Source organism: Candidatus Zixiibacteriota bacterium (assembly GCA_016933955.1).
Classification (GTDB): domain Bacteria; phylum Zixibacteria; class MSB-5A5; order GN15; family PGXB01; genus JAFGTT01.
The window spans coordinates 1-115343 of sequence record JAFGTT010000008.1 but is presented as its reverse complement, the minus strand read 5'-3'; the positions used below and the strand labels follow the sequence as shown (position 1 = coordinate 115343).

Here is a 115343-nt window from a genome sequence, read left to right as displayed (position 1 = left end):
GAACTGAAGATAATCGGCGGGTTCGAGGAGATCGACCAGGATGTTGACGGAGCGACGGTGTTCGGTACCGGAATCATGTACGGGCGGAATTTCGGCCGCGACCTTAGTTTCGATCTGGGCTTTAAATACTTCACCGGTTCGGCCTATGGCGGCGATATGGACTTAAGCGGTTTTCAGATTACGGCCGGGCTGGCGGCGGGCTTTTAGGGGGTGAGATATGCATAATCTGAAAGATGTCAAAAGCTCCTCAATTATGATAATTATGGCTGTCTTACTGGCCATCCTGCCGGGCTGTTCCGAAAAGGTGGTCAATAGTGACTTTCTCGATCAGGGGACGATTCGAATCAGCGCCTCATTGGATGGAATCGCCTACGCCGGGCAGGTTTCGTACGGTTCCATTACGGTGACCGGACCGGGTATCATCGAACCGATCGTATCCGAGCTTATCGTTGAAAATGGTTATCTGGTCGGTGAGGTAATTGTCCCGGCGGGCCGTAACCGGGTTTTCCGGATCGAGGTTTATGACAAATCCGAAGTGCTTATCTACACCGGCCGGACAACCGTCAATGTGGCTAGTTCAACCGGAGATGCAGAACCTCTCCTGATAACGATCAACCTGTATCCCCAGGTACCGATGATGAAAATCGTTCCGGGCACAATCACGGCCCTGGAATATTCCAATTTCGCGGTCGATCTCAAGGTGTACAATATCAGCGAACTTAACCAGATAGAATTTTCGATCAATTATGATTATTACCTTCTCTATGTCGATTCGTTCGAGCTGAATCCCGGGCTGGGATCGAATGTAACCTACTATTATATCGATCAGAGTGGTTTTGCCATCGGTATTCAGGATACGATAACAGGAAACATGATTGTCGATGATACCGGTTACGCTTACCTGGGAACGCTTTACTTCTCGACCTACAATGTCCCCTACGGCTCTCTGGCCGACACCACCGAACTTCCGCTGGAAATACATTATATGGCGGACAATGAGGGGAACAGTATTTTTTTGGAGCAGGTGGCGCCCGAGGGGAGCGTGGTGGAGCTTCTGGCGGCCGAATATTTTCTGTCCGGTAACTGGCTGATGAATGAGTATGAAGGTGACGCAGTTTATGATTCATCGGGCAACGGGCTGGACGGCTTGGCCTACGGCACCACTATCAATGAAGGCAGTTACGGGATGGCCCGGTATTTCAACGGCAGTTCCGATTATATCGAGGTGGGCGATGATGACCTGCTGGATATAACCGAAGGCATCACTATCGAGCTGGAAGTTCTTATCGAGGACGGTTCGGATGACGCCGTTATTTTGAGCAAGCAGGGGGCGAATGGTAATGCCAATTTCATGCTGGAGTATCGGCGCTACGCGACCACGGGCGACCAGCTGATATTATCGTACGGCCTGCCGCCGCGGACCAGTTTCGTAGTCCCGATTAACCTGGCCGATAACGAGTGGCATTATATCATTATGGGTATACCTTTCACCACTCCGGTCGGAGCCTTCTGTGCCGTGGACTGGCAAACAAGAACCATGTCGGTCCCGAACATGAGCAGCCGTCAGGAAGTTTTAACCAATGACGGCAGTCTGCTGTTCGGGCGTCAGCCCGGCGAAGACGGGCTGTACCTTATGGGCGGTCTGGACAATATTTCCATTTACCGGACAGCCCTGAGCGAAAGCATGTTCGATGTGGGAAAATGATTGGTTTCGGGGAGAGGCTCTTGGCCCATCCCCGGAATTATGATGATAAACGGGGACGCGAATCGGTCGGAAATCCGGCCGATGCAATGAAAGGAAAAACAGGATGAATCCTCCGCTTAAAAAGACCATGCGGGCCTTACTGACCGTCATCGCTGTTTGTTTCCTGCTGGGCGGCGGGTGTTCAAAAAAAATAGTCAATGATTCAACCGGCGGTCTTTCGATAATCATCAGCAGTCGCCTGACGTCGAGCCAGGCGCCTGAGCAGTACGGCGACATCCTTCTAACCATCACCGGTCCCGAAATCGATGTTCCTCTCGATTTCGAGTTAACACTGGTGAATGGATATATTTACGGCGAGATCCAGGTGCCGATCGGGCGCGAACGGTTTTTTGACCTCCGGGTTTATGACACCCTGGGGACGCTCATATATCGCGGCCAGACGATGGTCGATATCGAAACAGACGGTCCAATGGAACTGGACATCAGCCTGACTCCCCAGGTTCCTATGCTCCGCCTATCGCCGCATTTTATTCGATCGGCCCAGGGGACTTTTGTCAAGATCGATGTCCTGGTTTACAATATCTTCCGACTCAACCGGATAGACCTCGATCTTCTCTATGAATATTACCAGTTGTATCCGAAAAAGGTGGACTTGAACCAGAATGCGGACAGTACGATCGAAATGGAGTATATCAGAAGCAGTGGTTTCAGTCTGAGTATCTGGAATAACGAATCCAACGGTACGATTGTCGATGATTCCGGATTTGGCCGGCTGGCTACCATCACCTTTTACACCTATGTTCCCGGGACCTCGCTGGAAGAAGTGAACCTGGATATTCGGCCGCTTTTTCTGCTTCGAAATAATGGCGATTCGATTCCGGTTTCAAGCATTCATAACGACATGACCACCATCGAGCTGTTCAATATCTTCGACTACATGGTCGCCTACTGGCGAATGAATGATAACGCGGATGATATCGTCCTGGATATCTCCGGGAATCATTTGAACGGGACAGCGTCCGGGACATCCCTGGTAAAAGGCGCTATAGGGACAGCACGGTCATTCAATGGTGTCAGCGATTACATTGAAATTCCTGACAATAATGTTCTGGATCTAAGCGACGGGATTACGATGTCTTTCTGGGTCAAGATAGGTAAGAATGAGGCCGATGCGACACTGCTTTGCAAAAGTATTGGCCTTACGGAAATCAATTACATGGTCGAATACACCCGTTCCGGTGTCAGTGGCGGAGATATACTTTATTTCCGATTCGGTAGTGCGGCCGGTAATCGCTATGAGGTTCCGGTCGATTTTCGGGATAATGCCTGGCATCATGTAGCCGTGGCACATCAATTCGGTGACCCGGAAACGATCGCCTGCGTGGTCGATGGGAAAGCGGTCGGCGGCGAATGGAGTTCGGGTGGAACAACGTGGGCAACATCAACCAATACCTCGCCCTTGTATCTGGGGCGGCGGTCGGGCGATGTTCCCAATTACTTTAAAGGGACGCTCGACGAAGTTTTTCTTCTTAATACCGCTCTTGACCCGGAGACGCTGGTCCAACTTTACTATGGCCCGACGGCCAAAATAATTGTCCCGTAGTATTTGATTTCAGAAATTGCAGGGTATAAAAAAACCGGGGATATGTTCCCCGGTTTTTTTAATTCCGGTCGGGAAAATTATTCTTCACTCTGCAGGATAATAGCCTCAACCACCTCGGCTTCATAAGTCTTATTGACATCCAGCGTCGCCTCGGTTCCGGAAATGAACAGGCCAAGGCAGAACAGCCAGGACATCAATTTTTTTGGTTTCCCGGTTGCTTCCTGCTCACCCTTGATTATGATTTTGGCTCCATCCTTGCTTTTATATTCCCCTTTCGGGCTCAGCTCGGTGAAGGCGATTTTCAGATATCCCGGTTTACCCGGTTTGGAGGCTTCGCGAACATCGACGACTTCGGCCTTGCCTTCAGCGCCCGCCTCAACAATAGTTTTGCCCCCGATCACAATCGGTTCCGCCAGTTCGATCAGAAGCGGCAGGCCTTTCATCAGTTTTCCGGAACTGATGACCATATTCTGATTAAAGCGAACCTTGACCTTCTGCCCCTGAGGTATCTGTGTTTTTCCGGCCCATGCTCCCGAGGCGGTCAGGAGGACCAGGAGAGCGGCAATAACGACGAAATTTAATGTAATCCGGCTGTTTTTCAGATTCATCCCCAACTCCCTGTCTATAATTAATTGATAAATCCTTTATTCTTCCAAACGTGGCAACATCCCCTGCAGGGACGGCTTAAAGCTAAAAATGACGGTTTTCCCGATATCTTTGAATTCGACACTGCCATCCATGGCAAATAAATCGTATTTACCCTTGAGCACAACCTTTCCGACCGTGGTGCGGCCCCAGTATTCAGGCGCCCCGGGAGTATCATACCCGATATAAATATCCTCGTCAATCTTCCATTTGATTTTTAGCTCCTCGCCCTCAAAAAGCTGAGTCGAGTCGGCCCAGGTCGGTTCCTGGCCATTGGCCGCCACATCGACATGCACATGACCGGCATCCGGTATCGAGACAATTTTATAAGTATAGGAGTGCGGTTCATTCCATTTGTCAATTTCGCGTAAATATTTCTGGATGGCTTGTTTTTCGGCGATATCGTCGGCTCCCAGTTTACCCAGAATTTTCTTAAGATCACTGACCGCCTTGCCAAACAGGAAAGCCGGTTCGTTGGAATTATTGATTCGATCTTTAAGTTCGTTGTACTGAGTCAGGGCCTGTTCGGAATCGGCCTTCCGGACCACTTTTTCTTCCTTGACTTTGGCCACATTCAAAAGAGCCTGTCCCAGTCTTTCCTCCTCGGCCCCGTAATCCTCGGCATTATTTTTGTCGAAGAGAACCTGGTCCTGGATTCTTCGGGCGGCTTCGAGATCCTGGCGTTTGCTCAAAAAACCGGCGAACAATTCCCAGGCGACTTTGGTTCGGCCGGCCCGGACATAGAGCACCGAAGTGGCCTCGCCGGTATGGAGGCTGTCCAGGGCGGCCAGCAGGGCTTTATGCCGGTCATTGAGATTGAGCTCGCCCGTGTTGGGGTTGAACGCCGGCCAGGCGGTCGAATCGGCGACGATACGGGTGAATTCGCCGATTAGATTATCCAGCCGTCCCACCGCGGCCCCGATATTAAAGTGCTTGTAGGTTTCGTAAATCTTCTTCGACGGCAGTTGAAAATCAGGGAACATCTTTTTCACCAGCCAGCGGTTGTTATACCGGTCGTACTCCCGCATTATCGTCATCCGGTCGCCGTCGGTCGTGCTCAGTTGATTACCGCCGTACTGCTTTAAGATATTATTTTCCACCTCGACCGGTTTCGACATCAGGAAACTGAAATGATAGATAAAAGGCAGAGAATAAAACAGTATCCAGATAATACTGGCCGTGACGACATACCGGGTAACCTTTTTGAAAAGGCCGATCCGCTTGTTGCGGACGACCGAGTGGAGGAGCCAGTAGAACGGTTCCCGAACGCCGATGGGGTTGATTTTGGCCGGGGGTTTGTAGATCGAGCGCCCGACATCAGCCCCCACTTTCTCCGGTGAAGTTCCGGTATTGGAAACGAAGAAAACCTGAAAATCTAGCGTCCGCCCGACCACCACCCGCAGAAACTCCCGGAGCTTAACCAGGATATTTCGGACCGAACCGGCCCAGACGGAATTGGCGGCGATTTTGTTACTGCTTAAAACTTTTTCCAGGAAAATTTCGAAATCATCGGAAATAAAATGCTCATCCTCGGGGTTGACCAGAACCACCTGGTCATCACCGGAAAAACCGGGCAGGATATCAGCCTTGTTGATCACCAGTGCGATCGGAATCGGCATCCTCGATTCAAGCGGCGCCAGCCGCTCCAGCATATTGACGAACGATGCCACATGAGCTTGCACCTGAAGCTCGGAACCGAGAATTTTGGGATCGAAGAAAAACATCAGGCCGGCACATCCGGTCATAAAATCGATAACTTTTTCGGCCAGATCGTTGGTACCGGAAATAGAAACCGCCTTGCCGTTATAATCATAAGTCACCACGGCCATTTTTTTGCCGCGGTCGAGAATGGCGGTGAACTGGAGAACCTTATCACTGCCGGTCGGATCGGGGAAATTCTTTTCACCCCGGGAATCAACCACGGTTCCGGTGCCGTCGGATGTTCCCAGGCCCCAGAGGTTGCGGAAATTGGAGAGAAATTCGCCCGCCGTGGCATTGTCGGTGACCGAAATCTGGAGATTTTTGGCGATCTTGCAATCCTCGTTGAGGACAGTAAAATAGACCGTTTTACCGGAATTCTCATGGCCGAAAACCCCAATCCGGGTTCCGGACGGCCATCCGAATCGGGCGACCTCGCCCTTCTTGCCTTTTTTGCCGGCGGCCTTGGCGCCCTTTTTGAAAACACCGAATATCTTGCTAAATTTCATAAGTACTTTATCTCAATCATCCTGTCATCGGTTTATGGCGTTCTGAGTTTGTTTGGCCCGGTTCTCGAAATTTTGGAGCCGCTCTCGTGAATAGCTGACCCATTTCAGCGGGACATAGATGGCCAGGAAAATAAATATGATGATCAGCAGGCTCTGCAAAAGGTAAGCCGGTTTTCTCTGGCTCAGCGACAGCCGGAAATAGCGGAAGCTCTTGAAGGTCCCCGTAAATTTTCCCCAGAGGGTCCCGAGTGCGGCCTGCAATTTCGACCAGAAACTGGTCTTGACCAGATAGCGCCAGTCCTCGAGATAGTGGGCGAATAATTTATTCTTGGCACTGAGTTTCTCGAAATCACCGACCCGCTGCAAATGGAATTCGAGAGTGTTGCGGTCTTTCACCAACTCCGTGCCCAGGCTGATACGGCGCTGAGCCAGTTCCAGAATTTTGGAATGATCGGCCATAGCCCCGAATTGCTCCGGGGACAGGTTGGTATCGAGGGCGCTGGCGAACTTGTTGATGTACCGGGCGATTTCATTCAGCAAAAAGGCATTCAGCTTGAGATTATTATTCAGGCGACCCTCGCGGATAAGAACAGGCACGAGGTGTTGTTCAAAAAAGGCCGCATCGCGTTTTACCGGCCGCAGATCGCGGCAGTAGAGATAAGCCCTATTGGACTGGCCATCGGTATCGGCCTCGGATTCAAAATAGGTGATCAACACCTGAACCGTCAACTGGCGCAGGTCGGAACTGCTGATCGGGGCCTGCTTGATTTTATCAAGGAAGTACAGGTCAACCTCGACCGCCTTATCGCGTTGCTTCCGCAGGGCCTGAAAAACGGCATAGATACCGTGGTAGGTCTGAAGAAACGCCTCGGTTTCAAAAGCCGAATAATTGGTTTCATAAACATCGAGGTAATTGAAAAGATCTTCGATGTATGATTTAATGCTTTCCGCCATAATTCAAATCCTGACCTCATACGGCATAAATTATCATATCCATCTTGCCCAATCCCGCGAATTTGCGGGGATCACCGGCGCCGCGGAAAATCAGCGTGAACTGGCGGACCGAAGATGATTTGAGCATATCGCGCGGATGCAGGGCCACTTTGTTCGAGAACGCGGTGATATCGATATCGACCGGATCGGTTTCGCCCAGGCCGCGAGCTTCATTGACTCCCAGCCTGACCTGCATACCGCGCCATTCGGCATCACCGAACAAATCCTTGGTAATCAGCACCACCGTGTCCGAAACCGGTTGGGCTTTGGCGACATCGATCATAAGATAACTCAGTTCACCGACCTGCTCCAGCCGGGTGCCGCCATAGGCGACATTGCGGTAGGTCCGGCCGTTGTAGGTTAAAGTTTCCGTGGCTACGGCCTGCTCGCCGAGTTGTTCCACCTTGGTCTGGGCCAGGAAACCGAGCATGGCCCGGTAAATATTGAGCAGGTTATCGATCATCTCCACCTGGCCGCCGATATGACGGTGATCGTATTCGCTTAAAAGGAAATCATCGACCGAGCGCAGGTAGCGATCGACCTCGGAATTGATCTCCTTGTTAAAAAATTTCTCGTTGAGATAATCTTTCAATCCCGGCTGAAGATTGAGCAGGCTGGAGAGTACCCGGAACAGCTTTTTGAACTGGATAACCAGTTGCATCGGATGCGGGGCATTACGGCCGACCACGAAATCATCTAAAGTGGCGGCGATGTTTTTTACGAAAAAGGATACGGTATCCTTGAAAGCCACTTGGAGGGTGGTCGAGGAACCGGCCAGGGCGCCGGACGTGGCCACCGCCTTGTAGGCTTTGGACGACAGCATCAGCAGATTCTCGAGACGGTTGCGGAAATCCATCATCTTCTGGTTCAGTTTTTCATCGGCATTGGCCGTCACGCAGGGAGGGTAATATTTATCCGAGAGAGCAACTTCGCTCCCGTTAACGGTCAATTCCGCCACCTGGACATACTGCTCCTCGGGCAGATTCGGGGCCTGGCCGAGCGCCACCAGGTAGGCGGGCGCGCAATAGGGTATCCGGGGCACATCCTCGGCCGGATCGGGATTACCGGTCTGCTTCCGGGTGGAAATATCAACTCCGATAAAAACCGGCACTATCGTTTCGGTAATTTCGCATTCTCCGCGCAATGATGTCCCGGATGATTCATTGATTTCGATATAGAATCCGCCCGGGGTTATTGCCTGACAGCGCACCACTTCGACCCGGAGCCGGTTGCCGGTGACGCCGGAATTAAGAGACAGGGCCGGTTTGCCGGCGGCCGATTTTCTTATCAAACCGTACTGGTCGCCGTATCTCAGAGTGTACCATCTGGCCAGATTTTCGAAATATCGCTCCTGGTCTTTGAGATGCCTCTGGGAGATAAGCATCCCGTCCTGCCAGTTTACCGAATGTAAGTTTAAATCACTCATTATCTTGCCTCAGATATGATATGCCAATTTATATTCAAAGATTTTGGTTGTCAAGATTAATACCGGATCTCATCCCTGAATGATATAACTCCCTTCCTGTTCTATACATAGGTGGCGTAACCGAGATAGGCACGCGCCTCTTTCGTCCCGATTTTACATGGTTCGGCATCGACCCTCACTCTAATACGGTAGGCCAGATTATTGGGCATGCAGAACCCAAGAACCCATTCGACCTGTTTTCTGACCGGGTGCCCAGGTAAAAAATCGGCTACTCCGGATGCCGGAACACCTTTAATAACCACCTCGTAGCTCGAATCACGCTCCCGAAACCTTCGCCCGAGAACCGTCTCCCTTCCCAACCGGCCCGTTTTGGAGCCCAGCCGGGACTGGATTGCCACGGGGATATCATACTCGGTTTCGGTATTTTCGATAATTTCGATACGGTATCCAAAAAGAAAATTCAGGACAGTGGCGACAAAATCCGGATTCCCGGCCCAGTGATGGAAATTGGGTAACATAGAAATCCAGAAAAGGAGCCGTTTCAGATCGGAACCGCCGGGAGTCGGATCGAAATCAAAAAGCCTGAGAACCCGCATTAGATGTTCCGGTTCCAGAGTTCCGTAATCGTACTTGAGTTGCTCGAAACAGGCGGTGGCCTCGCCCCGGATCGTGGCCGCATCAAAAGGCGCCATCAATCGCCGGGCATTTTCCTCCCATTCGCCGGTATCCGACCGAATTCTCTGCAGACCATAAAAAAACTGATAGGGCATCTGGTCAACGGGGCTGGGATAACCGATTTTCAGGACGATTCTGGTTTTGCTGTCTACGGGAGTTCCCGGATCGGGTTCCTGCTGGTTGACCTCACCCCGGTAATTTTCATACTCCCCGACTGCAAGAATTTCCACCCGCGACAGGCTGACCCCCATTTTCATCAGGATATTGAGAGCCGTCGTATAATGCATCGGGCTTCTGCGACTGCAGAAATCGGGCATCAGGTTATTCTTATCCGCGGTCATACCTTTTCAACCAGAATCCGGTAATGGGTGTTAACCGGCGAGCGCTCTTTCAGGAAACTGTTCAGCCGGGTTTGCAACAGGGCGATTTCATCATCGGAATAAAATTCGCTGTTTTTTATTTTGATGGTTACGATAATACACCGCCGGACTCCGTGATCGGCCCGCTCGATTCCGTTTTCACAAACTGCCGCAGTAATCCGGGGATCGAAGGTCTTCGTCCAGTTGGCAACCTCGGCAAAACTCAAAGCCCGATCACGACTCCGCAATCGCGCCGAAACCTCGGTTAGAATCTGCTCCTCGGTCCGGGCCGGAATAGCCCCCGAGGCCGGGATAATATTCTCGACGGAAGTGATTCCGGGATGGTTCTCGTACAACTCGCTGATTTTACCGGCTTCAATGCCGTTGGCATCGGTTCCGGCAGTAACGGCATAATTGACGGTAATGGAATCCGGGGGCAATTCTATCCCTTGAGAGAAATCGAACCAGAGGACCAGCTTATCCCGGCGTTCCTCCAGTGAATAGAATTTCTGTTCCGGGTCGGCCACGGCCTCGTGATGCGGGAAATAAGTGCGGCCATTGGAATCGACGACATCGATAATTTCGAGAATATTCGAGATTTTCTCGGGCAGTTCGATTTCCACCAGGCGATTGCCGCCGGTATGTTTGAACAGGGTCAACTCGTTTTTATTTATAACCACAAAGCAGTTAAAATTCACTTCAAAGGATGACATCAGGCTCGATTTATTACCCCCGCGGGGTAACTGCAGGCGAATCCAGTAGGTGTTTTCGTTATCGGTTGCCAGATTGATGCTGTTCCGGGCGACCAGGGCGGCCAATTCCTCGGATGGCGGTCCCGGCTCCCAACCGCCGGTGAATTTATCCGGAATAACGACAAAATTATTTTCGAGCGGTTTGAACAGGTCGGTACTGCTTCTAAGCCCGCCCCAGTTAATCGGCCGTCCGTGTTCGGTAAACATGGTTTCCAGATTGCTGGTCAGGCCGGGACAGAACGAGGCCTTTTCCAGATACCGGCCCGAAGCCGTTCCGGGAAGCCAGTAAGCCCAGCGCAGTTGTTTGAGCGCATCGGGATTGCCCTTGAGGAAGATAGCGGCATTTTTAAAATTCGCCGCCGGCCCGTAATGCTCGATGGCCAGATATATCTCGGTGGCCTGTCCGCCCGGTGGAGTTATCTGGATCCGGGTGTGGGTGGAGCTTCCCTCAAGACTCGAGGGAGACAAATCGACCAGGGTGTTGTCGATTTTCATAAAGACATGTTTGACCCGGGCAGATACCAGGTTTTCGGTTCGCCGGGGTGAGAAGAAAAAAGTCTGGCCGCCCTCGCGATCGTCGCGATGAAAGAAACGGGTGTGGCGATCGACCACCACCACCGGATCAGTCGGGGCGCAACGCATCACCGTAAAGGCCGGGACCGGCCAGCGTTTGCTTTCCGGAAGGAGCGATTTTATCAGAGCGTTGGTGGCCACCGTCCAGACCTGGTCGAGACGGGTATCGATCCGGGCCAGTTGCTGTGAATAAAGCTGGAGAAGAATTTTCAGGATCGGGTCCATGCGGTCCGGCGACTCCGGAATATCCTGATTCCAGTTTCGCAGTTCGCGATGCATCTCGGCAAATATTTGTTCCCGGGTACGGGATTTATGTTCGGGCATGGTTTCTGATTTCTTCCTGATTATCCAATTTTAAAAGCTTCACCGTATTTTTTTTCCTCGCCGTTGTCGCGATAATTGCCCGTGACTTTAACCACCAGGCCGAGAGTATGGGTGGGGCTGCTATCGACATCGCCGATGGAGATAGAAACATTGTACAGTCGTTTTTCATATCTATCGATCGCATTCCTGACATTGGCCCGGAGATCGGCCTTGTTGGCGGTCAAGACATCGGAAAATTCCTTGTCCCAGATATCGCATCCGTATTCGGGATCGAACAGCATGGTGCCCGGGCGGCTGCTTAATAAAAGGCCGATGGAATAGGAGATCGACTCGTAGAGATCGGTCTTATCCAGGTAACCTTTGCGCAGAACAAATGGTAGGGTTAAATATTCCATGGGCTTGCTTAATTGAGCTGGAGGGGTTGTCCTTTAACGGTGGTCATGCCTCCGTCAACGGTCATCATGGCCGAGGCTTTTAAATCCATATTGGCCGAAGCTTCAATTTTAAGATTGGCTCCGGCTTTAGCATTAACGTCTTTCCCGCCTTCGAGCTTAATCGCCTCATCGGCCTTGATAGTGATATTTTTGGCCTCAAGGCTGATATCGCCGCCATCGCTCTTGATGGTGATGCTCGGGCCGGAAAGCTGCAGGACGATCTGATTTTTATCACCTTTCTGAAGGATCTTTATTTCCTCTTTTCCGTCCTCATCGCTCATATATATCTGATTGCCGCTCCGGGTGACGAAGACCTTGAAATCATTGGAACCTCCGGGATCGGCCGGAAGAGCGGTCTCCTTGTTATAAAGGGCGGCCAGGGCGATGGGCAGGTCGGGATTATTCTGCTCGTAGCCGATCAACACCTCATCATCGATTTCCGGCAGGCTGAGCCAACCGCGTTTATCGCCGGCATGAGGGACCGCCAGCCTGACCCACGGTGTCTCATCGGATTCATTCCAGGGGAATTTAACCTTGATTCTTCCCAGTTTATCGGGATCGTTGTTGTCCACCACAACCGCCATCTGCAGGTGAGTGGCCGGTTTTCGGGAGGAGCGGGCGGCCGGGTAGGCGATATCGACCGGGGTGCATTGAAAAGTGTTATAGTACCCGGTGTCGTCGTAAATATGGGTAACTGCCGTCACCCAGTACATCCCGTCGAAATTTTTCATCCCCTTGATCTTGGCGCAACGCCCGACCGACAGGCGGGGAATATTCGACTGTCCTTTGCAGACAATCATCCGGCCCATCGCCCGCAGTCTTTCTTTCTGCAGGGTTCCGTCCAGTGACTGGGCATCATCGACCACGGCCGGCGCGGCGGAAAAACCGGATTCGGAAAAAATCTTTTTCGAGGCTTCGGGAGAAATCCGCGAGAGATTCGACAGCGAGGCCTGTTGCGATAATGAGGCGGTATCCTGAGTATAGGTTTTTTTCTGCTCGTAGTTATAAACCCGGGCATTGAATTCCGCCGGAGCGGTACCCAGTCCGACACTGAAGGCGCCCAGCGATTCCCTCCAAACCAGTTCTTCGGCATTGGAGGAATTGGCTTTCACCACCCGGAATTCTTTGCCGTCATAAAGGGCAAACAGGCCGCCGGAGGCGGCCAGCCGCATGACATATTCATAATCCGTTTCGCGATACTGAACACTGAAAGCGAGCGTGCCGCTCGATGATTCGATCTTGCCGAGGGTGAGGGGGTGTTTTCTCAGAATGGCCCCGATTATATCCGATGCGCTCTGGTCGCGATAAAAAACATTATGTTCGGCGCCATCCATGGAAACCGTCGGACTGGCGGCGGTGACCATGGTCTGGTTGAGAGCGTCGATACTGTTGTCGAGATCAATTTGAGTAATCACCCCGATAAAACCATGCTCCCGGGCGGCATCGACCATCCCTCCGGTCGGCTTAATGGTAATCGAGACGGATTTACCGAGATAATCGGCATATGGTATCTGATCGGCGAAATCGGCCGCGGCGGAAATCTGGCCCTGTTGGTGGGCGCGCAGTTTCATGATATGATGGCCGTCGATGGTTTGTTTGATTTCCAATCGGGCGATATCATATTTAATCTGTCGGCCATCGATCACCAGGGTGCATTCGGCCGGGGTGTTCAAGATCGATTGTTTTTTCTCCTCGCCGCCGCCTTTTTCACGGGCATCGGCCTTGGGATCCAGGGGCATTTTTTCCGCCATAATACTACCAGGTCTTTAATGGTTCAGCAGTCGGGCGGCTATCGCCGCCCGACCATTCCGGGAAAATTATTCTTCCCAGCGATTATCTATTTCGGCATCACCGATGGTCAGCTTGTGACAGGAAATCTCGAAATACTGGCAAATCTGCTCATCGGGACGATCTTTGACATGCGGGATGGTCTCTTCGAATTTGGTAATGAAGCCTTCCTCCCATGTCAATTCCTTCATGGTGGCGTCATCGGGGTTCTTGAAGACCACTTTGCCGCCTTTCCAATTCGGTTTGCTGGTATCCATGGCCCAGCGGGCGATATCGACGTTACCGTCCTTATCGGATTCGATTTTGACCTTGATGGTTCCGGCATGGGCCCGGTCGGCCGGTCGGCCGGTTTCGTCCTTGGCGGTATACAGGTCATAAGAAATTTCGTACACGTTCTTGTAGGGAACGCCGTCGATCTCAAGAATTGGTCTCCTTGCCATAACAGGCTCTCCTCTTCAGGGTTTTGGGTTATTCTTAAATATTCTAATTTTCGCCGGGCGTATGGTAAATACGCCCGGATCCGTATTGCTATTTATCTTTGACGTTAGTCTGGTTATCTTCGTTCCAGGCCGCGAATTCGATGTTGAAGGTTCGCGCCGGATATTTCGGATTAAGGGCGACCTTGATATCGATCTCCTGCCTCTTGCGCATCTCCTCATCGGCAAAAATCTCGACCTTGTAGTCCTGAAGGATGTTATCCCCACCGGAGATGGCCTTCATGAATTTGTCGATATCCCGTCTCATGGAATCGACGAATTTCTGGTCGATAACCGAGAAGGTTTGCTTGTTGAGATAGTTGCGCAGAGTTTTGTAAACATAGTCATATGTTCGCCGGATCGAATAGACGTTGAATGTCTCTTTGGTGAACAGGGTCGATGAACCCATGGCCACGGCCGAGCCTTCGAAATTGACCATCGGATTGACACCCTTCTCGTTTATCTTGCTGGCATCAGGTTGATTTGCCTTGAACCGGAGATACTTGGCATCATTGATCTTACCGTGTTTGAAACCGGCCATCGGCTGTTGCATACCGACATTCATATCACCCTGGTACATCTTCCCGGCCACCGCCGCTGACGGTGGAATCCACATGTCCTCGTCCTCATACTGATTGGCATTGCGGGCCATGATATAGTTGGCGAAAACCGAGACATACTGCTTGTAGCTGTCGATCCCAGGAAGGTTGGCATAAGCCGGGTCCTCGAGCATGTCCATGACTTCCTCGAACTTCTCGAAATTCGGCAGATCGGTCATGACATGAACCTTGTTGGGCAAACCCAGCTGGCGCGCCACAGTGTCGATATTTTCGACACTGCCCAGATAACCGGGGATAACGGCCATCGAGAAACATTCCTTGATACTCCATTCGCGGTACAGATCGGAAATGGCCCTGGTTAACTCCTCGAACTTCTCGCGGTCATTGGGATCGGTCAATTGCTCGATACCCAGATTGGCGAAATAAGCATTGACCTTCTCATCCGGTTCAGCCTGAGCGTTGGCGAAAAATTTGTCGATGGCCCGGTAGGTGGTTTCCAGCTCGCGGCCGGCCCGGTGAACCTTTTTCATGTTCTTTTCCAGGTTGGTCTCGAGAGCGGTGGCTTTTTCATTGAGAGTCTTGCGGATATCATCGAGATTGTCGGAAGCCCCGAGCGCTTCCATCCAGATTTTCAGGCGTTCGGCCAGAAGTTTCCGCTGATTCTCGAAATCCTTTTTGGTTAAGAATTCCTTGCGCTGGAAGTCCTTTTTGGGGTCCAGCCATTCGACTCCCCGGACCAGATCGCCCTCGGCGGTTTTGAATGACGGCAACAGGGCCGCCAGTTTGCTGAAATCACCGAAAGTATCACTCAAGATTGAGGCGAATTCCTCATCGGACACTTTCTCCATTGCCGGTGCGGCGGGTTTGACCTCGGCGGCTTCGGATTGTTGCGGCTGCAGTTTTTCTTCTTCACCCATTTATAATCACCTCGCTTCTATTCGGTCAGAAGGTCTATGTAATATTTGGCCGCCTTCAAGAGGGCTTTTTTCTTTTCCTCGTCGGACAGCGTTTTCTTCAAGGCATTGTTTTTCTTGAGTTGCTTATCCAGATCGGCAATCATCTCCTTGCTATAGTACGTCTTCTGGAGATAGTCATTTTTCTCGATCAATTCCTTGGAGGTGAAATCCTTCATGGCCTTGATCTCGAATTTGGCATTGACCGGTTCACCGTCGGTTGTCTCCAGTTCGGTGGAAAACGAAGGCCGGAACTTCTCGAAAACTTCCTTGAGATTCTGGCATTTGGCCGGAGTCGGATCGGGATCCTCGCTGTTGTTGAGCTTGGCCACATAGAGCAATTTGTTGGACGGCAGAAGCTCAACCGGGATAGAATCATCTTTTTTGATTCGCTCGGTTGCACCAAGAATAAATTTTGCCATTTATTCCTCCATTGTAATTAAAATTAAGACTTTTCTCGTTTGGTAAAGATATAAACTTCATCCCTGACATCTATCAGAATTTTATCGCCCGGGACAATCGCCCCGGTGATTATTTCCACCGAGAGCCGGTTGATAATATCCCGCTCGATTGTCCTCTGAATCGGGCGGGCGCCCAGTTCCGGGGTATACCCGTCGCGGGCCAGTTTGCTTTCGGCCTCCGGGCTTAAAATCGCTTCGATATGCTGGTCTTTCAGTAATACGGCCAGTTGTTTGAATTCCAAAGCCGCGATTTTCTGCACCTGTTCCGGGGTGAATGAATGGTATATAATAATATCGTTGAGCCGGTTTAAAAATTCCGGGCGGAACTTACTGAACAGAAATGACCGGACTTCATCCATGTTAACCTCGCGGCCCTCCCGGTCGGCATCAAGAATTTTATCGGCGGCGTAATTCGAGGTCAGGACCACGACGGTGTTGGAGAAATCGACCGTCCGGCCTTGGCCATCGGTCAGCCGGCCGTCATCAAGCAACTGCAGAAGGACATTGAAAACGTCGGGATGAGCCTTTTCGACCTCATCGAACAGAACAATCGAAAACGGTTTCCTCCGAACCGCTTCGGTCAGCAGGCCGCCCGCCTCATAACCGACATATCCCGGCGGAGCACCGATTATCTTGGCCACCGAATGGGCTTCCATAAACTCCGACATATCCATCCGCACCATGGCGTTTTTATCATCGAACAGGAATTCGGCCAGGAGCTTGGGCAAATAGGTTTTACCGGTTCCGGTGGGCCCCAGGAAAAGAAACGATCCGACCGGGCGGTTGGGCATTTTCAATCCCGCGCGGGATTTCCGCACGGCATTGGCAATGGCCTTGATGGCGTTTTCCTGTCCGATAATTTTAGCCGATAGCACCGCCTCCATTTTCACCAGGCGGTCTTTTTCGGCGGTCATCATCTTCGACAGCGGAATCCCGGTCCGCCGGGCCACCACCGCCGCGATATCGGGATCCTCGATTTTGGGCTGAAGGTTTTCCACCACCGTTTTCAGCGACCCGTAAAGAGCGACTTTTTTGTCAAACTCCTTTTTCAAATCCTCGATTGGCAGTCTATCTTCGGTCATAAGTTTTCTCCCGTTGAAGCCTCAACCCGGTGTCCCCAGTAATCCTTCAGTTTGCCAAAGGCCAGCGCAAAAGCATCGTAGGCGGTATATAGCCGGTCGAAATCCTCGGCGTTTTTAACCGGGTCTTTCCCCTGGCAGGCCTGCATCAGTTTATGTACCGTCTCGATATGTTCAGCGACCGCCGGTATAAGCTCGATCGCCATTTCCTTTTTAACGCAGAACTCGGAGGCCGCCTCGTCAATAATATCCAGCGCCACATCGGGCAGATTCCGTTCACTCAGGTAACGTTTGGCCAGTTTAACCGAGGCCGAGAGGGCTTCGGAGGTGAATTCCACATGGTGATGATCCTGGTATTTGGGAACCACTCCCCGGGCAATCCGAATGGCCTCATCGATGGTCGGCTGCTCCACCACGACCCGTTCAAAACGGCGGTCAAGAGCCTTGTCTTTTTCGAGATACTTGGTGTATTCTTCCTGGGTGGTGGCGCCGATCAGGCGTATCTGACCGCGGGCCAGGGCGGGTTTGATCAGATTGGCGGCATCCATTCCCGATCCGCCCCCGCCGGCTCCGGCAATGGTATGTATTTCATCTATAAAAAGAACCACTTTTCCGGCTGATTTAACCACCTCGCCGACCAGGGCTTTGAACCGTTCCTCAAATTCGCCTTTATATTTAGCCCCGGCCACCATCGCTCCCATATCGACTTCCATGACTTTCACATCATACAGGGCTTTGGGGACCTTTTTTTCGATCACCAGTTGGGCGAATCCTTCGACAATGGCCGATTTTCCCACCCCGGCTCCGCCGACCAGGATGGGGCTGTTTTTACGGCGGCGAAGCAAAATCTGAATGACCTGCTGGACCTCCTTTTCGCGGCCGATCATGGGATCGAATTCGCCGGCCGCGGCCAGGTTGGTCATATCGGTGCAATAGCGCAGGGTTTTGGAAACATCTCTTTTACCTTCGGCCGGTTCCTCGCCGCCCTCCGCCTTTTTCGGTTTACCGCTTGCGATTTCCTCGACCGCTTTGCTTTCGGCAATAGCCCGATAGATAATTTCTTTCTGGATATCGAGTTTGTCACGGACATAGGGTGATAACGCCGATTTGGGGTCGAAAATGGCGATCAGGATATGTTCCGGTTCAACCAGCGGATCATAGAGCCGGTTTCTTTCATCAAGCGCCTGGGCCAGAACATTCTGCACCGCCGGGGAAATACTCAATTCCTCGCGCGATGCCGAACGGGAGGATTGTTCCTTGAGATAGATTTCGACAATTGATTCCACGAAGGAAGGGCTTTTGCCGAGCTGATTGAGGATCGATTCCACCTCGGTTCCCTCATGGCGGACTGTGGCCATAAGCAGATGTTCGACCTCTATTTCCGGATGTTTGAAGGCGGCCGCCACTTCTTTGGCGTTCTTGATAATGGCCCTCGAATCCGATGAATAGCTGGCAATATCCATATTGTCACCTTTATTGAATTTAAGAATTACCTGGTTGCGTGAACCAAAAACTGTTTAATGCTGCAATTGTCCCTCGGGGCTATGATACTCCCATCGATAATAATTGTCAAGCTATTTATTCTCGTTTAACTTCTTGCCGGACAATAATATTTGTCGGCATGAAGGTCCCTTTTCTTGAGACGGACAAGCCCTATTTCCCCTTTTCCCCTTTCGCAAGTATACTATCACCGTTATTTGCATATCTTTATGGCCGCCAGGACGGCATATGGCCCCATTCGTCTCTCTCGAAACTGTAATCGCGCCAATGGTTTAAAATCAAATTATCATGACTGATCAGGTTCTCCAGATGGAAAGCACTGGGACCGTGCGGGGCGCTGAATTCGTCATGATCGAAAGGATAGCATTTTATCCAGGCCTGACCATCCCAGCCATTGGCCGAAGTGACTTCATCGGCAAACCCGATATGAATCCGAATTCGGTGAGTGCCGCTTTCGGTAAAAACCTGGGAATTGACTCCCTCGACAATTCGCGGCCCCGAACTACGGTAACTGACCGTGTTGAACGAGCCGGCGGAATCGCGGTCGGCCCTCGGCCGTACCCGGGGCGGAAAACGGAGCTGGAATAAAACCCGCACCTGCCGTCCGCCGCGCTGGGAGAACTCCGCCCGAACCTCGAATCTGGCGGTATCGGGCACAAACCGGGCCATGATGTCAATAGCGAGGACATTGAGCACCGCGCCCCCGAACTGGACATTCTGGTAATTATGCCGGACGTCGTATTTGTGTAACAGGTTGATCAGGGAGTTCAACTGCCAGGTCACGCCCATATATGAATCGGACCACATCGAAGTATTGGCGGCCATCCAGTCGCGCCTCATATCACCCTGCCGGGGCTGGGTACCCCAGAGGCAGTGGCGCATGAACAGTTCTTCTTCGCTGTCGGTGGCAAAAATGACGATGACGGCGCCGATAACCCCTATAATCCCCACGATGGCTCCAACCGGTCCGCCAAGGGTTGTCCCGGTGGCCAGGATATAGCCCAACTCGGTTATTCCCACTCCGAGCGACAAAGCTCGCCCGAAAGCGGCATCATAATCACCGATCCCGAGCCGGTCGGCCAGGCCGGAACCGTGTTCGTAAAGATCGAAAATATTTTTAAAGGCCATTGCCCGGGTGGCAATAAGTTTGGCTCCGCGCTCATCAGCGAAATTGCCCAACGCGGACATGGCGGCACTCATTGACGAGACCGATCCCTCGCCGTCGAGAATGGCCTTGAACTGGCCCAGCAGATTAGCATGGCGGAAAATCCTCCGGATCAGCTGGGTTCTTTGCACGGCCGCATGGCCGGCGGTGTTTTCCGATGTAAAGCTCACCAGCCGGGCGCGGTCGCGCCTGATCCCGGCAATAAAATTGGACCAGGTAGTCTGTCCCGAGGTGTAGCCCGAAACCAGGTGAAAGGCTCGTATTTCGGCAACCCCGACCGCCAGATCGGCCAGTTGTATCCCCTGCAGAGATGTATTCCAGGCCCTGACTGCGGCCGAGCGCTGAGCCGTGCGGGTCCGCAGGGAATCATGGAAAAAAGTGCTCCAGGCACTCTGAGCCGGGGGTCTCTCGGAAGTCTGCTGGAAATACTGGGTCAAAAGACCATGCTCGCCGGCCACAATCCCCAGCGGCCGGACAATCTCCATCCAGACATAACCATCCACACAGGCACCATCTATCTGGTGCACCATGAAAGCGTTTTCCATCCGCTCCATGATCGGGTGGCTCAGGAAATTGTAAATATTATCCGCGAAGTTGGCTTTTCTATCGATATAATTATAGAATCGATCGAAGGCCGAGTTGAGCCGGCTTGTATTGGCATCATCTTCGATACTGCCGCTACTCATGACCAGTTGCTTGCAAAGACAGGCCAGAATCCCCCTGACCCGGAGATCCTGCTGTTCGGCATTAAGGCGCATACTTCGGGCCGGTACCCGGGCATCGACAATCCGGGCATAACGGGTGTGGAAATTGATTATATCAACCGTCCGGTTCACAATCCAGGCCGGATCGAATACCAGGGCCCGCCGCCGGGCGCCGCTTCCGCTCACCACCATAAGACGGCAGAGCGGGAGAGTGGCTCCATAAGCGCTGGACTGACGCAGTTGATTTTCGGTGAAGATGTACTGAATGGTTTCCGCGAAAACCCGTCCCGGCAGGGCAATGACATAGGCGTCGCGCAGTTCCCAGCGTTCCAGCTCGAAATAGTTTCCGTTCGCCTGACCCTCGCTGTACTGCCTCCAGGCCGAGCCGGACGCTTCCGGGACATAGGAGATATAATCCCAGTCGGTTGGTCCATTGTAATGCAGTTCGATAATCCGGTCGGTTCGCCCGGGGACATCGCTTGGAGACGGGATAAAAAAGTAGATATAACGGCCGTTGGCATCGGATGTCAATGCGCGGTACTGGGAGGGAATCTGGTTGACCCGGTCGACACTGAAAAGAGCCGTCAGGTTGGGCGATTGTTGCTGTATCATCCAGAAATCTTCACTGGCCCGGCTCAGGAGGCCGTTGAAAAAGGCCGCCCAGCCCTGGAGCAGGTGCGAACCGAGTCCCTCGTAAACGACATAATTGAACCGACCGAATTCCAACTGGACCCGGTTTCTAAGCTGGGCCCGGCCGACACTGCCGGAACCGCCGCTGAAAGATCCATCGATCTGCACATTACCGCACATGGCTGACCCTCAATATACTTCTACCTGTCCGACTGCTGTTATGCCTGGTAGTCATGATCGTCGTCCACTTCTTCCTGTTCGATATCGTCGATATCATCTGCAGGAATTTCATCATCGGATATATCGGTTGAAGGAATATCAGTCTCAGTCGGTTCCCCGGATTCATCCTGAGTGTCATCGCCGGTATCCGAATCGGCCTGGACTTCCTCTTCTTCCTCCAGCTCAATCTCCTCGAGCTCGACGCCCACCCCTTTGTATTTGATAGTGAAATTGCCCGGGGGAATATCCTCGATCCGTACCCGGCCTTCCTCATCGAGTTTCCCTTCCCGGGTGGTTCCATCAGGCAGGGTCAATTCGTATTCCTTGTCGGGAATCGGGTATCCCTCATCGTCGATCAACTGCAATTCGATCCAGTCCTTGAACTCCAGAAGACCGGACTCTTGTTTCTTACCATATTCGGTGTCGCCGATGGTGATGGTAAAGAAGTACTCCGGGGGATTATAAGTCCCGCCGTACTTATCGAGTTCGGCCTGGGTCGGGATTTCATCACTATCTTCGTGATACTCATACTCCCAGAGAACTTCAAGTTTTTCTTTTTGAATTTCGGTCGGGATGGTGGTGATTTTATCATGGGCCTTATCCCGGTCGAATTCATAGATGGTAACCGTGGCGGGGGTTCCTCCGGCAACATTTTTAACATCGGCGGTAAGTTTCAATATTTCGCCGCGACGAGCCTCGGCGTCGCTCCATTTCATATTGGTAATTTCCACCGGCGGGAGAACCATAATATGGTTCGATTCACCGCTCAAACCGTTTTTGGACAACTCCACCTCGAAATAAATTTCATCACCGATTTCGGTATCCTCGGGGATATCCATTTCACCAATAAACTTATTATTGCGGATATTACCGCTGACTTTGCCCAGCTTTTTCCCTTTTTCACTGCGGCCGGTGATTTTGATATCGGCCTGGTTGCCGACAAAGGCGGTTTCGACCTCGAACCCGGCCGCCTGCCCGGCGTAAGCGACCCCGGAGCGCCAGATAGCGCTGATCAGGTGCGAATCGAGCTTGATTTCGTGCTCGGAATCGGTCGCTTTGGAAAATTTCAAATCCGCCATTATTTTATTCCGTCAGGGGTTCCAGCGAACAGATCATCTTTTCGACTTCGAGGGCGATGGTTTTCATGGTTTTCTTGGTAAATGAAGCCATGAAAGTGTATCCCCTCTCACCGATAATCATGTAAATATTTTTCTGATACACGACCTTGCCGTCGGCCGGGACCCATTTGTACACATATTCCCAGGCCGGGAGACCATTGGCCAGAGTCTTTTCCTCATCCTTGAGTACCTCGATACTCTGCATCGGGTTGGCCGCGGCGGCGATACGGTCCCGGGCGAATTCGATCAACTCCAGTCCGCGCACATCGGGATCGACCACCACCGTCAGCATATGCTGATGGCCGCTGTCATCGGGTCCCATGAAGCAGTGCACGGTGTGATCGTTCCAGTCGGCCGGAAGGTCAAGATTGAATTTATTATTGGTTTTGCTCATGGTTTTGGTTTCCCCGCCGGCTTATTTCCGGCTGTAATTATCATTATTATCGCAAACACCTTATCCCGGTTGCCCCGGCGATATATATTAACCCGTTTTTATCCATAATCGGACGGCAGGTGATCGGTTCGGGAACGACTTTGTTCATCATGATCTCCCCGTCCGGCGAAATCTGCATTAATATCGTTTTGGCCGCGGCCAGAATGGTTCCGTCTTCCAGGACGGTAATAACGGTCTCTCCCGATTCCGCCATTAACTGACAACTCCAGATTTCCTGGCCCTTATCGATTTTAAGAAGCCGGTTGTTGAGGACCAGGTAGATCGCACCATCGGGATGACAGGCCGGAGGTTGCCCGGTCAGTTCCGCCCGATCCAGCGGAAACTGCCAAATAGGATGACCCTGGCGGTCGAAAGATTTCAGAAATTGCCCTTCCTCGATATTTTGTATCACCAGGATGTTTCCCTGGTGATCCAGAGCGGCCGCGGTGACCTCTTCAAGGTTTATGGTGATGACGGCCTTATCGGATACGGCCTCGGCCTCGATCAGGTAAATATGATTGAGGGTGGCGATGCAATAGAAACTGCCGTCCGGGGCCACCAGGGCATCTATCAGGTCTTCTTTCTTGACGAACTGCCAGATGAAATTATTGATCTTGATATCGAAACGGCTGAAAGTAAATTCCGGGCCGTCGAATTTATCGGTCGGGCTGTTAGTAGCGGTCGGATAGGTCTGGTAACAATAGGCCATCTCCTTATCGCGCGCCCGGCTGAAATAGAGCATGGTCTGGCTTGTCAGAAAGGGAAGCGACTGGCGGTTATAATTCTTTTGATCCATCCCGAGTATTTCATAATAGCCGCTCTGGGTGACAGTCACCAGTCCCGCCGGTTTCAGATCGAACAGGGCCCCGGAAAACAGCTCTTTCTGCCACACCGATTGGCCGCTATTCAGGGAACGGACATTGAAACGATTACCGTAGGCAAGCACCAGGAATGAGTCGATTATGGCTATCTGATCGGCCGGGACAAGATCATCTATAAAAAGGCTTTTTGCTTCCCAGACCTGATTCCCCGTCAGTTGACCTGCAACCGCCAGGTATGAGCTGTTTTGGGCATCGGCGTATTTTTTGGAATTTATTATGGTCGATTCCGCCACATTATCCTCCTGCCTGTTTGATTTGCATGATGCGACGGCCGTCAGAAAGAACAGAACCATCATCAGCCGAAGACCGATTGTTTTGAAATTAAAGAACCATCGCATCGAGAATTTTCCCTGTGTTGGTCCGGCGGCGCGGATTTTCATCCCGGCGGCCGGCCGGAATATATTTATCAGAAACTCTCCAGTGTAAAATTGTCCGTCAATTTGGCATTGACCCAGGTTTTCAGAAAATTCAAATCGTTTTTAATAATACTACCGCCGGCGGCATTGACAAAATAGCGAACCAGTTCATCGGCATCGACATCAAGATGAGCAAAAATCCCCCCCGAGTTGTTGGGAATCCGGGGATTGGGGGCGGCCGGAGCATTATCGTTGCGGAATTCCACCCAGTAATTGGGGGTGAAATCGACTCCGCCGCTGTTCACTGTCGCCGTCCAGCTCTCGGAAAAACCCGGCAAAAAGTGGATATATATGTTTTTAATATCCTTGGTGCCGCCGGTCAGGCGATAATGGCCGCCCAGATCGACCCAGGCCTGTTCCAGCTGGTAAATCCGCAGTGCTCTCTGGAGGTTGGCCATGGCCGGGGCGAATTTAACACTCAACATCAGGCGGACCAACAGAACCGCCTGGTATTTGAGCGGCTCCTGGTTGTTGTGGAAATATTTAATCGACGATTCATCTTCCCCGACATAGTACAGATCGAGTTTCAGTCTTTTTAAAGGAGCGGCCCGAACCTGGTACAGGGGTTCGGTATAAACCGGATCAGTCAGTTTTTCCGGAATCTGAGGTCGACCGGAAGCCGTGAGATTCCGTTGGTATTTCAATTCCCATATCCCGCCCCGGGACAAACGGGCAATGAACTTTTTCCCCGGAAGCATCTTCGAAAGCGGTTTGGAGGCGTCACTGATTTCCTTGTTCAGACGGTGCATGGGATACCACAGATGATGCAACCTGGGGGCCCGATTGTGGTTCATCATCGACGTGGAATTGGTACTCATGGAATAAGGAATATAGAACTGGGCGAAATCCGGGGGTTTATAATTCTGGCCGGGATCAGGCTTGAAATCGTCCCTCCGGACATATTCATCCGGCTGACCGGTAGCATGACCCAGCTCATGAGCGAAAGTGTGAACCCCGAAGGAATCGCCATGTTCCGTCACCGGGGCCTGGTCCGGCGGCGTACTCCAGGTGCGGTAGGCCGATTTGTTCAGCTTGAAAAGGGAATAATGGGTCGGACCCTCGGATCTGATCGACCACTGGTAAGCCTGGCCGTAGTGCAGACTGCCGTCTTTACAGATCAACGCCAGAAACTTGGAACGGCCGCCGATAGCCTTATCCTGGGCGGTAGCCATATTAGCGTGGTCGAAAAGCTTTTTATGATTTGAGGCGGCGTCCTCCGAGGGGCGTTTGTCGAAATCCAGTTTAAATCCGCCAGCCGGTTCCTGAATCTCAAATGTTTCCCGTTCATCGAAAAAGAAAGTCGGCCGGATTATGGTCGAAGTTTCGTTGGCCGGATCTTCCTCAAGATAAGCCCGTTTTCGATTCCAGGTATCCATGGCGTTATAAACGCCCTTATCGACGAACATCTTGACATCGTTGGCGCCCGGTACCGGTGAAACCGTCGCCGGATCGCGGGAGTCGCGCATGAAGCTTATGGAAACATAGGCAATGGTGAAAGAGACGGGGTTTTTGCCCTCCAGGTGCTGATGATGAAAATAGTGCAGGTCGTAATCACCGGTCGAACCATAGTCGTGATCGTTATAATCCATCTCGAACGAGATATGGAAATCGCTGTCGTTGCGGACTGCCGCCCGGGCTCCAATCACAGCGCCCTTGTTGACCCAGTTGTTTTCGATGGTGGTACGCTTGTCCCCGACGGCATAGAAGCCATTACGGAAAAAGACGACTTTGGCCCGTTTGATTTTTTCGGGATCCTCGATAATAAGGTTGCGCCAGACATCATTCCCCCCGACCTTTTCCTTTAAAAACGGCCGCCGGGCCGAGTGGCGGTCGGAGGTTTTCTGGTGCAATCGCAGACAGCCGTTGGCCTTATTCACCAGGAATATTTTAACTCTTGATTTTTCGCTCAGGTCTTTTACGACGGCCGGGATTTTATGATTGGCATCCTTGATGACCTGTGTCCCCCCGACCTGGTCAAGCAGAACAATATCATCGAGCGAAAAGGTTAACGGCTGAGCGGCCGAGGTGTTTTTCCCGCCGAAAGGTTTCAGTTGAAGTTTCTCGGAGACAACTTTTTCGTAGCGCTCGCCCTTGTTCATATCACCTTCATACCGGGTCCAGTAATTCCTCGAGGACCAGTACGCCGGCAGATCGTAATACTTCCATCGATCAATGAATTTCTCCGGTTTGTTGAGTTCCTTTATCTGCTCAGGTGTCCGGATAACTATTTTCGGGGTGGCGTCCTTGCTGTCGGTATAGACCCAGAGGTTTTCCGTTTTGAACTCAAAATACAATTTTTGATGTGTCCCGTCATCGACCGGCGTTTTAAACCTTACCCTGATGCTGTAGACTCCGTCGGTATAAGATACGGCCGTGGACAACTCCTCGCCGTTGTTTTCAAATGCCCGGATATCCAATCCCTCGGGGAGATTCATGACCTCATCGCGAACCCGGTTATAGTACGAAAAACTCATGTGATAAACGACCGCGTGAAGGTCGTCGGGGTGAATATATTTCGGGATGAAATGCCACCGGTGCCAGATCGGGCAGTCTTTCTCCTTGTGTACTTTGGTGATATCGGCGGGGCAGTTGATCACCGGGATTTCGTTTTTATCGAACAGGAGAATTTCGACCCGCCGGTTGGTCTGAGAACGATAATTGCCTTTTTGGGCCTTGTCGATGGGGAATGATTCGCCGCAGGCGACATATTTATTTTTCATGCTGGCGAATTTTATTTTGGTATCGCGGTAATCCTGAAGCTGGGCGGTGGTCATTTTCAGAATTTTGGCCAGTTCCTCATTGTAGAGGTTATAAACCGCCACCCATATTTCCAACGGCCAGAGATGTTTGCTGTCTTTCTTGACATCGTTGAACACCCGGCCGGGAATCGCCTTTTCATTATTGGCCGGGGCGAAATCTGAATTATAGGATTTAATGAAATTATCCACCGCCGTTTCAGTATTTTTATTCCAGCTGTCGTTCACTTTCAACGGATCGCATGGCCAGCGTTTGAGACCGGCATAGTGTTTCATGATCTGCTGGTAATCCTCGATCTTGTGTCTTTCAACCCCGATTTCGGCCCACTGTCCGCGGCTGTATTCGCCGCCGGTGAATAAGTACAGAATATTCCTGGCCCGCAGGGCCGAAAGGCCGAAATTGTAATCGGTTTTGCCCGAGGTGTCGGTATGGCCGGCAATCAGAAGGCGTTTATCCGGTTCGTAATCGATCAATTTGAAAATCAGGGCCAGCGATTTGAGACCGGTTACTTTCTCCTGCTTGTCCGAGCCCTTCTGGTCTTTGGGTGATTCCTCGGGACTTGAAGGCATTATGACGGCGCTGTTGTGATGGAAAAGAACGTCTTCCATCTCCAGCAGATGGACGTTTATTTTTTTAAGATTGAATTCCCAGATGCGGTGAGTCGAGGTCGGGAGTTTGGCCATGATATCCCGGAATTCGACAATTTTCTGGACAGCATCACCCATTCTATAACTTCATTCCGAAAAAGAGATTGTTTCTATGTTCTCGGATCGACCACGACCCTGACCTGACCGGGTGGCACCCGTTCGACTTTGGCATAACCGTTATCATCCAGCGTTCCCTGCCTGACGGCACCATTGGTAAGAAAAACTTTATATTTCGCGCCTTTAACCGGATTTCCTTCGTCATCCTTGATCTTCAGCTCGATATAATCCTGGTAATCGAGAATTCCCGACCGGGCCAGAAGATCCCCGATTTTTGCCCGGAAATAATATGACGGCATGGAATAACCGCCCTGTTCCTCCTTGGACTCATTTATTTTCAATAATTTCTCATCGACCTTCAGCTCCCACTCTTCCTCAATCTTGTCCCCCTTAAGTTTGGTCTCTATCGCATCAAGCATCCGGTCGGCAAAATTGGCGTCGCGGATAAATATCTCCAGGGTGGCCGGAGTGCCCGATTTAACCCCGGCGGTCTCCACCTGGAGTTTGACTTTATCGCCGACCGCCGCCTGTTTTTCGGACCAGGCCGCTTTGGTGATGGCCTGCAGGGCGATATCGCAATTGCCCTCATCGATCCCGGATTTTTTCACCTGCCCGGTCAGGGGCCCCGAGGTTTCACTGCCATCAGGTAGTTTGATTCTATATTTCCCGCCGACAATCGGCTTGCCGCCCTTGTCCACGACTTTGGCGTCGATATAGTGGCCCTCTTTGACCTCGGCTTCTTCGGCTTCGGCCCCGGCTTTTTTCCCGGCGCCGCCGCCGCCGCCGCCACCACCACCACCACCGTCCCCGATAAGAACGGTCATGCATCCGGAAACTATCGATGATGGAGGCCCGGAGCAGAGGGCTGTGTCGCCCACCCGGGCGGCCGGCATACCGGCAATTAATACTGATGTACAGGTAGCAATGATCTGCATGCCGACATGAGGAGGAGGGGGCGTCCCCGGATTAACGGCCGGACAAACATGCATATCACCCATTCGTGCGGCCGGCATGCCGCCGATCAGTACTGTCGGAGCCCCGGAGGGCAGGATGGTACCGCCGTGGGCCGTGGGATCGCCCACCCGGGCGGCCGGTTTACCTGGCATATATTCTCCCCGATTTTATATGGTGAAAAGTCACCGTTAAAAATATATAGCTATCTTAAGACGGAAGTCAATAAATAGTTTAAGTCTCTCCCGGTCATGTCATCCTTCCGCCATTCCCGGAATAGGCGATTTATTGAAGTAAATACACCAGCGTTATTAAAATTGTCGGCTGTCATAGCGCATAATTTAGCCAGACTTTACGCCATTTGTCTAAATATTCTCTCTGTCCGGCCGAATTACTCACCTGAAGTTTATAAAAAACTCCTTGCGGTGAATATGGATATAACCGTAAATTGAGCCTCAAAGCGTGAGGCTGGATTTTGTGTCGTTTTTGTATCCGTATGGCGGCATAAACAACCAATACCCAATGGGTGAGACTATCCGGAGAACCTGTGTCAGAACAAGACGACAGCACCAATTTGAATGACGGCCAGGAAAACAGCCATGACCCGTTGGGCATTATAGGTTGGGAAATCGGCGGCAAATATATTATCCGTTCGCATATCGGCGGCGGCGGATTCGGCGAGGTGTATGAAGGCTATAACAAGCATCTTACCGAACAGCGGCTGGTTTTCAAGTTTTTCAAACGGGTCCAATCGCGCGACAAGTTCGCCAAGGAAGCCAAAATCCTCTGCATGCTCGATCATCCCAATATCTCACGGGTGGTCGATTACCTTCCCGATGAAGGGGCTGTCGTGGTGGCTTATATCGATGGCCGTGACGGCGGGCAGATTCTCCGGGAACAGGGAGCGCTGGACGAGGAGACTTTTCTGAAAGTGGCCCGCGGGGTAACCAGCGCCATTGCCTATGCCCATGAAAAGAAGATCGCCCACCGGGATATCAAGCCGGGCAATATCATGTTCGATAAACGGGGGCAGATTTACCTGATCGATTTCGGGATCGCCAAGGAAATCGGCGGCGATGCCACCAAAACCGCCTACCAGGCGCTGACACCGCTCTTTGCGGCCCCGGAACGCCAGACGGGGGAAGCCAATTATAATCCATTTTTGAGTGATATTTATGAAGTGGCGATAACCCTGTTCAATTTTGCCACCGATTCCCTGCCCTATCGCAACCCGGCCAACCCGGATCCATCTGAATGGGGCGGGACGGCCAGCAAGAAACTTTCCCCGGAATTGCGGCGAATACTGAAAAAAGCCACCGACCCGGATCCCGCCCGGCGCTACTCCTCGGCCGCCGAGATGGCCGCGGAATTCAAAAAACTCGGTCAAGCCTTTGGTGGAACCGAGAAAAAGGGGCGCGGTTTTATTATCGCCCTGGCCCTGGTTACCGTTCTGGTCGTGGCCGCATTCGTGATGCGGGATGAAATCCGGCGGCTGTATGAAGAAAACTTCGGACGAAAGGAAGTCGCCACCCGGACTGTGACGCCGCCGAAGAGAACCTCGGAAACCCCGATCACGATTGATTCCTCGGCCGTCATCGCCGGAATGACCGACAGCACGGCGACTGCAGATTCGATGGCGGCTGTCGTCCCGGATACGATAAAAAAGGAAATCGAAAAACCGGCCGTGGAAAGCTCGACTCCCGGAACCGCCGTGAAAACTCAGGTTGATACCGTCACGAAGAAAACAGCGGAGGAGTCTTCTAAGGAGACTATAACCAAACCGAAAGAGCCCGTCAAAGAACCGGTTAAGCAGACTCCTCAAGAAGAAACAAAGGTGGTTACTCCGCCGGCTGAGAAAAAACCGGAACCGGCTGTAGCCAAAACCGACAGCGTCAAGACCGAGACAACATCTGTCACTAAACCCCCGGAGAAAAAACCGGAACCGCCAAGCACAATTCCGCTCCGCCTGGCGATATCGCCGCGCGGCGATGCGGTTTTAACCGTTAATGGTATCAAGGGGACGCCGGACAGCACGTTCAATATCAAACCGGATGAAGATATTAATCTGGTTGTGGTGCATACGGATTACCCGATTCTGAATAAAACCGTAAAATTATCGGCCGGGGATACCCGGCTGGCGATCGACCTGTCGCGGGAATATGCCGGGACCGATTCGGTCAGTCTTCAAATTGCTCTGGCGCCGCCATCGGACAAGCACGTGGTGGAATTATCCTTCAACGGCCGCCGGCATATGTTGACCGAGTTTCCGGTTTTGAACCTGATTAAATTACAGGGATGGTGGAATCTGAATTCGAGTATCTTTGCCATCGGGGCCGATAAAAAGGGCGAACCCCGGATCGATTCCCTGGTGGTCTTTCCCTATGGAAGCGGACCGCACGGAGCCACCAAAGGCCCCTCGGGACGGATAAAACTCGGCTCGACCGGGGGAAGCGGAATGGCGACCGTTCCGCTGGTGATATTCTGGTCGGAAAAATAGTTATCTATTATTTTCGCGGATAAATACAACTTAATACTTTACATGGGAGGTATCATGGTCAGAAAACATTCCGTATTTCGGGTGACCGCGATCATCCTGCTGGCTTTGTATCTGCATGGCGCGGTCCTGTCCGGAATATCTTTCGGACAGACAACCGACTGCGGTTACGATCCCGGTCAGCCATCGTTGACCAATGCCCGAAAGAGCTTCCTGGCGCTCAATTACAAATGTGCCGAACAGGAGCTGGAAGCCTATCTCAAGCTGGAAAATATCAGCATTGAGGATCGGGCCAACGCCCATGTCCTGCTGGCCGAGGTCTATTACGCCCGGGTCAGGGACAATGATGAAAAGCGCGATATGGTCATGGAGCAATTCGTGGCGGCTTTCCAATCGTACCGTGAATGGCGCGGCGAACTTAATATCAAATCGCCGGAATTCATGTCGATGATGAAAGACGCCCAGGATCTGGTCGATCAGGGCGGCACCAAGGAAGTGGTCACGCCCGGTTCGGCTGAAACGAAAACAACCCCGCCCGCCAAAGTCGAAGGTAAGAAGAAACCGTGGTACACCAAGTGGTGGGCGATCGGACTGGGTGTTGGAATTGTTGCCGGTGTGGTCGTCCTGGCGGCCGGAGGCAGTGATGATGGTGGCGATGACTCCGGAACCGGAGCTCTGCCGGATTTCCCGGATACACCGAAAAAGGGCAAAAAATAAAATTCATCGGACCATGTGTAACATTGAGGAAGGAGAAGAAAAATGAAGAAGGGAATTTTAACTATATTGATATTACTGCTGGCGGCCGGAATGGTTCTGGCCCAGGCCCCGAATTACATTACTTATCAGGGACGTCTGACCGACGACGAAGGTGACCCGATCACTTCGTCGGTAAGCGTTACTTTCGCCATTTATGCCGCCTCAACCGGCGGGACAGCCCTGTTCACTTCCACCCAGTCGGTTGATCCCGACGATAACGGGGTTTTCACGGTGCAACTGGGACCGTTGACCACCTCCCATTTGGATGGAAGCACCCGTTACCTGGGGATAAAAGTCGGTACCGATGCTGAAATGACCCCGCGTCAGGCCATAAACTCGGCACCGTATTCTATCACCACCGCGACAGTTCCCAACAACTCGGTTACCTCGGCCAAGATTACCGATGGAAGTATAGTGGATGCCGACATCAATGCCAGCGCCGCTATTGCTGCCTCCAAAATAAATGGGGTGGCTGGGCTGGATTACAGCGATATCGGAACCGTCCTTGGTATTACGACCACCATAACCAGTTTGGGATCGGTTACGCTGAGCTGTCCTACCAGCGGATATGTATTGGTGATTGTCAGCGGTAGTGCCGTCATGTTTGGCGATGCGACCGTGCTGGATGTGGGTATGGGGACGAGTGAATCTGCTTTCCTGCACTACTACTCGACCGGGTACCTTGACGGATCGCGGACGGATCGTTCCTACAATCCCTTCTGCGTAACCTATGTAACCAGCGTGGCGGCGGGATCCCGGACTTTTTATGCTCTGGCCAGGAAGAATACTGCCTATGACACGAATACCATTAACCTGACCAATGTGTATTTAACAGCCATCTTTTTCCCAAGGGCTTATTAAAAGGAGTGCGGTGATTAAAAAAGATTGGAGATTAATCTATGAGATATATTAAATACGCAGTTATTGCCGTATCTCTTCTCCTGGTCGGGACGGTCGGTCTTTCATGGGCGCAGATGTCGGGAGTGTCGTATTCCCTGACCGGCGGGGTGCCGGTCGGCGGCGGAGGCTTGTCCGGCTCGACGAATTATAATTTGTGCGGGTCGGTCCCCCTGGCCGGAGGAGAAATATTAGGCAGCAGTAATTATAATATGGCCGGCGGTAATGCCGCTATCTTCGGTGCCGGATCGGCTTTCAACGCCGATTACGACGGGGCCCTGGTGCAAACCGTGGCGATCGGCGACCGGACTCTGACCGTGCTTCACAGCACCGGAGCCGGGACCGTCAGCGGTTCGTTTTTCTACCGCCAGGGCGGCCAGACTTCGTACAGCACGGCCGCCATGTCCGTTTCGGATGCCCAGACACTCATCTATGAACTCGATGAAAGCCTGTTGACGATCCGGGGTCTGGAGTATTATTTCGTTATTACCGATGGATCCGATGTTGTCAATATCGGTAACGCCGCTGAACCGTATACCTTTCGGACACAATTAACCAACGAACAGTCCCAGCGGCCGACCGCTCTGCCGAGCGCCAGTTCTATCCGCGATTACCGGATTATCGCCATGCCGTTGGTGCCTACCAATAACACCGCGGCCGCGGTCTTTCTCGATGATCTCGGGGCCGTCGATTCGACCCAGTGGCGTCTGGGCAATTACAATCCTTCCACTGCTCAGGTGGATGAATATCCCGATGCGGCCCGCGTGACCCCCGGCCAGGGATTCTGGCTGATTGCCCGCGGCGGGAAAACTTATGGGACCCCCGGAACCTCGGTTAGTCCTAATGCCGAGTATGGTGGCAATAGCTATTTCAGTGTCCCGCTCGATTCCGGATGGAATCAGCTGGCTAATCCCTTCCCGTTCAATGTCGCCTGGAGCGAAGTGGTTTTTGCCGACGGGGCCGATACGGTCGGACATATTTCGAGCGTCCTGGAAGATAATATCTATCGCTATACCGGCAGCGGCTACCAACTGGTGACAGTTATTCCGGCCTGGGAAGGCGTTTTCGTTAATATCAAGAAGGACGGAATCAAGGCCTTAATCAGGTTTCATGAGACAAGCCTGACACCGAAAGCAATGCCCCCGAAATTACCGGAAAAGACCTCCGATTGCTGGACTGCCAATCTCCGGCTTGACATCGATGGTTTGTTAGACGATTACAATCAGCTCGGAGTGCGTTCCGATGCGGCCGAGGGGATTGATCTTTATGATTATTCGGAACCTCCGACCGTCCCCGGCGGGCCGTCCCTAGCTTTCGCAATCGGTGATAACACGACCGGACTCAAACGGACCGATTTTCGCCCGCCGTTTACCGATGGTGCTGTCTGGGAAATAGTCGTAACCAATCCTGCCGGTGGGAAATTAACCGTGTCCGGTCTGGATCAGATTCCTTCCGATATGAGCGCCTGGCTGGTGACCGGTACAGGAAACCCGATCAGACTCGAAGAAGGAACTTCCGTTAATCTGACCGCAGAGATGATTTCCGCCCGTTTGATAATCGGTACCAGGGAATATGTCGAGGGCCATGAGAACGAACTTCTGCCGGCCCGGTTTGTTCTTGAGCAGAATGTCCCCAATCCCTTCAATCCCATAACCGATATCAGCTTTGCTCTTCCCGATCCCGGCCGGGTGCGGCTCGAGATTTTCAATATCCTCGGGCAGTCGGTCAGGCTTCTGGTCGACGAGGACCTTCCGGCGGGAAGACATCTGATCAGGTGGAATGGACGTGATGATGTCGGGACGGAAGTTGCCAGCGGTATTTATTTCTACCGGGTCGATTATGGCAATTTGAGTCAAACCCGCAAAATGATAATGATTAAATAGCCTCTTTTATCGAAGAAAAGCCCGGGAACCCCCGGGCTTTTTTTAAATCGGGTTGTCTATGCAACCATTTCGCCCGGCGGCCTGCATCCTAATTCATATAAACTGCCCGGCAGTATCCCGGACAGCCTTTCTTCTGATAACGTAACACTAACGGAGACATGGTAATAAAAATTTTCGACAGAATGGCATGGTTCTTACGAAAGTAATTGTTCAGGAGGTAATACCATGGACATTTTACTGGGAAATTTCTTCTCGTTCAACTCATTTCTTTATCTGACCGGACTGATTGCGGCCGCCTTTTTCTTTGCCATGGTGGGTATCCGGGAATTGAAAAGTGATCGGCATGAGGGTCTGGTTTATGTTGCCCTGGCGATTTTCTTTATCGCCGCTCATGTAATCATGCTTTTCTCGAATTTTTCTTCGAAAACAATATCGGATTTCAATTTGATGCCCGGTGCATGGGAGTGGCTGATTCTCCTTCTCGGACCGGCCCTGGTCACGCTGTATATTCTGTTCGGGCTGTTCAGTTTTGTCAAACTGCATGTCGGCGAGGCGATTTTGAAGATCGGCCTGGGAGTATCCCTGATCGGTATCCTCTATTTCGCCGGGCTGGAGTGGCCCCAGGAAGTACGGGCCATGCTGGTGATTATCTTCGGAATTACCTGGTTTGGCATTGAACTACGGACGGTCGGGGAATTGGAATAGCCGAAACTCAATGTTATAATTCAACCGGGGAATCGGCAACCGGTTGATTTTCCAGTTTACCCTGACCCTTGATTTTTATCATTTCGAATAGAAACCGCCGAAAGGGCGCATTGCGGCATTCCTGCCGGCATTCGTTGAGGTCTTCCAGATTAACGCAGTGGCCCTCGCAGCAATCCGTTCGCGCCAGACATTCGGAACCAATCGAATCAGCGACATATTCGGCGAATTCCTCGATATTGACCAGAAAGCTGGTGCCGCAACCGGGAACATCATGCTGGAAAAAGTAATAAGTAATAGGCGAGTCGATATCATGGAAAGCCATCCCGATCGGCCTGATGGACGGATCCCTGACAATTTTATCGATTGACAGGGCGGCGTGGCAATATGGACAAAGTTTGACTTTTTTGTTCATTGGCCCCTCTGTTTCCGTTTTATTTCATTATCCCCAATTATTACCCGGGATACAGCAGGACATATTGCGCCCCGAACAGCATCTTTTCCGAATACTTCGGAAAGTAGCTATTAATACTGTATCGGCATTTGGCCCGGGTCAGATCATCTATCTGTTTAATGTTGGTACAGGAATATTTAAAAAAAGGTTGCATAAACGACGTAAACGCCTATATTATATTAAATTATCACTATTTACATCTTTGCATATCTTGCCTGACGGGAGGTAATCATGATCTGGAGAAAACTGGCTTTTCTGGCTATAACGCTTTTTTTGATTGCCGGGAACAGCATGGTGTCGGCAGAGGATATTTATATCCAGGCAAAAATTTTTATTGATTCAAAGGAGGATATTCAGGAGCTCCGCCTGATGCATCTTGATGTTGTCTGGCAGGGGAAAGATTTCATTGAGGTAATTACCGATAAAGAAGAAATTTCCGAATTAAAAACAAAAGGCTTTCGGGTTGAAATCGTCCACGAGGATGTGGTCGAATTTTACCGTTCGCGGATTCCCGAGAAAGCCATTTCCCAGTTTTACAGCCTTTCACAGATCGAAGCCGAGCAGATGTTCATGAATTATGTCTACCCTGATCTGATAACTCCCAAGATCAGTATCGGGCAAACCCTTGAAGGGCGCGATGTTTACGCCGTTAAGATATCCGACAATGCTTCGGTCGATGAAGAGGAGCCGGAAATACTCTTCACGAGCGCCATTCATTGCCGGGAAGGTATCACCCCCCTGGTGTTAATCGAATTCATGTGGAACCTGCTGGAAAATTACGGGACCGATCCCGAGGCCACCTATCTGATCGACAACCGCGAGATGTGGTTCGTGCTGGTGGTCAACCCCGACGGTTATTATTACAACGATATGAACAGCCCCGGCGGCGGCGGGATGTGGCGCAAGAACCGCCGCGACAACGGTGACGGGACTTATGGTGTGGACCTGAACCGCAATTACGGTTACATGTGGGGGTACGATGATATCGGTTCCTCGCCGGATCCGGGCGATGAAACCTACCGCGGCCCCGGTCCTTTCTCGGAACTGGAAACCCAGGCCATGCGCGATTTTATTATTGCCCACAATTTTGTCATCACGCTCTATTTCCATTCCTATTCCAACCTGATACTCTGGCCATACAGCTATGAGGTGGGTATTTACTCGCCCGATGAGTATATTTTTTCGGCCCTGGGTCGGACCGTCAATTCCATTAACGGCTACCGTCCCGGACCGGGCTGGACCCTGTACCCCACCAATGGCGACAGCGATGACTGGGGTTATGGCGAACAGACCCTGAAAGATAAGAATTATGCGATCACGATTGAAGTCGGGGGGTACGATGACGGCTTCTGGCCGGAAACCTCGCGAATAAACCCGCTGATCCAGGAAAATGTTCCGGTGTGCTATTACCTGGCGAAGCTGGCCGGGAATATTTATTCGGCCCTGCCGCCGGATGCGCCGGTGATCTCGGCGCCCGATTCGGTCGAGAGCGGACAGCCGGTAGTCCTGACGTGGACGCATGAAGATACACTCAATCCGGCCGTTAAATACCAGTTGATGGAAAAACAGCAACCAACCGTTGCCACCGATTACGCCGATGATTTCGATGACTGGGACAACCACGGCTTTGTTCTCGATACGTACGATCACTCCTCGCCGACCAGTTTCCATTCTGGCGAACCAAGCTATGCCGAGCGGTATATCACGACACTCGAACCGTACCATGTCCAGCCCAACGATACGCTTAAATTCTGGACTTATTACTCCATGTCAGAAGGCTGGGACTATGCTTATGTGCAGGTATCCACCGACGGATTGTATTTTACCAATATCGAGGGTAATATTACCACCAACCAGCCCGACTGGTGGGATCACAACCTGGGTAACGGAATCACCGGCTGGTCCGACTGGACCCAGGGCCTGTTCGACCTGTCTGATTATGCCGGCCAGGATATTTATATCCGGTTCTATTACCAGGATCACAGCCTGGTCTATGCCTGGGAGGGATTCTGGATCGACGATATCTACCCGGTCAAAGGATTCTCCGTTACTTCCTTTGATTCCGATACCCTGACCGATACCACCATAACCCTGACGGATCGGTATGATTGGGAGTACTATTACAAAATCCGGGCCATGGATGCCGACAGCGAGTGGGGTCCGTGGTCGGATTACAAGAAGGTCGTGGTCGGCGAACCGCAGATTGAAATTTGCGGCGATGCCGACGGAAACGGAGTTATAAATGTCGGTGACATCGCTTATCTTGTAAACTATATGTTCAATGGCGGAAATCCTCCGTCAAGTTTGTACCAGGGTGATGCCGATGGATGCGGCTCGATCAATATGGCTGATGTCGTCTATATGATGGATTTTTATTATTACGGCGGGCAGGCACCCTGCCAGTATACCGGAGAGTGTATCCATGAAACCGCGGGGAATAATGTCAGCCTGGGATGCCCGGTCACGGTGCAGACGTCTGAAACCGAACAGGTGGTCGATATCCCGGTATATTTCACCAATGAATCCACCGTGAAAGCCATAACTCTTGGTTTTGCTTATAACTCCGATGATGTTGAGATAAATTTGATCGACACGGTCGGATCGGTTGTCGGCGATCCCAGTATGATTATCAGAAGATACTTTCCGTCTCAGAACCGGGTTATGCTTGGTTTTTATTCCGTTTCGTTAACCATTCCCCCGCAGGAAGACGGGTTACTGGCCACTCTCAAACTCACTATTCCGGGCGGAACCCCTGTCCAGGATATTGATATCAGCGCTGTCATGATCGAACCGGGAGGAGAATTTATCTTTGCTCCACAGGGCGGCGGGATTATCTATCCCGATTTTGTCGATTGCGGAACGGCTGAAGTTTCGATTGTCGATTATGTCTGCGGCGATGCCAACGGCAGCGGGGCGGTCAATATTCTGGATGCCACCTACCTGATCAACTACTTGTATAAAAGCGGTCCGGCACCGGTTCCACCGGAAGCCGGAGATGCGAACGGTAATGGTGCGACTAATATTCTCGATGCCACTTATCTGATCAGTTACCTGTACAAGAGCGGTCCGGCGCCGATTTGCCCATAGTCTTTCTTTTAAATCATGTTAGGACAGCTCACTCGGGCTGTCCTTTTTTTATTTGATTTTTCGCTTTAATTACCTGTTCAACGGGTCATAGATTTCCTTTGACATTCACCGGCGGAATCGGCTAATTCCATATCTGATGCCTAATACGACACCCCGAAGATTCACTGCTTTGGCCCAGATCGGGCTATTTTATGCGGCCGCGATCTGGGGCGCCACTTTTTATATCGTCAAAGCGGCTCTGGATGATATCGATCCGGTCATTATGGTGGGTTACCGGTTTCTGATGGCCGGGACAGTCCTTCTGATTTTTCTGGCCTTCGGGAAAAGGCCGCTTTTCACCGGCCTGAAACGGTCATTTCTTCTGGCAGTGCTTTTATATCTGCTCTATATCCCACAGACTATGGGGCTGAAATACACCACCGCCTCCAATTCCGGTTTTATCACCGGGCTATTTGTCGCCTTTGTCCCGATTTTTCTTCTGACCATCTTTAAAAGCCGGCCGTCGCGAACCGATATCATCGCCTCAGTCGTTTCGCTGGGCGGGCTCTGGATTCTGACCGGCGGCCTGCGCGATATTAATCCGGGCGATATGTTGACCCTGATCACCGCTATGACCTATGCTTTGCATCTGCTCTACTCGGATAAATATATGAAAGCCGGGATCGATCCCTATGTAATCAGTTGCCAGCAATTTATTATGGTCGGTCTGATGAGTCTGGCGACCGGACTGATTTTTGATTTGCCGTTCGGAGTCGGCTCCGGGGCGGCCCTGCGGACGGTTATTTTTCTGGCCCTGCTACCGACCCTCTCGGCCTTTGTAATCCAGATGGTGGCCCAGAAAATTATCTCGCCGGTCCGGGTGTCACTGATTTTTGCCTTCGAACCGGTTTTCGCCGCCCTGTTTGCCTGGACTCTGGGCGGGGAAACGATTATTACCCACCGGGCGGCCGGGGGACTGCTGATTTTTATCGCCCTGATAATATCCGCTTTACCGCCCACCCGACGGGCCAGAGATATTTCCCGGACCGGAGCCTGATAGACGCGAATTCAAAATACCAACAACCCCGAAAATCCTTGCGCAAGGCCGATTTTATTCGGTATTTAATATTGAAGAAATCCGATTGCCTTAAAAATTAGTATGCCGGTTATATCCGATCCCGGTTGAAACGGAGATTGATGGCCGATAATAATGATCCTGAAAAAATCGCCGAGCGCATAAAATCCCTGATTGGATGGGCTACTCCGCCTCAAATTGTCATCCTGACCGACACCTCGGACTGGATGAGAATCGAACGCGGCCATATCCTCCGCCTCGGGGACCGGGATTTTCTGGTCAATGGTCATCAGTACGAGAAACGATTCGGGATCAGTGATCAACCGAAATACTGGGTTTTCAATGTCTTTGATCTCGAATCGGGTGAGCGTAAAATCGTTAAGACGGTTTTCCACGAGGATTTCCATGTGCATATCGGGGTATTCAAAATTCACTGTTTCCGGTCGCCGGAAAAAGAAGCCCGGGTGCTCGATATTGTCCACGGTGATAATCGTTTCATGCAGGGCACGACCATCATGGATGATAAAAACAATCATGTCAGGGTGATTGATTTCATTCGCGGCCGGACTTTTTTCCAGCAGATTTTCGAAATCGAGAAAAGCCATGAGCGGTATTTCCACGAGGATCTGCCGGATATTCTCCGTAATCTGGCCGATAGCTTTGAGGCCATCAGATTTCTCCACCGGAACAAAACCTGTCACGGGGATATCCGTAACGATCATATTATTATTGAGGCCGACACCGGGCGTTACCGCTGGATTGATTTCGATCTCAACCAGAATGTTTCCGATTTTGATATCTGGAGCCTGGGCAATATCGTCAACTACGCGGTCGGCAAGGGTATAACAACCTTCAAGGCGGCTCTCCGCGACAGCCGGTTTCCGGAGGAAATCCGGGAAAGCCTTGCTCCGGATGACGCCTCGGGTTTTTTTGAATACCGTTTGATGAATCTCGGCAAACTGTATCCGTATATTCCCGAGAAGCTGAACGATATCCTGCTCCATTTCACCATTCGGCCGAAGCAGTTTTATACCAATCTCGACCAATTCCTGGATGACTATTATGAAATGCTTGACTCCGGAATACAATAGTCTTAGATATACAGCAGGAGGGTTTTCGATTTTAATTCCCGGCCCAAGGCGTGGGTATCCGACATGAGAACAATAGTCATCGGCGGCGGTAAAGGCGCCAAAGCAATTATCGAACTGGCGCGGGGAGGTTTTCTCCGCGAACTGACCCTTGAAATACTGGCGGTAATCGATTTGGATATGAATGCCCCGGGGATGGTTTATGCTCGTCAGATCGGGCTTGAAACCAGCACCGATATGCATCGGGCCCTGTCGGAAATTCCCAATATCGAATTGATTATCGAATTGACCGGGAGCGATTCCGTTCTGGAGATGATTTATAGGAGTATGCCGCCCGGGGCGGGATTGATCGACCATACTTTCGCCAGGATTTTCTGGGACCTGGTCAACGCCCAGGAGGACCAGCGCCGCCAGCTCCGCGAAATCACCGACCTGGAACAAAAAATCGAAAAGGAGCGGCATTTCCTGCAGTCGGTATTCGATACCATTCCCGATCCTCTGGTGGTTCTCGACCGGGACAAGCTGACCATCAAGATTAACGCCAGCCTTGGCGAGTTTTCGGGATATACGGCCGAACAGGCGATGGGCAAAACGTGCGATGAGCTTCTGGCCAACACCGCTCTATCGGCCAAATGTATCGAGACCATCTCTCTTCTGGATGATGTCATCGAGACCGGCAAGCCGCACACCATGGTCTGGCGGACCGATCCCCCCAATGAATCGTACTGGGAGGTGACCCGAACCCCGATTACCGATACCGAGGGGAAAATTATCGCCATCCTGGGAATCTGGCACCGGATTACCGAAAAGGTCAAATTGCGCCGCGAGATCGAGAGCGCCGAACAGCGTTTCCGCTCGTTTATCGATTCGGCCCTGGACTGGATTTCGATCAAAGATATCGAGGGGCGTTATGTCATTGTTAATCCGGTCTGTGCCCGCGCGTTCAACCGCCCGGTCGAGGATTTCATCGGTAAAACCCCCGGTGAAATCCTGCCCCGCGAGATGGCCCGGGGAATCAGAGAGCATGATCAGCAGGTTCTGCAATCAGGTCGGGCGCAGATCTACGAACAGACTATCGCCATCGACGGCCGCGACCGGTATTTCCAGACCACGCGCTTTCCGCTGACCGATTATAAGGGGAGTATCACCGGGACCTGTACTATCGACCGGGATATCACCTCGGAAAAGGAACTGCGCGATCAACTGGTGCAGAGTACCAAGCTGGCCGCGGTTGGAAAACTGGCCGCCGGGGTGGCTCACGAGATCAACAATCCTCTGACCGGGGTGCTGGCCTATGCCGAGGATATGCTGGAGGATTTCCCCGATGATGACCCGCATCGCGACGATCTGAAAGTAATTATCCGCGAGACCCTGCGATGCCGCGATATTGTCCGTAACCTCCTCAATTTCGCCCGGCAGGAAGAACCCAAGCTGGAGACTTTAAGCCCCAACGAGGTGGTCGAGCGGGCGCTGTCCCTGGTGCAGAAACTGCCCCAGTTCCGCAACATTGCCATCGAAAAAAATTCCGGCGATGATCTTCCGACCATCCAGGGCGATCCCGGCCAGCTTCAACAGGTGATTTTGAACCTGATGCTCAATGCCGCCGAGGCCATGAAAGAAAAAGGAAAAATTATTATCACTACCGCCTATGACCGGAGACAGGATAAATGCATCATTTCGGTCGAGGATACCGGTCCGGGAATCCCGGAAAACCTGATCGACAAAGTTTTCGAGCCGTTTTTCTCGACCAAGGGCACCAACGGCCTTGGGCTGGCGGTCAGCTGGGGTATTGTCGAACGGCACCGGGGAACGATTGAGATAGATATGGCCGACGGCGGCGGGGCGATTTTCCGTATTTTCCTGCCCGGCTTTATCAGGCAGAATAATTCTAATTCGGGAGAATGAATTGTCCGAGGAAAAAACCATGGAACGTAAGATAAACACCCTGGTGGTGGATGATGAACAGATCGTTCTGGACAGCATCCGCAAACTGCTTAAGCGGGATAATTATGAGGTTTTCACGGCCCTGTCAGTGGCGGCCGCCCTGGAACAACTCAAGGAGCATAAAATCGATGTTATCCTGACCGATTTAATGATGCCGGAAATCGACGGGCTGGAATTCATGGAAATGGTGCGTAAGGATCACCCTTATCTCCCGGTGGTCATGATAACCGGTTATGCCACGATCAATACCGCTCTCCAGGCCACCCAGCTGGGGGCATTCGATTATATCGCCAAGCCTTTTTCCAAAAAAGAACTTCTGGGAGTTCTCCAGCGGGCCGCCAAACTGGTTCTGGCCGCCGATTCCCCTGACGGGGGAAACGGCAATGGTAAAATCAATGGCGGGCCGGTCGACCGGATCAAAACCATCGGGGATCATTCCTGGATGATGCTTCTGGAGGATGGGATTGTCCTCCTGGGAGTCGAGGGTGCCTTTATCCAGATGATCGGCAAAATCCAGACCATTTACCTGCCCTCACCGGGCGATGAACTCCGCCAGGGAGGCTCCTACCTTCAGATTTTCTCGGCCGACATGCGCTCTCATTCGATTCTTTCTCCCCTTTCAGGAACCGTTGTCGAGGTCAATCAAAAAGTTCTCGACGATCCCGTTTCGGCCCTCCAGGATCCCTATGACGAGGGCTGGCTGATCCGTCTCAAACCATCGCGATTCGAGCAGGAAATCAAACTGCTGGGTTTGTAGATTCTTGTTTCCGGGCCGTTTCCGTTCCGTTTGCCACTGGATTTATTTCAAGCCGGTCCTTATATTATGGCCCGAAAAAAGACAACTGCTTAATGCTGAGGAATACATCAATGAAAAGAATCCTGATCACCGGGGCCATCGGACAGATCGGCTCGGAACTGACGGTTGAACTGAGAAAACATTACGGACGGGACAATGTCATCGCCACCGATATCCGCATGCCCACCACCACCACTCTTCGCGATACCGGCCCGTTCGAATTTCTGGACTGCCTCGACCCGCACCATATCACCAGGGTCATGCAGATATACAATGTCGATACCATTTATCACCTGGCGGCCATTCTCTCGGCGGTCGGTGAGGCCAAACCGAACCAGGCCTGGCTGGTCAATGTCAACGGACTGTACAACATGCTTGAAGCCGCCCGTCAATACCACTGTGCTCTGTTCGTTCCCAGTTCGATCGGCGCCTTCGGCCCGGAAACTCCCAAAGACGGGACTCCCCAGGTGACGATTCAGCGGCCCCGGACGATGTACGGTGTGACCAAGGTGACCGGAGAACTGCTCTGCGATTATTACCATCAAAAATTCGATCTCGATACCCGCGGCCTCCGTTTTCCGGGTTTGATTTCGTATGAAACCGAACCCGGCGGCGGCACCACCGATTATGCCGTGGAGATATATATCGAAGCTCTCAAACACCATAAGTACACCTGCTACCTGAACCGGGACACCCGGCTGGATATGATGTATATGCCGGATGCCATCAAGGGAATGATAGACCTGATGGAGGCTGACCCGTCAAAACTGAAAAACCGTAACTCCTTCAATGTGACGGCGATGAATTTCACCCCGGAACTTATCGCCGCCGAAATAAAGAAACATATTCCCGATTTCGAAATAGACTTCAATGTCGATCCGGTCCGCCAGTCGATTGCCGATTCCTGGCCGAATTTCCTCGATGATTCCGCCGCCCGCGCAGAATGGGGCTGGAAACCGACCTTTGATCTGGCCATGATGACCAGAGATATGCTGGACAAGCTGTCGGAACGGCTGGAAAAACCGCAAGGTCAAACTTCCCGGTAAGAGGATGGCAGGGTTATGAAAACCATCCGCCTGATGTCATGGAATGTCAACGGCCTCCGGGCTGTCCACCGAAAGAAAGCCCTGGACTGGTTCCTTGACGAAAAACCGGATATCCTCTGTCTTCAGGAAACCAAGGCCGCCGCCAACCAGATTCCCGATGAATTGAAAAATATCGACGGTTATCATACGTACTTCGTTTCGGCCGAGAAAAAGGGTTACAGCGGGGTGGCACTCTATTCCCGGAGGGAACCGAAAAAATTGTCTTCCGGTTTTGGAATCGAGAAGTTCGACAACGAGGGGCGGATCATTATCGCCGAGTACGACAAATTTATCCTGTTCAATATTTATTATCCCAACGGCAAGCAGTCGAAAGAGCGTCTGCACTATAAAATGGAATTCTATGATACTTTCCTCGAGATTGCCGACCGGATGAAAAACGGCGGGAAAAATCTCGTTATCTGCGGCGATGTCAATACCGCCCACAAGGAGATCGACCTGGCCCGCCCGAAAGAGAACGAAAAAGTCTCCGGTTTTCTGCCCGAGGAGCGGGCTTGGATGGATAAATTTGTCGAGCATGGTTATCATGATACTTTCCGGATGTTCAACCGGGAACCGGAGCAGTACACCTGGTGGGATATGATTACCCGGGCCCGGGAACGAAATGTGGGCTGGAGAATAGATTATTTCTTTGTCAGCGACAGTCTGAAAAAGAAAGTGCGGAAGGCTTTTATCCGTCCGGAAATCATGGGTTCGGACCATTGCCCGATCGGAATCGATCTGTCCCTGTAACGGATTCTATCGGAACAACCCGGCGATCAGTTTGTCCACGCCGAGCAACATAACCGCCGAGACGATTATCACGCCTATCAGCAGCCAGCGTACGAAACCGGCCCCCTTCTCGACCGCCAGCCGGGCCGCCACCCAGGCCCCGAGCATATTCCCGACCGCCAGAATAAGCCCGATTTCCCAGCGGACCTGGTTATTGAAAATGAAAACCAGCAACGCGAAAACAGTAAAACAGAGGATAATCAGATTTTTGATGGCGTTGGCTTTGACCAGATCATATCCCGCCGCCAGCACCAGTCCGGCCAGCAGGAATATTCCCACCCCGGCCTGAATGAAACCGCCGTACACTCCGATTCCGAAAAAAGTTAAAATCAATATCAGACCCGGCCGCCGGTCGGTTATTTCCGGTCTGCCCACCAGCCATCGTTTCGGTTTAACCAGGATCACCACCAGCATGACCACCATGAGAACGCCGATCGTTTGGCGCATCAACTGCTCGTCGAGATTGACCGCGATCTGAGCCCCGACCACCGCACCGAAAATGGCCGGAATCGCCAGAAGGCCGCCCCGCCTCGGGTCGAGACGTTTTTCGCGGCGGAATTTCTCGACCGCCACCATCGTCTGAAGCAGGATTGCCACCCGGTTGGTACCGTTGGCGACATTGGCCGGAAGTCCCAGAAAAATCAACAGCGGCAGAGTCACCAGTGAGCCGCTTCCGGCCAGGGTATTTATAAAACCGCAAACAAAGCCGGCCAGAACTACCAGCGGATAAATATACCAATCCAATCTACTATTATCCCCCGATCTGTTTCACGATGGAGAGCAAGCTACATTATGCCCGGTTTTTCGACAAGTTGTTTTTGAGTTTCCGAACCGAATAATATCCGGTCCGCAAAGGAATTAATCAGGCGCGGAGGGTATCGATTATTTTCAGCCGGGCCGCCCGGACGGCCGGAAGGAAACCGCCGATGATACCCATCAGAAGTGAAAAAACCAAGGCCGAGATGGCTATGGCCCAGGACATTTCGAAATTAAAAGCGATTTCCGAAAAAGTATCCCAGTTGGTGGTTGAGATTCTGAAAAATCCGAGGAAATAAGCCGCCAGAACCCCAAGCGCCCCGCCCGATAATGCGATCAGCATCGATTCGGTCAAAAACGAAGTCAGAATACTGAATCGGCTGAATCCGAGAGCCCGAAGGGTGCCGATCTCCTTGACCCGGTTGGCCACCGCGGCATACATGGTAATCATGGCTCCGATTATCGCCCCGAGACTGAAGACAATACTGATAACACTACCGGCAATGGAAATGAAAGTGGTGGTATAGCGCGACTGCGCCTCATAGTACTCCTTTTCCTGCTTGATCTCGAGTGTCAGCCGACGATCATCTTCTATTTTTTGCTTGAAAGCGGCGAACCCTGAGGTGTCGGCCAAGCGAAATGTCACCGAGGAATAGACCGGGCGCCGGAAGGCATCGGTAGCCTGGTTGATTTCGCACCGCAATTCCGAATCGAATCCGGTTCCGCCGGCATCGAAAATTCCCACCACCGTCCACTGGCGGGCGCCGAAGCGAACCTGCTCGCCAAGCCCGCACCCGATAAACCGTTTGGCCGCCTCGCTCCCGGCAATAATCTCCGAACCGGGATCATTCCACATCCGGCCTTCCACCATCTTTATCATCGGCCGCAGTTTCATCGAATTGGGCGTCACTCCTCGAACCACCACCTGAGCCTCATCACCGTTGGAGCGGGATTTGAGACCGATCAGAACATAAATTTCATTGGTCAGGAAAGGGGCATCGTTTTCGTCGCGGGCGATCTCCGGGGAGGTGGCCAAAATTCGGGCCTGTTCATAGTCAACAATAGACATCACCTCGGTCTGCGAGGATTTCCGGATGGCAATCACATTGCCGTCCGTCCCGGTGGCCACCAGGGTAGCTTTCAGTCCATGGGAAAGCATCAGGGAACCGGAGAAGACAAAGACCACCAGGCTGATACCGAGGATTGTCAAAGCCGAGGTCACCTTATGCTGCAGAATATTCCGAAATGTATAACCGGCCGGTATCATAGCATAACTCCTCAATCGACCACGCGCAGTCCATCGACAATGCTGATTCGCAGGGCTCTCTGGACGGGAAAGATGGAAGCGATAATCCCGACCAGAATTGCCACCACCAGACAGGTCATGTACACCAGCAGGCTGGCCTCGAAACCCGGGAAGTACTGACTTAAAGCCACCCGAACCCCATTGCTAACCAGGTACAAAAGACCCATCCCGGTTATTCCTCCCGCGGCGGCGATTATCAATGATTCGCCCAGAATCAACCCGGTCAGGTGATATCCCCGGAATCCCAGCGTCCTCATGAAGGCGTTTTCCGAAACACGCTCCCGGGCCGTCATAGCCATGGTATTGATCATCACCAGCAGAATCACCCCGATAATGAGGTACGAAATAATTCTCAGGCCAACTATGATAGCACCCGCCATCGAGATAAAACTCAACTGAAACTGCTTTTCGGTTTCGGTTTTGGTCTCCGCCCAGGAATTATCGAACCGCCGGTCGATGGCCGAGGCGATTTCGGCCGCCCGGCTGGGATCGTCGATCTTGAGAGCATACCAACCCACTTCCCCGACCCTTCCGGGGGATTCCTGTTTCATCACTTCATCCACATAATCGAAACGGAAAAGAAACATCGTTTCATCGGTATCGACATCCCGGCCGGTGTAAATCCCGGTGATGATAAATTCCCAGTTGCCGGGATAGATAGTCCCGATCAGGTTGATTTTGTCGCCGATTTTCCAGCCGAAGCGGTCGGCAACTTTTCGCCCGACGACGGCTCCCCGCTTTTCTCGTACCAAAGCCTCCAGTTGATCCCTGGCCAATATAAATTCAGGGAAAATCCGGAAAAAGGATTCCGGTTCGACGCCCATCTGGGGGAAGAAATTGGAGGGATCGATATATATCCCGCCAAACCAGATAGCATAAGTGACATCTTCCACCCCGTCGATACTCAAAATTTGATCTTTATATGCAATCGGCAGGTCGAATACAATAGACACGGCATGCCGTGTAACCAGGCGATCGGGTTGGGCCGCCCGCGCCCCGGCATACCAGGCATCGATAAAAGTCCGGATTAATCCAAAAGCCATCACGGCCAGGGCGATTCCCAGGATGGTCAGGAAGGCCCTCAGTTTGCGCCGGGCCGCATTTTTGAAAATCAGTTTAAAGACTTTCACCGTTGAGAATCCCTTTATCGAGCTGACGTATTATTTCGGCTTTATCGGCCGCCCGCGGATCATGAGTGACCATAATGATAGTTTTGTTGAATTCCTTGTTAAGCCGGGTCATCAGGGTCATAATTTCCTCGGCCGATTGCTTGTCCAGGTCACCGGTCGGCTCATCGGCCAGAATTAGGGATGGATCGGAGACAATGGCCCTGGCGATAGCCACCCGTTGTTCCTGACCGCCGGATAGCTGGCGCGGATAATGCTTCATTCGGTCGGCCAGACCGACGATCGACAGGGCGGTTTCGACATGCTGGCGCCGTTCTTTTTTACTCAGGTGGGTGAGAAGAAGAGGCAGTTCCACATTCTCGAAAGCCGTCAAAACCGGGAGCAGGTTATAAAACTGAAAAACAAACCCGATATGCCGGGCGCGCCATTTGGCCAGTTGACTGTCGCTCAAACGGCTGGTATCCTCACCGGCCACCATCAGTTTTCCCGAAGTCGGTTGATCTATTCCGGCCAGCAGGTTGAGCAGAGTGGTTTTTCCCGAACCGGACGGCCCCATCAGGGCCAGAAATTGTCCGATCTCGACCTCAAGATTGATATTGTGAAGAACCGGTATTTCAATCGAATCGCGATAGTACGATTTATAAAGATTACTAACCTGAACAATTTTTTCCGCCATAACTCATACCTGATTTTATCAAATTGACATTTCGACTTTGTCGCCGGTTTCCATTCCTCCCGGCGGCTCCAGGATCACCTTCTGTCCCTTTTCCAGACCGGAGATAATCTCGGTCTCACTGCCCAGCCGCCGCCCGATTTCCACCACGATCATTTGTGCCCGGTTATCGACAATCCCGAAAACCACCGTTTTACCTTCGCGGGTGGTCAATGCCTCATGCGGAACAACCAGGGCCGGTTCGATTTTTTCCGCCGGTTGATCGACAATCGGCAGGAAATTGACCCGGGCCGACATCTCCGGCAAAACCCGGTCATCTTTTTCCTCAAATGCGATTTTGGTTAAAACAGTTGCACGGGTTCTATCCGCGGTGGGGACGATTTTTTTAACATGGCCGGGATATTTATGATCGGGGTAGGCATCGAGAATAATTTCGCAAGGCTGGCCGACTTTCACTTTCTGGATATTTGCCTCGGAAACATCGGCTTCCACCTCCAGTGACGACATATCGGCCATCGTTACTACCGCCCCCCGCGATGATACGGTGGCCGCCAGCGGAGCCACCATCTCCCCGACATCGGCGTTCTTGGTCAGCACCGTCCCATCGAACGGAGCCCGGATGACAGTATTTTCCAGCGCCACTTCGGCCCCCCGGACCCCGGCCTCGGCCCCTTCAACCGATGCCACGGCCCTGGTGTAAGCCGCCTCGGCCTCTTCCACAACTTCCTCAGTGGTATAATTATCTTTAAGCAGACGGCGGTATCTTGTCAGACTCTGCCAGGCCAGAACCGAGTCGGCCCGGACCTGTTTCAATTGGGCTCGCGCCAGGTCGAGTTCGGCCATAATATCATCATTTTCAAGTTCACCCAGGATGGTATTGGCCCGGACACTGTCGCCCTCCTCGACATTGAGAACTCTCAACCGTCCGGTACCTTTCGAGGCCACCGCCGCCTTGACCTGAGCCACCACATAGCCGGTTGCCACCAGCTCCGCCGCGGCCTCGCTTCCGGTAATCACCCGCGCTGTGGCGGTCCGTACTTTCACCGATGGCGCCACTCGATTCAAAGTGGCCCGGTAGCCAAAATAGATAACTATCGGTAGCAACAGCCAGAGCAGATGAAGCCATCTTTTTTTCCGGCCCGGGGCCGATTTTCGATTACGATCTATTTTCAGGGCCGAAAGATCAGCCTTTCCGGCATTTGATTCATCCATAATATTTTACACTTCCTGGCGAGGCGGTCAGCTTGACCGGATCAGGCATAATAATAAGAAATCAATATCGGGACCATCACATTCATATAAATAAAATCCCTGACCCGGAATTTGGGCCAATTTATAGCATCGGAATCCCAAAGGCAAGCCGTTTTTCCGCCCCGCCGGCATTATTAATTGATTTCTAACAGGTAGTTCGAATACCATACCATTTGATCGGATGCCGGAAGGCAGAAAATAAAGACGCCGCCGTTGACGGCGGCGCTAAACCGAGAGCCGAGCTTAAGCGCGAAGAGCCCCTCGGTTCACCGATTTTGATACCCTTCAATCAAGCCTATTTACACATCGGCTCCGGGCCGCCCCGGTAGATATAATTGACCAACAGAGTAACATCGAGGATGTTAATCTGGCCCGAACAATTACAGTCGCCAACCTGATTTTCGGGCAATACTTCTGTATCATCACCGTAAATAAACCGGATCATGTCGGTGACATTGAGGATATTGGGCGCTTCCTCACCGAAATTGTCATCAGCTGTCATGGCCCCGTTAACCGCCCCCAGGGCATCGACACAACCGAAACCATAATGAATTTCGTTCCCCTCTATATAACCCCAATCCAGATACCGGTTGGCACTCAGGCGAAGAACTTTGGATACTTTTTTGGAATTAAAATCGGGTTTAACCTGCCGAACCAGGGCGGCTGTCCCGCTGACCATGGCGGCTGAGAAAGATGTCCCGCTCCAGGTACCCCATTCGTATTCGCCGGCCAGGGAACTGTAAATATTAACCCCGGGAGCACAAACATCGAGATAATAACCGAAATTGGAAAAATCGGCAATATAATCGGCTGTATCGATGGCCGAAACCGCAATAACACCGCTGTAGCCGGAAGGATAGGTAACCATTTCCAGGCCGTCATTGCCGGAAGCCGCCGCCATTACGGGACCGCCGCGCAGAACCTCCTGGATGACCGTGCCCATGACCAGGTTCGATTCATTCATGCTGAAACTCATATTAATAACATCGGCACCATGCTCCAGTGCGTAATAAATAGCCTTGGCGGCAGTGAAGGAATTGCCGTAGCCGTCGGCATCGAAAGCCCGGATCGGTAAAATCTGACAATCCGGGGCGATTCGCTTGATTATTCCCGCCACGAATGTCCCGTGGCCGAAAACCTCGCCGGGCACTTCCGAAGGATCATCATCGGCATCGACAAAATCATAACCGGGTCCGGCCAGTGAATTGACAAAAAGCGGATGATCGGCCCTGATACCATTATCGATCACCGCGACCACCACCCCGGCACCGGTGGAAAACGTGTTGGCCGTATCGGAATTGATATCATACACCAGGGCCGTATCGTAGTATTGTATCGGGCTGATTCCCATAGTGAAAACCGGGCGATTTTCATCGGGAAATGATTGGCTGATCTGCTCGACTTCCGGTAACGTCCAGATAAAATTGGGCTGGGCATGTAGAACCCCGTTTTCAGGGCGAAGTCTGTTGACGGCGGAATCAACCGGAATCGTGCCGGGGAATGTCACCAGGTAGGTGTTGCTCTGATTGATGGAATCGATCGGCATACCGTTGATGTCACCTATGACGGAATTAATATTGACATTCCCACGGACTCGGACAATTGCCTGATCCGCCATTCTGTCAAGTGCCCACAACTCCGGTTGCGACACCAGCAGTATAGATATTATCGATAAAAAGACCGCTAAAACACGCCGAATGTTTTTAAATCGTATCATATGCCCATCCTGATCTATATTCCCAATAACACAAATGAACTCCAGAAAGCCGGATTATCGGTGACGTCGATCATCGACCTGACCGTTTTCCAGTACGCCTCATGTATATTTTCTTTCTCGGCCAGTGCCTGATAAAATCGTATCATAAACAGCATGCTGACCTTATCGGCCACCGGCCATAATGTCGCCAGGACGAATCTTCCCCCCGCCTGATAAAAGGCTTTGGCGAGACTGAAAGAATTACCGTAATATAATCCGGGAGCGGCCGTTTGGCAACCGGAAAGCGTTACCAGCTTTGCTCTTATACCTGTTTCGAAGAGATCAAAGGGATAAAATGGGCCGTCACCCATTAAAATCCGGGAAAACAGGGGGTTTTCCGATGATCGTGAGGCATGGGCGGCAATATGCAGAAAACCATCGGCCCGCCCAATTTCTTTCAACAGCGACTGACGGTCAGCGGCCTGGTCATAATATACTTTCGATTGACCGAAAATATCTTTTATCCGGCGGGCCTCGATTTCAATCGAAGGCAGTAAATCACCCGAAATGGCGAAAATGGCATTGTTTTTCCATTCGCTCAGTCCGGCCAGTTCGGTTCTGTCCCGAAGATCATCGGGATTGACCGCGTAACTGAGACGGAAATCTTCCATCAGATAATGATTGTTTTCATCCTTGAGGGCATTGAAGGGAATCTGGCCGAAACTGCCGTCGGCCATGATTATTATTCTGTCGCCGGTAAGATGGGATCGGATCGGTTTGAAAACCAGCCGATAAATCTCCTTAAGATAGGTTTCGGCCGCCAATCCCGCTTCATCAATATATTTATATCCCGAAACCACCGATTCAAAGACAAAATGTAATCGCCTGAGAAGCGATTCCAGCACATCATGATTCAATTCCAGCTGAGCAAATTCCGTTTTATTGCGGTTGACACAAAAGACCCCGGTAATTGCCCCGGTGGTGATGAAATTGACGATGGTTTCATCCGGGCGCAGTAATCCGATAATATCGTCGTTCGCCCCTAAGCCGTTGTCTTTCTTGATCCGGTCGGGATAGAGGCAAGCTCGAATCTTGCGCTCGTTGGCCCAGAGTTCCTGTTCCAGCGCAAAATATCGGGCATAGCTGTAAGCCTGTCGCTGGCTGTCCCGGGGCGACTGGTTCATCTTTTTCAGCGCCGCCCGAAGTTCATCGCGCCGGTTTACCAGTTCCTGAGGAACCTCTTTTTCCAGATGTCGTTCGGAGGCGGCCTTGCGGTTGATAATTTCCAGGGCCTTAAGATTGGAGATGAAGGAATCCTGTATGCGTCCCAGTTTTAAAAGGCAATCGACCACCATTTTGTAGCTGTAATATTTATCGATTACGAAAAAATAGCTAATTTCATCGGGATAGAGACCTTCCAGCATTTTTTCGACAATCCATACCGCTTCACGGAACTTATCCAGAGCCACATCATATTCCCGGAGATTGTAATAGCACTGCCCGATAACACAGTGCAAGTTGTACAACTGGTAGCTGACCAGTTTTTCATCGGTAAAGGTCCCGGCCAGTTTCAAGGCGCCCCGGATATCACCCTTCTGCATCATAGCCTCGATTTTTATTATCTCGGCATCGATCCGCCGCCGTTCATTGCCGCTTCGCACAAATCTTTCGATAGCCCGGTCAGTCTCCCTGAGAGTGTCCGCAAACCGCCTCCGGGCGATCATCAGACGGCTCTTGGTAATATGAATCATACCCAGCCAGTGATTGTTGTCTTCCCTGACAAAAAGTGATTCGGCCGTTCGCAACCGGCGTGAAGCCAGGACATAATCTCCCAGCTTGATCCGGGCCTCGGCGGCAAAGAAACAGGCTTTGGCCTGCTCATAGCGCATTCCCAGCCGGCCGAATTCGGGAATGATTTCATCAGCGGCCATAATCGCCGACCCGTACTGGTTAAGCTGGATATCGATCTCGACCATATCAAGCCGGGCATTGGTCGCCGATTTAACATCGCCCAGGGCGTTAAACTTATTGTAAACGGCTTCAAACACCGTGGCCGCCTCGGTGTAGCGATCCTCAAGAAAATAAAGATAAGCCAGGGAGTACTCCGCCTGGGTTTCGGCGATCTCCATCCCGGACCGGCGATACAGCTCGGCCGCCGATCGGTACAACTCCTCGGCTTTCCGAAGTTGATTGAGATTGGTGTAAACATTGGCCCGGTTGTATTGCACAATCGCCCGCGAAACACTATCCTCCTCACCGAATATTTCCAGAGCCCGGTTGTAATGGGAAAGAGCCTGATGATTATTATCCATCCGATGATAGACATTACCGATATTATTAAGAATCTGCCCGGCGTCGGTCTGAAACCGGTTTCTGCGGAAGAAATTCAGCGAATCTCGGCCGATATTAAGCGCCTCCCGGTATCGCCCCAGATACATGTAAACATCCATCAACCCCTTGCCCAGCCGGGCCACCGCTTCGGTATTCCTCCTCCGCCGGAATTCCCTCAAGGCCATACGATAATACCGTAAGGCCGATCCATATTGACCGGTCCAATGGTGAAATCGGCCCTGGATGGCAAAAAGACGCGGTTTCAGGTTGGGCGGCAAATACCTGAAAATCCTTTTTACAGCTTCCAGATAACGGGCCGATTTTTTCAGATCGGTCCGGATCAGACGGTTGATACCCCGATCCAAGTCGTGCAAAAAATCGAGAACATTGTCATCGTAGCGGTCGGAAATAAACGCCTCGACCGCGGATCGACTATTGAGATCCTGTATGTGTGACAAGTCAATCATAATTACAGGTTCAAATCGATCTGCCCGATAACCTCGCCGCCGCGAGATATTTCCAGGGTGTAATCAAGAGATGGCACCCGGGCGAATCGAAATAGGCGAAACGGGTCGGTCTCGACGGTGTAAACGGTTTTTCCCCGGCGAAGAGTGATTTTGTCAGGCTCCTGATCGGATCCTGAAAGCCGCCCGATTATTTCAAAAGAATCTGATGAAACCGGATACAAAGTCAATTCCAGCTCGTAATTTTCAAAAGCGTACCTCAATTTCCGGGTATCAATTGCGGCTGGCCGGACCCCCTCCGGCAGAGGGACAAAACCGGAATCGAAAATGGCAATACCTTTATTCGGGCGACCTGTCCGGCGAGCCTCCAGGATATCATCGAACATCCTGCCCGACATGTCAATAGCCGACCGGTAAAGCTGGTCCCGGTCAGTCCTTGAACCTTCTTCCTGAAGGCTTTTTGCGATATTATAAAGATCACGTAACTCTCCGTCGGCGGCCAGTTCGGACTCGATTTTTACTTTCCGGTTGCCCGACAACCCGCCCCGGGCAAGTTCCAGCAGGAGTTCAAGTTTGTTTGGGTCGTTTTTCATTCCTACCCTCCTCCATACATGATAGAGAGACAAATTTTCATAAAAAATACCTAAAAAATCGCTCGTTTTTCTTCAGCAGGCGATACAGTTTTTTAAAGCAACGCTCGCGCGATGGCCCGATCGACGAGACTGGTATGCCCAGTTGCCGGGCAATTTCCTCATAGGTGGGATTGCTCCGGTTAAAAAACAACGCCCGAATTAGCTGATAATCTCGTCTGGGAAGACGGGCCAGGGCTTTTAATAATATCTCGCTTCTCTCCCGCACGGCGTAAACTTCCTCGGGTGTTTCCGCCGACAAATCGCCGGTTTCCAACTTGATGGCCTCTTCCACCCGCTCCAGTATCCTGGATTTCTTTTGATGAGCATAGACAACCCGACGGGTTATGGTTGTTACGTAAGACAGCAATTTGGCCGGCGTCTGTAATCTATCCAGATTTTTCCAGAGTAAAAACGACACCTGACCATAAATATCAAAACTGTCCTCGCGCGATAATTTCATCCTGCGGCATATTGAAAAAACCAGCGGGGTGATGCGCTCCACCAGTTCGGTCCAGGCATTCCTGTCATCGGCCAGACACCGGCCTACCAGCGATGAAAGATAATTACTATCGTTTTTGTCCACGTCTTCAATTTATCGATAATTTTCGATAACGCTACCCCCTTCATATACAAAATCCTTTATACAGGGGTGGAACATCCGCCATGAAATCCGGGATAGGTCCGATCTCACCATGGTTTCGAATACAGAGAAATTATCTATCTGCGCCCGCCTTCCATCGGAATAAATAAAACAGGAGATGAACCTGGCGGCCCAGCTCCTGCAACTAACCACATAAAAGAGAGGCTTTTATTAAGCAGTTGTGCTTATTAAAACTTGATTGTCGTATATTCTGCCTTTCTTATATGGATTGAGAGATCAAAAGATCGAAAAAATACATAAAATTTGCCAAAAGCCGCGTTTTTTTATCCTCCGGACTTCGCTGTTACAGTATCCAGTTCCGGCGGAATAAGGAGATGGGACTTATGGGTCAGGTCCTTTTCTATTTCAGCAACCCATATTCCAATTTGCGGGTAATCCAATTACAGGATACCGGGCACTTATATTGTGATAAGAAGCCTTTCAAAACAGAGGAGATATTCCCTCAAAATAATCCGGTCGGTCAAATTAATCTGTTGCGCCGAATCCACATAACCGATAGATTTCATTCGCCATATTGTTTGTATATGGAAGACAGAGACTGATTGAAAAACGGCCGGTGGATAAATATCGTTTCGGGAATTGATATCGTTGCAGGGTCAGCTTGAAACAGCGTTTATGCCGGTGACGGTCGCGAGATTTCGTAGCCCGGATCGATTGGTAATCCGCCGCCGTCCGGTTTTGCCGCGATATATGGGAAGGACGTCTCTATGCCCGGCGCCAGGCTGAGTGGTTTTGTACTTCGCGGGCCGGCTTTACGCTGGCGGATCATTATTGTTCTGCTGGTGGCGGCTTTTTTACCCCTGGCCATCGCCGCCTTCGGGGCCTGGATCGTATTCGGCAATCTCCTTGAACAAAAGGCCCTGGAACAGATGCGGACCGAGGTCCAGAGCCATGCCCGGGCGATCGAGGCCAATCTGGCCGAGCGGGTCCATCTTCTCCAGATCCTGGTGGTCTCCCGGACCAAAAAAGATATCAGTGATCCTGTTCGATTACGACTCTATCTCGAGGAGTTGAATCATTCCAGCGGCGAAAGCTTTGTCGACCTGGGTGTCATTGATGAGAAGGGGCGGCATCTGGCCTATGTCGGGCCTTATGATTTGCAGGACCGCAACTACCTCGAGACCGATTGGTTTAAAGAAGTTATGTCCCGGGGTGTTTATATCAGCGATGTTTTCCTCGGATTCCGCCGAGTTCCCCATTGTATTATCGCCGTAAAAGCCGAGGATTCCGGGCGGCCATGGATACTTCGGGCGACCATCAACAGCGACCAGTTCGATGCCCTGGTGACCAGCGGTGATCTGGGGGATAACAGCGATGCCTACCTGGTCAACCGCCAGGGGCTCTATCAGACCCGGCCCCGGGTAGGGGCTTTGCTGGAAAAAGCCCCGATCGACAGTCTCACCTTTCATCGCGGTGTCCGCGACAGCCGGGTGATGGTGGCCGATTCGGTTAAAATCCGGGTAACTACGTGGATCAATGACGACCGCTGGATGCTGGTGGTCGAACGCGGGCTGGCGGCGGTTCAGGCCCCGGTCAACGAGGCCATTGCCAAAGGAGCCCTGGTGGTGGCGATGGCGGTCGGACTGCTGGTAGTGACCACTTTTCTGGCCACCTGGCACTTGATCGGCCAGATCGATCGGGCCAATGCCCAGCGGGAGAAGATGACACAAGCCTTTATGCGTTCGGCCAAGCTGGCCTCGATTGGGGAACTGGCCACCGGACTGGCCCATGAAATCAACAACCCCCTGGCCATAATCAACGCCGAGCAAACCAACATCTCCGATCTGGTCGCGGAGCTGAATGAAAATCCGGCTCCGGGTGAACAAATTCTTCAGTCGGTGGAACGGGCCAAAAAACAGATTCAGCGATGTGCCAATATTACCCGCAAGATGCTTCAGTTCGGACGTCAGCGGGAAACTTCTCTGGAGCCGACCGATATTGTTCCGCGTCTCGAGGAAATCGTCAATCTTCTCCGCCGCCAGGCGGCCATCCGTAATGTGGAAATTAAAATTGAGATCGATAATGATTTACCCCCGGCCCTGGCCGATCCGGTGGAATTCGAGCAGGTTATTGTCAACCTGATCAACAATGCCCTCGATGCCATGCACGACGGCGGCGAGATTACTATCAGGGCCTTTAGCGGGGATAACCAAATTCATCTGGAAATAAAAGACACCGGCTCGGGTATCGCCCCGGAAAATCTGGAGCGCATTTTCGAGCCGTTTTTCACCACCAAACCGGTAGGCAAAGGAACCGGCCTGGGGCTTTCGGTCTGCTATGGTATCGTGCATTCCTGGGGCGGCCGCATCCGGGCCGAGAGCGCCCTGAATACAGGAACGACGATGCATATTGCTCTGCCGCCGGTCACCGATAAACGTAAGTTCAAGGACAGGTGAGGCTCAAATGAATGAATCCGGAAAAAAATTAAAACTCCTGATGGTGGATGATGAGGTGGAATTCCTGGAATCGTCATCCCGGGCTCTGGAACGGCGGGGGTTTGAGGTGGCGATTGCCCGCGACGGTGTCGCCGCCCTGGATATGATCCAATCCGAGGAGTACGATGTGGCTCTGCTTGATGTTAAAATGCCGGGTCTTGACGGAGTTGAGGTTTTTCGGCGATTTCGCAAAGAACGCCCCAATATGGCAGTCGTTATCCTGACCGGCCATGGTACCATCGCGCAGGCTTTTCAGACATCCAGAGAGGGGATCGCCGATTATGTCGCCAAACCGTGCGATATGGACGAACTGGCCGATAAACTCCGCCGGGCGGCCGCAAAGGAATCGGCCGGAGAGAAAACCGCCGGAGGGGAGAAACCCGACGAAACCCGAATCGGTCCGATCCAGGTGCTTCTGGTCGATGATGAAATTGAATTATTCGAATCGCTGAAAAACACCCTGGAGCGGCGGAAAATGCGGGTCGTGACGGCCGACAGCGGCGACAAAGCCCTTCGGATTCTCGACGAAATCCCGATTGATGTGGTCGTTCTGGATGTCAGGATGCCGGGGATGGACGGGCTGGAAGTGCTGAAACGGATAAAAAAAGAGATGCCGGCCATCGAGGTGATTCTCCTGTCGGGGCATCCTTCGGTCGATGATGCCGTCAATGGCATCAAGATGGGCGCCAGTGAATACCTCATGAAACCGACCGATGTTCAGGCGCTGATAACGGCCATTAACAAAGTTTTCAATCGCCGCCGGGAAGCCCTGGAGATCAGGCAGCAGGAATTGATCGAAGAAATCCGGCAGCGTTACCCGGATTGAGTCACGACCGGCTGCACCGCGAGACGGCGGCCAAAGGAGATGAATATGGAAAATAAAAAACCCCAAATTAAGCTGCTTTTTGTCGATGATGAGGACGATTTCCGTCAGGCCGCGGCGCGGACTCTGGGACGACGCGGTTTCATTGTGACCGAGGCGGCTGACGGCCAGGAGGCTCTGGGACGGGTCAAACAGGCCCGGCCCGATATTGTCGTTCTGGATCTCAAGATGCCCGGGATGAGCGGGATCGAAACCTTGCAGAAACTGCGCGAGTTCGAGGAAAACCTGCCGGTTCTGATTCTGACCGGGCATGGCGATTTCGATTCGGCTATGGCCGGAATCAAGCTGGAGATTGTCGATTTTCTCCAGAAACCGGTCGATATGGAACAGCTCGGCGATAAAATCCGCGTCATGCTCGACCGGGGACGAAATAAAACCCTGCGCGAAAGAACCATCTTCGAATTGATGGTGCCGCCCGCCTTTTACCCGCGAGTCTATGATGATGAACCAATGACCTCGGTTCTCGAGGAACTGCGGAAAGCTTTTTATCGGCCAGTTCCCGAGGGCGTTCGCTCCGGTCAGGTCCGTTCGGCTCTGGTCTTCAGCCGCAAAGGAGAATTCCGCGGGATTATCCGGTTCAACGATCTTCTCAAACTGCTTATCCCGCCCTCAATCAGCCATTCACCATACGCTTCCTTCTTCACCGGGATGTTTCTGGCGCAGTGCAAGGTCATCGGCCAGAGGTTTATCGGGGATCTGGTCGATGACCAGGCCATGGTGGCGGTCGATGCGTCGCTGATGGAGGCCATTCATCTGATGGATGAGCACCACCTGATCAATATCGCCGTGATGCGGGATAATGAACTGGTCGGTGTTCTCCGGGGACGGGATATCATCCTCGAGGTGGCCGATTGCCTTGGTTCCGTCTAAAATTACCCGGCCCGGTTTTGCCTGTATCCGATAAACCGGGCTGTTTTCCTGGCCGCCGTCAATGATTTCATTGCCTCCCCAAGGCCATTTATTTCGCCTGATTCCTGAACATTATTCCACCATTAAAATAGATAATTAAGAGAAAAGCGAGTGAGCGGCCGACCTCCTTGTCCGCCGCTTTCACCCCCTGGCCGTCATGACGACGACTTATTAATCTCAATCGACCGAATCGGGATACAGCTTGAGCCAAAAAATCAGAGACCGAGACAGCCGCCATTAAATTATCAGGACGACTTTGTAATCCGTTGATTTTCATATAAGTCCATTGATCGCCGCGTCCCATCCCTCTGTTGCAATAGCTATTTATTGTCCGGCAGGGTGTTTTGTCCAAAATACGCCGAAACAGGGAATTTCTGATACCATTTCATGTCCGAAGGCCAGGTCAAGTTTTCTCCTGAAAAAGCCGAAATAAACCATAATAACCATTTGAATAAAAATATTTTATGCGAGCCATATTATTCATCATTGTATTTGCGCTCGGAGCCCTGACAGTCTCCCAGGCTGAGGTCTATTATGTTTCGCCTACCGGCAATAATAATAGTGATGGCCTCAGTGTCGGTTCAGCCTGGGCCGACATCGATAATGGTGAGCAGAAAGGTTTTATCGCGGCCGGCGATACGATCAATATCCTGCCGGGAACATATTCGGTCATATCCCAGATTCAATTTAAAACCGATGGCAATGCCTCCGCTCCGATTGTTTATCGAGCTTACGGAGGAGCAGTTCTCATTACGGCCGGGAACCAGAGTAATGTGATCGCTTTGGCAGAAGGCGATTATGTCGAATTGCATGATCTCGAAATCGCCAATTCCCAGATATATGGTATCCATCTGAAAGGAAACAACTGCCTTATTTTGGATTGCTATCTGCATGATTTAGGAATGCACGCCGTTTTTCTTGAAGGGGACAGCAATCTGCTCCTGAGGAATACGATTTACCAAATTTCAATAGATGGCATTCATGTCCTCGATGTCGCGCAGTACAATCTAATCCATAACAACACCATTTCCAATTGCGGCCAGAACGGCGTCATGCTCAATAATTCAGCGATCACCGAACGCCTGTTCAACAATATCATAATCAATAACATGTATGGTATCAACGGCCATTCCGGCAGTATCTGCGGTTTCAATGATGTCTGGAACAACAGCACGTCCAATTATATCAACGGTGTCGCCGATTCCGCGGGCGGTATCTCGGCCAATCCGCTTTTGACTAATCCGGCCGGAGGCGATTTCTCATTGCAGGCCGGCTCTCCGGCTATCGATACCGGGCTTGATCTCGGGTATCTATATATCGGTTCCAAACCGGATCTGGGAGCACTCGAATTTATTCAGACCGGCGGCAGTGTATACTGGGTCTCACCGACCGGCGATGACGATAACGACGGCCTTGATTCCACTTCGGCCTGGGCCTCGGTCGATAACGGCGACACCAAAGGCCTGATTCAGCCGGGGGACACGATCAATATTCTACCCGGTTTATATTCGCTGACTGCGGAAATCGAATTACAAACTTCGGGGACTTCCGATGACCCGATCCTTTACGCCGCCTACGGCGAATCTCCGGCCGTTTTCGATGCCGGCGGTGCAAGCAAGATTATCTTCGTTCTTGAAGGGGATTATACTGCTCTGCATGGTGCAGAACTGACCAACACCGAAGACAATGCCGTGCATATCACGGGCGATCACTGTACCGTGGCCGGGTGTTTCATTCATGATATCGGCAAATACGGCATCCGGGTGGAGGGAACTTATGCGCTGACCATGCGCAATATCATCGCCCGGACCGATGATGATGGCATCAGAAACGAGGGCTCCGGCGATTATGGTCTTCATTACCATAACACCATCTATGGCAGTGCGGCTGATGGAATGGATTTAAAAGAATCCACCGCCCGTGTTTTTAACTGTATTCTGGCCAATAATATAACCGGCCTGAAAGGCAATGCCGGAAATATTTGCGGCTTCAATGATGTCTGGGGAAACAGCAGTAACGATTACAGCGGCATAAGTGATTCGGCCGGCGGTATCTCGGCCAATCCGCTTTTTGTCGATGCCGCCACGGATGATTACAGCCTGCAGGCTTTGTCGCCCTGCTTGAATACCGCTCTTGATCTGGGGTATCCGTACTATGGTTCGGCACCCGATATGGGCGCGGTTGAGATGTCCAACACTGCCCCGGTTTTAAGCCTGATCGGCTCCAGGAGTGTGACCGAAAATATCAATCTTAATTTCGAGGTTGCCGCCTTTGACGATGCCTCTATTCCGGTTCTGACCACAACCGTGTTGCCGGACGGGGCCTCTTTTATCGATCATGGGGACGGTACCGGGACTTTTGACTGGACTCCCACTTACCTTCAGTCGGGTCTTTACGATATCACCTTTTATGCCACCGATGATTTTCTTGAGGCTGACAGCGAAACGGTGACAATTACAGTGGCCGAAGCCGGCAACCGGTTACCGGTTCTAACTCCGATCGGCGGCAAGGCGACCACAGAAAACGTCAATCTTAATTTTGATATAGCCGCCGCCGATATCGAATCGATCCCGGCCCTGAGCGCCTCCGCCCTGCCCGGCGGGGCCTCACTGGCCGATCACGGTGACGGGACCGGGACTTTCGACTGGACGCCCGGTTTCGTTCAATCGGGTGTATATTATGTAACTTTCTATGCCGCCGATGATTCCCTGGCGGTTGACAGCGAAAAGGTTGTCATCAATGTCGCCGATACCAGCGGCCCCGGTTCCAGTATCTACTATGTTTCCACCGCCGGTGATGACGACCACGATGGCCTGACACCATCATCGGCTTGGCTTTCGATCGATAACGGCGATTTAAAAGGGCTTCTCGGTCCCGGCGATATTATCCGGATTCTGCCGGGCCTCTATGAGACCGACAGCACCCTGTACCTGGCCACTTGGGGAACCGAGTCGGAACCGGTTGTCTATACCAAGTATGGCGACGGCGATGTCGTTATCAATAACGGCGGAGCATCCTGGGCGGGAATAAGCGTGACCGCTAATCATGTCGAACTGCGTTCGGTACAGGTTATCGACGCCGGATGTCAGGGCATTTATGTGACCGGCGATTCCTGCCGGGTGAGCGACTGCTATATGTATAACATCGGTTGGTCGGGAATAAGGGTGGATGGCGACGACAATCTGATTATCCGTAATATTTCTCATACCTGCGGCCAGCGGGGTTTTTTTAATTACAATGGCGACAATAATAAATATTACAATAATACCGCCTACGACTGTGCCTCAAGCGGTATTCAAATCACCAATACGATCGGGACGGCCCGTGTCTTTAATAATATTTTTATCGGCAATCTCGAGGGTATTCGCGGAGCGTCCGGCAACATCTGTGGTTTTAATGATGTCTGGAATAACAGCGATGGTAATTATCTGGGCGGGGTGTCCGATTCGGCTGGAGGTATTTCGGCCGATCCGCAATTTATCGATACCGCCGCCGCGAATTTCTATCTCCAGTACGGTTCGCCGGCGCTCAATGCCGGGCTGGATCTCGGTTTTCCGTATTTCGGCACCGCTCCGGAAATGGGTGCCCGGGAATCGGAAGCCGAATCAATCCGGATTGAATGGTTCGATGGGACGCCTTTCGATGATACTACTTTATGCACCGATGACGACAGCACCATGTTGTACTGCCGGGGATATTCGGCCGGGGGCGGTTTAGTCGGCGATGTTTCCGCCACCTGGACAATTCTCGGTGTTGATTCAATCGGGACCGTATCGGTTGGTCCGAATTCCTCGACCGACCTGACTTTGACCGGGCCCGGGACAGGACGGATACGGGCGGTCTATTCCGACAGCGCGGCCGATACCACCGGGATAATTACCTGCCTGGCCGGTGTTCCGGCGCAATTGATTATCTCGCCCGATACCGTCACCGTTTCGGCGGACAGTACTATCCTTTTCAGCCATATATTTCTCGATGCCGATGGTAATGAGAGCGATCCCGGTGTCATGGCCGACTGGTCGGTTCTCGGCGGAATCGGGACTATTGATAGCGGCGGTCTTTTCAGCCCCGCCACTTCGGGAACCGGATATATTGTCGCCACCGGATACGGCCTGACCGACACTTCCGGTCAGATCACCGTCGTTTCCGGTGAATTGAACCAGATTGTCATCTCGCCCGATTCGGCTGATATTAATATTGGCGATACCATCAGCTTTTCCGTCACCGGATATGACTCCGAAATGAATATCACGGCGCCGGGAGATATCACCTGGAAAGCCCTCGGGCGAATCGGAGATATTGACAGTACCGGCAGGTTTATCGCGACGGCCCCGGGAAAGGCTAAAGTTACCGCCGTCAGCAGTTTTAATAATCTGGCCGATACCACCGGTTTTATCGATGTCGAGGAATTGTACTTAACCGGGATTGCCATCGGCAATAAAACGGTCCATCCCGGACAACCCCAAAACGCCATCCTGGCCTTCCGTATTGAAAATTATTATGATAATAATAAAGGTATTACCGGGCTGACACTGAATGATAATTCCCGCGGTTCGGGCAACCAGCCCCAGCTTATCACCAATGTCGATTCGGCCGGTCTTTATCTGGATATTGATAATGATTCGCTGTTGACCGATGTCGATAGCCTGATCGCCATCGAAGATTACAGCGTTTCAACCACCACCAGTTTCGAATTCGCTTCGGTCGTCATCCCGCCCGATGAGGGCCGGACCTTTCTGGTCGGTGCGAATATTGATCTGTATCCGTGCGATGGTGATACTCTCGATGTCCTCATTCACCCGGCCGCCGATATCGAAACCTTCGATGGAACTCCGGTGACCGGTCCGGCCACGGTTAATTCGCTCGGAGTTGCCGTCATCGACGGTCTCGTGGCCGAGCAACTGGTTCAAATCAGCACCGGGCTGACGGAAATCAGCCCCATTGCTTCGGCTTATAATGTTTTTGCAGTAGATATTCCCTGCAACGGCTATGATAAAGATACTTTGAATCTGTTCAGTATTGTCAATACCGAAACAGCCGCCGAATCCGATTTCGATTCGCTGGTGCTGTACCAGGACAATGCCAATAATATCTGGAATGGTTCGGGTGCCGAAATCCGGCTCGGCCGCCTGGTCTTTACCGGCAATCGCTGGGTGGTCAGCGGCTTTAAAGCCGCCATGACTCATCCCCTGCAACGCTTTTATGTTGGGGCCTTTCTGGCCGACTACCCCGATAACGGCGCCACGATATCTTTCAATATCCCTCAAAATGGCCTTAACGTCAGCTCCAATAATGATGGCCCGATCGACAGCGCCACCACCCCCCTGGACACCATCACCATCCAGACTTCGGAAGCGGTAGCCATCAAGACATATGATATTAAATCTGATGAAGTGATTCCCGGATATGAAACACCTCCGATTCTGGGCCTGCAGATAATCAACGGCTATAACAATCAAAGGACAATCGACAGCCTTCGGCTGACCCTGTACGCCGAAGATATTGAAGAAGTCGAACAAGCCCTGCTCGACAGCCAGATCGACAGTGTTCTGATTTATCTTGATCGGGATGATGATATTGAAAATATCGGCGATACCGATTCCCTGCTGGCCACGGCTGTTCTGGTTGACGGGACCTGTATGTTGACCACCGGCAATCTGGTGCTGTCCTCCAACGGCGGGACGATCGACCTGGCTGTAACTCTGGCCCTTGATGCGGAGAATGGCAAAAACGGCAATACTCTTAATATCGGCCCGGCCGATTCATCGGATATCTATTTCAGCGAAACAACTGTTATTGAAGGTTCCTTCCCGCTTCGGAACACCGAGTCCTTTACCATAAATGCTTATCAGGCGGAACGAATCGTTATCGACGCCATACCCGGCAAAACCCTTGTCGGGGGACAGGTCAACCAGATGGTTTTCAGTTTCACCCTTCCGGGGAATGGTTATGCCGACGATATTCTGTCGACCCTGCAACTGATTAATGCCGACGGGCAGGGCCTTAATGATGCCCCGATTACGGTCAAGCTCTGGGCCGATGATGGCCAGGACGGAATTTCGGTCGGTGATGCCTCACTCGGTCAATTCGGTTTTTTCAACAGCTACTGGGAAATCACCAATCTGAATTACCCGGTTCCTTCAACCGGGGCCGCCTTTTATGTCACTATCGATATCGCCAATACCCAATTTAACGGCGGGACTCTGCGGTTCGGCATCCCGGTGGCGGGCGCCCGGTATAAATCCGATCTGATCGGTCCTGACGATAAGGCGGCGGTGAGTTCCGCCTCGCATCTGATTATCCCCTCCAACCGGGTCACGGCCATCGCCATCCCGGCCTCCAGCACAATCATATATCCCGGTTCGAAAAACAACATGGCCCTGAGTTTTGCCCTTTACAATGGATATCTTGACCGGGATCAGACTCTTCGGAGTATAACTTTCACCAATATTTCGCACAGCCGCTCGGATCTGGACTTTGCCGATCATGAGCTGGGCCAGGTGGCGTTGTACTATGATGCCGATCGAAACCGGACCTACCAGCGCGATTCCCTGATTGCCACCGGCTATTTCTCCGACGGCAAACTCAGCCTGACCGGGTTGAATGTCGCTCTCCCGGCCGAATCGCTTTCATACTTTTTTGTCGTCATTGATGTGCCTCCGGACATAATCGATTCCGACAGCCTGGCTGTCTCCATCAATGCCCCGACCGATTTCAGTTTCCTCGAACCGGTTAATGTCAACGGCAATCTGCCCCTGACCAATGGCGGTTACCTGGTGGTCGATGGTTCGGTTTATCAGCAGTACAAGACTCTGCCGCTGGAATCACGGACCCTGGCTCCCGGCGATACCTCGGTCACCCTGTTTGCCTTCATTCCGGCCCTGAACGGCGACCAACCGGACACTCTCGAAACCATTGTCATTGACAATCTTTTCGATGCCGACAGCTCCGATATTGAGCCGCTGGAACTCTGGATAGATCTCAATCATGACAGTACCTGGCAGGAAACCGATTCCCTTTTGGCCGTTTTCAATTATGTTGACAGTCTGTGGCAGACCGATGGGCTGAACCTGGAAATTATCGATCCGGCTCCGATTCTATTCGTCCTCGGAGATGTTTCCCTGAGTGCCACCCCGGGAACCGCCTTCCGCGCCAAATTGCCGCTGAACGGCTGCCATTACAGTTCTCTCAATGATGGTCCGCTCGACCGGGTGCTGGTTGCCGCGGAAATTTTCACTGTCTCAACCTCCGGTCTGGCGTTGGCAGTACAACCTTTGAATGAAACCTATTCCGTCGGCCAGGAAATCGCCGTCAGGATGAATGTGACCAATATCAGCCTGAATCCCATCGATAATATCACCGGCGAAATCACCTATATCTCCGATTCCTCGCTGGTAACCTTGGATTCGACCGAGGCCGGGCCGGTAAACCTGGCCGTCGACGAAACCACAACCTTCACCTTCCATTTCACGGCCGATTCGGCCGGAATGGTCCTGTGGAGAATGCGGGCGGTGGCCAATGATATCAATGATACCTCGGCCCTGGTTGAAACCGAACCGATAACCATACAGATCGCTCCGGACAGCGTTGTCGTGCAAATGATTAATACTATCCCGACCTCCGTCACCCGGGGACAGACCAATGTTTTCCCGTTCAGCGTGAGAATTCTCCAACCCGATACTTCCTCCTCGCTGGCTTCACTGAGACTTGACAGTCTGCGGATCGTGATCGAGAATGGTTCCGGCCAGCCGATGAATGCCTCCGAGGCTCTTTCCCGGATGGTCCTGGCCACCGGCTACACCAATCTATGCATCATCGACAATATCCCGGACCAGCCCGAAATATTAATGGATTTTTCCGAACCGATTATAATAACCTCCGGTCAGCAGTACCAGTTCACCCTGCTGGTGGACATTGACAGCCTGGCTCTGGCCGATAATTTCGCTCTGGCAATTACCGATGAACAAGCCATTGTCATCGTCGATCAAAATGCCGATCAGCCGGTCACCATCAGTCCGGCCACTCCTTTTCCGATGCGGACCGCTTCCTGCCGGATCGATGATCCCTCGCAGACCATGGCCCTTTCGTATGAATCGCTCCTGCCGCCGGCTGTCAATTTCGGCCAGTATAATGTCGATGTCCTCCGGTTGCGTCTGTTCCATCCCGGAGAATCGGGCAGTTCCCAGATTCAATTGACCGGTCTCTCGATGGCGTTCGTCGATAATTTCGGCGATACCCTGGTTATTCCTCAGTTGTTAGATGAAGTCCGCCTGGTGCGCCAGTCGACAGTCATCGCTTCGGTCTACGATTTCGAAATCGGCGCCGGATCGCTTGATATCCAGCTCAATTCCCCTATCACTCTGAGTCCCGGGGAAATTGACTCTTTGAAAATCCAGGTAATGATCGGGAATATGCCCGCCTATTCGGGATTTGCCCTGCACATCGCCGACAGTACCGCCTTTGTGATTCGCGATCTCAGTTCCGGGTCGCTTCTCCAGGCTGTTACCGATACCAATTATACCCTGGCCTCGGAATCGATCTTTCCGATCAATTCCAGTTTCGCCGGATTTGAATATCCGGCCATTCCTCCCGAGTTGTGCCTGGTTTCCCGCCTGCCGGAATCGGTCGTCGGCGGTGTCGATGCCCTGCCTTTGTTTGATATTTTTATCGAATACCCGGCCGACTCCGGATTCGCCTCGCTGGATATCCAGGATATCCGGCTGACGGTACTGGATACCCTCGGTATTCCCCTCGACCCCGATCACCTGTTTGATCGGATCGGGTACCGTATATCGGGCGGTAATATATATTATCAGTCATTTATCCGGCTTCAGAGCGGCTATACGGTTTTTGATCTCGATGACAGCGCCATCATGGTCACTCCCGGTGACACTCTTACTCTGGAACTGGTCGCCGATATCGAGAGTGATGCTCTTTATGACAATTTCGTTTTGGAAATCCCCTCATTCCAGGCCATTAATATCCGGGATGCCAATGATACCGCCCATACCCCTCAGATAGAGGCGGGTTGCGCCTTCGAGATGCCTTTCCAGACCGGTGTCTCGAGTATTTTCCTTCCGGCCGGACGGCCCGCCCTGCAACTGAGACGGCAACCGACCCTGCTGGCTTATCCGGGACAGGCTGATGCCGTGGTGTTATCCGGTCATCTTCGTTATGATAATCCCTCACCTCTGGGAGATCTGGCCCTGTCATCGGTCAGCGGAAAATTTCTTCAGCGTACTGCCTCCGGTTATGTATCCCCTGAATCCGATGTATTCCGATCGGTTTCCCTGATTATTAACGATAATGTCGTGGCGGTCGACAGCCAGATTGTCGGGGACAGCCTGTCGCTGGTGCTTGATGAGGAATTGATTATCCGGATCGGAAGCAACCTGGAGATGGAATTGCGCTGTGAGATCGACAGCGCCGCCGCGCCGGGAAATTACACTTTTAGATTCGGTGATTCATCCTTCATGGCTATTGCTGATCATAATCTGGAAACGCCATGCTACATAATACTGGATAATGGATCATATCCACTGTACGCTTCGGAGATTTCCCTGGCCGCGGAAAATCTGGGCTCGTCTTTCAGTAATTTCACCAATCCGTTCAATCCAGCCCACGAGCCGACCGTTATCGGTTACAATCTGCCCGAGGCGGCTCAGGTCGATATCGAAATTTTCACCATTACCGGGGAAATGATCAAACGGGTCGCTGATAATGCCTTCCGGGCCGCGGGTCCGCATCGCGAAGATATCTGGATGGGCCGCAACGATGGCAATTTCGATGTCCTTCCGGGGACCTATTTTTGCCGGATAACAGCCCGGTATGTCTCGGGCGGAACCGAGGAATATCGAAGAAAAATCGCGGTGATACGATGAGACGAATTCTGGTATACATATTGTCGGCCCTCCTGTTGCCGCTTTCCGCCTTCGCCGCGGACGACGGCGGAACCGAATCACCTTTCGTTATGGGCGCCGGGGCGGGTGATCTCTCGCTGGGCGGGGCCAATCAGGCCGATAACACCTCGGCCACCGCTCCCTTCTGGAATCCGGCCGGGATGGCTCGCACCGAGCGGATGGTTTTATCGGGATTCCACAGCCGGCTGTACGACGATCAGACCGCTTACCAGTATTTCGGGCTGGTTCTGCCGATTCTGGATTGGGGAACGATCGGTTTGGGAGTGTTTCGGCTGGGAATCGATGGGATCGAAAAACGTGATGCCGACAATCTCCTGCTGGGCGAATTCAATGACAGCCGGATGGCTTATTACCTGGCCTATGGCCGTAATCTGGCCGGTTATGATATCGGCGCGGCGGTGACATTCGAGCACCAGTCCCTCGATGAGTACAGCGCCACCTCGTCACCCGGATTGAATCTTTCCATAGGTCGACGGCTCAATCTCGGATCGGGACGCCTGAGAGAACTGAACCTGGCCGTAAATCTCCGGAACCTAGTCCAACCCGGCCTGCAGTTGTCCGAGCAGAGTATCAATTACCCCACCGCTTTTGATCTGGCGGTCGCTCTGGGTGCGGTCCCCTTCAATAATGAAAACCATAAAACCACTCTCTCAGGACGGCTGACCAAAGCGGAATCCGTATCGGCCCGTTTTGCCGCCGGATTGGAATACAGTCTTCACGACCTGGTTCATCTCCGGGGCGGAGTGCGCGATGGCAGACTTTCGGTGGGCGGCGGCCTGAGTTACAAAGGATTTGATTTCGATTACGCCCTGGTTGATCGCGATCTCGGCAATCTGCATATGTTCAGTATCTCGATGGCTATCGGCAAAACCATCAGTGATCGGGAAAGAATACGAGCTGAACGCCGCGAGGCGGATTTCAATACTATGATGAATACTCATCTCAATGACCGGAACAACCGGATAGTTTCCGATCTGGAGCAGTCAGGGAAACAAAGCTATGATGAGGGCCGTCTGGTCGAGGCCGCCGATTTTTATGACCGGGCCCTGTTCCTGGCCCGGACAGCTGGAATCGACACCACTGCCATCCGCCGGATGGCAAAGGAAATTCATGATCGGTTGCAGGAGGTAACCATTAAGATGCGCTACTCCCAGTATATGGATTCGGCCCAGGCCAAGATGAATATCGGTGATTATCTGGCCGCCCGCTATTTCGGTCAACTGGCCCTTGGCGAAATAGATAATTCCTCCGATGCCCGCAATCTGATCAGCGAAGCCGACCGGGCCATTGAGCGGATCGCCTCGGAAAAAGAAATGATCGACAGCCGGCTTTTGGTTATCGACTCACTGCTCAGCTACGGACAGCTCGACCGCGCCGCAGTTGAAATCAATACCCTCAGGCAGTATGCCCCCGATAATCCGAGGGTAAATCAGGCCATGCGGCGAGTCTCTTTCCAGATTTTCAGGGAAAAGGCCGTAACGGCCTTCGATAGAGGAGATCACCGGGAAACCATCGCCGCTCTCGACAGCGCTCTGGTTCTCTTCCCGGAACATCGCTGGTGCCTGGAGATGCGGGACCGGGCGGTCCGGGAACTCAATCAACCGGCCAGACAAACGCCTCCGGCCGGCCGGGGCGAAGCCCCGGTCCTGAGTACGGAACTGCTCAGGGAAGTCGAATCCGCATATCGTACGGCTCGAAAAATGTTCGAGCAGGGTGATCTGGAAAAGGCCATCGAAAAATGGGAAGAGGTCGAACGACTGGCGCCGGACTATCAGTCGGTCCGGGATTATCTGGTTAAGGCTTACAAATTTGTCGGGGTTGAATTGTACGGTCAAAGCCGCCTGCAGGAAGCCATCGATATCTGGAAGAAAGCGGCTCTGATCGATCCCGAAAACGAAGAAATAAAAGATTATATCAAACGCTCCGAAAGCGAAATCAGAAAGCTGGAAGAATTATCCTATGGACGATAAAGCGACCGATACCATATCCCGGGGATGGCCCGAGGCCCGGCAGTTTAAAAATTCCATCCGGTTCGAGTTCTCTCTTTATATGTCGGGTATCATCCTGGTGTTGATGCTGGCCACGGGGTACTTCATCACCGACCGCTATGTGAAAACCGTCACCCGCAACACCATCGATAAAGTGTTAATCCAGGCTCGTTCATATTCCGGCTCGACCGGCAAACTGATTATCGCCGCCAACGGTCCCGATGCCCTGCTCTTGAACAACATCTGTAACAAACTCGCCGCCGATAATTCCGATATCCACTGGGTCGGAATCACCGACAAAGACTATGTTTTTCTGGCCCATACCAATATCAAAGAAGTTATTTCGGGAGCCCGGATGACTCCGCCAGCCAATGAAGGATTTCGGGATATCCCGCGTGAAGGCGAGGCCTTCGATCGGCGCGGCGACTCGCTTTTTATCGCCATCCCGGTAATGGAAAATAATATCCTGGTCGGCTATCTGGGGGTGGCGGCCTCCGCCCGGCAGATTATCGAGGCCCGCAACCGCTCCCTGGTCACGGTAATATCGATTACGATCGTGATGATTCTTCTGGGGATCCCGGTCACCATGATTATCCTGCACCGCAAATTACGACCGCTCAGCCTGATCACCGACAGCCTGAAAAAGATCGATTTCGATAATATCATCATCGATATTCCCCATCACAGCCGTAACGAATTCGGATATCTATCGGAAACGCTGCGGGTAATGGGGACCCGGCTGAACGCCGCCCAAAAAGATATAATCGAGAAAGAACGGATTGCCCGCGAACTGGAGATCGCCCGCGAAATCCAGACCAATATCCTCCCGACCGGATACCCCTCTGCCGCCGCTTTTGAATTCGCCGGGGCTTACCGCAGCGCCCGCGAGGTCGGCGGCGATTATTACGATTTTATCGACTTCAACGATATGTACATGGCCTTCCTGGTCGCCGACGTTTCCGGGAAGTCGCTGCCGGGTATGCTGGTGATGCTTCTCACCCGCGATATCATCAAACGGCTGACGAGAAATATCATGGAACCGTCTCTGATCTTGAGCGGGGTCAACCGGGAACTGCTTAAAAATATCAAGAAGGGCATGTTCGTTACCATGTTTTTCGGCCTGCTGAATAAAACCACCGGGGAATTCACCTTCGCCTCCGCCGGCCACAATCCCCTGATAAAAATGAATAGCCGCACCGGCAAGATAGAACAGCTCAAAACCAAAGGTTTTCCACTGGGCATGATGCCGGCCGAAGCCTTCGATAAAAGAATCGAAAAAGGCCGGATAATGTTGCAGAACGATGACTGGCTGGTGCAATACACCGATGGTATCAACGAAGCCGTTAATCCGGGGGGCGAAGAGTTCGGGATGGATCGTTTTACCGGAATTTTGAAGGAAAATATGTCCGCCTATCCCGCCGACCTGATCGAACGAACCATGAATCGTCACGAAGCCTTTGTCGGGACGGCCGATCAATTCGATGATATTACCCTGATGGTCATGAAATGGAATGGAATGGATGCCGATAAGAACAATAAAAGAAATAGAGAATATTCACATGCCGGTTGAAATTATTAAAGAAAATACGCTGATTGTCCCGTCCGAAATAATCGGGAAAGCCGTCGAGCGCTTCTATGAACGAGTCGATAATTATATTAAGGGAAGCGGCCGGGAGGTTGTCCTGGACTGTTCCCGCCTCGATCATGCCACTTCGAGCAATATTTATATCCTCTGGAGAAGTATTCTCAGATTCCGTGAGGCCCGCATCGAGACCCTCCTGGTGAAAGTCTCGTCTAACCTGGAGCGTATCCTGAAGGTCCTCGATCTTTATGAGCTGATGGTCATTGACCGGACCGGAGAGAAAACCGCCCCGGCGCCGAAAGTGGCGGTCAACCTTGATGGTGCCGACCACGGTATAATTCTGGAATTCAAACCCGATGACGGAGCTATCGTGAAGCGTCGGCATGAATTCCGCGGTTTCCTGAAAAAAATCAACCTGCCGGAAATTCTCATCTTCGAACTGGAAACTGTTTTTTACGAAGTCGCCAGCAACATCCGCCAGCACAGCCACATCGGAAAGGAAAACGCCATTCGCTTCAGCGCCACCCCGTCCTCCGAAAAGATCAGGATGGAATTCGTCTATCCCGGTATAAAATTCGACCCGAAAAAGAATCTTCCGGATTTCCATCCCGAAACCGCCATCAAAAGCCAGCAGAAACGCGGTTACGGATTGATGTTAATCAACAGAATGATGGACAACCTGAAGTATGAACACCGTGATAACACGGTCAATGTCCTGACCCTGGAAAAGAAATGGAGGTAGAGTCATGGATGAAATGAAAATCGCCTCCACTCGCGTTAACGGCGATACCGTCGAATTGAATCCGGGGAAAATGCTTGACAACAGCAATGCCCATGAGATGGCTATGGCTATCAGCGAGGCTCAGTCCCGGGGATACAAATATATTATCATTAATATGGACCAGCTGGAATTTATCTCCTCGGCCGGGGTCGGATCGATTCTCGGATCGGTCGAGACCATGCGGGAGAGCGACGGCGATATCATTATCTGTAACGCCGCCGAAACCATCCTGCATGTTTTCAGTGTTCTCGATCTTTTCGATTATCTGACGATTAAGCCCGATCGGGATGAGGCACTTAAAACCTGCCAGGTCGGTCATCAGGGATAAAATGAATAAGCACGATCACCTTCTCGATACCGGTAAGCTCTCATTGAGTGTTCAGCAGGATTCGGACAAACAGGTTCTGGCTCTGGATGCTCTCTCTAAACTGGCCAAACAGTTTTCCAGCCAGCCGCAATTCGAACGGATTATCGATGTCCTGCTTCTGACCATGTGCGGGCAGTTCTCGGTGGCCAATGCCTTTGCTCTTTTCCAGCAGCCGGGGATACATCTCAAAAATCAGTTCTTCTTCGCTTCCGGTCGTTTCAAGAAAAATGACCTGCTATCATCCCTTGTTTTAAGCCAAGAACATAATAATTATTTTTTCGAGAATAACCTTCCGCACCGTATCGCGGAACTCAAATTGCCGGGACGTTCGGCCAATCTGACCTATATCCTGAATGAGTGCGATGTCCGCCTGGTGGCCCCCCTGATACACGGCAACCGCCTGATCGGTATTGTCGGTCTGGGAGAGAAAGTCAACCGGAAACCGTTCGATGATGCCGAGGTGGATTTGCTGGCCACCATCGTCAACACCATCACCCCCTTCGTGGCCAATTCTTTCCTGTTTCTGGAAATGGCCAATCTGAGTGAATGGTATCTCAATATTCTCGATAATGTCAAACAGGGGGTTTTCGTCTTCGACAGCCACAATGCCCTCAAGAAAGTCAATGCTACCGGTTTCAAGATCCTGAAAACTTTCAAACCCGATCTGCAGAATATCGATGCGCTCTATCATGTCCCGATCGATCTGATTTTCCCCGACGGCATTTTCCGCAACTGGACCAGGTTGCTTAAAACCACCAGTCTTAAAAAACATGGCCGCATCTTTGAAAACCTGAAAGCCAAAAGCGGCGAGATCGAACGGATTTACAATGTCCGGATCAGTACCATCGCGGGCGGATTGGAAAAAGAGACCGACCTGATTATCACCCTTGATGATGTCACCTTGCAGAAGGAAAACGAACTGCGCCTGTTCGATCTGGAAAAATTCGCCGAAAAAGGTGTTATGGCTTCATCGATTGCCCACGAACTCAACAATTTTCTGGCCCTGATCCTCGGTGGTGTGGAAATGACCCAGTTATCCCTGGAACGGGATAATCGGGAAAAAGCCGACAGCACGCTCGAAAGAATTAAAGGGACGGTCAGCCAGATGGAACGCTTTACGGCCGGCTTGATGGATTATACTCGGATGAATACCGCTAAAGATTCCGATAACCTCAATTCCATAATCGGTAATGTCCTTTCGTTCGTATCGGCCCAGAAAAAATTCCGCCATATCAATATCAGCACTGATTTCGATGCCGCTCTGCCGGAATTTGCTATCGATTCCGACCAGATCGCCCAACTCCTTTTGAATTTTCTCAACAATGCCGCCGATGCTATCAACGAGGCCAAAAGAGAGATGGGCCAGATAACCGTCAAAACCGTCAAAATCGACAATTCCGTGGATTTGTCGGTCAGCGATAATGGTATCGGCGTCAATCCCGAAGTCAAAGACCGTCTTTTCAAGGCGCACCTGACCACCAAGAAAAACGGTCATGGCTATGGTCTGGTGACCTGCGCCAAAATTATCCAGAACCACAATGGTGAGATCAAGATCGATTCGGTAGTCGGTAAAGGCACCACCATCACTCTCCGCTTTCCCATTGTCGTTGAAAATTAATCCAGACCCTCTGGCCCTTTCAGACGTTTCAAGTCAATTTTATTGACTATAATACTTATATCAAAAATAAATTAGTGCGATTTTTATTGACCCCGTGATGATGGTTTGGGGGATTGAAGAATCTTTTCGAAAGAAATTGCCGAGCGACGGTTAGAGATTTTTTAAAGTCGGTGTTTTAGCAGATGCGCGGCAACTGTTCCCCGCTGAGCATATCGATTATCCGTTCCGCCCCGATGGCGCCGATCATCGTCACCAGCCCCAGTTGCCCCTCACCAACCCGGCCGATGATGGTTGCCGGCCATGACAGGGAGCGCATAATCTCGATTGTCCTGCCGGAATCCTTCTCCGGGACCAGACAGACAAACCGTCCCTCGTTGGCGATATACAACGGATCATAGCCCAGCATCTCGCACGCACCCCGGACCGGTCCCGAAACCGGAATCGATTTTTCCTCAATAACCACTGAGACTTTACCGGTCTGTGCGATTTCAATCAACCCGGTGGCCAGCCCGCCCCGGGTCAAATCCCGGAGGCAATGAATCTCAACCCCATTTTCCATCAATCGTGCCACCGTCGCGGCCAGCGGCGCCAGATCGCTTTCGATCTCGGTTTCAAATTGCATCCCCTCTCGGGCCGACATGACCGCGATTCCATGACGGCCGATATCCCCGTTGATAATTACAACATCACCGGGAACGACTTTCGATGGATGTATGTACCGATCATGCTCAAGACTTCCCGCCCCGGCCGTGTTGATGAATACCCCGTGTCCATGACCGTGTTCCACTACCTTGGTATCGCCGGTAACAATCGCGATCCCGGCCTCGACCGCGGCCCGATGCATCGACTCGGCCACCATCCGAAGTGTTTCGACCGGAAGGCCTTCCTCGATTATAAAGGAAGCACTCAGATAGCGCGGGCGGGCCCCGCACATGGCCAGATCGTTGACTGTGCCGTAAACGGCCAGCATCCCGATATCACCGCCGGGGAAAAATAATGGATCAACCACATATGAATCGGTCGTGAACACCAGCTTGTTACCCGACCAACCCAGAATGGCCCCGTCATGACCGGTTTCCAGATCAGGATTATCAAAAGAGGCGCGAAAAATTTCATCGATCAACTGGTGCATCAGCCGCCCGCCTCCGCCATGGGCCAGAAGGATTCTGGGGTAATTGCTCAAAGGCAACGGGCATCCGGTCGCTTTATTGTTTTCCTCGGCCATCGTCATTCGTTTCGGTTTTTCTTGATTCGCTGGAATTCTGTCAGTGAGTAATGGTAATACGCGGCGCAGGCACCTTCCGATGAAACCATGGTTGCTCCGAGGGGATGTTCCGGGGTGCATCGCTCGGAGAAAGCCGGACAGTCGAATGGTTTCTTCAATCCCTGCAGAATCAACCCGCTTATACATTCCCCGGCTTCCTCTTTTTCGTACTGCTCCAGTCCGAATTTGCGGGCGGCGTCAAAGGCGGCGTATTCGGCCCTGAGTCCCAGCCCGCTTCCGGGAATATTCCCCAGCCCGCGCCATTTTCGATCCACTCTTTCGAATACCTTCCCCATCAGTCTTTTGGCCTCCGGGTTGCCATCCCTTCTGACCACTCGGCGATACTGATTATTTACCGCCGGTCGTCCTTCTTCGAGCATGACCACCGTCATATAAATTCCCTGGAGAATATCCAGCGGTTCGAACCCGGTGATGACAAACGGGGTATGGTAATTCTCGACCAGTTCTTCATAATCGGAGTATCCGGTAATGGCGCACACATGCCCCGCCGCCAAAAATCCATTGACCCGGCAGTCCTCCGAATTCAAGATAACCTCGATTGCCGGCGGGACCAGCACTTGGGCCGAGAGGATGGAAAAATTATCGAGGTGTTCGGTTGCCGCCTGATAAACCGCGGCGGCATTAACCGGGGCGGTCGTTTCGAATCCGATGGCGAAAAAGACAATCTCGAGATCGCGGTTTTTCCGGGCCATCTCCAGGGCATCGAGCGGTGAATATACCGTCCGTACCTGTCCTCCCTCGGCCTTGACCGAAAGCAGGTCGCGCCGACTGCCGGGAACCCGAAGCATATCGCCGAAAGAACAAAGAATGACCCCGGGCCGCTGAGCGATCTCGATCGCCCGGTCGATCATCTCGATCGGAGTCACACAAACCGGGCAACCCGGACCGTGCAGGATATTGATCCGGCGGGGCAGAAGCCGGTCCAGGCCGTTTTTCAGGATGGAATGAGTCTGGCCGCCGCATACTTCCATTATTGTCCATTCCCGCGAGGCCGCAACCGATATTTTCTCCAGCATGGCCCGGGCCGCGATGGGGTCGCGAAATTCATCGAGATATTTCATCCTTCGCCGTCCCCGGACTCTTCCGCTCGCTTTATCTCCGCGATATATTCCAGAGTTCGAGCCGCCTCCTCCTCGTCGAGAACCGAGATGGCGAAACCGGCATGGACAATAACATAATCATTTATTCCGGCCTCCGGCACGAAGGCCAGATTGATCTGTTTGACAATCCCTCCGAAATCGACCCGGCCGGACCGCATCATACCTTCTAAGTTATCGAGACTGATTATTCTTCCAGGAATTGCCAGGCACATTTTATTTATTCTCCGGTTTGCTTTTTATGGCCGCCAGAATTTGCCCGGCGGCGATACCGCCGTCATTGGGTGGGATCCGCCGATGTCGGAAAACCTTAAACCCCTCGATTTCCAGTTGATCCACCGTTTTCTCCAACAGGTATTTATTCTGAAAACAGCCGCCGGTCAAGATAATATTATTCTCCCCGCATAATTTGGCAACATCGACAATCATACCCGCCAGAGTGTTATGAAACCGGGCGGCGATCACCGGTCTCGGCACCGCCTTGGCCAGATCATTAAGAAGAGAAACCAGACTCGGCCGCCAGTCAATGATGTATGGTTCTTCTGACCCGGAAACTTCAAAAGGATATACGCCCGATTCGGTCACCTCCGCGGTAATATATTCCAGCATCATGGCCGCCTGCCCCTCGTAATTGTTGATCTGGCAGATACCCAGAAGCGAGGAGACGGCATCGAACAACCGTCCGGCGCTTGAAGTCAGGGGCGAATTGATCCGCCCGGATAGCATTTTCCTTAAAATAACGCGGTCGGCTTCATCGAATTCCCCGAGCGGAATCGTCCCGGTCATTTCGAACAGCCGCTCGCCGTAAATTTCATACAGCGCCCCCAGCGCTGACCGGCGCGGTTCTATGGCGGCCCGGTCGCCGCCAGGTAAACGAATTGTCTTCAGATGGGCAACTCGAATGAATCCCTCCCGGTCGGCCCGGAGAAATTCTCCGCCCCAGACCGTGCCGTCACTGCCCAGCCCGGTTCCGTCCCAGGATACGCCCAGGACTTTTCCTTCCAGTTCGTTATCGATCATACACGCAAGGACATGGGCATAGTGATGCTGGACCTTATGATGCTCCAGGTTGAGAGAAAGAGCGTACTGCGAGGAGAGGTAATCGGGATGCAAATCGCACACCGTCTGTTTCGGTTTCAGATCATATATCCGGGCCAGCGAGGCAATGGTGCCGGTCATGGCCTCATATGCGGCGCGGGACGACAGATCACCGATATGCTGGCTTAAATACACGCGGTTTCCATCACTCAGGGCAATGCTGTTCTTCAGATGCGCTCCCACCGCCAGAATCGACCGGGCCGGTCCCGACAGCCGGATGCTGGTCGGAGCATATCCCCGGGCATTGCGGATGACTGTTTCCACGCCCGCCATCACCCGAACCACCGAATCATCGACCTGCCGGGCAATCGGTCGGTTGTGCATGATGAACAGATCGCCAATGGAGCCGAGACGCACCAGCGCTTCATGTTCGTCGATACAGATCGGCTCTTCGGACAGGTTGCCGCTGGTAGCCACCACCGGTATCCCGAGTTCCGCCATGAGAAGATGGTGCAGCGGCGTGTAGGGAAGCATCACGCCCAGATAAGGATTATCCGGGGCCACGGATGCGGCAATGACCGTCGATTCAGCACCGATCGTTCGCTTCAGCAGAACAATCGGCGCCCGGTATGAACGCAGTAATTTTTCCTCTATCTCCGACACCTCGCATATTTCCCCGATCGTCTCGAAATCAGGACACATCAAAGCCAGCGGTTTTTGCTGGCGGCCCTTTCGCCGTCGTAATTCCGCCACCGCAGGCTCCTTCGAGGCATCGGCCAGAAGCTGAAATCCTCCCAGTCCTTTTAATGCCACAATCTGCCCGTCGGCAATAGCCGCCGCGGCGGCGGTCAGGCAATCATGCCCGGTTTCCAGAATATGCCCGCCCCGATCCCATAGTTCCAGATGCGGTCCGCATTTGGGACAGGCATTCGGCTGGGCGTGGAATCGCCGGTCCGATGGGTTTTCGTACTCCTTCCGGCATTCCTCGCACATCGGAAAAACTTTCATCGTCGTCCGGGCGCGGTCGTACGGCAGGGTTTCGATAATGCTGTACCGCGGACCGCAGTTGGTGCAGTTAGTGAACGGGTAATGGTACCGCCGGTTATCAGGGTCGAATATGTCTTTCAGGCAATCGGGGCAGATTGCCAGATCGGGAAGAACCAGGGCCGTCCGAGAACCGGATTCGTCGCTTTCCCTGACACTGAAAGCCGTCTCGCCGTTGGAAGGTATTTCTGCCGTGTCGATGGTTTCGATTGCGGCATGGATCGGATGCTCGGTTTTGAGCCGGTGTATGAACTTATCCAGGATCGACCGGGAACCCTCAATCTCGATTCTCACTCCCCGGGGGGAATTATTGACCCGGCCGCCGAGACCCATGTCGGTCGCCAGGCGGTACACGAACGGCCGAAAGCCGACTCCCTGGACAATTCCCTTGATATCCAGCCCCAGTCGTACAACTACCCGATTGTCCACCTCAGCCCCGATACTGCTTTTTCGGTATTCGTCCATTTCCAAAGCCGGCCGTTTTAGCGAATTTACTACTATAACCGGACGCTAGGTTTTAAAATTCTCGATTTCCGAGGCGATTTGCTTTACCAGATTGTCGGCCGCCTCTGCCACCTCGGCCGACATCCCGCTTCCGGTCTTAAATACACCGCCCTCGATTCCATAGACAACCAGCCGGTTCGGCAATTGTCCCAGCGCGCGCGCCAGTTTGATACTCTCGGCCACGCTGAAAGCATGGGTCGAATAGCCGATGAAATATTCTGCGGGAAGATCCTCGTGGAGAGGTTCAAATCGGTAAATATGACCCGGCTTGGCCCCCGATACAACGCAATCAATAACCACTGCCGTTTTGGCTTCGTTCCAGGCGTCGATGAGTGAGGTGCCATCGCTGACCCCTTCAATCACCCGGACCCCTTCAAGTGCCGATTCACGGATTTTTCGGGCAATAAAAAGCCCCGCGACATCATCGGAACGGAAATCATTCCCGATTCCGATAACAACCACGGGCGCAGGACTTTTCATTATCACCCCGCCTTCAGCTTCGGTCGATTTTCAATTTCAGAAAATGACAGGAGCAGGAGATGCAGGGATCATAATTGCGGATGGCCTGTTCGCAGTGCCAGGTCAGTTTCTCATCGGAAAGATGCAGGTTCTTTTCCACGAAGGCGCACAGATCTTTCTCGATAGCTTTCTGATTCTGCGAGGTCGGCGGTATGATCCGGGCCTCCAGAATATTACCGCCGTCGTCTATTTTATAGCGATGGTACAATAACCCGCGCGGCGCCTCGGAACACCCGTGCCCGATTCCCTCGCGCGGCGGCACCTCGATATACGGCTTTTCCGGCATTTCGTACTGCTTGATAATCCGTAAGGCCTCCTCGCAGGCGAAAACCATTTCCACCGCCCGGACGATAATGCTCTTGAACGGATTATTGCAAACCTTGCCCAGTCCGGATTCCTTGGCCGCCTTTTTGGCCTTTGGCGTCAGTTTCTCGAAATTGTTGGAATACCTCGCCATCGGACCCGCCAGGTAATCATCGCGCTCGATTACCTTGCCCTGGAGCGATGTCGAATGTTCCACATGAATCTCTTCGAAATGATTGAGGAATTCGCTCACCTCGATATCGATCCCCTTACTCGAAACCACCCGCCCCTCGTTGAAGGGGTACTCATCGGGATGACTCAGGGAAACAAACTCGTAATCCCGCTCCAGATCGGGGAAAGTCAGGGTAGCGGTAACTTTGACCGTTTCCAGGGCGGCCTCGAGCGCCCATTTGAGCGGCTCGACCATCGTCCTTAATTCTTTTTTGGTCGGGACCCTGTAAAAACCCCCAACCCGGACACTAATGGGATGGATTTCCCGTCCACCGAGCAGGATTACCAGATCATTACCGATTTTTTTGAGTTTTAGACCCTGCTTGACAAGGTCGGGGTAATCTTTGGCCATCTGGATGGCGTCTTCGTACCCCAGGAAATCGGGGGCGTGAAGCATGTACACATGCAGGGCGTGCGATTCGATCCACTCGCCGCAGTAAATCAGCCGCCGCAACTGCCTTAGCGGTCCATCAACTTTCACGCCGCAGGCCATTTCCATGGCGTGCACCGAACTCATCTGGTAGGCGATAGGACAGATTCCGCATATCCGGGCCGTAATATCGGGAGCCTCGGTAAATCTCCGGTCGCGCAGAAAAGCCTCGAAAAAACGCGGTGGTTCGAAGATCGAGAATTTGACATCGGCCACGGCATCGTTCTTTATCTTGACAAAAAACCGACCCTCTCCCTCGACCCGGGCCAGGTAATCGACTTTGATTATCTTACTTTTCATAAGTCTCGCTCTCTTTCCGGAATGGTTCGGCGAAGGCATTGAATCCGCGGAATGCCCGGACAATATCCTTCCGGGAAAGATTCAGTTTTTCGAACCATTGGGCCAGTGAAGCGGTATTGGGCGTTTCTTTGGGGCCGAAACAGCTGTAACAACCCCTGTCATAGGATGGGCAGATCGCCCCGCACCCGGCCTGCGTCACCGGACCAAGGCAGGGCTGGCCGGTTGCCACCATGACACAGACATTGCCCTTCCGCTTGCACTCCATACAGACACTGTAATTGGGGATATTGGGCTTGCGGCCGTTCAGGTAAGCGTTGATGACCTCAACCAGTTGAAATTTACTGATCGGGCAGCCGCGTAGTTCGAAATCCACAAAGACGTGATCGGCGATCGGAGTTGATTTGTTAAGTGTTTCGATATATTCAGGATGGGCATAAACCGCCGCAATAAACTGCTTCACATCTTTGAAATTCCGGATGGCTTGGATACCCCCGGCCGTGGCGCAGGCGCCGATGGTAATCAGAGTTTTCGAAATTCGCCGGATTTTATGTATCCGCTCGGCATCGTGAGGCGTCGTGATCGACCCTTCCACCAGCGAGATATCATACGGCCCTTTCATAATCGCCCGCGTGGCCTCGGGGAAATAGGCTATAATAACCGCTTCGCTGATGGCCAGGAGTTCTTCCTCGCATTCCAGCAGGGATAATTGACAGCCATCGCACGAAGCGAATTTCCAGACCGCTATTTTTGGTTTCTTTATCCTGGCCATATCACATTTCCCGCTTGGTGAATTTGTCTTTGATGTCGGTGAATCGATACACCGGACCGTCCTTGCAGACGAACGATGAACCCAGCTGGCAGTGCCCGCACAGGCCGATCCCGCATTTCATATTTCTTTCCATGGAAATATAAATCCGATCCTCCGTTACTCCCCGCTTTTCCAACTCCATGACCGTGAAACGCATCATGACCTCCGGTCCGCACACCATGGCCACGCAGTTGAGCGGATCGAACGGCGACCGTTTGATCAACTGGGTCACGACCCCGACATTACCATGCCATGCACCGGTGGCCCGATCGACCGTAAGATGGATTTCAAGATCGAAACGGGCGCGCCATTTCTCGAGCTGCTTCACATACAGGATGTCTTCCGGGGTCCGGGCGCCGTAAAGAAGCACGATCTTGCCGTACTTCCCGCGGTTGGCCAGGAGATAGTATATGACCGGACGAAGCGGCGCCAGGCCGATCCCGCCGGTGATCAAAACGACATCACTGCCCTCCGATTCCGCCGCCGGCCAGGCCGTCCCGTACGGGCCCCGAACGCCGATACTCTCACCGACCTTCAAATTCCACATAGCCTTGGTCACCGTTCCCACCGCCCGGGTGGTATGCACCAGCGTCCTGGGCATGGTAGGATCGCCGCTGATCGAGATCGGAACTTCGCCGATTCCATACACATAGAGCATATTGAACTGCCCCGGCAGAAAATTGAAATCTTTCCGCCCGGATGGTTTCTCCAGCTCCATCGAAAAGGTATCGTGCGATTCCTTGATAACCCGTCGGATTGTAAAGGGTCTGGCCAGCATCGGGTCATCGGAAACCACTTCTATCAGTTTTTCACTTTTTGAGGCCATTGCCGTAAATATCCATAAGTTGCAGGCGGGTTGCCTCGAGCCGTTCGGCGATAACCAGGGCAAACCGCTTCATTATTTCGTATCCCAGATCATGATCCTCTTCGCATTTGGTCCGCAGGCATTTGCCGTCAAGGGTAATTGCCCGGGTTAGTTCCGTCGCGCGGGCATCGAAATGCCATTTGTACGGCGGCACCATCCACGACCACCCGAAGATCTCGCCCTCGGCGCGGGACCGTATGACAATCGGACCCTTCTGGGGAACATGGGTTTCTACCAGCACCCGTCCGTGACGGATGAAATAAAAATTGTCCGCCGGCTCTCCCTCGCGGAATATGAATTCGCCGGCCTTGAAAACCACATTGGAAGCACAGCCTACCAGAAGCTCAATATGTTTCTGGCTCATCCCCTCGAGAAAGGGATGCTCGGACAGGATTCGTTCCAGATTTTCCATAGTCATATCCTCATAATATTTTATGATAATTCCGTTTTCACTCCCCGCCGAGGATTTTGCGGACTTCCTCGGTGATATCGATTCCAACCGGGCACCAGGTGATACACCGCCCGCAACCGACACAGCCCGATGTCCCGAACTGGTCATGCCAGTAGGACATTTTATGCATCACCCATTGGCGGTGACGCGAAGTTTCCGTGGCGCGAATACTGCCTCCGTGAATATAGGAAAAATCAACATTATAGCACGAATCCCAACGGCGCCAGCGTTGCGCCGTCTCCCCGCCGAGACTGGTTGTATCCTCGACATTGACGCAGAAACAAGTCGGGCAGACCGAAGTGCAGTTTCCGCAGGTCAAACACCGCTTGGTGATCTCCTCCCAGTGGGGATGATCGAAATTATTTTCCAGCACCGTTTTCAAATCCCGGGTGTCGACCTTGCGACCCATCCGGTTGACCGCCTCGGCCACAGCCTGCTCGGCCTGACTGATTTCGCTCTCGTCAGCCGGCCGCCCGGTAATATCATTCAACAGACCGCGCCCGGAATTACTGCCCGCCTCGGCCAAAAAATAATGCTTCCCGGAGTCAAACACTTCCGTCAACACCAGGTCATAACCGGATTCGGCTTTCGGACCGGTTCCCATTGAGGCGCAGAAACATGTCCCGCCCGGGCGGACGCAGTTGACCGCCACGATAAACAGGTTGGCCCGCTGTTTCTGGTAGTACGGGTCGGCATAGGGTCCTTGGGTCAATACTTTATCGTTGATGGCCAGAGCCTGGAGTTCACACGGGCGGACCCCGATCAGCGCCCGCCGGGTAACCTGGATTTCCTCCATCGGAAGCGGATTATAACGATGCCCGGCTTTTTTAGCCTCGTAGAGCAACCGGCGCGGCGGATAGATAAATTTCTTCCAGCTTTGAGGTCCGACCACATAACCGAACAAAAGGTCATGCTTATCCCTGACCAGCCGGTAATACCCCCCATCCTGTTTATCTGTCCACCCGATCGGAAGATCATCGACCGATGAAAGATCATCGTAAACAACCGCATTGCTTCTTACGGTCGGTCCGGTAAGGGTGTACCCTTTCTTCTTCAGTACTTCAAAAAGGGAACCGAAGTCCCCACGTTCAATAATAATATATTTATTTTCTGGCATTCGGCCTCGCACCTTGTGATTAATTTCACAAACTATTTGAATATAGCAACCCCCATCCCTTTTGTCAAGGAAAAAAACGCCGCGCCGGAATCCCGGAAAGATAATTCCACTTTTAAAGGAATCATTGATATGGGATTTCGATGTCGTTAATATATGGCCAGGGAATTTCCGGGTATGGTCGATTTGTTATTACCGGGTGATAACCTGTTCGGTAAAAGCCGCGACCAATCCCTTGTCATTTAACGACCGCCGGTCCCGAGTACGGCCGGCACTCCAACCAAACGAATAATCCATGCCCCTTTTAAAAGGATAACTCCTTTTTGCCTGAATTGCCGGATATTACGGCAACTTATTAATTTCAAAATTCTTATCACAAAACAAACAATGCCGGGCCGTCAGGATATTTATTTCCTGACTGACGCCGGTTGATATATGTCCCGTAAATTCTATTTGTGAGAAATTTTTGCTCACCTTTATCCCTGGATTTTGTTATATATAAACCATGGCAATCATTCCATTCTACTTTAAACCTGCGGGTCTTAAATTTATAAAATGTAAGGGGAGAAATCGTGTCACGCAACAACCTGGATGATCTTTGCGTCAACACCATCCGCTTTCTTTCCGCGGATGCCGTTCAGAAAGCCAATTCGGGCCATCCCGGCCTGCCGATGGGAGCCGCCGCCCCGGCCTACACTCTCTGGAACCGTTTTCTGAAATTCAATCCGGCTGATCCGCACTGGCCCGACCGGGACCGGTTCGTTCTCTCGGCCGGTCATGGCTCGGCCCTGCTGTATTCTCTCCTGCATTTGACCGGGTATGACCTTTCTTTAGAAGAATTAAAAAATTTCCGCCAGTGGGGAAGCCGCACTCCCGGTCACCCGGAATACGGACTGACTCCCGGCGTCGAAGCCACCACCGGGCCTCTTGGCCAGGGACTGGCCAACGCCGTGGGGATGGCCATCGCCGAAACCATGCTGGCCGCCAGGTTCAACCGGCCCGAATTTGAGATTGTCAAGCACCATACCTATGTTCTGGCCGGGGATGGTGACCTGATGGAGGGAATCGCTTCCGAGGCGGCCTCGCTGGCCGGTCATCTGAAACTGGGTAAACTGGTCGTTCTCTACGACAGTAATAATATCACCATCGAGGGTACCACCGGCCTGACCTTCACCGAAAACGTCATCGGTCGTTTTGAATCTTTCGGATGGCGGACCATCAAGGTTAATGACGGCAACCGGATTGATCTGATCGCCGATGCCATCGAACAGGCCCGTCAGGATTCCGCCCGGCCGACCCTGATTGAAATAAAGACTCATATCGGTTACGGCAGTCCCCATAAACAGGATACAGCCTCGGCCCACGGCGAACCGCTGGGCGAGGAGGAACTCCGCCTGACCAAAGAAAAGCTCGGATGGCCGGCTGATAAAATGTTTTATATCCCCGATGAAGTCCGGGTGCATTTCCGTGCCTCTGTCGAACGCGGAGGAAAATATCAGAAGGAATGGCAAATTCTGTTCGATAAGTACACTACCCAATTCCCGGATCTCGGGCGTGAGTTCAAACGGGTGATAGATCATAATCTTACGAATCAGTGGGACCATGATCTTTCCGTGTTCACTGCCGAATCGGGCAAGATCGCCACCCGGGCGGCCTCGGGAAAAATTCTCAACGCTCTCGCCGCCTGTTTGCCCGAGATGGTCGGCGGCTCGGCCGATCTTGCCCCCAGCAATAAAACTCTTATCAACGACAATTCCGATTACAGCCCGGAAAACCGCCTGGGCCGCAATTTGCGGTTCGGCGTCCGTGAACATGCCATGGGCGCGGTTGTCAATGGTTTGGCCCTGCATGGAGGAGTCATTCCGTACTGCGGGACTTTTCTGATATTCAGTGATTACATGCGTCCTGCGATTCGTATGGCCGCCCTCAGCAAACTGCCGGTCAAATACGTCTTCACGCACGACAGCCTCGGAGTGGGCGAGGATGGCCCGACCCATCAGCCGGTCGAACAGCTTCTCAGTCTGCGGGCCATTCCCAACCTGCTGGTATTCCGCCCGGCCGATGCCAATGAAACCTCCGCCGTCTGGAAAATGGCCATGACTCAAACCAGCCGTCCGGCCGCTCTGGCGCTTACCCGCCAGAAACTCCCGGTGCTCGACCTGTCTCTCTATCCGCAACTGGCCGAGGGGGTGGTCCGGGGAGGGTACATCCTGGCCGATTCCGACCGACCCGGCCTGACCATCGCGGCCACCGGGTCCGAAGTGCATCTGGCTCTCGAGGCGCGCGAAAAACTGGCCGCCGATGATATTCAGGTTCGGGTCGTTAGCCTGCCCTGCCTGGAATTGTTCGCGGAACAAACCGAAGAGTACCGTAACCGGATCATCTCCCCCGATCTGCCGCTTCTGGTGATTGAAGCCGGACGCTCGCTGGGGTGGAAGGCTTATGTTGGTCCGAAGACCGAGGTGATCGGGGTGGATACTTTCGGGGCTTCGGCTCCCGGATCGGAAGTCCTGTCGCGGTACGGTTTCAATATCGAGAATATTTACAGCCGCGCCCGCAAACTGGTCAACGACACCACCCGCGCCATGCTTTAACCCGTTTCAAAGACAAGGCGGATCATTGCTCCGTCATTTGGGTTTTTTATTTATTCCTGGTATTCGCCCGGCTCCAGAATGCCGTTTATGCCCGTTTTATTAAATTATGCACTAATGGGTTGATAAAAATTCGCAATTAGCGGTTTTTAAAACTTGATATGATAAAGATCTTGTTTTTAATTTGACTGAAGTGGTGGAAATATTCCGGAGAACGGTCCATGCCGCTTTCAAAACGCACGATCGCTTCAATTTATATATCGATATCAATGATTGTCCTGCTGACGCTTATCGGATTTTATTTGCGTGGCGCGGATATGAAAGAGATAGCGGAGCTTGACTATAGGATTCATTCACAACCATTGGCCGGGGCCAGCAATTTTAATCCCGAGACAATTATTTCCGAAATTCGAAACAGGTATGACAAAAATTCAATGTATGTAATCGTAGAATACCGCCTTGGAAAAGATATCCCAATCTGGGAGATTACAGGACAATCAGCCAAATTCTGGCTTTTTTCCAGGATTATTTATAAAATTACGGCGGTGGAATCCGTTTCCTCCGCTTCCGACCGACCGGCCTCGCGCCGTATGACTATTTTTATCACCTCGATTTCGTCTCGTTCAACGGTTTTTTTTCAACTTGTCTTTTTTTGTTTCATGGCTATCGTGATCCTGTCACTCAAGAAAGAAGATTTTCCTCATATTTATTCATTAAAAACTACCCCATTACCCATATATAAACCGTCCCACAGATTTTTACTGATTTTGCTGATTATATTAATCATGATAATTGCTTTGATATTTATCACCTCCTATAATTTTGGAGAAATCGATTCTTCTCAGTATCGATCCGGATGATATAAATTATGGATTTAATAGACAAAATTAAAACCGGTCTGGTAGATTCGAATAATCGGTATCCCGTTATTATCTTCTGTAATGCCATTATATTGCGGTTAATATTTCTGGCTGTGATGCTGGTTTCCATCGATTCCTCGTCCATTGGCAGATTATTTCCCGATTCGATTACATATGTTAAAGCCGCTGATAATCTTTTTGGATTCAGCGAGGATGGAGAATTCGGATTATTCCTGGTCGGTCCCGGTTATCCTTCCATAGTCGGGCTGTTAAGGGTATTATTCGGGAATTCGGTCCTTCCCATTCTGTTGGTACAGATTGTACTTAGTAGTCTGACATGCTGCCTTGTCTACATGCTCGCCCATCGTTTATTCAAAAACGAATATTTATCTTTGACCTCCGGCTTATTGGTGGCATTTTCAATTACATCAATCGAATTGGCGAACAGCATTCTTTCCGAGACGACCTTCCTTTTTCTTTTTATGGTATCACTGCACCTTTATTTTAAGGCCGTGACGGAGAATCGTATAGCGCTTTATATATACTCCGGGTTACTTGGCGGTGCGGCCGTTTTAATTCGCTCGAACATTCTTTTCTTTCCGTTGATACTCCTGATAATCGCTCTGATTGTACCGCTTGCGGAACCATCGGAAAACCGTAAACGGATAATTAAAAGCAGCATCATAACGGCCCTTATTATGGCGGCAATGCCGGTTATCTGGTCGGCGCGTAATTTATCGAAATACGATACATTTATAATTTCGGGAACAGGTATTGGAGCCGCCAGGGCTTATCTGACGATGCTTGTTAATTTCAATGCGGAAAATCGTCCTCAATGGGAATTTAAAAGAGTCAAGGATTCCCTCTACAATACTACCTTACCCGAAATCAATAGCGCCGATGCCGAGAAATACTATCTTGATGCCCAGGATTATGTAATCGAGACATTCAAGAAGTATCCCGCCATTTTCCTGACGAATTACCTGTCCGCGGTTCTGGACAATGTTACCGCCGTCTCGGCTCTACACTATCATCAAATACCCCGGTACGAAGAATTCTTTAAGAAAATCGAAAGATATGTTTACAAAGGTGCCAACAGTTCGGTGGTGCTGATTTTCTCCCTGATTGGCTTTGTGGTTCTTGCCAGATGCAACTTACGGTATGCCATAATCCTGTTTTTAATCATGTTTTATTTTGCAATTATAACGGGGGTTACATTCTGGCAGGGTTCGCGTATATTCTATCCGGCCATTATCGCCCAATCAATACTGGTCAGTGCGGCTATTTTATTCTTTTATGATTTAATAATATTGCTGAAGAACCTGATATGTATCGGCGGAAAAGAAAAAATACCTTCAGAGTCATAATGAAAATAATGGCAGACCGGTGTCACGGTGAATGCATCGGGAAGTTCGGATAGATTCAAACTTTAGCGCCCGGATCCGAAGTGCTGTTGCGATACGGTTTCAATATCGAGAAGGTTTGCAATCGTGCCGGCAGACCGGTCGACGACACCACCCCCGCCATGCTGTAATGAAGATGAATGACTGGCGACCTTAATTTATTGGGGTACCATAGAAAACCGGTGCAGTTTTTTCAGCCGCATACATAATTATCAAACTACGGCTGACAGCTGATCAATAGCCGCCATTGGATTAATGCCGTTAAATAAGACGGATGAAAGAAATCACATGAAGGAAGGATGCTTGTATATGACATGGGTTGTAATAACCATTTTGGCTATTATCGGTGTTCTTTTATTAGGCGGATTATTTTGCAGAATATTTTCCGGCTGGACCTGGAAAAGGTATTTCAAGGAGATATTCAGCTGGGTATTGGATTTCTAAACTGGCTGATAGTCCGGGCAGATCGAAACCCCGGCGGTTTCGACATCCTGTTATTACCGAAACCTCCGAAATAGCCGACATTTACGATACCCTTAATCCTCTTTTAAACCAACTGTCCCATCATCTCCAATCTTATCAGCATTCGAAGACTACGAAGGCCGACTCGTAGTCTACGAGTTTTGAACCGATAATCGAGCTATTTATATTCTTCATGGATTCCCATATCATATTTTATATCACTCACTTACGAGTTTCAGGCTTCTTCAGTCAAGATTGGCATGATTTTTGTCTACACATATTCATGTCCTGTTTATAGCCCTCGATACCACTGGCGGATAGTGGTTACTGTTGAGGCGGAAAACCGGGCCGGATGAAACTCGGGGGTTTCCAGTATGCCGGTTCCAACCGGCTCCGGCCCGGGAAAATAGACAACCGAAAGGAGGAAATGAGAAAGAGCACCAACAAATCAATTGTCCAATCAACAACATATATCCGAAAGGAGGTGGGAAAGGCTGTAAAAGGTTTGTTCCCTGCTGAATCGATGAAAACACAGAGGGGAAGAATCCGTTTCGACAACCCCGGTTCTATGGGATGATAGAACCATCGAAGGACTCCTCCCCCCCATAAACATTGGCTCTTAATATACGAAAGGGGAAGGATCAAATAAATGTTTACTGATGCTTTTGAGTTTAATATAATATTAAATGGAATCATAGAATAAGATTTATAAGATAAAATGGATGTTCGTAAAATATTATTCATAATTATCCCGTTTTTATCAGTTACCATGTTATTATATTCATGCGATAAGAATGATGACACTATTGCTACGCCAAAGCCAATTCGACCCTCAAGAGCCTATCCTCGTTGGTCACCGGATGGGGAATGGATTGCCTTTATCTGGAATGGTTATCCGGATATATTACCCAATGGTATACACAAAATCAGGCCGGATGGCAGTGATCTTCAGCCCATATTAATATTGAATCAATATTATATCTTAGTGGATTTAGCATGGTCTCACGATTGCAATTGGCTGGTTTTCACGGCCCCGGGCTATGGGGGAAACGTTTTTAAAATAAGATCCAATGGCGATAACCTTACTCAACTTACATATTCCGGCGATATATATACATGTGATTGGTCTTATTCCGATTCGCTTATTGCATATAATAGGATTAGTAACGATAGCGGCGGAATATGGCTGATGGACCCATCGGGATCGAATAAAAGGTGTTTTATTGAATATGGCAGTCATTTTGATTTCACAAATGGAGACAGTCTTTTCTATATAACATTTTTGGATTGGAACCATTTGGATTCCAGTAGGATGAATTTCATATCGGTTTCTGATTCAACGGAGAGATTGATATACAAATGGGAAAAGGGTAAACCTTATACAACATATTACGATCCTGATGTTTCACCGGACGGCAACAATATAGTCTTTAGTCTCGATGATGATATCAGAATACTGAATACAATCGATAAACATATCACTACCCTGACAACCAATTCAGGAGTGCAACCGAGTTGGTCGCCGAATGGTGAATATATTGTGTATTGTGAGTCGGGAGAGCCTGATTTTGAGGCCATAAGCGGACCACTCAGAATTATGCGGTCTGATGGCGGCGAAAATCATATTCTTGTTGATTTCGTAGAATTATCTGTATGTAGCAATTCTCAGAAGCATCAATAGATATCAATATTGCCATTTCTCGATACTATTACCGGGCAAAAGCCAATTGGTATCTTTTTGGTAACATAATATCATATCCAGTCAAATCCAAAGGAGAAGTTATGAATAATATCATAAAATTATTTGTGCTATTATTGTCTATATACGGAATATTCAATATGGAATTATTCTCGAAATCGTTAAATGAAACGAGTAAAGAATTGGTTGTGAAATTCGATAAAAATATAATCGAGATTCAACCCGGGATTGATACGGTAGGAAAGGAAGGTATTATTCTAAAAGAGAGCATTTCCGGTAAAATCCTGATAAATTCCAGTTTTAAATGCATTGTGAGAGCATTTAAAAATAAAAATCTTACCGATAGCATTTCAATTAATGAATTTGGAGATACCGTTTTAAGGCCTCGATTTGAGTCTTATTATAAAATCATTTTTAGCGATTCAACTTTTCGTAATAATACGTATCGAAACCTGTTGGAAGCCGGTGAATATATTGATATTTATAAAAACGGCACAATTAAGACTGATAATATATTTACAAATGATACGCTATATTACCGGCAATGGAATTTTCATGATGATACAGTATATGGCATCAATGCTGAAGGTGCATGGAAATATACTTTTGGGGACCCAAATCTTATTGTGGCGGTTATTGATGAAGGCGTCCGAAATGATCATTCGGATCTGTATCCGCGTGTGTTTGGCGATAATGAATTCGCCGGTGGTCATGGTACTAAAGTTGCAGGAATAATAGGCGCATCCACAAATAATATTAATCTAATATCCGGCTTAAGCGGTAATTCAAAAATATACTCAGGATGTATTTATGAATTGGATTATTCCGAAGTCGCAGATAAAATCGTCGTTGCAGTCGATATTGGAGCGGGCATTTTGAATAATAGTTGGGCCTTCGATCCGGCTGATCAATTTATTATATCGGTAAGAAGCTCTATGGCCTATGCTTATAAAATGAACCGAATTGTTGTTTGTGCAAAAGGTAATGATGATTCATCCGAACCGCATTATCCCTCGGATTATGGCCAGGGTATTATAAGCGTTGGTGCCTATGGAACCGATGGACGTCGCGCAAAATTTTCGAATATAGGTAATGGTATTGATATCGTGGCCCCGGGTGATTTTATAACTTCATTAGACGCTGGGAGTCAGGATGATTGGACAAGATATTTTGGTGGAACTTCAGCCGCCGCCCCGCATGCGGCAGGTGTGGCGGCATTGCTGAAAAGCTATGACAATACCCTGTACAATGATGATATTGAAAATATTATTAACCTAACGGCTAAAGATAATAAAGAAGACCCTGCTGTTATCGGCTATGATGATTATACCGGATGGGGGAATCTTAATGCCAAGGCCGCCTTTGATATTCTCCAATTACCCAACATGCTGGCCCATCTGGAGGCTGATGGCGGAAATCAATATTCCAATACGAGTGCAATGACCATGGTGTTTTTTGATATTCCGAATATGGCCGACGGTGTGTATATCGCCAAAAGGTATGAAGTCCGTAAATCGGTGACATTTCCGCATTCATATTTAGAATCTCCTCATGCCTGGGGTCGTGGTGTCGCGGCCAGGGGTTATTCCGCCGCAAATCCAAATTTCGGAATGAATTACGCGGGTGTTATTCCTGAATCCGTAACCGAAACCAGTTGTGTATTCCGAACATGGGTTTACGAAATCTGGACAGTGAGCGGCACCTATGTGGGCTGGAAACCATGCGCCCCGGAAGATGTCAAATTTGCCTATACCGTTTTAGGGGAATATGAGGTTCAAAAGCCCGCCTATTTCAATGTTAATAATCATTTTGAGCATCAGGCCGTTCGTGTGTGCTGGAGTGATCCCAATCCCTATGAAGAAGGCTGGATACTGGAACGTAAAAGCGCCACGGTCCCGGTCTGGAAAGTGATTGATACCATTCCCAATAATGATTATGATTATGTTTATTATGACGATTACTACCCGATTGGGGGGGAAACCTACACTTACCGCGTAAAACCGTATACCGCCGATCAGCAAAATGCACCGTATTCTGATGAAGCCACGGTAACGACCCGGCCGCACCGGGCCGAGGATATTGCTGTTTATGCCACCGATTTCAGCTATGGCGTCCCGACCGTTACGGGATGCGGCGATGTTCCCCTTAAAATTAATACGGATTTAATATCTGCCGCCAAAGATATAGCCGGAGCCCCGGAGTTGATTTCGGAGGAAGACGAAAACTGGCATTTGCTTTACGGAAACGATATTACCGCCCGATGGATACCCTCACCCCATCAGAAATATCCCATTGTCAAATACTTTATCAGATTATCGCACCCACATGTCACCATGGGGGATATATACGATGTCGGCCCGGACACCTGTTTTTATATTTGCCCGGTCGATGCCAACTCCACCTATAGCGTCTATGTTTATGGTATATCCTCAATTGGCGATACCTCTCTCCCGGATATCCAGAAATGTCAGCACCGGCAGTACGAATGTCTGCCCCGAAAGTGCAACGAAAAACAATGATGATGGAACCATTCTAGAAGAACAGCCACTGGAAATTACTTTTCGTAATTATCCCAACCCATTTAATCCGACCACAATGTTTGCCTTTTCATTGCCGCAGGAAACGGCTGTCAGTCTGAACATCTATAATGTTCTTGGTCAACGGGTAATAACTCTGGTGGATAGCCCGATTCCGGCTGGCGACCACCAGTTGACCTGGGATGGCTATGACTGCAAGGGACGATTGGTTACCAGCGGGATATATTTTGCGAGATTTATTGCCGGGGATTTCACCTGCACAAAGAAAATTATCATGATGAAATGAAAAAGTAATTTTGCGATCACAAGGCGTATTTGGATCTGCCATTACTGTCCAATTAAAAGAATCGGAATAGAGGCGGGAAGAATCACTGAGGGGTTTGTTCCCTGCTGATTCGATGAAAACACAGAGGGGAAGAATCTGTTTCGACAACCCCGGTTCTATATGGTGATAGAACCATCGAAGGACTCCTCCCCCCCAAAACACGACTCTTAATATACGAAAGGAGAAAAAATAAATAAACAATTGCGGCTATAGAATAGTCTATTATATTGGGTATATCTGAATTCGAGGATGTGTTTAACATAATAATAATAATAGATCATGGGAGGTCGGCAGTGAATGCCAGAAAAAAGCAAATATTAGTATTGCTTCTAATATCAAGTTTATTAATTATTACCTGTTTTATTTCTGGATGTACTAAATACACGGTCACAGATAGTGAACACCTTCTCTATCTAATAAGTGGATATGTGGTTGGCAATGATTCCCAACTACCCTTGGACAGCGTCTACGTCACCATTTTTCAAGATGAATATGATTCAGCCTGCTATTTGACGGATTCCACTGGTTTTTATCGATTGGCACGATTTAGTGGTTGCAATATATGCGAGCAATTTGGATGCTTTCAAAATCAATATGACATATTGCTGCGGTTTGAAAAAGAAGGCTATATTACGCAAGACACGACGATTCAGATTAAGAAACAAGGTGACATCATAGACAGCCTGATGATATATTCAATAAGCGAATAGTAAAGTATGGCAATATCTATATAAGATATGGCAATCCAGATCATTTGGTGCAATAACTGGTTATATTATACATTTGATAGCTTATTCTAAGCTAAACCTGCCGTACCTTATACCATCAGTAACTCTATCCCTTACCTCTTATACCCGATAATTCTTAGGAATTTGTGGCGTTCCTGCCGGTGACCTTCATCCTCGATTCCGATCGGCATCTGCCCGTCAACCACTCCCATCACCCCGCGCCCCTGGTCGGTCTCGGCCACAACCACCTGGACCGGGTTGGAGGTGGCGCAGAAAATCCGGCAGACCTCCGGAACCTCTTTGATCCGAGGCAGGAAATTGATCGGGTACGCGTTGCGCATGAAAATAACAAAGGTGTGCCCGCAGGCGATATCGAAGGCCGTTTTCTCGGCCAGCTCGATCAGTTCGGCATTATTGCCGTCGGACCGCACCAGTCGGTCCTGCGAGGCCTCGCAGAAAGCAATCCCGAACTCCACCCCGGTCGCACCGGTTATCATGGCCTCGTACAAATCCTCGACCGTCTTGATAAAATGTGACATCCCGAAAATCATGTTCTGATCCGGGGCAATCTTGATGTCGATCAATTTGGTTTTCATTTATCCTCCATCAGTTAATCTCATATCCTCACCGGCATTGATTTCCGACCGGCATAATTAAAACTCTATTCCCGCGGCGCCGTGGTTATTACGATCTTTTCGATGATATCCCCCCGGACAATCCGGTCGACCACCTCCATCCCCTTAATCACCTGCCCGAACAGGGTGTAGCGGGAGTCAAGATGGGGTTGCGGCATGAGGCAGACAAAGAACTGCGATCCGCCGGTATCCTTGCCCGAGGTGGCAATTCCGACCGCTCCGCGCCGGATAGTCAGATCGCTGTACTCATCGCGGATCATATACCCCGGCCCGCCCCAGCCGTTGCCGAGCGGGTCACCGCCCTGGATCACGAAACCGGGCACCACCCGGTGAAAATGCAAACCGTTATAAAACTCATTTTCGGCAAGCTCGATAAAATTGGCCACGGTCAACGGAGCGATATCGAAATAGAGTTCCATTTCGAATGTTCCGCGGTTGGTAGTGATGACTGCCGCCGGGTTACGGCGGTAACGGTTGTACAACGACTTGATATTTCTTTCACCGTACAGTCCGGTCGGCGGGCTGATAAAAGCCGATTTATCCTGATCCAGTTTTTTCTTATAAATCAGAGCCGCTTCGCGGCTGACAACATAGTCTTTATCCAGCAGGCAATGGTACAGCAGACTTTCGGCCAGCGAATCCGACTCCGTTCCGAGAAACTGCCCGGCCGCCTGAGCAATCGAGCGTCTCACATTGATATCCGCCATCTCCCGCATCTTCATCATGGTCATCAACTGCGGCAGGAACTGGTTCCTTTGATATTGCCCGATCCGGTCAATTGCCACCGCCGCTACGATCGGGTCATTATCATGAAGCGAAGTCTTCAGATAGTAATCGATATTGCCGGGATCGACTGTACACAACTGCTCGAAAGCCGCCATCCGGATATCGGCTAGGCTGTCGTTGTAGAGCGAGTTCAATCGCGGCAGAACCGCCTCGCCGCCTATTTTCCCGAGGGCTTCAGCGATTTTAGTCATCAGGTATGATTGCTCCACATCCAGCAGACTGTCGATCAGCGGGATCGCTTTCTCGCCCTGTATCGCGGCCAGATAAACTATCCCGGCCGCCCAGACATTCACCGTTGTCGTATCCTCGCCAAGATCGTCGAGAACGAATTCCTCGATATCTCCCTGCTTAATTTGCGTGAAGGCTTCGAGTAACTGGACTTTCAATTTTTCATCGGTCTCATTGGCATACCGGTCTTTAAGATAGCGGATGGCGCGAACCGACCCGATTGAGACCAGCGATCCGACGGCCTGGGAAACAACATTGTTATCCCGGTCGTTGAGCGACCCCGCAATAATCGGCACCCGGGTTTCATCGTGCCCCAGAGTCAGTCCCTTCAGGGCCAGCGAGCGGATAAATGGTTCGGCATCGGGCAGCCACTCGGCGTAAAATTCCGCCGCCTCGGCCGCACCCAGCCGGGTCAGAGAATACAGCGCGGCGATCTGGACCGGCCGGACAGCATCGTTGCGGCCGGTATTGATCAACCGCCCGCTTTCATCACGCGCTCCGGCCCGGAACAGGGCATACGCCGCCTGTTCCCGGACCCGATGATCGACATGGTCCAGAAACGAAGCTATCTGCGTATTGATATCAACCATCGAAGAATCGGATAAATATCCGGCCGCCCTGACAATGGCGGCAGTTATTTCCGGGTCGGGATTATCCGCAAGATCAAGCAGGCGCGAAGCAAAGCTTTTATCTCCGGTCAGACCAAGAGCCAATGCGGCGGTTGTGGCTACTTCGGCCACCGAATCCTCGAGCATATCAAAAAGCTTGCCGGCTGTTTCCGTATCACCGATTCGTCCCACTGCCAGTGCGGCTTTGACCCGGACTTTGGGATCCAGATCGGTCAACCCCCTGACCACCGAAACATCCACGCGGCGGGTGTCCTCGGCGGCAATAATCGAAGCTATTTTGGTCTCGGTGCTGTTACTTAGATTGAATATATCCAGATATATTACGGCAATAACGCCGATGATGATAATCAGCAGTAATGAAGCCCAAACGATTTTTTTCATACCCTGCTACCTTATATTTTTATGGTCGATTCAGGAATTTATTATTGAAAGATTGCCCGGTATTCGATTGGAATCAACAAAAAAACCGGTCCCGCTAAGACAGGTGGTAGTCTTCAGTCGGGATGAAATCGTTATTTCTTTTTGGATTTGATCGGACTGAATTTGCGGGCTGATTTTTCCAGTAATGGATCAGTCAAACCCCTTAATTCGGTATCCAGTTTTTTAACCTCAGCCGGAGATAAGGAATTCAGTTTTTTGGCAAATTGGCCGGATTTTATCTCGGCCAGAATTTTTTTCATACCGCTTTTAGCCTGCGGTCCGATTATCCGCGGTCCGTTTAAAAGCGATCCATACCGCGCCGCGACCGAAATCCGATGGAACATTCCCTCGATGCCGTGGTCCTTTATGAGACCGACAATTAAATCGAGCTGGTAAGCCACCTCCAGGTAGGCCTTATCCGGAGCAATTCCGGATTCCACGAGGGTCTCGAAACCCATCTTTATTAACTGCGACAGCCCGCCGCAAAGAACTGCTTGTTCTCCGAACAGGTCGCCGATAGCTTCATCGGCAAAGGTCGTTTTTATCATCGTCCGGCGATCGATCTTCAGGCCCCTGACCAGGTAATCCAGAACGCGGCGCGCCCGGCCGGTTGCATTATGGTGAACGGCATAAAAATACCCGATTGATTCCCCGGCCAGATATTTCTCCCGGACCGCCGTTCCCGGTCCAAGCGGCGCCAGGAGAATAATATCGGTGATTTTCGGAGGGATCACCGTCCCGAAATGAATTGAATAGCCATGCAAAAACACCAGGGCGCTTTTCGGCCGCAGATACGGCTCTATGGCTTTCTTAAAAGCGCGTCCGTGAAGATGATCGGGAAAAGCGAAAACGATGATATGCGATGATTCGACCGCCCGGCCGACAGAAGTAATATCTTTGAAACCATCCTTAAGGGCGGTCTTGCGCGAGGCATCCCCGGCCGGGATACCGATAGTGACGGGCATCCCTGAATCCCTCAGATTAAGGGCCCAGGCTCGTCCCTGCGAACCATAGCCGACCACGGCGATATTAATTTTGGCTGACATAGATGAGATTAGATTCCTGCCGGGGACATTATGGCCGGCATTTCATCCCACGTTCTCCCTTCCAGAATTCGGCCGTTTTTCTTCTTATTAACACCACCCCATTGTTTGAAAAAAAAGGGAACATCGGCTTCAAGACATTGGTCACGTATTTCAGTAACCCAATCCTGCCGGATGGGCCTTGCCCCGGGACCGGATTCTCCCCCTGCTATTACCCAATCCACATTCCTTAAGTTTATTCTTCCGATTCGGCCAATGAGTGGTTCAATAGAAAGAAATTTAATGGTTGCTTTTGTTTCTCTCAAATCATCGATTCTAAACTTGTACCTGCTGTTTTCGATACTGACTCCCATCCATATGTTTGGAGTCCAGTGCAATAAGTCGGACAGGTCTTTCAAGCGCCCGGATCTTTTTGTGAGAATCTGAAAACGATGCCAATGAGCTCTATGCATTACCCCGAAAATCTTTTGTATAAATGGGACAGGCACCTGTTCATGAAAAAGATCGCTCATGGAATTTACAAATATATTCTGCGCTTTTTTCCATTGAAGCGGATAGTCCAGGACATCATCATGAAGCACGACATCAAACCCTCTGGCATAATTCTTTTGACCCATTGCCCTCAATCGATTCGCCATTCTCTCCGCATAACAGAAGCGACACCCGGGACTGATTTTGGTACAACCTGTGATTGGATTCCAGGTTGAATCGGTCCATTCTATGGCTGATTTAATGGCCACTATATCCTGCCCGTTTTACTGTACTTCTTCAATATATAATTTACCACATCATACGCAGTCTTTTTCTGGGTGGCAAAATAAATATAATATATTATGGCGTTTTTCTTATTCCTAAAAGGAATAGGATCTGGTACATATTGAAAATTAGCAATATTCTTTAGGCGCTTCTTATATGCCTTCAACAGGATATCAATCTTATCCTTAAATCGAGTGGGCTCGCCAAATAAATCCGGCAAATCCTCTTCATATGTATATTCAAACCACGACTCATCACCCCAGAAAGCGTTCATTCTTATCTTTTGATTCTTCTTAACATCCACTGGGTTTTTATGCAAAATATTCCGATTCATGTCCTCCAAGGGAAAAAGAATGAACACCTCAATTGTCTTCATTTTACCTGCGAATTCCACGACCTTCCAATCCAGATGTAACCCATAAGGATCAAGAAAACATAATGCTCTTTTATAATCCTCATATTTAATTTCTGGAAAGACTTCCTTAATCAATAGCACATTGGAATCACCACATATATATTTTATGTTTTCATTTGGCCCTATCAATTTCTTTAAAAATCCTATTTTCTCACAATCCTTATCCATGAAATAATACCCATGGAAATTCAGTCTGACTGACAATACATTAAGCGGACTACCCGGTATAAATTCACCGGTTTTCTTACGTTTGTGAATGCCCGGCCCGGAAAAGGCATCAATATAATAGTATTTGAGTCTGGGGTATTTTTTGAGTATAGTGGAGTATACCTTTGCATAATCCTTGACTATTTTCAATTTCATTTCGGACCATGGGCCGATTTCGTCCAGGTGCATAGGCCTCTCCCGTAATAGATATGAAAATTTGATATAACCATAACAAGGATTTGTCAATCACATTTATCAAAAAAAGCCTCCGTTTTGCGGAGGCTTTTCTTTGGAATGAAAATACCCTTGCTAACCCCAATATAGATCTATTCCCCACAGCATGGAGCCGGTCCCCCGCTGTTGAGATAATTGATCAAATACGCCACATCCAGAGTATTAATTATCCCGGAGCAGTTGACATCCCCCAGTTTCAAGATCGGTACCGGGGGCGGACCGCTCGTTGTCAGGTAGCTGTTCAAATAAACGATATCCGACGAATCAATGGTTCCTGAATTATCCACATCGCCTCGACGCAGACATAGGGCCACCTCATAGGCGTCGGCCCGGCCGTAACCGTACGATGAATCATGAGGCGTAAAAGAACCCCAGGCCAGCGAAGTGTCGGCTGTCTTGCGAATCAGGCTGTCGACCTGCAAACTGGAATAGGCCGGTTTCCATTCGAGGATCAAGGCACATATCCCCGTCACCTGCGGCGCCGCGAACGAGGTCCCGCTCCAGATCCCCCACTTGTACTCACCGGCCAGGGAGCTGTACACGTTGACTCCCGGTGCGCAATAATCGATATATGCTCCGTGATTGGAGAAATCCGCCGGGTAATCCAGGCTGTCAATGGCCGAGACCGCAATCACTCCGGTGTATGAGGCCGGATAGAACGGTGTGGCGGTGTTATCATTGCCGCATGAAGCCACCATGGCAATTCCTGCTTCGTACGCCTCGCCCACCGCATCAGCTATTGAGGTGTCGCTGGAGTATAAACCGAAACTCATATTAAGCACATCGACACCGTCTTCAATCGCCTGGTAAATGGCCGATGATACATCGAAACTGCTTCCGACACCGTCGTCATCGAAAGCACGATACGGTATAACCCGGCAATTCGGGGCCACCAGCCTGATGATTCCGGTTACGAATGTCCCGTGTCCATAAGCGTCACCCGTTTCCTCGGCCGCACTGCTGTCATCATCGACATAATCGTATCCCATGTCGGCAAATGTACTGTCCAGGGTCGTATCGGAAGTAATACTGTCGATATAGATAAACAACGGATGGTAATACTCAACCCCGTTATCGATAATCCCGACCACCACATCCCGCCCGGTTGCCAGCATATTGGCCGAATCCGATCCGACATTGCCCTCACTCTGTTGCTCATAATAAGCACTCGGACTGGATCCTTCCAGGTAAATGGGATTGCTCTGATCGGGAAAAATATCACTTCCCTGGTTTACTTCGGGTAATGCTACCCGGTAATTGGGCCGGACCGATATAACCCCGGAATTATGCTTCAGGGCATCCCTGATTTCATCAAATGTATAATCACGGGGAAACGAGATGAGATATATATTTTTCTTACATGGATCGCTCTTCAGTACCCGGCCGTCAATATCACCTGCCAGATCATGTACCGACTTGGCGGCTTCAAGATTCACAATCGCTTGACCGGGAATGGCCGCCGGATGAATCTGGATTACATCTCTTTGGCCGGCCTCCCCGTTATGCCACGGAAAGGCGACCAGAGATACGAATAAAAATAACAACACCCCCAAAGCCGAAAATTTGATATTGCTCATGATTAGACTCTCCCTGCTAAATGCCAAGCAAAACGAATGAACTCCAAAACGCGGGATTATCGGTGATATCAATGATCCTGTTGACCGCATTTTGATAAGCACTGTAAACATTCCCCACTTTAGCCAGAGTCTTATAGAACTCTATCATAAAGAGCATACTCAGCTTATCAGAGACCGGCCATAACGATGCCAGAACGTGTTGACTTCCGGCCTGGTAAAATGCCTTGGCGAGACTGAAAGAATTGCCGTAGTAAAGACCGGGGGCGGCTGTCTGACATCCCGACAAAGTGACCAACCTGGCCCGTACACCAGATTCAAATAAATCGAACGGATAAAACGGCCCGTCACCCATCAGAATCATCGAAAACAACGGATTCTCCGATGATCGCGAGGCGTGCGCGGCTATGTGCACAAAACCATCAACCTCCTTCAATTCCTCCGATAAATTATGACAGCTGGCCGTCTTGTCTAAATACAGCCGGGATTTCTCAAACAATTTGTTGATCTCGTTTGCTTCCCTGTCAATCGACGGCAGTGAATCGGATGATACCGCAAAAATGGCATTCCTGGTCTTTACCATCCGATCATCGGAAACCAGCCGACGTTTCAAATCCCCCGGATTCACGAGAATCCGGATATCATATTTGTCTTTTAAATAAATCCCGGCCTCATCCCGCAGGGCAATCAGCGGAATTTGCCCGAAACTGCTGTCGGTAATAGCGATTACTTTGCGGCCGGAAAGATAAGACTCTACCGGTCGGAATATCCTGCGATAAAGCAACTCCAGATAATAATCGGCAATCTGCCGGGTGCGATCGACATCTCGTAATCCAAAAACCGATTTCTCAAAAATGAAATGAAGCTTGCGAAGCATTACTTCCAATTCCTCACGAGTGATATCGAACCTGACAAAATCGATCTTATCGGCTGCGGCGCAAAAAGCCCCCGACATCGCTCCCGAAGAAAAGAAACTGACCATTGTCTCGTCTTTCTGCAATAACCGGCGGGGATCAAATTCCGCGGATGTCTTCCGCCTGACCTTTTTTTCATCGGGATACAGACTGGCTCTTATTTTACGCTCGTTATACCACAATTTCTGTTCGATTGAATAGTAGGTGGCCATATTTCCGGAACTGCGTTGTTCACCGGGCGCGGTTTGACTGAGCCGTTTCAGGGCGGCCCGGAGCCGATCGCGTTTCTCCAGGAGTTCAGCGGGAACCTCCGCCTGAATCTTTTTTTCAAAAGCCGATTTTTGATTGACCAGCTCGATCCCCTTCAGACTGGTAATGAACGATTCGCGCGTCCGTCCCAGCCGCAAAAGACATTCGACCGCCATTCGGTAACAATCATATTTGTCTGTCATGAAGAAAAATCGAATTTCATCGGGGTAAAGGCCGGATAACATTTTCTCCACCTCCGTTATGGCCTTTTTAAACATGGCATATGCCTTATCATATTGACCGGCGGTATAATAGCCCTGGCCGAGCGGATAATAGAGATTGTATTTCTGGTAACTCAACAGACGCATTTTCAGAAGACGTTTCGACACCCGATCTGCCCGGGCCATATCGCCGGAGCATTGATACGCCTCGACCATCGTGATCTCGGCGTCTATCCGCCTTACCTCGTCACCACTCCTCCGAAAATAACTCCTGGCTTCCGTCGCCGACTTGATGGCCGGACCATACTTCCCCTCGGCCTGATAAAGACGACTTTCGGCAATACTGACCATCCCCAGCCATAACACATTTCGCTCTTCCTCAAAAACCCTGACAGCCTGTTTCAACATCCGGGAAGCCCGATCATAATCGCCCACCCGGATCAGGGCGTCGGCCGCGAAATAATATGTCTTGGCCATTTCATAGGGCATACCATACTTCTTCAAGCGGGGGATCAACGTCTCGGCCAGAAGTATAGCCGAACCATACTGATTCAATTTGGCGTTTATTTCAACCAGGTCGAGAAGTAAAATCACCGATGGCCGGACTGAACCAAGCTGCTCCATGCGATCGTTGGTTCGCTCGAACATGGTCAAAGACTCGGTGTAGCGATTTCCCAGATACAATAGGTAGGCCAGGGCCGATTCCGCCCTTAATACGGAAATTTCCATACCTGCTTCATGATACAACGCCGCGGCACACCGGTATAATGTTTCGGCTTTTCTGATCTGGTTCAGGTTGGCATAAACATTGGCCCGATTGAACTCGGTTATGGCCAGCTGATACCCGCCGGTTTTAACGAAAATTTTCCTGGCCCGGTTGTAATACCTGAGTGCCATGGGATTGTTATCCATGCGATGATAAATATTTCCGATATTGACCAAAACCTGCCCGGCGTCTTCAATAAATCTCTTCCGTCGAAAGAACCGCAGGGCCATCCGCCCGATTCTCAGAGATTCGTCATACTGCCCCAGATAATTGTAAACATCGATCAATCCCTTGTTGAGCCGCGCCACGGCTTCCGTATTGCCCGCTTTCTCATGCATCTCCCGGGCCCGGAGGTAATATTTCAGGGCCGCCCGGTAATTGGCTTTGAAATTATTGTACCGCCCGATTATCTGATATAACCGCGGTTTGTATTGCTGCGGCAGGTACTTAAAAATCTGTTTGGCATCATCCACACACTCACCCATCTTTTTCATATCAGCCTTGATAATGTGATTAAGGCTGATATCAACGTCAGTCAGAAATTTGGCGATATCACCGCCATGTTTCCTGGTGATATAACGCTCCAGGACCTGCCTGTTTCTGAATTTGTGAAACTGCCCGATACTTATCATAATTCGAATGTTACAGCGCCGATTTTCTTATCGCCGGACATTAAATTGAGAGTATAATTCCCGATCGGTATCCGCGCGAAACGAAAGAGGTTGTACCGATCGGCCTCTGATTCAATAACCGCCTTTTTTGATTTAAGTTTCACTCCGGTCACCCGGCTTTCTTCCGATCCGGTTATCTGACCGATTAGTTCATATGAATCGGTTGTTACCGGGTAAAGAGATATATCAAGATCAAATCGACCGACCTTGTATGTTAACCTGCGATTATCAATCCTGGCCGGTCTGACTCCCTGGGGGAGAGGGAGAACTTTGGAATCATAAACATTAATTCCATAACTGAAGGTCTTTTCCTTCAGACTACGGCGATAATCATTGAAAACTCTTCTGGCCAGTTCCAGGGCCGAAACCCGAATCTGGCTCCAATCCGTCCCGCTTCCCTCGGAGTGAAGCTCCCGGATAATATCAAAAGTCTCTTTCAGGCACTTATCGGATGCCAGTCGCCTGCAAAGATCGTCTTCTTCCGAGGCGGAAAGTTCCCCGGCCAGATACTTGTAGAGAACCTCATCATTCATATAATCATTCTGCATTTCAATCCCCCGTATTACTGCTTAATCTGTCCCCCGATCCTTCACCGTCAATTATCCCCCGCTGTTTTAGCATTCCGCGAAGACGGGCAATTATCCGGCCCCGCATCGGGCCGATCGATGATTTGGGAATCCCGAGCGTCCGGGAAATCTCCCGGTAATCGAGCTTGCGCCGGTCAAAAAATAAAAGCTGGATTAGCCGGAATTCCTGATCCGGCAGAGTCACTATCGCCTCCCACAAAGCATCGCTGTCCAGCTTGGCTTCCAGTATCTCGTCGGGCTGATCCCGTCGGGAATCATATAATTCATACGCCACCGGATTTACCAAACGCTTGAATAACCGCTCCTTCCGATATAATGACAGGATTTCATTTCTGGTTATCGAAGCGACATAACTCATTATTTTCTCCGGTGACCTGATATTTTTCAGATTATCCAGAAGTTTCAGACTGACCTGTCCGTAAATCTCAAAAATCTCCTGATGAGATAATTTCATCTTCCGGCAGATCAGAAAAACCTCAAGATGGACTCGATCAATTAGTTTTATCCAGGCCTGTTCGTCGCCATCCTGACATCGTCTAACCAATGATGCTAAATCAATGATGCTGTTCTTACTCACTTGGTTATGCGCAAAATAAATCGTTTGGATTGATTCGGTTTGGGGGATACCTCCTCTGCCATAAGCCCGATCCGGTCCCGATTCCACCCGGCTTCTACCGATGGCCCGAAGATATCAATCACCTGCTTTTACAATCAATCACCTCTCTGCCTTAAGACATCCTTTGGATGCCGGTGTTATTTCGTAAAATCGACCAATTTATTATTATTTCCATATTCTGCCCGCAATAATTAATATCCGCTTTTAGCACACTCAATCAAGTTTTCGGCCAAAATCGAATTATCTCGAAAATTGATAATCATATACTCGTAACCGCCGAAAATTCCGATTGTTCGTCTACACCCGCACCCAACGGCCCACAAAACATTTTACAGATCACAATGGATTAATAAACAGGATGTGACTATAGTGAAATTTCTTCAAAATACGGAAATTAACTACCTCCCCCGCCCCCTTGCTCCTCTGCCCCCCCTGTCCAAGTCGCTTCCTGATACAACTCAATGCCTTTGTGACCTCCACCACTATGACCAATAGCGTCCCGATAAAATACAAGAAAACTGAAAAAATTCAGACATCCGGCCCTTTTGTCTGAATCCAGGGAAATTGTTGTTTAAACAGGATACGGCCGGAAATTCATGTGTCTTGTAATATACATTTGGACAACAAGATAGGCTGGCGCGGAAGACGGGGCTACTCGTTCTGATATTTTTTCATTTTTTTGTAAAGATGTGATCTCTCCAATCCCAGACGACGGGCGGCCTCAGTTATATTACCGCCGTGACGCTCGATTGCCGATTGAATAAAATCCCGTTCAAAATCAGCTGCCGCCTCTTTTAGGGTCATCGGACGATCCTCCCGGTAATGCGGTAAAAGCGGCGAAATATCCTTAGCCTCGATTAACGACCGGGGACAATAAATATTAATCCGCTCCATCAGGTTTTTCAATTCCCGGATGTTACCCGGAAAAGGAAATCCCATAAGAAGTTGCAGTGCCGAATCGGACACTTCCTTTTTTGCCGACCCGGTTTCGGAAGCGAATTTATCAAGGAAATAGCCGGCCAGAAGCGGAATATCGTTGCGCCGTTCTCTAAGTGGAACAATCCGAAATTGAACCACATTAAGCCGATAAAGTAAATCCTGACGGAATTTATCCTCAGCCACCAGCTTATCGAGATCCTTATTGGAAGCGGCGATTATATTGCAGTCGAAAACGAGTGGTTTATCGGCTCCGACCGGGGTTATTTCGCCGGTTTCGATAGCCCGGAGGATTTTGGCCTGGGCCTCGGGCGACATCTCACTTATCTCATCCAGGAAAATCGAGCCCCCGGAAGCCTCCAGAAAACGGCCCTTGCGCGGTTTTCCGGCCCCGGTATAAGCCCCCTTGATATGCCCGAAAAGTTCCGATTCGACCAGTTCGGACGGCAAGGCGGCGCAATTGACCGCCACAAAGGGACCATCAGGATGTCGTCCATGGCGGTGAATCAAATGAGCCACCAGTTCTTTGCCGGTTCCGTTCTCCCCCAGGATTAAAAAACGCGATGCTTTCGGGGCCGATAAAGTAATCTCCTCTTTCAATTTCCTGATCGCCGTCGACTCTCCGATAAATTCGCCGTACACCCGCAGGCTGAGACGATCTTTCTCATTCCTGAGAATCATGGACCGGCCGACATTGTCAATGGTGATCAGGACCCGGTCAAGCGATAGCGGTTTTTCGATAAAATCATAAGCTCCGGCCCGGATGGCCTCGACCGCCATATCGATGTCGGCCTGCCCCGAAATCATAACCACCGCCTGATTTTGTCTCTGCGGCCTGATTTCCTTGAGAAGATCGATTCCGTTACCATCGGGCAGCATCACATCAAGCAGGATCAGATCGAATTCAGCAGTATAAAACTTCTTCCCCTCAGTATAATTTTCGGCCGTGACTGTCTCATGCCCTCGTCTTTCCAGGGCCGCCTTGAGCGAGGAGCGAATCCCCGGCTCATCGTCGATAATCAATATCTTAGCCATCGTTTCGGGGCAGTTCAATTAATACCCCGGCCCCTCCTTCCGCCCGGCTGTAAATTTCGATCCGGCCGCCGTGATCGTGCACAATTCTCTGGCAAATCACCAGTCCCAATCCCGAACCATCTTTTTTGGTGGACACGTACGGCTGAAAATTCTGGGCGAGAATTTTATCGCCGAAACCGGGTCCGCTATCCTCGACCCTGAAAACGATTCCTTCCCCGTTATCGGTAATAGTGACCGTCACGTTCGTTTCCGGACCGCTCTCCAGTCCGTTCTTGATCAAATTGACCAGAACCTGCCGGATAGCCTCCGGGTCAAAGCGGCAGGCCTTATTTCCGACTTCATTATGGATAGTCAAACGCCGGGATTCAATATCATGCTGATATAATTTCTCCAGGCTTTCGATAAGTTTGTTCACCCGGACATCTTTTATCGCCGGAGCGCTCATCCGCGCAAAATCGACAAATTCGTTTAAAAGTTTTATCAGGCGGTGTATTTCATTCTTGATAGTTGCCGTCGTCTCCTCAAGAGTTCGGTCGAAATCGGGTAATTTCTCATGGTACGATCGCCGGAGATCATCAACCGAGATTTCAATCGGGGTCAGCGGATTTTTTATCTCGTGAGCCACTTTCTGGCCCATTGTTTTCCAGGCGGCGATTTTCTCGGTAACGGCCAGCTCTCTCCTGAGATTTTTGAGATTGGCCATCATGGTACTGATCGAATCGGCCAGTTCCGAAAATTCCCCTTCCTCGTACGCCATCACCGGTGTGGTAAAATCCCCCCGGGCCGCTCGCGCTGTGGCTGTTATCAGATTATCTATCTCCCGCTTGGCCCGCCCGGTGATATACATTCCCAGAAGGATCGCGATCACGACCGCTCCCAGGGCTACCAGCCCGGTAGCGGTTAAAAGCGAACTGACCAGCGGCCGTTCTCCGCCGAATTTGAGAGTATGCACCAGAAAAAATCCCGAGTTGCCACCGCCCGCCATTAAAAAATAATAGGCACCATCCTTTTCATACAAGCGGCCTTTGTCCATACTCCCAAATCCCATAACTGCCGGCATTTCCTCATCCTCGAAATACAGCCTAACCTCACCCGGCATCAACCCTCCCGCCAGATTGCGGAATTCCTCGTCAAGATACCGTCCGGTATACATCAGGATATTTTTATCGATCGGCAATATATAAGCCAGCGCCGCATGAACCCCGCTGATATCGTATTCCACCGTTTCCGCCAGGCCGCTGTCAATCCGGTTATTTTCATGCACCGGTCGTCCCAAAAGCCCCGGTCGATGAGCGCTGGCCAGCACCACGCCGTTGGAATCGATCATCTCCAGAAAATCGAAACCGGTCATTCCGGTGGTGATATCGGCCCGCGAAGCCCGGTTCGATTTGATCATGACAGCCGCCTTTTTAATAAACTCCGATTGTCCCAGATCAATCACCCGATCCTCGAATTCCCGGCCGAAGGCGTCCATGAAACGAGACGACCGTTCCAGGGCCCCTGCGGCGGTATTCTGATCAGCCGATTCCAGTTGCCGAACGGAACGAAAATAGATGACCGACATGATTAAAAGCGGCGGAACCAGCGCGATTAATATCAGGTAAATGCGGATACGGCCGGTGAAGGTCATGGCTGTCTCTCTTTCTGGTTCGCCATCGGTTTGATCAGGTACAGCGGCCGCAAGTCAATAGATCCGTCTTCATCGAATCGTCCTCCCTTAAGATAATCCTGACCCACAAAATATAACGACGGACGGTACAGCGGGAAAAGACCGAAATCCTCTTTGAATCCCCGGTCAGCCAGATGAAAATAATACTCCCGCCCCGATTGGCTGTTGGCCAGACGGCCCAGCTCGATATAATTGCCGATAACCTTGATATTCTCCTTTGATGTTTTATCCGAGATTCCGCCTGCCCCGATTAGTCCCAGTGCCGATTGCATCCCCGATTCGCTTTTCCCGCTCAGCATCGGAATAAACATCACGATCATATCGTAATCATCACGCCCGAATGCGATCTCGGTTTTAATCCGGTCGCGGGACAAAACATCGGCGAAATACTCCGCTGTCTTAAGCAGTTTCGGATCGGCCGCCGCGATTTTCAGTTTCCGGGGGCGTTTGTCCAGGACCGTCAGAAGAACCTCTCCCTTTTCCGGGTCATACTCGTAAAAACGGTCGCATCCGGAATCCGAAGGATACAGGCAGTTGCACGGCTCCAGCCCGTCACCGTCGAATAGTATCTCCGGATTCTTCGGGTTATACCGATAGTACAATGAAGTCGTCAGCAAGCCCTTGTCATTGGCCGCCCTGGAAATATCCGGGGCCAGGACCGCAATATAAGGCGCCGGGGCGCTGATTGCTTTATATCTCTTCCCGGGTGCATCATAGTTGCGGTACGACACGAAAGCCTCGATCTCCCCGGTCTCGAAAGCGATCAGCATCTCGGTGTAATTGCCGTACTTCTTTATAACCAGACGGTTGCCGGAATTGGTTGCTGAAATCGTAGAATCGGCCGCCGATGAATCCGGCGGAAACAGCATCGGGAATTTGTCCCCGCCGTACAATTTCGGAAATTCGCTGATCCCGATCGTAATGGTCGCGCCGGTATCGATCTCGGCGGTCTCGATCACCGCCCGGCATAGCCCGATCTCGACCGTATCGAATATCCCCCCGGTCGGATAGCTGTAAGAAACGCCGATCATGGAATGCTCGATCAATCCCCGGTAAATCAGGCTGTCACCCTTATAGATCAAAAAAAGATGGCCGGGATAAAGATCCGCCTCCTCGCCATAGGGGAAATAAAGACGGTCCAGCTTATACTGCAAAATCGGGCCGATCACCTCGGCTGTCCCGAAGGCCGCCAGAAGCCCGACCAGAATCAGGCCGTATACTATTATATATATATTCGGATGTCGCATCATAATTCACCGGATTATACAATTAACTCGGCCGCATAATATTATACAAGCCTTTTTTGATTATCGGCCCTTATGTGTCAAAAATGACACATTTAACCCGTTGATTTTCATAGCCTCTCTTAATTCAATCTGAAATCTGTGTCAAAATTGACACAAAAAGGCATTTGAAAAACCCGCCATAAGCCAGTTATATTATTACACGACAACAAGATAATAAAGATGGCATGGCCCTTGATATGTAATCAAACCGGAAGAAATGAAAAACCGGAAAAAACCTTAAAATTAAAGGAGGACACCATGTCACACAAAATTTTCAAAACCGCCATCACGGGTCTTTTGATCCTGACCGCCGCCGCTTTTATCGGATGTAGCGGCGATGATGACAACATCAAAACCTCGGCCGTCAACCAGGTTGTGGCCGATATTTCCGATTCCATCGCCGAGAAAGTGGTCGATGCCGCTTTTGCCTCGGCCGTTCCCGAACCAACCCTGCTCTCCGGGAAGCACCAGGGCGCCATCATGGATATCGCTGATCTGCTGATTGTCGATTCGGTCGCCTATGCCGTGTTCGATGGCGGCTTGATCGTTTATGATTTCAAAATCGACACTTTCCAGACCATCAGTAGCGGCGAAAAAATCAACGCCATCGCCATGCATGACGGGCAGATCTATGTCGGCGGTAAAAACCTGTTTATCGTTCATGATAACGGCCTCGAAACGGTGGCACTCAAGTTCGAATCCGAAATCAAGGCCCTCCACTCTTTCAACGGGCAGTTGATGATCGGCACCGGCCAGGGATTGTATGTCCGTTCCGCCGACAACTACGATGTCGTCCGCGAGGATATCGACGTCCGCGCCATGGTGACCGATGAAAGCGGGCTGTGGGTCGGTACCAATGGCCAGAGCATGTACCGGATGGAAGGCGGCCAATTCAAAAAGAGATTCCTGCTTCGTGACAGCACCATCTTCGACAAGGTCAACACTCTCGACTTCAACAACGGCTATGTTTATGTCGGGACCGATGAGGCGCTGTATATCTTCGATGGCGGCGCCTGGGAAACCCTGACTATCGAAGACGGTTTGCCGTCGAACACCATCCGTGATATCGATGCTTCGGGCTGGGTGATCTATGTCGCCACCGAGGCCGGGGTGATCGCCTATTACAACGGGGATTTCATGCCGGCCCGCAGGCTCGAGGATAAAGTCGTCAACAGCGTGCAAAAATTTCATGGAAAACTGATCGTTGGGACAGACAGCGAGGGGCTTCTCATGAAATCGGGGGCTTTTCTGAAAACACTGGTGGGGCCGAATGATGGGGGCGATGAGCCGGTCCGGCCGGCCGATGAGGCTTTCACCATGTTTAACAACTGATTCACTCAACTCACTCACTGGGGGGGATTCTTACTTACCGAAAACCCTCCGGGCCTCCCCGGCCCGGGGGGTTGCTTGTATTATCGATCCTGATCAAACAAAGAGCGGCTTCTTTTTCAGATAAATAAAATATTCCGGTGGCGCACCCCTTGGGGTGCGAGCCTGTTCGCCGAGACTGATTTCGTGAGTGGCCGCCGAGTAGGTAATGATAGGTAATGCGCCCCGCGCTCCTGACTATTAATTACTTGCAAATTCGCCTGTCTCCAATTTCGCGGGCGGCAGACGCCTTCGTCTGCCCGGCATTGAATCATTCCCACCCCTTTCATATCATTAACATTCGGTTTTTTGTCATTCCGGAAAAAACCTGTCATTCCCGCTTCTTTTCATGTCATTCCCGACCCGATCGGGAATCCATCTTAATTATCCCCTCTTGAGAGGGGTGGATCCGCCGGAGGCATTTATGCCGCAGGCGGAGACGGGGTGTGTTATCCAACCCGCTTTACACGCCCCCAAATCCCCTCTCGAGAGGGGACTTTGAACCATATTGTCGGCGGCAGACGCCTTCGTCTGCCCCGTTTGATTTAACAAAATGCATGGCTGAGTAGCTCAAAGCCTTGCACTCCTTATTATTTCTATTTTT

General features: G+C 51.1%; 84 protein-coding genes (1 of these 84 running past the window's edge). 32 read left to right on the top strand and 52 right to left on the bottom strand.

Features of this window, described 5'->3' with window-relative positions; all coding sequences use genetic code 11:
• From JXQ28_02040 to JXQ28_02030, 3 genes are all read left to right on the top strand, one after another.
• Positions 1-207, top strand: the 3' end of a protein-coding gene (locus JXQ28_02040; GenBank protein ID MBN2276503.1) for a hypothetical protein. Its footprint begins 927 nt before the window's first position; 207 of the gene's 1134 nt are visible here — the last part of the coding sequence; the start codon falls outside the window, past its left edge; its stop codon occupies positions 205-207.
• Between the two features lie 10 nt (positions 208-217).
• Positions 218-1705 carry a hypothetical protein gene (locus JXQ28_02035; protein ID MBN2276502.1) on the top strand — a complete coding sequence of 496 codons (1488 nt, stop codon included), beginning with the start codon at positions 218-220 and terminating at the stop codon, positions 1703-1705.
• A gap of 103 nt (positions 1706-1808) precedes the next feature.
• On the top strand, positions 1809-3308 hold the full coding sequence (locus tag JXQ28_02030; GenBank protein MBN2276501.1) for a LamG domain-containing protein: 1500 nt from the start codon (positions 1809-1811) through the stop codon (positions 3306-3308).
• A gap of 77 nt (positions 3309-3385) precedes the next feature.
• Here JXQ28_02030 and JXQ28_02025 read toward each other — a convergent pair whose 3' ends face one another.
• The 19 genes from JXQ28_02025 to JXQ28_01935 form a co-directional block, all read right to left on the bottom strand.
• Entirely contained in the window at positions 3386-3916 is a 531-nt protein-coding gene (locus tag JXQ28_02025; GenBank protein MBN2276500.1) for a hypothetical protein, read from the bottom strand.
• A 36-nt stretch (positions 3917-3952) separates the two neighbouring features.
• Positions 3953-6160 carry a hypothetical protein gene (locus JXQ28_02020; protein ID MBN2276499.1) on the bottom strand — a complete coding sequence of 736 codons (2208 nt, stop codon included), beginning with the start codon at positions 6158-6160 and terminating at the stop codon, positions 3953-3955.
• 24 nt (positions 6161-6184) lie between these two features.
• Positions 6185-7114: a hypothetical protein gene (locus JXQ28_02015; protein MBN2276498.1), complete on the bottom strand. Its 930-nt coding sequence runs from the start codon at positions 7112-7114 to the stop codon at positions 6185-6187.
• 16 nt (positions 7115-7130) lie between these two features.
• On the bottom strand, positions 7131-8579 hold the full coding sequence (locus tag JXQ28_02010; protein MBN2276497.1) for a hypothetical protein: 1449 nt from the start codon (positions 8577-8579) through the stop codon (positions 7131-7133).
• Between the two features lie 101 nt (positions 8580-8680).
• Positions 8681-9595 (bottom strand): type VI secretion system baseplate subunit TssG, encoded by a 915-nt coding sequence (locus JXQ28_02005; GenBank protein MBN2276496.1) that lies wholly within the window; start codon positions 9593-9595, stop codon positions 8681-8683.
• On the bottom strand, positions 9592-11262 hold the full coding sequence (locus JXQ28_02000; protein MBN2276495.1) for a type VI secretion system baseplate subunit TssF: 1671 nt from the start codon (positions 11260-11262) through the stop codon (positions 9592-9594). Before JXQ28_02000 ends, JXQ28_02005 begins: the two co-directional genes overlap by 4 nt.
• 20 nt (positions 11263-11282) lie before the next feature.
• Positions 11283-11657, bottom strand: coding sequence for a GPW/gp25 family protein (locus JXQ28_01995; GenBank protein MBN2276494.1), 375 nt, complete (start codon positions 11655-11657; stop codon positions 11283-11285).
• 8 nt (positions 11658-11665) lie between these two features.
• Positions 11666-13447, bottom strand: coding sequence for a type VI secretion system tip protein VgrG (vgrG, locus tag JXQ28_01990; protein ID MBN2276493.1), 1782 nt, complete (start codon positions 13445-13447; stop codon positions 11666-11668).
• A 66-nt stretch (positions 13448-13513) separates the two neighbouring features.
• Entirely contained in the window at positions 13514-13924 is a 411-nt protein-coding gene (locus JXQ28_01985) for a hypothetical protein (GenBank protein ID MBN2276492.1), read from the bottom strand.
• An 88-nt stretch (positions 13925-14012) separates the two neighbouring features.
• Positions 14013-15437, bottom strand: coding sequence for a hypothetical protein (locus JXQ28_01980; protein MBN2276491.1), 1425 nt, complete (start codon positions 15435-15437; stop codon positions 14013-14015).
• Between the two features lie 17 nt (positions 15438-15454).
• Positions 15455-15895 carry a type VI secretion system contractile sheath small subunit gene (locus JXQ28_01975; GenBank protein ID MBN2276490.1) on the bottom strand — a complete coding sequence of 147 codons (441 nt, stop codon included), beginning with the start codon at positions 15893-15895 and terminating at the stop codon, positions 15455-15457.
• Between the two features lie 23 nt (positions 15896-15918).
• On the bottom strand, positions 15919-17016 hold the full coding sequence (locus JXQ28_01970; protein MBN2276489.1) for an AAA family ATPase: 1098 nt from the start codon (positions 17014-17016) through the stop codon (positions 15919-15921).
• Entirely contained in the window at positions 17013-18476 is a 1464-nt protein-coding gene (locus tag JXQ28_01965; GenBank protein MBN2276488.1) for an ATP-dependent Clp protease ATP-binding subunit, read from the bottom strand. The genes JXQ28_01970 and JXQ28_01965 overlap by 4 nt, the downstream gene beginning before the upstream one ends.
• Before the next feature lie 244 nt (positions 18477-18720).
• The gene (locus JXQ28_01960; protein MBN2276487.1) at positions 18721-21192 is read right to left on the bottom strand and encodes a hypothetical protein; all 2472 of its coding nucleotides are present in this window, start codon (positions 21190-21192) and stop codon (positions 18721-18723) included.
• Positions 21193-21230: 38 nt separating this feature from the next.
• Entirely contained in the window at positions 21231-22310 is a 1080-nt protein-coding gene (locus tag JXQ28_01955; protein ID MBN2276486.1) for a hypothetical protein, read from the bottom strand.
• Positions 22311-22314: 4 nt separating this feature from the next.
• Complete coding sequence (locus JXQ28_01950) at positions 22315-22743, bottom strand: DcrB-related protein (protein MBN2276485.1); 429 nt, start codon at positions 22741-22743, stop codon at positions 22315-22317.
• A 46-nt stretch (positions 22744-22789) separates the two neighbouring features.
• The gene (locus JXQ28_01945; protein ID MBN2276484.1) at positions 22790-24001 is read right to left on the bottom strand and encodes a hypothetical protein; all 1212 of its coding nucleotides are present in this window, start codon (positions 23999-24001) and stop codon (positions 22790-22792) included.
• 68 nt (positions 24002-24069) lie between these two features.
• Positions 24070-27561: a hypothetical protein gene (locus JXQ28_01940; protein MBN2276483.1), complete on the bottom strand. Its 3492-nt coding sequence runs from the start codon at positions 27559-27561 to the stop codon at positions 24070-24072.
• 32 nt (positions 27562-27593) lie between these two features.
• Positions 27594-28646, bottom strand: a complete 1053-nt coding sequence (locus tag JXQ28_01935) for a PAAR domain-containing protein (protein MBN2276482.1) — start codon at positions 28644-28646, stop codon at positions 27594-27596.
• 392 nt (positions 28647-29038) lie between these two features.
• Between JXQ28_01935 and JXQ28_01930 the strand changes: the two genes are divergently transcribed.
• The 5 genes from JXQ28_01930 (at position 29039) to JXQ28_01910 (ending at position 35226) form a co-directional block, all read left to right on the top strand.
• Positions 29039-30988: a protein kinase gene (locus tag JXQ28_01930; GenBank protein MBN2276481.1), complete on the top strand. Its 1950-nt coding sequence runs from the start codon at positions 29039-29041 to the stop codon at positions 30986-30988.
• 54 nt (positions 30989-31042) lie between these two features.
• Entirely contained in the window at positions 31043-31702 is a 660-nt protein-coding gene (locus JXQ28_01925; protein ID MBN2276480.1) for a hypothetical protein, read from the top strand.
• A 42-nt stretch (positions 31703-31744) separates the two neighbouring features.
• On the top strand, positions 31745-32602 hold the full coding sequence (locus JXQ28_01920; GenBank protein MBN2276479.1) for a hypothetical protein: 858 nt from the start codon (positions 31745-31747) through the stop codon (positions 32600-32602).
• Between the two features lie 38 nt (positions 32603-32640).
• Entirely contained in the window at positions 32641-34521 is a 1881-nt protein-coding gene (locus JXQ28_01915) for a T9SS type A sorting domain-containing protein (GenBank protein ID MBN2276478.1), read from the top strand.
• A gap of 225 nt (positions 34522-34746) precedes the next feature.
• Positions 34747-35226 carry a hypothetical protein gene (locus JXQ28_01910; GenBank protein MBN2276477.1) on the top strand — a complete coding sequence of 160 codons (480 nt, stop codon included), beginning with the start codon at positions 34747-34749 and terminating at the stop codon, positions 35224-35226.
• A gap of 13 nt (positions 35227-35239) precedes the next feature.
• Here the strand turns inward: JXQ28_01910 and JXQ28_01905 are convergent, their stop codons facing one another.
• The gene (locus tag JXQ28_01905; GenBank protein ID MBN2276476.1) at positions 35240-35638 is read right to left on the bottom strand and encodes a hypothetical protein; all 399 of its coding nucleotides are present in this window, start codon (positions 35636-35638) and stop codon (positions 35240-35242) included.
• Between the two features lie 270 nt (positions 35639-35908).
• Between JXQ28_01905 and JXQ28_01900 the strand changes: the two genes are divergently transcribed.
• The 7 genes from JXQ28_01900 to xth all read left to right on the top strand — a co-directional run bounded on the left by JXQ28_01900 (position 35909) and on the right by xth (position 45481).
• Complete coding sequence (locus tag JXQ28_01900; GenBank protein MBN2276475.1) at positions 35909-38764, top strand: immune inhibitor A; 2856 nt, start codon at positions 35909-35911, stop codon at positions 38762-38764.
• Positions 38765-38900: 136 nt separating this feature from the next.
• A complete protein-coding gene (locus tag JXQ28_01895) occupies positions 38901-39800 on the top strand; it encodes a DMT family transporter (protein MBN2276474.1) in 900 nt (299 codons plus the stop codon).
• Positions 39801-39940: 140 nt separating this feature from the next.
• Positions 39941-40909, top strand: coding sequence for a hypothetical protein (locus JXQ28_01890; GenBank protein ID MBN2276473.1), 969 nt, complete (start codon positions 39941-39943; stop codon positions 40907-40909).
• Positions 40910-40972: 63 nt separating this feature from the next.
• Positions 40973-42811, top strand: a complete 1839-nt coding sequence (locus tag JXQ28_01885; GenBank protein ID MBN2276472.1) for a PAS domain-containing protein — start codon at positions 40973-40975, stop codon at positions 42809-42811.
• A gap of 19 nt (positions 42812-42830) precedes the next feature.
• Positions 42831-43607 carry a response regulator gene (locus tag JXQ28_01880; protein MBN2276471.1) on the top strand — a complete coding sequence of 259 codons (777 nt, stop codon included), beginning with the start codon at positions 42831-42833 and terminating at the stop codon, positions 43605-43607.
• 110 nt (positions 43608-43717) lie between these two features.
• A complete protein-coding gene (locus tag JXQ28_01875; protein ID MBN2276470.1) occupies positions 43718-44692 on the top strand; it encodes an L-threonine 3-dehydrogenase in 975 nt (324 codons plus the stop codon).
• 15 nt (positions 44693-44707) lie between these two features.
• Complete coding sequence (gene xth, locus JXQ28_01870) at positions 44708-45481, top strand: exodeoxyribonuclease III (GenBank protein ID MBN2276469.1); 774 nt, start codon at positions 44708-44710, stop codon at positions 45479-45481.
• Positions 45482-45487: 6 nt separating this feature from the next.
• Here the strand turns inward: xth and JXQ28_01865 are convergent, their stop codons facing one another.
• The 9 genes from JXQ28_01865 to JXQ28_01825 all read right to left on the bottom strand — a co-directional run bounded on the left by JXQ28_01865 (position 45488) and on the right by JXQ28_01825 (position 56339).
• Complete coding sequence (locus tag JXQ28_01865) at positions 45488-46264, bottom strand: sulfite exporter TauE/SafE family protein (protein MBN2276468.1); 777 nt, start codon at positions 46262-46264, stop codon at positions 45488-45490.
• Between the two features lie 118 nt (positions 46265-46382).
• Positions 46383-47543 carry an ABC transporter permease gene (locus JXQ28_01860; protein ID MBN2276467.1) on the bottom strand — a complete coding sequence of 387 codons (1161 nt, stop codon included), beginning with the start codon at positions 47541-47543 and terminating at the stop codon, positions 46383-46385.
• Positions 47544-47554: 11 nt separating this feature from the next.
• Complete coding sequence (locus tag JXQ28_01855; GenBank protein MBN2276466.1) at positions 47555-48712, bottom strand: ABC transporter permease; 1158 nt, start codon at positions 48710-48712, stop codon at positions 47555-47557.
• Positions 48699-49385: an ABC transporter ATP-binding protein gene (locus JXQ28_01850; protein MBN2276465.1), complete on the bottom strand. Its 687-nt coding sequence runs from the start codon at positions 49383-49385 to the stop codon at positions 48699-48701. The genes JXQ28_01855 and JXQ28_01850 overlap by 14 nt, the downstream gene beginning before the upstream one ends.
• A gap of 18 nt (positions 49386-49403) precedes the next feature.
• Entirely contained in the window at positions 49404-50594 is a 1191-nt protein-coding gene (locus tag JXQ28_01845) for an efflux RND transporter periplasmic adaptor subunit (protein ID MBN2276464.1), read from the bottom strand.
• Positions 50595-50928: 334 nt separating this feature from the next.
• Positions 50929-52350 carry a S8 family serine peptidase gene (locus JXQ28_01840; GenBank protein MBN2276463.1) on the bottom strand — a complete coding sequence of 474 codons (1422 nt, stop codon included), beginning with the start codon at positions 52348-52350 and terminating at the stop codon, positions 50929-50931.
• Positions 52351-52364: 14 nt separating this feature from the next.
• Entirely contained in the window at positions 52365-55127 is a 2763-nt protein-coding gene (locus JXQ28_01835; protein ID MBN2276462.1) for a CHAT domain-containing protein, read from the bottom strand.
• Positions 55128-55129: 2 nt separating this feature from the next.
• Positions 55130-55717: a hypothetical protein gene (locus tag JXQ28_01830; GenBank protein ID MBN2276461.1), complete on the bottom strand. Its 588-nt coding sequence runs from the start codon at positions 55715-55717 to the stop codon at positions 55130-55132.
• 37 nt (positions 55718-55754) lie between these two features.
• Positions 55755-56339, bottom strand: a complete 585-nt coding sequence (locus JXQ28_01825) for a sigma-70 family RNA polymerase sigma factor (GenBank protein MBN2276460.1) — start codon at positions 56337-56339, stop codon at positions 55755-55757.
• A gap of 785 nt (positions 56340-57124) precedes the next feature.
• Here JXQ28_01825 and JXQ28_01820 point away from each other — a divergent pair.
• From JXQ28_01820 to JXQ28_01810, 3 genes are read left to right on the top strand one after another with little or no spacing between them, the layout of a single operon-like run.
• Positions 57125-58813 (top strand): hypothetical protein, encoded by a 1689-nt coding sequence (locus JXQ28_01820; protein MBN2276459.1) that lies wholly within the window; start codon positions 57125-57127, stop codon positions 58811-58813.
• 7 nt (positions 58814-58820) lie between these two features.
• Positions 58821-59678 (top strand): response regulator, encoded by an 858-nt coding sequence (locus tag JXQ28_01815; GenBank protein MBN2276458.1) that lies wholly within the window; start codon positions 58821-58823, stop codon positions 59676-59678.
• A 45-nt stretch (positions 59679-59723) separates the two neighbouring features.
• Positions 59724-60605 carry a response regulator gene (locus JXQ28_01810; GenBank protein MBN2276457.1) on the top strand — a complete coding sequence of 294 codons (882 nt, stop codon included), beginning with the start codon at positions 59724-59726 and terminating at the stop codon, positions 60603-60605.
• Between the two features lie 88 nt (positions 60606-60693).
• On the opposite strand, the gene JXQ28_01805 is transcribed toward JXQ28_01810, so the two are convergent.
• A complete protein-coding gene (locus JXQ28_01805; GenBank protein ID MBN2276456.1) occupies positions 60694-60921 on the bottom strand; it encodes a hypothetical protein in 228 nt (75 codons plus the stop codon).
• Positions 60922-61108: 187 nt separating this feature from the next.
• On the opposite strand from JXQ28_01805, the gene JXQ28_01800 reads away from it, so the two are divergent.
• The 6 genes from JXQ28_01800 to JXQ28_01775 are packed head-to-tail and all read left to right on the top strand — an operon-like array spanning position 61109 to position 76900.
• On the top strand, positions 61109-70525 hold the full coding sequence (locus JXQ28_01800) for a right-handed parallel beta-helix repeat-containing protein (GenBank protein MBN2276455.1): 9417 nt from the start codon (positions 61109-61111) through the stop codon (positions 70523-70525).
• Positions 70522-72534, top strand: coding sequence for a hypothetical protein (locus tag JXQ28_01795; protein MBN2276454.1), 2013 nt, complete (start codon positions 70522-70524; stop codon positions 72532-72534). The genes JXQ28_01800 and JXQ28_01795 overlap by 4 nt, the downstream gene beginning before the upstream one ends.
• Positions 72524-74122, top strand: a complete 1599-nt coding sequence (locus JXQ28_01790; protein ID MBN2276453.1) for a PP2C family protein-serine/threonine phosphatase — start codon at positions 72524-72526, stop codon at positions 74120-74122. Before JXQ28_01795 ends, JXQ28_01790 begins: the two co-directional genes overlap by 11 nt.
• The gene (locus JXQ28_01785) at positions 74073-74876 is read left to right on the top strand and encodes an ATP-binding protein (GenBank protein MBN2276452.1); all 804 of its coding nucleotides are present in this window, start codon (positions 74073-74075) and stop codon (positions 74874-74876) included. Before JXQ28_01790 ends, JXQ28_01785 begins: the two co-directional genes overlap by 50 nt.
• A 4-nt stretch (positions 74877-74880) precedes the next feature.
• Positions 74881-75243 (top strand): anti-sigma factor antagonist, encoded by a 363-nt coding sequence (locus JXQ28_01780; GenBank protein ID MBN2276451.1) that lies wholly within the window; start codon positions 74881-74883, stop codon positions 75241-75243.
• 1 nt (position 75244) lies between these two features.
• The gene (locus tag JXQ28_01775; GenBank protein MBN2276450.1) at positions 75245-76900 is read left to right on the top strand and encodes a GHKL domain-containing protein; all 1656 of its coding nucleotides are present in this window, start codon (positions 75245-75247) and stop codon (positions 76898-76900) included.
• 175 nt (positions 76901-77075) lie between these two features.
• On the opposite strand, the gene hypE is transcribed toward JXQ28_01775, so the two are convergent.
• The 10 genes from hypE to JXQ28_01725 are packed head-to-tail and all read right to left on the bottom strand — an operon-like array spanning position 77076 to position 86892.
• On the bottom strand, positions 77076-78125 hold the full coding sequence (gene hypE / locus JXQ28_01770; GenBank protein MBN2276449.1) for a hydrogenase expression/formation protein HypE: 1050 nt from the start codon (positions 78123-78125) through the stop codon (positions 77076-77078).
• 2 nt (positions 78126-78127) lie between these two features.
• The gene (hypD, locus tag JXQ28_01765; GenBank protein MBN2276448.1) at positions 78128-79246 is read right to left on the bottom strand and encodes a hydrogenase formation protein HypD; all 1119 of its coding nucleotides are present in this window, start codon (positions 79244-79246) and stop codon (positions 78128-78130) included.
• Positions 79243-79497, bottom strand: a complete 255-nt coding sequence (locus tag JXQ28_01760; GenBank protein ID MBN2276447.1) for a HypC/HybG/HupF family hydrogenase formation chaperone — start codon at positions 79495-79497, stop codon at positions 79243-79245. Before JXQ28_01760 ends, hypD begins: the two co-directional genes overlap by 4 nt.
• A gap of 1 nt (position 79498) precedes the next feature.
• A complete protein-coding gene (hypF, locus tag JXQ28_01755; protein ID MBN2276446.1) occupies positions 79499-81829 on the bottom strand; it encodes a carbamoyltransferase HypF in 2331 nt (776 codons plus the stop codon).
• A gap of 45 nt (positions 81830-81874) precedes the next feature.
• Positions 81875-82348 carry a hydrogenase maturation protease gene (locus JXQ28_01750; GenBank protein MBN2276445.1) on the bottom strand — a complete coding sequence of 158 codons (474 nt, stop codon included), beginning with the start codon at positions 82346-82348 and terminating at the stop codon, positions 81875-81877.
• 13 nt (positions 82349-82361) lie between these two features.
• Positions 82362-83651, bottom strand: coding sequence for a Ni/Fe hydrogenase subunit alpha (locus JXQ28_01745; GenBank protein ID MBN2276444.1), 1290 nt, complete (start codon positions 83649-83651; stop codon positions 82362-82364).
• Positions 83641-84420 (bottom strand): oxidoreductase, encoded by a 780-nt coding sequence (locus JXQ28_01740; protein MBN2276443.1) that lies wholly within the window; start codon positions 84418-84420, stop codon positions 83641-83643. The genes JXQ28_01745 and JXQ28_01740 overlap by 11 nt, the downstream gene beginning before the upstream one ends.
• Position 84421: 1 nt before the next feature.
• Positions 84422-85285: an FAD/NAD(P)-binding protein gene (locus tag JXQ28_01735; GenBank protein ID MBN2276442.1), complete on the bottom strand. Its 864-nt coding sequence runs from the start codon at positions 85283-85285 to the stop codon at positions 84422-84424.
• On the bottom strand, positions 85269-85736 hold the full coding sequence (locus JXQ28_01730) for a cyclic nucleotide-binding domain-containing protein (GenBank protein ID MBN2276441.1): 468 nt from the start codon (positions 85734-85736) through the stop codon (positions 85269-85271). The genes JXQ28_01735 and JXQ28_01730 overlap by 17 nt, the downstream gene beginning before the upstream one ends.
• Positions 85737-85773: 37 nt before the next feature.
• A complete protein-coding gene (locus JXQ28_01725) occupies positions 85774-86892 on the bottom strand; it encodes a 4Fe-4S dicluster domain-containing protein (GenBank protein MBN2276440.1) in 1119 nt (372 codons plus the stop codon).
• A 566-nt stretch (positions 86893-87458) separates the two neighbouring features.
• On the opposite strand from JXQ28_01725, the gene tkt reads away from it, so the two are divergent.
• From tkt to JXQ28_01690, 7 genes are all read left to right on the top strand, one after another.
• Positions 87459-89483, top strand: a complete 2025-nt coding sequence (tkt, locus tag JXQ28_01720) for a transketolase (GenBank protein ID MBN2276439.1) — start codon at positions 87459-87461, stop codon at positions 89481-89483.
• A gap of 218 nt (positions 89484-89701) precedes the next feature.
• Entirely contained in the window at positions 89702-90340 is a 639-nt protein-coding gene (locus tag JXQ28_01715; protein ID MBN2276438.1) for a hypothetical protein, read from the top strand.
• Between the two features lie 8 nt (positions 90341-90348).
• Positions 90349-91707: a glycosyltransferase family 39 protein gene (locus tag JXQ28_01710; protein ID MBN2276437.1), complete on the top strand. Its 1359-nt coding sequence runs from the start codon at positions 90349-90351 to the stop codon at positions 91705-91707.
• Positions 91708-92923: 1216 nt separating this feature from the next.
• The gene (locus JXQ28_01705) at positions 92924-93886 is read left to right on the top strand and encodes a PD40 domain-containing protein (GenBank protein MBN2276436.1); all 963 of its coding nucleotides are present in this window, start codon (positions 92924-92926) and stop codon (positions 93884-93886) included.
• 644 nt (positions 93887-94530) lie between these two features.
• Positions 94531-96423, top strand: coding sequence for a S8 family serine peptidase (locus JXQ28_01700; protein MBN2276435.1), 1893 nt, complete (start codon positions 94531-94533; stop codon positions 96421-96423).
• Positions 96424-96499: 76 nt separating this feature from the next.
• Complete coding sequence (locus JXQ28_01695) at positions 96500-96727, top strand: T9SS type A sorting domain-containing protein (GenBank protein MBN2276434.1); 228 nt, start codon at positions 96500-96502, stop codon at positions 96725-96727.
• 332 nt (positions 96728-97059) lie between these two features.
• Complete coding sequence (locus tag JXQ28_01690; GenBank protein ID MBN2276433.1) at positions 97060-97476, top strand: hypothetical protein; 417 nt, start codon at positions 97060-97062, stop codon at positions 97474-97476.
• A gap of 131 nt (positions 97477-97607) precedes the next feature.
• Here JXQ28_01690 and JXQ28_01685 read toward each other — a convergent pair whose 3' ends face one another.
• From JXQ28_01685 to JXQ28_01630, 12 genes are all read right to left on the bottom strand, one after another.
• Positions 97608-98090, bottom strand: coding sequence for an adenosine-specific kinase (locus JXQ28_01685; GenBank protein ID MBN2276432.1), 483 nt, complete (start codon positions 98088-98090; stop codon positions 97608-97610).
• 65 nt (positions 98091-98155) lie between these two features.
• Positions 98156-100153 carry a peptidylprolyl isomerase gene (locus JXQ28_01680; GenBank protein MBN2276431.1) on the bottom strand — a complete coding sequence of 666 codons (1998 nt, stop codon included), beginning with the start codon at positions 100151-100153 and terminating at the stop codon, positions 98156-98158.
• Positions 100154-100284: 131 nt separating this feature from the next.
• Positions 100285-101238, bottom strand: a complete 954-nt coding sequence (ilvC, locus tag JXQ28_01675; protein ID MBN2276430.1) for a ketol-acid reductoisomerase — start codon at positions 101236-101238, stop codon at positions 100285-100287.
• Positions 101239-101246: 8 nt separating this feature from the next.
• Positions 101247-101975, bottom strand: coding sequence for a phage Gp37/Gp68 family protein (locus JXQ28_01670; GenBank protein MBN2276429.1), 729 nt, complete (start codon positions 101973-101975; stop codon positions 101247-101249).
• Positions 101975-102802, bottom strand: coding sequence for a three-Cys-motif partner protein TcmP (locus tag JXQ28_01665; GenBank protein ID MBN2276428.1), 828 nt, complete (start codon positions 102800-102802; stop codon positions 101975-101977). Before JXQ28_01665 ends, JXQ28_01670 begins: the two co-directional genes overlap by 1 nt.
• Positions 102803-102939: 137 nt before the next feature.
• Positions 102940-104424, bottom strand: coding sequence for a S8 family serine peptidase (locus tag JXQ28_01660; protein ID MBN2276427.1), 1485 nt, complete (start codon positions 104422-104424; stop codon positions 102940-102942).
• A gap of 16 nt (positions 104425-104440) precedes the next feature.
• Positions 104441-107203: a CHAT domain-containing protein gene (locus JXQ28_01655; GenBank protein ID MBN2276426.1), complete on the bottom strand. Its 2763-nt coding sequence runs from the start codon at positions 107201-107203 to the stop codon at positions 104441-104443.
• A complete protein-coding gene (locus tag JXQ28_01650) occupies positions 107200-107790 on the bottom strand; it encodes a hypothetical protein (protein MBN2276425.1) in 591 nt (196 codons plus the stop codon). The genes JXQ28_01655 and JXQ28_01650 overlap by 4 nt, the downstream gene beginning before the upstream one ends.
• A gap of 1 nt (position 107791) precedes the next feature.
• On the bottom strand, positions 107792-108406 hold the full coding sequence (locus JXQ28_01645; protein MBN2276424.1) for a sigma-70 family RNA polymerase sigma factor: 615 nt from the start codon (positions 108404-108406) through the stop codon (positions 107792-107794).
• Positions 108407-109096: 690 nt separating this feature from the next.
• Positions 109097-110434, bottom strand: coding sequence for a sigma-54-dependent Fis family transcriptional regulator (locus tag JXQ28_01640; GenBank protein ID MBN2276423.1), 1338 nt, complete (start codon positions 110432-110434; stop codon positions 109097-109099).
• A complete protein-coding gene (locus tag JXQ28_01635) occupies positions 110409-112046 on the bottom strand; it encodes an ATP-binding protein (protein ID MBN2276422.1) in 1638 nt (545 codons plus the stop codon). Before JXQ28_01635 ends, JXQ28_01640 begins: the two co-directional genes overlap by 26 nt.
• The gene (locus tag JXQ28_01630; protein ID MBN2276421.1) at positions 112043-113335 is read right to left on the bottom strand and encodes a hypothetical protein; all 1293 of its coding nucleotides are present in this window, start codon (positions 113333-113335) and stop codon (positions 112043-112045) included. Before JXQ28_01630 ends, JXQ28_01635 begins: the two co-directional genes overlap by 4 nt.
• Before the next feature lie 294 nt (positions 113336-113629).
• Here JXQ28_01630 and JXQ28_01625 point away from each other — a divergent pair, with 294 nt between their 5' ends.
• A complete protein-coding gene (locus JXQ28_01625; protein MBN2276420.1) occupies positions 113630-114703 on the top strand; it encodes a hypothetical protein in 1074 nt (357 codons plus the stop codon).
• The last annotated feature ends 640 nt before the right edge of the window (positions 114704-115343 follow it).

Coding starts and splice junctions, on each gene's coding strand:
- JXQ28_01925 (MBN2276480.1), top strand. CDS start 31,043: ATGGTCAGAAAACATTCCGTATTTCGGGTGACCGCGATCATCCTGCTG.
- JXQ28_01805 (MBN2276456.1), bottom strand. CDS start 60,921: ATGAAAATCAACGGATTACAAAGTCGTCCTGATAATTTAATGGCGGCT.
- JXQ28_01965 (MBN2276488.1), bottom strand. CDS start 18,476: ATGGATATTGCCAGCTATTCATCGGATTCGAGGGCCATTATCAAGAAC.
- JXQ28_01790 (MBN2276453.1), top strand. CDS start 72,524: ATGGACGATAAAGCGACCGATACCATATCCCGGGGATGGCCCGAGGCC.
- JXQ28_02005 (MBN2276496.1), bottom strand. CDS start 9,595: ATGACCGCGGATAAGAATAACCTGATGCCCGATTTCTGCAGTCGCAGA.
- JXQ28_01830 (MBN2276461.1), bottom strand. CDS start 55,717: ATGAAAAACGACCCAAACAAACTTGAACTCCTGCTGGAACTTGCCCGG.
- JXQ28_01775 (MBN2276450.1), top strand. CDS start 75,245: ATGAATAAGCACGATCACCTTCTCGATACCGGTAAGCTCTCATTGAGT.
- JXQ28_01890 (MBN2276473.1), top strand. CDS start 39,941: ATGGCCGATAATAATGATCCTGAAAAAATCGCCGAGCGCATAAAATCC.
- JXQ28_01950 (MBN2276485.1), bottom strand. CDS start 22,743: ATGAGCAAAACCAATAATAAATTCAATCTTGACCTTCCGGCCGACTGG.
- JXQ28_01920 (MBN2276479.1), top strand. CDS start 31,745: ATGAAGAAGGGAATTTTAACTATATTGATATTACTGCTGGCGGCCGGA.
- JXQ28_01635 (MBN2276422.1), bottom strand. CDS start 112,046: ATGACCTTCACCGGCCGTATCCGCATTTACCTGATATTAATCGCGCTG.
- JXQ28_01680 (MBN2276431.1), bottom strand. CDS start 100,153: ATGAAAAAAATCGTTTGGGCTTCATTACTGCTGATTATCATCATCGGC.
- hypF (MBN2276446.1), bottom strand. CDS start 81,829: ATGGACGAATACCGAAAAAGCAGTATCGGGGCTGAGGTGGACAATCGG.
- JXQ28_01625 (MBN2276420.1), top strand. CDS start 113,630: ATGTCACACAAAATTTTCAAAACCGCCATCACGGGTCTTTTGATCCTG.
- JXQ28_02010 (MBN2276497.1), bottom strand. CDS start 8,579: ATGAGTGATTTAAACTTACATTCGGTAAACTGGCAGGACGGGATGCTT.
- JXQ28_01760 (MBN2276447.1), bottom strand. CDS start 79,497: ATGTGCCTGGCAATTCCTGGAAGAATAATCAGTCTCGATAACTTAGAA.
- JXQ28_01785 (MBN2276452.1), top strand. CDS start 74,073: ATGCCGATAAGAACAATAAAAGAAATAGAGAATATTCACATGCCGGTT.
- JXQ28_01945 (MBN2276484.1), bottom strand. CDS start 24,001: ATGCGATGGTTCTTTAATTTCAAAACAATCGGTCTTCGGCTGATGATG.
- JXQ28_01835 (MBN2276462.1), bottom strand. CDS start 55,127: ATGATTGACTTGTCACACATACAGGATCTCAATAGTCGATCCGCGGTC.
- hypD (MBN2276448.1), bottom strand. CDS start 79,246: ATGAAATATCTCGATGAATTTCGCGACCCCATCGCGGCCCGGGCCATG.
- JXQ28_01705 (MBN2276436.1), top strand. CDS start 92,924: ATGGATGTTCGTAAAATATTATTCATAATTATCCCGTTTTTATCAGTT.
- JXQ28_01860 (MBN2276467.1), bottom strand. CDS start 47,543: ATGATACCGGCCGGTTATACATTTCGGAATATTCTGCAGCATAAGGTG.
- JXQ28_01685 (MBN2276432.1), bottom strand. CDS start 98,090: ATGAAAACCAAATTGATCGACATCAAGATTGCCCCGGATCAGAACATG.
- JXQ28_01780 (MBN2276451.1), top strand. CDS start 74,881: ATGGATGAAATGAAAATCGCCTCCACTCGCGTTAACGGCGATACCGTC.
- JXQ28_01740 (MBN2276443.1), bottom strand. CDS start 84,420: ATGGCCAGGATAAAGAAACCAAAAATAGCGGTCTGGAAATTCGCTTCG.
- JXQ28_01955 (MBN2276486.1), bottom strand. CDS start 22,310: ATGGCGGATTTGAAATTTTCCAAAGCGACCGATTCCGAGCACGAAATC.
- JXQ28_01665 (MBN2276428.1), bottom strand. CDS start 102,802: ATGCACCTGGACGAAATCGGCCCATGGTCCGAAATGAAATTGAAAATA.
- JXQ28_01915 (MBN2276478.1), top strand. CDS start 32,641: ATGAGATATATTAAATACGCAGTTATTGCCGTATCTCTTCTCCTGGTC.
- JXQ28_01885 (MBN2276472.1), top strand. CDS start 40,973: ATGAGAACAATAGTCATCGGCGGCGGTAAAGGCGCCAAAGCAATTATC.
- JXQ28_01810 (MBN2276457.1), top strand. CDS start 59,724: ATGGAAAATAAAAAACCCCAAATTAAGCTGCTTTTTGTCGATGATGAG.
- JXQ28_01845 (MBN2276464.1), bottom strand. CDS start 50,594: ATGGATGAATCAAATGCCGGAAAGGCTGATCTTTCGGCCCTGAAAATA.
- JXQ28_01900 (MBN2276475.1), top strand. CDS start 35,909: ATGATCTGGAGAAAACTGGCTTTTCTGGCTATAACGCTTTTTTTGATT.
- JXQ28_02000 (MBN2276495.1), bottom strand. CDS start 11,262: ATGCCCGAACATAAATCCCGTACCCGGGAACAAATATTTGCCGAGATG.
- JXQ28_01800 (MBN2276455.1), top strand. CDS start 61,109: ATGCGAGCCATATTATTCATCATTGTATTTGCGCTCGGAGCCCTGACA.
- JXQ28_01630 (MBN2276421.1), bottom strand. CDS start 113,335: ATGATGCGACATCCGAATATATATATAATAGTATACGGCCTGATTCTG.
- JXQ28_01730 (MBN2276441.1), bottom strand. CDS start 85,736: ATGGAAAATCTGGAACGAATCCTGTCCGAGCATCCCTTTCTCGAGGGG.
- JXQ28_01905 (MBN2276476.1), bottom strand. CDS start 35,638: ATGAACAAAAAAGTCAAACTTTGTCCATATTGCCACGCCGCCCTGTCA.
- JXQ28_01980 (MBN2276491.1), bottom strand. CDS start 15,437: ATGGGTGAAGAAGAAAAACTGCAGCCGCAACAATCCGAAGCCGCCGAG.
- JXQ28_01985 (MBN2276492.1), bottom strand. CDS start 13,924: ATGGCAAGGAGACCAATTCTTGAGATCGACGGCGTTCCCTACAAGAAC.
- JXQ28_01820 (MBN2276459.1), top strand. CDS start 57,125: ATGCCCGGCGCCAGGCTGAGTGGTTTTGTACTTCGCGGGCCGGCTTTA.
- JXQ28_01745 (MBN2276444.1), bottom strand. CDS start 83,651: ATGAAAAGTAAGATAATCAAAGTCGATTACCTGGCCCGGGTCGAGGGA.
- JXQ28_01695 (MBN2276434.1), top strand. CDS start 96,500: ATGTTTGCCTTTTCATTGCCGCAGGAAACGGCTGTCAGTCTGAACATC.
- vgrG (MBN2276493.1), bottom strand. CDS start 13,447: ATGGCGGAAAAAATGCCCCTGGATCCCAAGGCCGATGCCCGTGAAAAA.
- JXQ28_01840 (MBN2276463.1), bottom strand. CDS start 52,350: ATGATACGATTTAAAAACATTCGGCGTGTTTTAGCGGTCTTTTTATCG.
- JXQ28_01750 (MBN2276445.1), bottom strand. CDS start 82,348: ATGAAAAGTCCTGCGCCCGTGGTTGTTATCGGAATCGGGAATGATTTC.
- JXQ28_01660 (MBN2276427.1), bottom strand. CDS start 104,424: ATGAGCAATATCAAATTTTCGGCTTTGGGGGTGTTGTTATTTTTATTC.
- JXQ28_01880 (MBN2276471.1), top strand. CDS start 42,831: ATGGAACGTAAGATAAACACCCTGGTGGTGGATGATGAACAGATCGTT.
- JXQ28_01655 (MBN2276426.1), bottom strand. CDS start 107,203: ATGATAAGTATCGGGCAGTTTCACAAATTCAGAAACAGGCAGGTCCTG.
- JXQ28_01960 (MBN2276487.1), bottom strand. CDS start 21,192: ATGTGCGGTAATGTGCAGATCGATGGATCTTTCAGCGGCGGTTCCGGC.
- JXQ28_02035 (MBN2276502.1), top strand. CDS start 218: ATGCATAATCTGAAAGATGTCAAAAGCTCCTCAATTATGATAATTATG.
- JXQ28_01995 (MBN2276494.1), bottom strand. CDS start 11,657: ATGGAATATTTAACCCTACCATTTGTTCTGCGCAAAGGTTACCTGGAT.
- JXQ28_01725 (MBN2276440.1), bottom strand. CDS start 86,892: ATGCCAGAAAATAAATATATTATTATTGAACGTGGGGACTTCGGTTCC.
- JXQ28_01970 (MBN2276489.1), bottom strand. CDS start 17,016: ATGACCGAAGATAGACTGCCAATCGAGGATTTGAAAAAGGAGTTTGAC.
- JXQ28_01710 (MBN2276437.1), top strand. CDS start 90,349: ATGGATTTAATAGACAAAATTAAAACCGGTCTGGTAGATTCGAATAAT.
- JXQ28_01795 (MBN2276454.1), top strand. CDS start 70,522: ATGAGACGAATTCTGGTATACATATTGTCGGCCCTCCTGTTGCCGCTT.
- ilvC (MBN2276430.1), bottom strand. CDS start 101,238: ATGTCAGCCAAAATTAATATCGCCGTGGTCGGCTATGGTTCGCAGGGA.
- JXQ28_01875 (MBN2276470.1), top strand. CDS start 43,718: ATGAAAAGAATCCTGATCACCGGGGCCATCGGACAGATCGGCTCGGAA.
- JXQ28_02025 (MBN2276500.1), bottom strand. CDS start 3,916: ATGAATCTGAAAAACAGCCGGATTACATTAAATTTCGTCGTTATTGCC.
- JXQ28_01975 (MBN2276490.1), bottom strand. CDS start 15,895: ATGGCAAAATTTATTCTTGGTGCAACCGAGCGAATCAAAAAAGATGAT.
- JXQ28_01735 (MBN2276442.1), bottom strand. CDS start 85,285: ATGGCCTCAAAAAGTGAAAAACTGATAGAAGTGGTTTCCGATGACCCG.
- JXQ28_01815 (MBN2276458.1), top strand. CDS start 58,821: ATGAATGAATCCGGAAAAAAATTAAAACTCCTGATGGTGGATGATGAG.
- JXQ28_01910 (MBN2276477.1), top strand. CDS start 34,747: ATGGACATTTTACTGGGAAATTTCTTCTCGTTCAACTCATTTCTTTAT.
- JXQ28_01940 (MBN2276483.1), bottom strand. CDS start 27,561: ATGGGTGATGCTGTCCAGAAAATTGTCGAATTCCGGGATATCATGGCC.
- xth (MBN2276469.1), top strand. CDS start 44,708: ATGAAAACCATCCGCCTGATGTCATGGAATGTCAACGGCCTCCGGGCT.
- JXQ28_01715 (MBN2276438.1), top strand. CDS start 89,702: ATGCCGCTTTCAAAACGCACGATCGCTTCAATTTATATATCGATATCA.
- JXQ28_01895 (MBN2276474.1), top strand. CDS start 38,901: ATGCCTAATACGACACCCCGAAGATTCACTGCTTTGGCCCAGATCGGG.
- JXQ28_01650 (MBN2276425.1), bottom strand. CDS start 107,790: ATGCAGAATGATTATATGAATGATGAGGTTCTCTACAAGTATCTGGCC.
- JXQ28_01935 (MBN2276482.1), bottom strand. CDS start 28,646: ATGCCAGGTAAACCGGCCGCCCGGGTGGGCGATCCCACGGCCCACGGC.
- JXQ28_02030 (MBN2276501.1), top strand. CDS start 1,809: ATGAATCCTCCGCTTAAAAAGACCATGCGGGCCTTACTGACCGTCATC.
- JXQ28_01850 (MBN2276465.1), bottom strand. CDS start 49,385: ATGGCGGAAAAAATTGTTCAGGTTAGTAATCTTTATAAATCGTACTAT.
- JXQ28_02020 (MBN2276499.1), bottom strand. CDS start 6,160: ATGAAATTTAGCAAGATATTCGGTGTTTTCAAAAAGGGCGCCAAGGCC.
- hypE (MBN2276449.1), bottom strand. CDS start 78,125: ATGGCCGAGGAAAACAATAAAGCGACCGGATGCCCGTTGCCTTTGAGC.
- JXQ28_02015 (MBN2276498.1), bottom strand. CDS start 7,114: ATGGCGGAAAGCATTAAATCATACATCGAAGATCTTTTCAATTACCTC.